Raw genomic sequence first — 114202 nt, 5'->3', positions numbered from 1 at the left:
CACGGCCACCAGCCCCAGCGTCACCCCGATGAGGCTCAGGATATCCATGTCAGCAGAACCCCTTGACCAGCGCGGGACCGATCTCGGGCAGCGGATAGACGTGATCGGACAAACCGGCCTCTGCCACCGCCGCCGGCATCCCGTAGACCACGCAGGTCGCCGCGTCCTGCGACCAGACCTGCGCCCCGGCCCCTTTCAGCGCCCGCGCACCCTCGCGCCCGTCCGCACCCATCCCGGTCAGCACGACCGCAAGGACCTGTCCGCGCAGCGCATCCACGGCGGAGCTGAATGCGGCGTCCACGCTTGGCTTGTAGATCGTGCCCAGCGGGCTCTCCGCGATGCGCACATGGGTCTGGCTGCCCCGTTCCAGGGTCAGCTGCATGCCCCCGGGGGCCAGCAGGGCCACGCCTGGCTTCAGGGCATCGCCGTCCTTCGCCTGGCGCACCTCGATGTTGCACATCGCGTTCAGCCGGTCGGCAAAGGCCGGCGTGAAGCTGGCCGGCATGTGCTGGACCAGCACAATCGGCAACGGGAAACTGGCCGGTAGCGGTTTCAGCACCTCCTGCAGGGCGACCGGCCCCCCCGTGGAAGTCCCGATCAGGACCGCCCGCAGTTGCCGCAGGGGTGTTGGCGACCGGGTGCGCGCGACCGGCGGCTGTTGCTTGGCAGCGTCTGCGGCCTGACGGTCGGCCTCTTCCCGCCGCGCGGTCGGCCGCGACTCGCGGGCCGGTGTGCTGGTGCCCGGCGCGCTGGCCGAGCGCGCGCGGCTGCGCGACAGCGAACGCACCCGGCGGCGCAGCAGCATGCGGGCGCTGTCCTCGTCGCCCGCCATGTCGCTGAACCGCTTGGGGAGGAAGTCCACCGCCCCGGCCTCCAGCGCATCCAGGGTGGCCTGGGCGCCTTCGGTAGTCAGGCTGGAGAACATCAGGATCGGCCGCGGACTCTCGGCCATGATCTTGCGCACCGCGGTGATGCCGTCCATCACTGGCATCTCGATATCCATGGTCACGACATCGGGGTCGAGCTCGCGCACCTTTGCGATCGCCTGCTCGCCGTTCTCGGCCGAGCCGACCACCTCGATGCCCGAGTCGGAATCCAGAATCTCCGCAATGCGCCGACGAAAGAACCCGGAGTCGTCGACGACCAGAACCCTGATCGGCATCCTCAGCCCTCGCTCGTGCGCGATGCGCGGCGGGGACGGCCGGACATCTGCAGTTGCCGCATCAGGATGGTCACCAGATCCGAGACATCCAGGATCAACGCGATCCCGCCATCCCCGGTAATCGTGGCGCCCGCCAGGCCCTTCACGCCCTGCAGATTCTGCCCAAGGGGCTTGATGACGACCTCTTCCTGACCGACCAGGTCATCCACCACCAGACCTACCTTGCGATCGGCGGTATGCACCACGACCACATGGGCGTCCTTGCGCGGCTCGGGCTCGTGGCCCGGCTTCAGCCAGCGCTTGAGGTAGTGAATCGGCAGTGCCTGCTTGCGCACGATGATGACCTCCTGGTCATCCACGTAATGCGTCTTCGTCAGGTCCAGATCCAGGATCTCGGATACCGACGCCAGCGGGATGGCGAAGCGCCGGCCATCCAGGATCACCATCAGCGCGGGCAGGATCGCCAGCGTCAGGGGCAGCTTGACCCGCAGCGTGGTGCCCACGCCCACCTCGGAGTCGATCTCGATGGTGCCGTTGAGCTGCGAGATCTTGGTCTTGACCACGTCCATCCCGACCCCGCGGCCGGAGACGTCGGAGATCTCGGTCTTGGTCGAGAAGCCGGCCATGAAGATCACGTTGAAGGCCTCGCGATCGGTCATGCGCTCGGCCATGGCCGGTTCCATCAGGCCTTTCTCCACGGCCTTGCGCCGCAGGGCCTGCGGGTCCATGCCGCCGCCGTCGTCCTTGATCAGCAGCGCGATGTGATCGCCTTCCTGAGCGGCCCCCAGCACTACGGTCCCCTTGCGCGGCTTGCCCGCCGCCTCGCGTACCTCGGGGGTCTCGATGCCGTGGTCCACGGCATTCCGGACCAGGTGCACCAGCGGATCCGACAGGGCCTCGACCAGGTTCTTGTCGAGGTCGGTGTCCTCGCCGAAGATCTCCAGCTCGATCTCCTTGCCCAGATTGCGGGAGAGATCGCGGATCACGCGCGGGAAGCGGTTGAAGACCTTCTTCACCGGCTGCATGCGGGTCTTCATCACCGAGGTCTGCAGATCCGAGGTCACCAGGGCCAGGGAGCTGATCGCCTTGCCCAGCTCGTCATCGACATGCTGCGAGCGCAGCATGCTCAGCCGGTTGCGCACCAGTACCAGCTCGCCCACCAGGTTCATGATCTCGTCCAGGCGCTCGGTGTCGACGCGCACGGAAGTCTCGCCCTGCGGGGCCGCCCGACCGCCCCCCTCGGCACCCCCGCCGCCGGCACGCGCGCCGCCACCGCCCTGGCCTCCTGCAGGGGTATCGGCGGGCGCGGCGGCCTTCTCCGGTTCGGCGGGTTCGGGCTTCGCCGACGGGGCTTCCGCAGGTTCGTCGTCTGCGGGGCTGGGGACTGCCCCGGTAGCGGCCGGCCCGGCGCCCTTGGCCTGCAACTCGTCCAGCAGGTTCTCGAATTCGTCGTCGGTGATCAGGTCGCCGGAGCTACCCTCACCCTCCGCAGCCGGTTCTTCTCCGGCCGCATCGCCCGCGGTGGAGCCCGTCTCCACCGGCTTCGGCGGCTGATCGCCGTGCAGGCTGTCGAGCAGGGCCTCGAATTCGTCGTCGGTGATCTCGTCACCGGCACCGACCATCGCTTCGCCATCCGCCGCCGGTTCCGCATCCGTATCCGCTTGCGGTTCGGGCTCTGGCTCCGGCTCGGGTTCCGGGGGCGGCGGCGCGGCGGGCTCCGCCGCCACGTCCTCGTTGTTCGCCATGCGCCGGAGGTTTTCCACCAGGTCGGCCTCGGCGGGCGTGGGATCCACGCCGGAGCGCAGGTCCCCGAACATTACGTTCAGGGTGTCCAGCACCCGCAGCATGGTGTCCATCAGGTGACTGTCCGCCCGCCGCTCACCGTTACGCAGCAGGTTGAAGACGTCCTCCGCGTGATGGCACACGGTCACCAGGGGATCCAGGCTCAGGAAGCCGGCTCCACCCTTGATGGTATGGAAGCTACGAAAGACCGCATTCAGCAGATCCCGGTCATCGGGATTCTGTTCCAGGTCGATGAGTTGCTCGTTGAGCCCCTCCAGCAGTTCCCCGGCCTCGATCAGGAAGTCCTGAAGGATTTCGTCATTGGGGTCGATGGCCATTCAGTCTCTCCGGTCGCGTGGCGCCATTCGCATGAGGGGCACTGCCTAGAAGCCCAGGCTCGATAGCAGATCGTCCACCTCGTCCTGTCCTTGAACGACATCCGCGGCGGAATCTTGAGTCTTGGGCACGCTGGGACCGTGACCCTTGCGGTCCGCCTCGCGATCCTCCTCGCGCTGTTCAAGCGACGCCTCGGCCGCCTCGACCTGCTCCATGCGCCCGCTGGAGAGCCGGATCAGGGACACCAGGTTCTCTTCCAGGTCGGTCACCAGCTGGATCACGCGGCGAATCACCTGGCCGGTAATGTCCTGATAACTCTGGGCCATCAGCACCTCGGAGAGCAGCCGGCGCAGCTCCTCGGTGTCGTCCCCCGCCTGCGCGAAGAACGTGTCGAGCTCGCGGGCAAAGTCCCGGAACTCCTCCACCGAGAGCTGGCGGTTACGAAAGCGCGTCCACTTCGCCGTCAGGTCGGCCGCCTGCTGGCTGAACGACTCCGCGATCGGCAGGCTCGACTCAATGGCATTCATGGTGTCGTGGGCCGCCTGTTCGGTCATCGTGACCACGTAATTCAGGCGTTCCTTTGCGTCCGGGATCTCCGCCTGGGTCAGTTCGACCAGACGCGAATCGCCGCGGAAGCTTTGCAGGGCCTCGTGAAGATCGCGGGTCAGCTTGCCCAGCTCGTCGAAGAGTTCGCGGTCATAGGGGCGCGCCAGATCCTGCACCAGCGCCCGGGCGCCCGTGTCGTCGCCCGCCTCCAGCGTCTTGACCAGCTGTCGCGCAAGCTCCAGCTGATCATCGCGTGGTGGGTGTTCCTGTTCAGTCATGAGAAGCCTCTTGCGGGTACGGCGCGGAAGGTTTCGGACAACGCCCGCGGCGGTCGGTGCCACGGGCGCCGGGCATATCGGTCACAGGCGCATGATTATCCCTGTGCTTCAATGCGTTCGAAGATCTTGTCGATCTTTTCCTTCAGCGTCTCGGCGGTGAACGGCTTGACCACGTAGCCGTTCACGCCCGCCTCGGCCGCCTCGACGATCTGGTCGCGCTTGGCCTCCGCCGTCACCATCAGCACCGGCATGGACTTGAGGTTCGGGTCGGCGCGCACGGCCTTCAGCAAGTCGATCCCCGGCATGTTGGGCATGTTCCAGTCGGTGATCAGAAAGTCGAAATCGCCGTTCTGCAGCATCGGCAGCGCGGTGCTGCCGTCGTCGGCTTCCTGGGTATTGTTGAAGCCAAGATCACGCAACAGGTTCTTGATAATGCGCCGCATCGTGGAAAAGTCGTCCACGATGAGAATCTTCATTCCCTTGTCCACACGTCACTCCGGGATTCGTAGGGTGGGTTTTAGAATAACTGCAAAGCCGTACCGTCTTCGAGCCACGAACCCAGGCGGGCACGCAGTCGAATGGTGGCCTGACTTCGGATCTGGCTGACGCGCGACTCGGTCACGCCCAGCACGGCACCGATCTCGCGCAGGTTGAGCTCTTCGATGTAGTAGAGCGACAGCACCAGCCGCTCGCGTTCGGGGAGGTCGCCGAGGGCTTCGGCCAGTTCCTGACGGAACTCACCGGCCTCGAGGGTGCGGGCCGGCGACACCTCCTGCCCTTCGATCACGCGATCAGCCCCGTCGTCACCCCCGCCGAGGTCGTCCAAAGCGAACAGGTGGGCCCCGGCGTGATCCTGCAGCATCTCGTAGTACTGGTCGATCGGCACGTCCAGCTCGGCGGCGACCTCGCTGCCACGCGCCGCCCGCCCCTCGCGCGCCTCGACGGTCTGGATCGCCGCGGCAATACGCCGACTGTTGCGGTGCACCGAACGCGGTGTCCAGTCACTGCGGCGCAGCTCGTCGATCATCGCGCCACGGATGCGGATGCCGGCGTAGGTGGCAAAGGTCGCGCCCTGGCCGCCCTCGAACTGGCGCGCCGCCTCGAGCAGCCCGATCATGCCCGCCTGAATCAGATCATCCACCTGCACCGAGGCGGGGAGCCGCGCCATCAGGTGATGGGCGATGCGGTGGACCAGCTCGACGTGATCGGCAATCAGCTGTTCGTGTCCGCCGCTGGCCGCGGAGGTCGCCTGATAGCCGGAAAGTCGATTACGCGTCGTCATCATGCGCTCTGCAGCATCCGTTCCACGAAAAACCCGACGCCACCGTGGTCACCGCCCCCCACCGGCCAGCGGTCCACGGTCCGTGCCAGTTCGGCAAAGGCCTTCCCCGCCGGGCTCCCGGGGTACTGCTGTACCACTGGCGCGCGTTTCTGCACCGCCTTTCGCAGGTGATCGTCCATCGGAATATAGCCGGCCAGGTCGAGCACCACCTCCGGCAGGTAGTTGCCGCAGACGGTATTGAGCTTCTGCATCAGTCGCTCGGCGCCTTCGCGGCCGTCGACCATGTTCGTCACCATGCGGAAGCGACGCAGGCCATGATCGCGGTGCAGGACCTTGATCAGGGCATAGGCGTCGGTAATCGAGGCGGGCTCGTCGCAGACCACCACCAGGGTCTCCTGGACCGCGCGGCAGAACGACGTCACGGATTCCTGCAGGCCGGCCGCGGTGTCCACGATCAGCACATCCAGGGGTTTGCGATAGGCGCTGAAGGCATGGATCAAACCGGCATGCTCGGCCGGCGTCAGGTTGGCCATCGCCGCGATCCCGGAAGCCGACGGCACCACCTTCACCCCGTCCGGCCCCTGGACGAGCACGTCCTCCAGGCTGTCCACGTCCCCGGTCACCAGGTCGTGCAGCGTGCGCTCGGGACGCATCCCCAACAGCAGGTCCACGTTGGCCAGGCCCAGATCGGCGTCGAACAGCATGACCTCGCGCCCGAGCCGGGCCAGGCCCACCGACAGGTTCACCGATACGTTGGTCTTGCCCACCCCGCCCTTGCCCGAGGCAACCGCGATGACCTTCAACGGCTTGTTAGTGCGTGGCATAGCGCCCCTTCCCGACCGGTTGAATCAGTTCCAGCGTGGCGGGCTCCGCCGCCCGTGCCGGACGTGCCTGGGCGCGCGCGCGTCGCGGCGGTTCCATCTCCGCCAGGCGCTCGGCCGCCCAGGTCTCGCGGGCATTGGCCGCTGCCCCGGGTTCATCGGCGGCATCCTCCAGGGCCAGTCGGGTCAGATACCCGGTATCGACCCGGTGAAAGTCCTCGGCAATACGCTGGCCATCGCTGACGAACCCCAGCCCCAGGTGCTGATCGAGCAGTACGGACAGGACCTCGCCCAGCTCCTCGGCCTCGTCCAGCTTGGTCAGCACCAGCGCCGAGGGCTCCGCCTTGCGAAATGCCTCCAGCACCCGCCGCAACGCGCTCCCCTGGGTCGTCGCCGACACCACCAGCCAGCTCTCGGCCCGGATGTCCGGCGGCAGGTGCGCGAACAGGGATTCGTCCTCCACTGCACGCGGGGCCTGTCCCGCCGTATCCACCAGGATCAGGTGCCCATCCTCCACGCGGCGCGCCAGTTCGCGCAACTCTCTCGCGTTCTGCAGCACCCGCACCGAGATCCCCGCCATCTGGGCGAAGGCCTGCAACTGGCGCGTGGCCCCGATGCGCTGGCTGTCCAGGGTGACCAGCGTAACCGAATCCGGGCCCATGCGGCGGATCTGGCGCAGCGCGATGCGGGCCAGCGTGGTGGTCTTGCCAACGCCGGTGGGCCCGACCAGCGCCAGCAGGCCGCCCTCGTCCAGGATGTCCGGCCGGTGGGTGGCAATCGCGCCCGACAACCGCGCCCGCAGGCGTTCCCAGGCCTGTTCCGGCGAGCTGTCATCGAGAATGCTTCCGGCCAGGCTGCGCGCCAGGGCCTCGCTGAACCCGCGGTCGATCAGGCGCGCCTTGCATTCCGCCGCCAGCGGGTGGCGGGCCGCCCAGCGCGCCTCTTCGCTCTCCGCATACTGGCGCGTCATCAGGCTGCGCAGGTCGCGCAGCTCCTGCCGCATGGCGGTCAGCTCCGGGTCGGCCGGCCACGACGCCGCGGCCTGACCGGCGCCGCGCTCGCGGGCCGGTCGGGCGGTTGTGCTCGCTTCGCGGCTCGTCGCGGGCGCGTCCTGCGCGGCTACCGGCTCCGACGCGGCGCCGTCCTCCAGCGCCGCGACCACCTCCAGCCAGCCGTCGACCCGGCGACTGGACAGGATGACCGCGTCCTCGCCCTGCTGCTCCCGCACCTGGCGCATCGCGTCACGCATGTCCCGGGCCCGATATCGTCTGACGTTCATGCTTTTTCTCCTGCGCCGCTCGCGCGGCGGAACCCTTCATCGTGTCGTTCAGGCGGACTGCTTCTGCGACTCTTCCTGGCCGACGGTGGCAACCACCCGGATCCGGCGATTGTCCGGAATCTCGGTGAACGCCAGCACGGTCAGACTGCGGACCGCGCCGCGCAGCCACCCGGCGATCCAGGAGCGGATCTCCGGTGCCACCACCAGGACCGCCGGCTGTCCGGCCGTCTCCTGGCGGCGGGCCGCATCGGCCACCGAGCGCTGCAGCCGCTCCGCCAGCCCGGGCTCCAGTCCAACCGTGCCGCCCGAGCTCCCCTGCAGGGACTTATGCAAGAGCTGTTCCAACGACGGATCCAGCGCGATCAGGGGGAGCTCGTCCTCCGGCCCCACCAGGTCCTGCACGATCGAGCGCGCCAGGGCCACCCGCACCGCCGCGGTCAAAGTGCCGGGATCCTGACTCTTGACCCCCTCGTCTGCCAGGGTTTCGGCGATCGTGCGCAGGTCGCGGATCGAGACCTGCTCGGCCAGCAGGTTCTGCAGCACCTTCAGCACGATGGACAGGGACAGCGTCTTGGGCACCAGGTTTTCCACCAGCTTCGGCGAATGGCGCGCCAGCTGGTCGAGCAGGTGCTGCGCCTCCTCGTGGCCGATCAGGCGATGCGCGTTCTCGCGGAACACCTGTGACAGATGGGTCGCGATCACCGTGGCGCAGTCGACCACGGTATAGCCGGCACCCTGGGCCTGGTCGCGGTCCGCCGGGTCGATCCACAGCGCATCCAGATTGAACGTCGGGTCCTTGGTCGGCGTGCCCGGCACCGTCCCGAACACCTCGCCCGGATTGATCGCCAGTTCGCGCTCGGGGAAGACCTCGGCCTCGGCCACGGTCACGCCCAGCAGGCTGATGCGGTAGGCATTCGGGCTCAGTTCGAGGTTGTCGCGGATATGCACCGGCTGCAGCAGGAATCCCAGCTCCTGCGAGAGCTTGCGCCGCACGCCCTTGATCCGGCCCATCAGCTGGCCGTCCTGGGTGCGATCCACCAGCGGGATCAGGCGATAGCCCACCTCCAGCGACACCAGATCCACCGGCGGCACGTCTTCCCAGGTCAGGTCGCGATCCTCGGACCGGGCCCCGCCCTCGTCCTCCTGCGGGATGCGCTCCACCTCCACCTCGGCCTCGCGGGCCTGGCGCTTGAGCAGGTATGCCCCGCCGAAGATCAGCGCGGCCAGGCCCAGGAACACGGCATTGGGCATGCCCGGCACGATCCCCAGTGCGGCGATCACACCCCCGGCCACGTACAGCACGCGCGGGTTGGAGAACATCTGGCCGAAGACCTGCTGCCCCATGTCCTGGCTGCTGGTCACGCGGGTCACGATGATCGCGGTCGCGGAGGACAGCACCAGCGACGGGATCTGCGCAACCAGACCATCGCCGATGGTCAGCAGCACGTAGTTGGTCGCGGCATCGCCGATCGTCATGCCGTGCTGGACGGCCCCGATGGTCAGGCCGCCGATGATGTTCACGAACAGGATCAGGATGCCGGCGATCGCGTCACCGCGAACAAACTTGGAGGCCCCGTCCATGGAGCCATAGAAGTCCGCCTCGCTGGCGATCTCCTCGCGGCGCTTGCGTGCCTCTTCCTGGGTCAGGATGCCGGCGTTCAGGTCGGCGTCGATCGCCATCTGCTTGCCGGGCATGGAATCCAGGGTGAAGCGGGCGCTGACCTCGGAGACTCGCCCCGCGCCCTTGGTCACCACCACGAAGTTGATGATGATCAGGATGGCGAACACCACCAGGCCGACGGTGTAGTTGCCGCCCACCACGAAGTCGCCGAAGGCCTGGATCACCTTGCCCGCCGCGTCGGTCCCGGTGTGGCCTTCCAGCAGGATCACCCGCGTAGACGCGATGTTCAGCGCCAGGCGCAGCAGCGTGGCGACCAGCAACACGGTCGGGAACACGGCGAATTCCAGCGGCCGCGGCGTATACACCGCAACCATGATCACCACCAGCGACAGCGCGATATTGAAGGTGAACAGCACGTCCAGCGCCAGCGGCGGCAGCGGCAGCACCATCATCGACAGCATGGCGATCAGCAGGATCGGCGCGCCCAGCCCCCACTTGCCGACGTTCCCGAGGCGGTCGAAGAAGGCCATCAGCGATCCCTCCGCTTGCCGCGCTGCTTGTCGGGATCGAGATAATCCTCCGGCACTGGCAGGTCATCCGGCATCTGCGCGTCGGCGTCGGCCCGCTTGAGCTGGTAGACGTAGGCCAGGATGCGTGCGACGGCGACGAACAGGCCGTTGGGGATCTCCTGGTTCAAGTCCGTGGTGAAATAGATCGCGCGGGCGACGCGCGGCGCCTCGACGCGGACGATCGCGTGTTCCTCGGCGACCGCACGGATCGAGGCCGCGACCTCGTCGGCGCCCTTGGCCACGACCTTGGGCGCCGCCATGCGCGAGGCCTCGTAGACGATGGCCACGGCGTAATGGGTCGGGTTGGTGATGATCACGTCGGCCTTCGGGACCTCCTCCATCATCCGCCGCTGCGCCATCTCCTGCTGCAGCTGGCGGACCTTCTGCTTGACCTCCGGCTTGCCGTCGGTCTCCTTGTATTCATCCTTGACCTCCTGGCGGGTCATGCGCAGCTGCTTCTGGTGGTTCCACATCTGGAACGGCGCATCGATGGCCGCCACCACGATCAGCGCGGCCGATACCGCGATAAAGGTCCCCAGCACCAGCTGGGCGGTATGCGCGATACCCTGATGGATCGGCTCGTAGCCCAGCATCAGCAGGCGATCGGAAAAGGTGGCGAGCACCGCGACCGCGACGCTGGAGATCAGCACGAACTTGGCGAAGGTCTTGCCGAACTCCATCAGCCCCTGCCAGGAGAAGATGCGCTTGAGCCCCTTTCCGGGATTCAGCTTGGAGGCCTTCGGGGCCGCCGCCTTCCAGGAGAAGTTCGCGCCCCCGATCACGATCGGCGCCATCACCGCCGCAACGATCAAGACCCCGAACAGCGGAAACAACGTGCGCAGGGTGCGGAAGATCTCCTCGGCGAGGTAAGGCAGCAGCAGCGACGAGTCGTACGCCATTTCGGGATCGAAATCGAAACGACTGGTCATCTGTTCAGCGAGTTGCGCGCCCATGTTCGGGCCGTACATCAACATGAACGCCCCCGCGGTCATCAGCACCAGGAAGGTGCTGAGTTCGCGCGAGCGCGGGACCTGACCCTTCTCCTTCGCCTCGCGCAGGCGTTTCGGAGTGGGCTCTTCGGTTTTTTCCTGCCCGTTCTCGTTCTCGGCCATGTCAGAACCCCATCCGGGTCTGCATCAGGTGGAAGGCCTCGAGCATCAGCTCCCCGAAGCGTTCCGGCAGCCCCGGAAAAGTGAACATGAGCAGCACAAAGCCGATCAGGATCATCATCGGGAAGCCCACCGCGAAGATGTTGAGCTGCGGCGAGGCGCGGGTGATCACGCCCATGGAGATATTCACCAGCAGCAGCGAGGCGACCGCCGGAAGCGCCACCAGCACCGCGCCCACAAACATCGTCGATCCGAACGCGACCAGCGCGTAGAAGGCCTCCGCGTTCAGGCCGGTCGGGGCGATGGGCATGGTCTCGAAGCTGGTCAGCATCAGTTCCAGCGCGATCAGATGGCCGTTCATCGCCAGGAACAGCAGGGTCGAAAAGATCACGAAGATGGTCGATACCACTGGCACCTGCACGCCCTGGGCCGGGTCCACGATGGACGCGAAACCCAGCCCCATGCCCAGCGCGATCACCTCGCCCGCCTGGGTCACGGCGGAGAAGACCATCTGCAGGATGAAGCCCATGAACACCCCGATCGCGATCTGGTGCAGCGTTACCACCACGCCTTCGAGGCTCAGGGGGTCGATATCCGGTAGCACCGGCCCCTGCATGGCGACGAAGATGGCCAGCAGCAGCGCCAGCCCCATGCGCACCCGAGCGTTGACCGTGTCGGCGCCGAAGATCGGCATGGCGACGAGCATGGCGCCAATGCGCGCGAACGGCCACAGGACCGCCCCCACCCACAGCACCAGCTGTTCCGCCGCCAGGGTCATCGGTCTACCCCACCATCCCCGGCGCGCCCTCGTAGAGGCGCTCGGTGTAGTCGATCAGCAGCGCCAGCATCCAGTGCCCACTGATCAGCAGGGCCGCGAACATGGCCAGCAGCTTGGGGATGAACGACAGGGTCATTTCCTGCACCTGGGTGGCGGCCTGAAGCATGCCGATCGCCAGGCCCACCGCCAGCGCCGTCAGCAGCGGCGGCGCGGCCAGAAGAACCACCACCGTGAGCGTCTCGCGCCCGATATCGACCACCAGTTCGGGTGTCATCGGAACCTCCTAAACAAAAAAGCTGGTGGCAAGGGTGTTCATCATCAGCGCCCAGCCATCGACCAGAACGAACAGCATCACCTTGAACGGCAACGAGATGATCAGCGGCGAGAGCATCACCATCCCCATCGACATCAGGACCGAGGCCACCACCAGGTCGATGATCAGGAACGGGATCAGGATCAGGAAGCCGATCTGGAACGCGGTCTTGAGTTCGCTGGTGATAAACGCCGGCACCAGCAGGCTTAGCGGGATATCGTCGGCATCCTCGAAGCCGTCGATCCCGTTGATCTCGGCGAACATCGCCAGGTCACTCTCGCGGGTATGCGCCAGCATGAACTCGCGCAGGGGCTGCACCCCGGCCTGCAGCACCTCCTCGGTCCCCATCTCCTCGTTCACGTAGGGCACAAACGCGGTGTCGTAGATCTCCTCGAACACCGGGGCCATCACGAACAGGGTCAGGAAAAACGCCAGACCGATCAGGATCTGGTTGGACGGTGTCTGGGTCGTACCCAGGCCCTGGCGCAGGATGGCCAGCACCACCAGGATGCGCGTAAACGCGGTCATCATGATCAGGATCGACGGCAGCAGGGTCAGCAGCGTCATCAGCAGGATGATCTGCAGCGTCACCGAATAGGTCTCGCCACCATCCCCGTTGGTGGTCACCGTCAGGGCCTCGATGCCCTGCGCGACCTGCGCTCCGGCCAGGCCCGGCAGGGCCAGCAGAGCCAGCCCCAGCCCAATCCGCAGCAGCACCGACATCACGACTGCCCCCGCTCGCCGGTGACCGGCGCACGCCGCGTCACCGCGCGCTTCAACGCGCTCGAGAAGTCCGGGGTCTCGCCGGCCGGGGCCAGTACCGGTTCGTTCATGGTGTGCAGCGTGCGCATGCCGGCGGGCCCAACCCCGACCAGGACCTGTTCGTCCCCGACCTGGACCAGCACCAGGCGCTCGCGCGCGCCCACCGAGCGCGCCGCGACGATCTCGATCACCTGGGAGCCGCGATTGAGCCCGCCCTGTGTGCGCCGCAGGACCCAGCCCAGCACCACGATCGCGCCGATCACCAGGACCAGACCGCCGATCAGCTGGGCCAGATACCCGGCGGCGCCGCCGCTACCCCCCTCGGCGAGGGCGGTCAGTGGCCAGAGGTTCCCCGTAACGGCCGTCAGGACGAGGGCCGCGATGTGCGTATAGCGTTGATTCATGGCTATTTAAGCTTGCGGATCCGTTCGCTGGGGCTGATCACGTCGGTCAGCCGGATACCGAACTTTTCGTTGACCACCACCACCTCGCCATGCGCAATCAGCGTCCCGTTCACCAGCACATCCAGGGGCTCGCCGGCCAGGCGGTCCAGTTCCACCACCGAGCCCTGGTTCAGCTGGAGGAGGTTGCGGATTGGAATGCGCGTGCGGCCGATCTCCATGGAGATGGTCACCGGTACATCCAGGACCATCTCCAGGTTCAGCTCCTCCCCGTCGCCCTGCACCACGCCGGAGAGCTGCTCCGGCTGCAGGGCCTCCGCGCCCGGGTCCGGCTTGTGCTTGCGTTCCCGCTTCTCGGCCTTCGGCGCTTCCTGCGCCGGGTCCTCGGACGCCCCGCCCTGTGCCTCGTTCAGCAGCGCGTCGGGGTCGGCGGCTGCCTCGCCATCCTCGTCCTTCTGCTCCGCCAGGGCGGCCGCCCACTCGTCGGCCAGGGCCTGGTCATCGGAACCGCCCTCCGTCTCCGGATTCTCGGCGGCGGCCTCCGCGTCGGGGCCGGGGGTGTCCTGTTTGGGATCGTCGGTGTCTGCCATGCTGCGGCCCTCTATCGTTTGATGATCCGTTCCGAAATCTGGATCGCATTCAGCCCATTGGATACGCCGAACTTCCCGCGGAACATCGGGATGTCTTCGACCTGCAGGGAAATCTTTTCGGGGAGATCAACCGGGATGATGTCGCCCGGCTGGATATCCAGCAGCTCGCGCACGGTCACCTCGGTCTCGGCCAGGATGGAGCTGATCTCGACCTCGGCGGTCTGGATCTCCTCCTGGAGTGCGTGCATCCAGCGCTGGTCCACGTCGGAGCGGTCCGACTGGATACCGGTATCCAGCTGCTCGCGGATCGGCTCGATCATCGAGTACGGCAGGGTCACGTGCAGGTTGCCGCCGCCCCCGTCGAGCTCGATGTGGAACTCGCTGATCACCACGATCTCGGTCGGCGAGACGATATTCGCGAACTGCGGGTTGACCTCGGAGTTCAGGAACTCGAACTCCAGCTCCATGACCGGCTGCCAGGCCTTCTGCATGTCCTCGAACGCGCCTTCCAGCACGCCGTGCACCACCTTCATCTCCATCGGGGTGAAGTCACGCCCCTCGATGCGGGTGTAGTAGCGCCCGTCGCCGCCGAAGAAGTTGTCCACCAGGATGAACACCAGCTTCGGGTCGAACACAAACAGCCCGGTACCGTGCAACGGATGCGCGCGCACCAGGTTCAGGCTGGTGGGCACGAACAGCGAATGCATGTACTCGGAGAACTTGGTGATGCGGGTGCCGACCACCGAGATCTCGGCGGAGCGACGCAGCACGTTGAACAGACGGACCCGCAGGTGACGCGCGAAGCGCTCGTTGATCATCTCCAGCGTGGGCATGCGCCCACGCACGATCCGGTCCTGGGTGGCGAAGTTGAATTCGCGTGCCTGGCCATCACTCGGATACGGGTCTTCGGTCTCGACGTCGCCCTCGTCCACGCCGTGCAGGAGGGCATCGATCTCGTCCTGGCTGAGGATATCCGTCTGTGCCATGACGGGGCTCCTACTGCATCACCAGTTCGTTGAACAGCACGGCCTCGACCGCGTCCGGGGCATCGCGGGAACGCAGGATCCCGGCGATCGTCTCTTTCAGCTCTTCCGCCAGGGCCTCCTTGCCCGCGCGGGTATTGAGATCCTCGTAGCGCTGTTCCGCCAGGATGCCCAGGAGGTCGTTTCGGATTGCCGGCAGGTGCCGTTCGAAGGCCTCGGCGACCGCCGGGTCATGGGTCACCAGCGACAGTTCCGCGCGCAGGTAGCGGATGCGCCCCGGGGCCTCGATGTTCACCGTCATCGGCTCGAGGCTGGTGTACAGCCGCTCGGGCGGGCCGGCTTCGACCTGCTCGGTATCGTCACCGTCCGCCATCAGGAAGAACCAGGCGGCGGCCGCACCGCCGGCTACGAGAAACAGGACGACCAGGATCAGGACGATCAGCTTGCCCTTCCCGCCCTTCTTCGGGGCGCCGCCTTCGTCGTCGTCCAGATTGACTTCCTTCTCTGCCATATCGCACCCGCTGTCCGGTAAACCGAGGATTCGTTCTCGGTACAAACCTTAGCAAGGCTGATGCCAGAAGTCGTTTTAGTGTTTTTAATCCGTCAGTTACGGGTGGTCACTGGCGGTTTTCCGGGGCAAACGCGGGCGCGGAAAACATGAAGAACGTCAAGAATCGGCCGCCCGGCCGCCGTGAAAGACGGAATCTTGGCGGCACACGGGAACAGGGAGAACCCGGCATCAGCGCAGGAACGAGCCGGCAGCCACGGCCACAGGCCGCGGCTGCCACCGGGCCGGAGGGATCAGGCAAACAGGTCCAGGCGCCGGTTCAGCATGGAGAGCGTGCTGCCATCGGCGGCCTCGCGGTCCTCGGCCTCGGCGGCCTCGTCATCCGCCGCGAGCGCCGTCTCGCCGGCCTCCTGCTCCGCCTGCTCCTCGGCCGCGTGGTCGGACACGGTCGCATCGTCCAGCATCAGGCCGCTCTCGGCCAGGCTGTCACGCAGGCGCGGCATGGCCGCCTCCAGCACCTCGCGGGTCACCGGATTGGCACTGATGAACTGGATACTGGTGCGATCACCCTCGACCAGCACACGCACATCCAGGCTGCCCAGTTGCGGCGGGTGCAGCTTGAGTTCGGTACGCCCGCCCTGCGCCTGGGCCAGCATGCGAACCTGGTCGGCCAGCTCCCGGGCCCCGTTGGGCTGCTGCAGGAGTCGTGTCAGATCGAGGCGCGGCAGCGCCCGCGCCCCGTCCGTCCCTTCGGCCTGCCCGAGCCCCTGGGCCGGCAGCACCCCGCTCAGGGGGTCGGAACGGCCGCGGCGCGCCTCGTCACCCCCCTGCCCCATCCACTGGGCGAGGATCTCCAGGACGTTGTCGCGGGCCATGCCTCCCTGCGCACCCATCACGTCGGGCTTCAGGGCAACCGCGCCATCGCGTCCGGCGTTGGCCTGGGCCGCTTCGACGAACAGCCGCATGACCGCGGCCGGCAGCGGCTTCACCGGCAGGGCCCGCTCCTCGCCTCCTCCCCGGGCGGGGGTACCTTCGGCGCGGGGCACCTCGGCTCGTCCCGGTTCCTGGGTCGCAGCCATCAGCGCGGCGACCGGCAAGGCATTGCCACCCCCTTCGGGATCCGCGGCCAGGGGCTGCCCGTCCAGCAAGTCCTGGAGTCGCGCCAGCATCGCCTCCAGGTCCAGGCCTTCCAGTTCCTCGCCGGGAACGCCCAGGCTGGCCAGCAGCGACTCCATCTGGGGCTCCAGGATGGCCAGGAAGTCCTCGCCGTCCTGGCCCTTGAGGCGGCCTTGCAGGCCTTTCAGGTCGTCCAGGCCCTGCATCGAGCTGCCACCCAGCAGTTGCAGCAGCGGCAGCATGCCCTGGCCCGTATTCTGTGTTGCGATCATTGCCGGATCCTCGGTCTGCCGGGGTCATCCCCGGGCCCTTGCCTCAATCGATACTCAGGGTCCATTCAAGAACCCTGCCAACGCGCGTCTGCCTCGCGCGCATGGGCCTGGCGGGTGGCCCACATATCCTGTTCCGTCTGCTGGCGTCGCGCGTCATGCCGCGCGGTCTCGGCCCGCCGGCGCTCGAGCAGCTTCTCCAGCGAGAGGCTGTTTCGATGGCGTTCCAGCCACTCCTGGCGCGCCGTCTCCACCTGGGACTCGGCCGCCTGGATGCGCAGATCCTGCTGCTCCAGCGCGGAGCGCAACTGGTCGCGCATGCCGGCCAGCCACTTCAGCGCATTGGCATCGTCCGGCAGGGTTGCCTGCAGGTATTCCCGCTGATAGGTCTCCAGGCGCTCGCGCTGGCCGGCGATGGCATCCAGTTGCTGCAGCCGCTCGCCCAGCTGGCGCGTCGCCTCGCTTTCCTCGATCTTGCGCAGCCGCAGCAGGCGCTCCAGGCGCTTCGGGTTCATGCCGCGCCACCCCCGACCAGGGCCAGCAGATCATCCCGGGCGCGGTCGAAGCTGACGGCCTCGTCGCGGCCCTGCCCCAGATAGGCCTCCAGGCGTTCATGCATCGCCACCGCCTCATCCAGATGCGGATCGGCGCCCTTGCGGTAGGCCCCCACCGCGATGAGGTCGCGATTGCGCATGTAGGTGGCGGCCAGATCACGAAAGCGGCGGGCCGCGCGTTCGTGTTCCGGAGTGATCAGTGACGACATCACACGCGAGACCGACGCCCCGACATCAATGGCCGGGTAGCGGCCCGTCTCCGCGATCTCCCGCGAGAGCACCACATGACCGTCGAGGATGGCCCGCGCTGCGTCCACGATCGGGTCGTTCTGGTCATCACCCTCGGCCAGCACGGTGTAGAAGGCCGTGATCGAGCCCCCGCCGACATCGCCATTGCCCGCTCGCTCCACCAGCTGTGGCAGGCGCGCGAACACCGACGCCGCATAGCCTTTGGAAGCCGGTGGCTCGCCAATGGCCATCGCGATCTCCCGCGCCCCCTGGGCAAACCGGGTCAGGGAGTCCATCAGCAGGAGCACGTGCAGCCCCTGGTCCCGGAAATGCTCGGCCACCGCCGTGGCCACCCAGGCACCATGCTGGCGCAGCAGCGGCGACTGATCCGCGGGAACCGCGACCACCACGGTACGGGTACGCGACTCCTCGTCCAGGATCTCGTGGATGAACTCATTCACCTCGCGACCACGCTCGCCGATCAGGCCGACCACGATTACGTCCGCTGTGGTGTTGCGCGTCATCATGCCCAGCAGAACGCTCTTGCCGACCCCCGAACCCGCGAACAGGCCCAGCCGCTGGCCGCGCCCCACCGACAGCAGGCCGTTGATCGCCCGGATCCCGACATCCAGCGGCTCGCGCACGGGCGCGCGCTGCAGAGGGTTGATCGGACGCCCGGCCAGTGGCCCAAAATCATGGGTACGGATCGGCCCCTGGCCATCCAGGGGCGCCCCGTTGGCGTCGATCACCCGTCCCAGCAGCCCCTCGCCCACCGGGATCTGGCGCTGGTTGTCCAGCGGTTCGATGCGCGCCCCGGGGGTCAACCCGGTGGCCAGCTCCTCGGGCATCAGGAAGGTGCGCTCGTTCTGGAAACCGACCACTTCCGCCGGCACCGGCTCCCCGGTTTCGCCGTGGATCAGGGCGCGCCCGCCAATCGGCAGGCGCAGGCCCTCGGCCTCCAGCGTCAGGCCGGTCAGGCGTGACAGATGCCCCTCGGACTGTGGCGCATTGACCCGCTCCACACGCCCCCGCGTCTGCTGCAGTCGGTCCAGCAGACCGGTGCTCAGGCGCTCGCGTCGCTGGCGATGCAGGTCGTCGATCGGGCTGCTCATGGATCCTCCGGCGCCGGTTCGTGTGCGGAGTCCGCAGCGCCCTCGCCCCCGGCCTTTTCGCCTGCGAGCGGGGTTTCCCCGTTCCACAGGGCCTCCACCGCATGCTGCAGGCGCCGTTCCAGGCTCGCGTCCACACTGGCCGCGCCCGCCTCCACGCGGCAGCCGCCGCGCGCCAGGCTCGGGTCCTCGATCCAGGTCACCTGCGCACCGGCACGTTCACCATAGCTCTCCACGAGGCCCTGGTCCTCCGGGTTCAGGTGCACGCGCACCTCCTGATTGCGGCCCGGCAACTGCGCCAGCGCCTGCTCCAGGACCGTGCGAATCTGCTCCGGCCGGGTCTCCAGCTCACCCTGGATCACCTTTCGTGCCAGCACCGTTACCAGCGCCAGCAACTCCGGCTCCAGGGCGTCGGCTGCATCGGCCAGCGGATCGGCGAGACTGCCGGCCACCGCCTCCAGTGCGGCCACCGTTTCGCGCAGTTTCTTGTCCTCGCGCGCCCGGGCCGCCTTTTCCGCCTCCTTCTGGCCCAGTTCGTGACCTTCGGCATAGCCAGACTCGAAACCGTTCTTGCGCGCCTCTTCCTCGATCGCCTCGATCTCGGCGGCGGTGGGCAGACGGCGCGGCGGATGGACACCGTCGTCACCGATCTCCGGCGGCTCCCACAGCGACGCCGAGGCGTCGGTATACAGCCTGGCCGCCGAGCTGTCGCTCACAACATGGCCTCGCTACCGCCACCGCCAAGCACAATGTCGCCGTTCTCGGCCAGGCGCCGAGCCACCGACAGGATCTCCTTCTGCGCGGCCTCGACCTCGCTGACACGCACCGGGCCCTTGGCCTCGAGATCCTCGCGCAGCATCTCGCCGGCACGTTTGGACATATTGCGAAAGATCTTGTCCTTCAGGTCGTCGTCGGCGCCCTTCAGCGCAAGCACCAGGGATTCGGTCTGGATCTCGCGCATCAGCGTCTGGATGCCACGGTCGTCGATATCCACCAGGTTATCGAAGACAAACATCTCTTCCTCGATACGCGTGCCCAGATCGGAATCCGACTCCTTGATCGTCTCCATGATCTCGGCCTCCCGCGAACCCTCCATCAGGTTCATGATGTTGGCCGCCGAGCGCACGCCCCCCAGCATCGAGGTCTTGCTCGCCGCATTACCGGAGAGTTGCCGGTCGAGGATCTCGTCGAGTTCCTGCAGGGCCTGGGGCTGCACGCCATCCATGGTGGCGATGCGCATCACGATGTCGGACTGCACCCGCGCGGGCAGGTACTGCAGGGTGTCGGAGGCCTGGTCGGAATCGAGATGGGACAGCACGATGGCCACGATCTGCGGATGCTCATTGCGCAGCATGTCCGCGATGGCGCGCGGGTCCAGCCACTTGAGGGCCTCGATGCCCTTGGAATTGCGTCCCAGCAGGATGCGGTCGATCAGGCCCGAGGCCTTGTCGCCCAGCGCGCTCTCCATGACGCTGCGCACGTATTCGTCGGCGCCCACGCCCAGCGCGGTCTGTTCCTGCACATGGGTGGAGAACTCGTGCAGCGCGGCGTTCACATCGCTGCGCGAGATGCGGTCCATCGAGGCCATGGCGGTGCCGATCTTTTGCACCTCCTTGGGCCCCATGTGGCGCATGACCTCGGCGGCGGCATCCTCGCCCAGGCTCATCATGAACACGGCGGCGCGCTCGGCGCCTTCCAGCTTGGAGTTCTTGTCAGCGGCCATCGTCACCCAACCAGGTCTTCATTACCTGCGCCACGCGCTTGGGATCCTCGCGGACCATCTCGCGCACGGCCTCCAGATCCATCTCCTGCTGATCCGGACCCTTGGGACCCGTCAGCGCGGCCACGGCCGAACCCTCGCTCGGCCCCATGCCGGCCTCGCCGCCGGACTCGTCGGTCAGGGCCTCGCGGTCATCCTCGCGCCGCGGGGGCGGTGCCGGACGCTTCATCAGTTGCTTCATTGCCGGGCGCACCACCGTCAGCAGGATGATCAGGGCCAGCAACAGCGCCGCCACGATCTTCAGCACCTCGATAAACCAGGGCTGCTCCCAGAAGGCGATCTCCTCCGCCGGGATCTCGTCCGCGGGCGCCTCGAACGGCGCGGTCACCACATTGATCGTATCGCCTCGTTCGGCGTTGAATCCAACCGCCTCGCGCACCAATGCCTCGATGCGCTCCAGTTCCTCGGCGTCCCGCGCCACCTGCACCGTCTCGCCGTCCTCGTTGACCTCCTGACGGAAGTCCACGACCACCGCGGTGGAGACCCGGCGCACGCCGCCCGGCATCTCGCGGATGTGGTTGATGCGGCGATCGACCTCGTAGTTTCTGGTCACGTTGGTGCTGCGACTGCCCGGGAGCGGCGCCGGAGCAGCGGCACCTTCCTCGCCCTCTTCCCCGACCACGCCGCCCTCGGGGGGCTGATTGGTCAGCGCGCCCGGGACGCCCCCGGCACCGCCTTCGGGACCCGTGCGCTCTTCCTCCCGGCTTTGTTCGGACCGCAGCGCGATGGTCTCGGGATCGTACAGCTCCTCGGTTCGCTCCACGCGCGAGAAATCAATATCGGCATTGACCTGAACGCGCACCTTGTCGCGCCCGACGATCGGGATCAGGAGATCCCGAACGCGGTCGGTATAGCGGTTCTCCACATCCCGTGTGAAGTTCAGGCGATCGCCACTGCCGCCCATGCCCGCCTCGCCGCCGTCCTGGGTCAGCAGCGTGCCGCGCTGGTCGACCACGGTGACCCGCTCGGGATCCAGATCCGAGGTGCTGGAGGCCACCAGATGCACGATGGCCCCCACCTGCGTCTCGCTCAGGGATCGTCCGCCGCGCAGGTGCACCACCACGGAGGCGCTGGCCGGCCGGCGGTCGCGCACGAACACCGACTGTTCCCCCTCGGCAATGTGCACCCGCGCGCGATCCACCGCATCCAGGGATGCGACCGTGCGCGCCAGCTCGCCTTCCATCGCCCGGTGATGACGCGCCCCCTCGATCATCCGACTGGTGCCAAGCCCGGTGTCCTCCTGCAACAGTTCGAAGCCGAGGTCGCCGGAGCGCGGCAGCCCTTCGCCGGCCAGCTGCAGCCGCGCGTCGGCGACATCGCCCTGCGGGACCTTCACCTGCCCGGTCGTGGAATCCACCTGGTACTGGATGCCGGCCTGCGACAGCACCTGCACGACCTCGGCCGCGTCCTCGGCGTCCATGCGCGGGAACAGCGGCACGTAGGTGGGGCGCATGGCCCAGTAGAGCAGCGCCACGATCACCACGATCGCGCCGGCCAGCATCCCGATCAGGGCAAGCTGGCGGCCCGCGGGCATCCCGTTGAACTCCTTGAATCCCCCGGTCACCACCGCGGGCAGGGACTGTGCATTGTCGGCCATCGTCCGTTCTCTCCCTCAGCCCGTCCGGCCGATCAGACCTGCATCCGCATGATTTCCTGGTACGCCGTCAGCAGCCGGTTGCGCACCTGGTTGGTCGCCTCGAAGGCGATGCTGGACTTGCTCATTGCGGTCATCACCTGCGGCAGGCTGACGCTGTCGTCGCCCAGTTCAAAGCGCGTCTGCAGATCCGTAGCGGTCTGCTGGGTCTGGTTCACGCCGCGCAGCGACTCGGTCAGCACGTTCTGGAAATCCGCCCCGCCCACCCGCTGCGGTTCGCGATTGGGCTGGGCCGGGTTGGTCCCCTCGATCCCGCTGGTCTGCGTCAGCTGACGCATCTGCTGCAGGACGTTCTGAATCTGCATCTCGCTCATCTTTCCTACCCTCGGGGGTTCTCGCTATGGCGACCCGGCGCTCTGCACGGAACCCTTGTGCTCCCATGTGCGCGGCTTACCGTTTTCTTCAAAACTCCAAGCAATCCATATGCCAGCCTCGCTGGGCGTCATCCCGACGCCGGAACCGCAAAGCCGTTCTCGCGCAGGCGCGCAATCTTGTAACGCAATGTTCTGGGGCTGATTCCCAGTCGGTCCGCGGCCTCCTTGCGCCGCCCGCCGGACTCGCGCAGGACATTCAGGATCACCCGGCTCTCCTGGGTCTGCAGGGTCTGCTCCAGCATCGGCGTCGGGTTTTCGTCGCTGGCCGACCACTCGGGCGTGTTCATCCGGATCGCCTGATGGCCGGAGTCGCCCGAGCTCCAGGGCGCCAGCATGTCCGCATCCAGCCAGACCGCCTCCAGCGTCACCCGGTCGTCATCGCCTTCGTGCAGCGTGATCGCGCGCTCCATCACATTGGCCAGCTCGCGGACATTGCCCGGCCAGTCGTGCTCCCGCAGTCGCCGCTGCGCCGCGGCGTCCAGTTCCCCCAGGCGCCCGCGGCTCAGCCGCCGCAGCAGGGCCTGTGCCAGTGGCACGATATCCTCCGGGCGCTCCCGCAGCGGCGGGATGCAAAGCGGGAAGACGTTCAGGCGGTAATACAGATCCTCGCGCAAGTGGCCTTCGGCCACCGCCTCGCGCAGATCGCGATTGGAGGTGGCGATCACCCGCACATCCACACGCTGTGCCTGGCGCCCGCCCAGCGGCTCTACCTCCCGCTCCTGCAGCGCCCGCAACAGCTTGGCCTGCAGGTGCACGGGGATTTCGGTCACCTCGTCCAGCAGCAGGGTCCCGCCGTGGGCCCGCTGGAACTTGCCGGGCCGGGCCTCCAGCGCACCGGTAAAGGCGCCCTTGGCATGCCCGAAGAGCATCGCCTCCAGCATGGCCTCCGGGAGCGCGGCGCAGTTGATCGCCTCGAACGGCCCGCGGCTGCGGGGGGAGCGCGCGTGCAGCTGCCGCGCCAGGACCTCCTTGCCCACCCCTGACTCGCCGGTCACGAAGACCGTGGCGGCGCTGCGCGCGATCCGCGATACAAAACGATCGATCCCCTGCATCGCAGCACTGCGGGCCACCAGCGCCGGCGCTTCGAATTCCTGCGCCGAGACCAGCAGCGGCCGCAGCCACTCGGCCAGAGCGTCCGCCATCTCCGGCAGGGCAAAGTGCGCGTCCACCCCGGCTCTCATGGCCGACAGCTCGCGTTCGCGACTGGCTTCCAGACTGATCGCGGCGACGCAAGATCGCGGTTCGGGAAGGACTTCTCCGCTCAGGGCGGGTTCACCGCCCAGCAGCACCGCTGCGGGACGGGCCCCTTCCACGGTTTGCGGCAGGTCGGCCGCTTTGCAGGCCTGCAGTCGGACTCGAGGAATCGTGGCCAGGACCCGGACCACGGCCTCGCGCAGTGCCGGTTCGGCATCCACCAACAGGATTGTGGCTCGCGACATGAACGTCTTCCCATAGAGATTCGGGGAAGGTTCAGCAAAAAACGCGCCAGCGTTACAGGTAACTGATTAATTGGGGGTTTATCCAAAACGGGAGGGCAACCCGTCAAGCATCCGTCGACCGTCGCGCGGGAATTCAGGGCTTGTGGTGACGGGATCCCGACCTCCACTACGGTCCGGCCCCGCCTGGCCGGAGGCCGGGTCAGGCCTTGCCGAGCCCGAACTTGCGCATGCGCTCCACGAGTGTGGTGCGGCGCATCCCCAGGCGACGCGCCGCGCGCGCCACCACGTGCCCGGTCTCGTCCAGCGCGCGGGTGATCATGTCGCGTTCGAGATCATTGAGGAAGCTGCGCAGATCGACCCCCTCCGGCGGCAGTCCACCGGCCAGCAGGCTGGCGCCCGCCGACCCCGACTCGGTGCCGCCGGGTGTGGGGGAGGTCACGGCCAGATCCTCGATCCCTTCCGGACGAACCCGGGGGGGCAGTTGTGCGAGGTCCACCGGCAGGTCGGGATACATGATCGCCAGCTGTTCCAGCAGGTTGGCCAGTTCGCGGATATTGCCGGGCCAGTTGAGCTGCCCCAGGTGCGCGACCACGGCCGGCGTCAGGTGGGCCGGGGTCATGCCCTGCTCGCGCAGGCGTTCTTCCAGCGCGCTGATCAGTTGCGGCATATCGCTGGTGCGTTCGCGCAGGGGCGGCAATTCGATGGGGAACACGCTGAGGCGGAAGAACAGGTCCTGGCGGAAGCTGCCATCCGCCACCGCGTCATCCAGGTTGCGATGGGTGGCGGCAATGATTCGGGCCCGCGCCGGGAGCGACTTGTTGGAACCCACACGCTCGAAGACGCGTTCCTGCAGCACGCGCAGCAGCTTCACCTGCATCGGCAGCGGCATGTCGCCGATCTCGTCCAGGAACAGCGTGCCGTCCTCGGCCAGCTCGAAACGCCCCGCGCGGGCGGTGAAGGCACCGGTGAAGGCCCCCTTCTCGTGCCCGAACAGCTCGCTCTCCAGCAAGTCTCCGGGGATCGCGCCGCAGTTCACCGCCACGAACGGCTTGTCCGCCCGGTCCGAGGCGTTGTGGATGGCGCGGGCCACCACCTCCTTGCCGGAGCCGGTCTCGCCCAGGATCAGCGCGGTGGCGTCGGTGCGGGCCACCTGGCCCACCAGGCGCTTGACCGCCTGCATGGTCGGATGCGACCCGACCAGCCCGGGCATGTCGTCGTATCCCGGCTCGCGGCCGAACCGAAGCCACTGCAGGACCTGCGAAACCCGCGCGATGGAAAGCGGGTGCTCCACCACGCAGTCCACCCCTTCGCCCTGGACCTCGCCCCCGTCGGTAGGCTGCACGACCACCGCGGCGTCTTCCGTTCGTGCATCCTGCAGCCGGGCGGACAGCTCCGCGGCGGGTCCACAAAGCCAGATCGCGGCGGGGGCGACGTTCTCGAAGGTGCCAGTGGCCGGCTGATGCTCGGCCTCGCAGCCCAGGCAGTTCAGGATCGCCCGGGTGGCATCCGTCGTGCCCGAGTCACCGCTGAGTGCAATACGCATCGCCTGTTGCTGTTCGCCCGGATCCCGCATACCGCTGTGCCCCGATGTTCGCGACCGGATGTGGCAACGGGTGACGCCCGGCCCGCATCCGATGATGTGATCGAGTTCGCAGTATCCTGTCTAATTGCGATTGCCGTCAACTTTCTGGCGTTTCTCCGCCACCTCGCGGCGGTGCAGGCGGAAGATCCACCGCCCGAGCGCCTCTTCCAGAGGCCCCTCGACCCCCGTCCAGCGAGTCATTTGCTGGCCTCCGCGGGTTGTCGGAGTCTCGACACCCAGGACGCAGGGCTGCGGCAGCAAGCGGCTCAGATAGACCTCCACCCGCTCGCAATCCTCGGGCAGCGTGCCCGCGGGCAGCACCATGCCACGCCCGCTGAGTACCAGCTCGACCGGGTCCGGGCGTTCCGGGTGCAGCGACTCCGCCACCAGATGCAGCAGCAGGTCCAGCTTGTGTTCCAGGCGCTGCACCTCGGGGGCGCCCTCGTCCTCGTGGGGCATCGCTCCGCGCGGGTGTGCGTCGTCGAACAGGTCGAGGCTCTCGATCAGGCGCTGCGCCAGCACGGGGTCCGTAACCGGGCGTTGCGACGGGCCGATCATGAGGGTCGTCGTAACCCGCAGGTCCTCCCCGAGGAATTCGTCCTTGCTGGCGTCATCCATGTCCGTACCCGCCTCGTCTTTCCGCCGACCAAATGCCTTCGTTATAGACCATCGGCCCGGCGCGCTTCAGCCGACGAATGCGCGCGCATTGCGGAACAGCCGCAGCCACGGTCCGTCCTCGCCCCAGTCCGCCGGGTGCCAGCTGTGCTGCACGGTCCGGAACACGCGCTCGGGGTGCGGCATCATGATCAGCGCGCGACCGTCCTCGCTGGCAAAGCCCGTGGCGCCGCCCACGGAGCCATTGGGGTTCGCCGGGTACTGCGACGCCGGCGTGTCATCGGCCTCGACATAGCGCAGCGCGGCCTGGTCGTGGATCGGCGCTCCATCGGCATAGTATGTACGCCCCTCCCCGTGCGACACCGCCACCGGCAGCACCGAGCCGGCCATCCCCTCCAGCAGGATCGCCGGGCCCGGTTCGATCCGCACCTGGGACAGGCGCGCCTCGAACTGCTCGGAACGGTTGCGCACGAAGCGCGGCCAGTGGCCCGCCCCCGGAATCAGCGGGGCCAGGTGGGACAGCATCTGGCAGCCATTACAAACCCCCAGGGTGAAGGTCTCGGGGCGTTCGAAGAACGCCTGGAAGGCATCCCGCAGCGCCGGGTGGTTGAGGATGGTCTGCGCCCAGCCCCCACCGGCACCCAGCACATCGCCGTAGGAGAATCCACCACAGGCGGCCACGCCCTGCATCGAACCCAGATCCTGGCGACCGTCCAGCAGGTCGGTCATGTGCACGTCCACCGGGGCAAACCCCGCGCGCTCGAAGGCCGCCGCCATCTCCAACTGGCCGTTAACACCCTGCTCGCGCAGGATCGCGATTCGGGGGCGTTCCCCGCGCGCGATCATCGGCGCGGCCACGTCCTCGGCGGGATCGAAGGTGACCCGCGGCTGCAGGCCGCCGTCGGCGTCCACCCGGGCGAGCTCCTCGTCGGCGCACTCCGGATCGTCCCGCAGCCGCTGCATCCAGGCCGAGGTCTCCTGCCAGTGGCGCTGCAACGCCGCGCGCGTGGCGGAGAAGGCCTCCTGGTCGCCATGGCGGATCACCACGCGCTCGTCGTCGGTCCGTCGGGCCACCGGATGCAGATGCGCCTCCAGGCCAGCCTCCGCCATCGCGTCGCGCAGGGCCGATTCGGCACCGGGCGCGACCTGCACCACGGCGCCCAGCTCCTCGTTGAACAACCACGCCCCCGGCGCTTGACCCTCCGGGACCGCGATCTCCAGCCCACAGCGCCCGGCAAAGGCCATCTCCAGCAGGGTCGTGATCAGGCCACCGTCGGAGCGGTCGTGGTAGGCGCGCAGCAGGCCGTTGCGACGCAGGGTCGTAATGGCCTCGAAGAAGGCGCGCAGGCGTGCGGCATCGACCACGTCCGGCGGGGTCGCGCCGACCTGCCCGTAGGCCTGGGCCAGGGCGGAGCCGCCCAAGCGGCCATGGCCCTCCCCCAGATCGATCAGCCAGAGCCGGTCATCGGCCTCCGGGTCGGGCTGCGGCGTCAGCGTCCGGCGCGCATCGGCCACCGGGGCAAACCCGGATACGATTAGCGATACCGGCGCGTGCATGTGCCGCGCCTGCCCGTCCGCGGTCTCCCAGACCGTCCGCATGGACAGCGAATCCTTGCCGACCGGGATCGAGATGCCTAGTGCCGGGCACAGGTCCTCCGCGATCGTGCGGACGGTGTCGAACAGGTTGGCGTCCTCCCCGGGCACGCCGGCCGCGGCCATCCAGTTGGCGGACAGGCGGATCGCATGCGTACCGTCGATATCGGCTGCCGCCAGATTGGTCACGACCTCCCCGATCGCCATGCGCCCGGAGGCCGGGGCCGACAGGATCGCCAGCGGCGTGCGCTCGCCCATGGCCATCGCCTCGCCGGTATAGCCGTCGAAGTCGGTCAGCGTCACCGCGCAATCCGCCACGGGGACCTGCCACGGCCCCACCATCTGGTCGCGTGCGACGAGGCCGCCCACGCTGCGGTCCCCAATGGTGATCAGGAAGTGCTTCGCGGCCACCGACGGCATGTGCAGCACCCGCTCCAGCGCCTCCCCCAGCGGACAGGCCTCGGCATCGAACGCCGTATTCGGCGGTGGCAGGCGCCGGTCCTCGCGCGTCATCCGCGGCGTCTTGCCCAGCAGCATGCCCATGGGCATGTCCACCGGCGGTTCGTGGAACAGGCTGTCCTCGACCTTCAGATGTCCCTCGTCGGTCGCCCGGCCCACCACCGCGAACGGCGCGCGTTCGCGCGCGGCCAGGGTGCGGAAGGTCTCGAGATGCTCGGCGGCGATCGCCAGGACGTAGCGTTCCTGCGCCTCGTTGCACCACAGCTCCATCGGCGACAGGCCGGGCTCCGCGGTCGGCAGGTCCCGGAGCTGGATCACGCCCCCGCGCCCGGCGTCGTCGAGGATCTCCGGGATCGCGTTGGACAGCCCGCCGGCGCCCACGTCGTGGATCGACAGGATCGGGTTGCCCGCCCCCAGGGCCGTGCAGCGATCGATCACCTCCTGGCAGCGACGCTCCATCTCCGGATTGCCGCGCTGTACCGACGCGAAGTCCAGTTGTTCGGAGCTCGCCCCGCTGGCCATGGAAGAGGCCGCGCCGCCCCCCAGCCCAATCAGCATGGCCGGACCGCCCAGCACCACGATCGGGGTCCCCGCTGGCACATCCTGCTTGTGCACGTGCTCGCCACGGATCGACCCGACCCCGCCGGCCAGCATGATCGGCTTGTGGTAACCGTACAGCGTCTCGCCACCCGCCGGATTCGGCAGCGCCATCTCCAGCGTACGGAAGTATCCGGCCAGCGCCGGACGGCCGAACTCGTTATTGAAGGCCGCCGCGCCAATCGGGCCATCCAGCATGATCTGGTGCGCGCTCTCGATGCGCCCGGGCCGGCCGAAGTCGCGCTCCCAGGGCTGCTCGCGGCCCGGGATCCGCAGGTTCGATACGGAGAAGCCAGTAAGCCCTGCCTTCGGCTTGGAACCCTGCCCGGTGGCGCCCTCGTCGCGGATCTCGCCCCCGGAACCCGTCGCGGCGCCGGGGAACGGCGAGATCGCGGTCGGGTGGTTGTGGGTCTCCACCTTCATCAGGATCGGCAGATCCAGCGTTTCACGTCGGTATTCACCGGTGATCGCATCCGGCATCAGGCGCACGCCCGTGTGACCGGCGATCACCGAGGCGTTGTCGCTGTAGGCCGACAACACCCCCTCGGGATGGCGCGCATGGGTCTGGCGGATCATCCCGAACAGCGTGCGTTCGTCGGCCTCGCCATCCAGCACCCAGGCGGCATTGAAGATCTTGTGCCGGCAGTGCTCCGAGTTCGCCTGCGCGAACATCATCAGCTCGGCGTCGGTCGGAGCACGCCCCAGCGCGGAGTATCCGTCCGCCAGGTAGTCGATCTCGTCCGGGGACAGCGCCAGTCCCAGCTCCCCGTTCGCGCGCTCCAGGGCGGCGCGGGCGTCCTCGCCCAGCTCCACGCGCGCCAGCGAGCGCGGCGTCTCGCTGTGAAAGAGCTGTGCCGCGGCCGCGGGATCCTCGATCACCGCCTCGGTCATGCGGTCGTGCAGCAGCGCGGCCAGCGCCTCCAGGTCCGCGCCGGCCGCCGCATCGCCCCCGATCTGCCAGTGAATGCCGCGCTCGATCCGTTCGACCGCGTCCTCCAGCCCGGCGTGATGGGCAATCTCGGTGGCCTTCGACGACCACGGGCTGATCGTGCCGAAGCGCGGGATCACCACCAGCTCTCGCTGCACGGCGAACTCGGGCGCCACCCAGGTCTCGCCCTCCCGCAGCAGGCGCGTCAGCACCGCCTCCTCGTCCGGCGTCAACCGCCGCCGGGTCTCCACGAAATAGACAAACCGCGCGGCCAGCGGGCCCGCGCCCGGTACGCTTGCCCGCAGCCCTGCCTCCAGAGCCCGCAGCCGAAACGGCGAGACCGCCGCGCCCCCTTCCACAACCCGCATTGCGCTTCCTCGAACCGGACGTGCCAAAAGCCGCGCATTGTACCGGACCCGCCCCCCGCGCGGGACCTGCCAACCCGGCGCATCTGCCCCATTCGAAGCCGAAGTACGGCATTTTCACCACGAAGCACACGAAGGCACGAAGAAGTTCAAGGACGACCCGCAGGAAGCCAGGAAGCTAGCGCAGGTCATCTCATAGATGCCCCGGCCCCGCGGACCGGTCCATTCCAGAGCAAATTATCCAAACCCTTCCCAAGCGCCCCGTCTTCCTGTAGACCGCTCTTGACCTGGCCCTCCTTCGTGCCTTCGTGAGCTTCGTGGTGAACCCGCCCTTGACCTTCTACCCACCGATGAATCACATGGCCGGGGAACTTCGGATGCGTTACCATGTCCATGACAGTACTTGGGGGCGACTTGGCTTCGACGCGGGTCGCGAAACCTGAGGTGCATGCCGAGGCTGTAGTGGACCTCGTAAAAACCGCTGCAAAAAAATAGTTGCCAACGACGACAACTACGCACTCGCCGCTTAAAAACCGGTAGATGCCGTCCGACTGGAGCCGTGCTTATGCGTCCAGTATCGGGCGTCGACTCTCATAAGCTCGTGGTGAAGCGTGCCCGGCGTGGATCCATTAAAACTCAACCGGGATCGCCAGTTGCATTCCCTGCCTGTCGGGTAGCGGCTGGTTAAACTCAAAGACAGAATAAGCATGTAGAGCCGAAGGCGGAGGTCCTGCGGACGCGGGTTCGATTCCCGCCGCCTCCACCAAATTAGACCGACCAATCAAGCGCCTGCGGGCGCTTTTTTGTTTGCATTCGAGGTAGATGCATGGCCGTGTACCAGGACAGCCTGACCCAGCAGACCCGCGGCCGCGGCACGCTGAACATCACCCAGGCCGTGGAGCACATCGTCCGTGCCTCCGGCATCACCACCGGCACCTGCCACGTCTTCCAGCACCACACCAGCGCCTCGCTGCTGGTCACCGAGAACGCCGATCCCGACGTCCGCCACGACCTGGAAACCCTGATCGCCCGCATGGCCCCGGACGGCGACCACGCCTACCGCCACGACATGGAAGGCGACGACGACATGGCGGCCCACGCCCGGGCCATGCTCACACACAACGACCTGACGCTCCCGGTCGGCCAGGGGCGGCTGATCCTCGGCACCTGGCAGGGCGTCTTCCTGTGGGAACACCGCTACGCCGCCCACACGCGCCGGCTGACCATTACCGTGCAGGGCGAATAACGCCCGACTCAGTCGCGCTGCACGTGGACCGTGATCTCCTCGCGGTCGTGGTAGAGCTGTCGCGCCTGCATCCGGTGGGCGATCCGGGCGTCCAGCAGGCGCTCCTCGATATGGTCCAGGCACTGGTCCACCGTCTGCCAGCGCCGTTTCATCGGCAGCTTCAGGTTGAAGATCGCCTCGCGGCACCAGCCCGCCTCCAGCCAGTCCGCCATGCGCGCCGCCACGCGCCCCGGCTTGTCGACGATGTCGCAGACCAGCCAGGTCACCGGATTCGGGGGTTCCCACGAAAACGCATCCTCGCGGTGATGCTCCACCTGGGTGGTGGCCATTAACCGGTCATCCATCGGCCCGTTGTCCACCGCGTGCACGTACATCCCGCGCCGCACCAGTTGCCAGGTCCAGCCACCGGGCGCCGCGCCGAGATCCACGGCCTGCATGCCTTGCGCCAGGCGTGTGTCCCAGTCGTCCCGGGGGATGAAGGTATGCCACGCCTCTTCCAGCTTCAGGGTCGAGCGGCTGGGGGCCTCGCGCGGCGAGCGCAGGTGCAGAATGCCGCCCGGCCACTCGCTGCGCTCCCCCGGCCGGCTCACACCGAGCTGCACGCAATCGCCGGCATGCCAGAAGACATGTAGCCGCTGCCCGTCCGCCTGGGCCCGCAGCACCCCGCGCTTGCGCAGCACCGCCGCCAGCGGCCGTTCGACCGCCTTGACCAGGCGGCGCAGCCCCTTCCCTTCGTTGGTATCCGGCATCTCGTGCCAGACGGAATCCACTGCCAGACCGGAGGCCTCCGCCTGCTCGATGATTGGCGTCAGCCGGTCCGCGCGATCCAGCCCCTCGAGGACCGGAAACGCCGGGAACACCTGCCGCGCGAAGATCAGCGCGGAGAACGGAAGCGCCCCCGCGAGCGCCTCGACGGAGCCATCTGCCGGCTCGAAGTGAACCGAGCCGCTGCCGGCGCGCACGCGCGCGAAGCCACCCAATCCCGCCCGCGCCGCGCGGTCGGTCAGCTCCGCCGTCAGATCCGCCTCGAACCCTGGCCGGCAGTACAGCAACAGGCCCGAGAAGCCCAGTCCGTTTGTCTCCATCTCCGGATCGCTCCCACAAAAAAGCCGCCGTGCAGGCAGTGCACGGCGGCTGCGAGACTAACCGGCCCGCTCGCGCGGGCCAAGCCAGGGTGGTCGATCAGCGATCCAGACCGGGATCGCCCTCGACGTTCTTCAGTCGCGGCAGGTAGGGCTTGCCGGGGCTGATGGTGTCGTGCTCGCGCAGGTAGTTGGCCACCACGTCCCAGACCGGGTCCGTATCCAGCGGCTCGTGGACATTCGCCCAGCCGGCGACCACGTACTTCCTGTCCGGATCCAGCGGCTCGCCGTTGATGTGCATATCACTGATGCGGCTGCCCATGGATTCATGCGGATCGATGGTGTACTCGATCCCCGAGGTCCGGACCATGTCGCCCCCCCGGTGGTGATAGGGGTTGGAGTTGAAGATCGAGTTGGCCACGTCCTCCAGCGCGTTCTTCAACTGCTCGCCGGTCATCTCGTTGCGCTGGGTCTCCGAGTAGGTGGTCGCGGTCTGCGTCATCAGCTCCTCGAAGGTGATGGGCGAGCCCGGCAGCACACTCACGCCCCAGCGGAAGCCCGGCGACAGGGCCACCTCGGCATCCATCTCCTTGATCATCGCGTCCATGATCACTTCGTCGAAGGTGCCGTTGAAGTTGCCGCGTCGATACAGCACGCCGTCGGTAACCGCCAACTCTTCGCTCAGCTTGTCCTCGTAGGGCTCGCGAACCTTGCGGATATGCTCTTCCATCTCCGCGTCCGCCTCGATCAGGTTGGAGAACACCGGCAGCAGCGTGAACTTGTAGTCGCGGATGCCGCTGTCGGTCACATCCAGGTCCATCACGCCCACGAACTTGCCGTTGGAACCGGCGTTGGTCACCAGGGTCCGCTCGCCGCCGGCATTCTCGATCTCCATCGCCCCGGGCACGGCATCGTGGGTGTGGCCACCCAGGATCACGTCCACGTCGCGCAGGCGGCGGGCCATCTCCATGTCCGTGACCATGCCGTTGTGCGACAGGATCGCGACCACCTTGGCCCCCTTCTCGCGGCATTCGTCAACCATCCGCTGCATGTTGTCGTCGCGGATGCCGAAGCTCCAGTCCGGGAACATGTAGTCGGGGTTGGCCACCGAGGTATACGGAAAGGCCTGGCCGATCACCGCCACCGGGACCCCGTTCATCTCGCGGATGGTGTAGGGCTCGAAGACCGGGTCGCCCCAGTCGCGATCCTCGATGTTCTGCGCCAGGAACTCGATGTTGTTGGGCTTGAAGTCGTTCTCGATGACCTCCATCACCCGTTCGTCGCCAAAGGTGAACTCCCAGTGGCCGACCATGATGTCCACGCCCAGCAGCTTCTGCGCATCCACCATGTCCTGGCCGTTGGTCCACAGCGACGTGGCCGAGCCCTGCCAGGTGTCGCCTCCGTCCAGCAACAGGGAGTTCGGGCGTTCCGCTCGGAGTTTCTGGATCAGCGTGGACAGGTGGGAGAACCCGCCCAGGCGTCCGTACTTCTCGGCCGCATATTTGAAATCCATGTGCGTCACGGCGTGCGCAAGCGGCGTACCGGGCTTGATGTCGAAGTATTCCAGCAGTTCCTTCCCGGCCATCACCGGCGGCTTGCCCTGCATGTCGCCAACCCCGATGTTCACGTCCGGCTCGCGGAAGTACACCGGCTTCAGCTGCGCGTGGCAGTCCGTGTAGTGCAGCAGCGAGACATTCCCGAATTTCGGCAGGTCATACATATCCGCATCGGCCGGTCGCCAGGATCCCTTCTCGCCAGCCCAGGCATTCATCGAGAAGCCGGCGGCGCTTGCGGCCACCATGGCCTCCAGGAACTCTCGGCGTGTCAGACTCATGTCGCTCTCCTTGGTGATCTTCTGGATTTCTCGTCAAACGACGGGGCATTACCGCGGCCCCACGCAGTTCCCGACGCGCAAAACCCATTAATGTTCCGCCAGAGCCGGCCAAGCGAGCCTGCACTAACCACATTTTCCCGGACATGGGCAGGAGAAGCGCCCACCTTCGCCACCCCTTCCCGCGAGATCGCGAAACTTTGAATTCCTGAGGAATGCGTCACAGTTCGGCAGGCAATCGACACAAAAAAGCCTGCTATCCGGAGATAGCAGGCCAAGACGCGACATACACCGTCGGAAGCATCCGGCCGCCTGCACGCTGGGGGATCGTGCGCTCCTTGGCGGCCGTTGTTCGGATCCGACGGTTTCAGGCTAGTCAGCCATCCGCCGGTCTTTCTTGATCCAGATCAATAGATCCCCCAATCCGTGGACCCGGCCGTGGATCCGGCCCTGGATCCAGGCCATGCGGCATTAGCTTCAGGCCGCGTACTTGCCCTGGGCCGCCAGCCCGTTGTCGCGGGCGCGCTCGTACACCGTCTGCTGGGCCTTCTCGAAATTGGCGCCCATGTCCTTGCCCCACAGCTCCATCGCCGCCTGCTGCATGCCGCGACCATAGGAGAAGGACAGCGGCCACGGGGCCCCGCCGATGCGGTTCATCGCATCCAGGTGATTGGTGGCGTCGGCATCGCTCTGCCCACCGGAGAGGAACACGATCCCGGGCAGGATCGCCGGCACAGCGGACTCCAGGCAGCGCAGCGTCGCATGCGCGACATCCTCCACGCTGGCCTGCTCGGGGCAGTCCTTGCCCGGCAGCACCATGCTGGCCTTCAGGATGGTGCCCTCCAGCAGGACATGATGCTCGTAGAGCGCCTTGAACACCGCGCGCTGGGTCGCCTCGGTCACGCCGTAGCAGGTCTCGATGTCGTGACTGCCGTCCATCAGGACCTCCGGCTCCACGATCGGGACGATGCCCTGCTCCTGGCACAGCGCGGCATACCGCGCCAGCGCGTGCGCATTCGACTCGATGCAGGTGTCGGTGGGCATGGTGTCGCCAATCGTGATCACCGCGCGCCACTTGGCGAACCGCGCGCCCATTTTGGCGTATTCCTCCAGGCGTTCGCGCAGGCCATCCAGGCCCTCGGTCACCTTCTCGCCGGGGAACCCGGCCAGGTCCTTCGCGCCGGTATCCACCTTGATGCCCGGCAGGATGCCGGACTCGTTCATTACGTCGACGAACGGCTTGCCGTCGCGGGTCGACTGGCGGATGGTCTCGTCATACAGGATCGCGCCCGAGATGTACTCGTTGAGCTGCGGCGTGGTCAGCAGCAGTTCGCGATAGGTCCGCCGGTTCTCCTCGGTGTTCTCGACCCCGACCGCGCCGAGCCGCTTGCCGATCGTCCCGGTGGATTCATCGATGGCGATGATGCCCTTGCCGGGGGCCACCATCGCTTCGGCCGTCTCTACCAACTGATCGATCTTCATGCCTGCTCCTTGCGTTGCTGCTTGGGAATTTGAAGAGTAGTCACCTACCCCGGGTTCTTCCAACACGGGTCCTTCCAACCCGACAGGCGAAACCCCAGCACAGTTTCCCGAACAGCACGAAAGGCCGTGTTCGCGGCGCACAAAAACCCGCTCAGACGTACATGCCCGCCGCGTACCCGGAGGCCCAGGCCCACTGGAAGTTGTGCCCGCCCAGATGCCCGGTCACGTCCACGACCTCGCCAATAAAATAGAGCCCCGGGATCGAGCGGCACTCCATCGTCTTCGAGGACAGGGCGGCGGTATCCACCCCGCCCAGCGTCACCTCCGCGGTGCGGTAGCCCTCGGTCCCGGACGGCCAGACCGTCCAGGGCTGACAAACCCCCGTTACCTGCTCGATATCGGCATTGCTCAGGCGCTCCAGCGGCCGGTTCTCCACCCACAGCTCGCACCAGCGCTGCGCGACCCGGCGGGTCAACTGCTCCCCCAGCACGCTCTTCAGCTCCAGTTTCGGGCGCTGCTCCCGCAGCTCGCGCAGATGGGCGGCCAGGTCCATGCCCGGGAACAGATCGATCGCCACCGGCTCCCCCTCCACCCAGTACGACGAGGCCTGGAGCACCGCCGGCCCGCTGAGCCCCCGATGCGTGAACAGCAGGTTTTCCCGAAACCCCATGCCCCCGGCGGTGGTCACCGTGTCCAGCGACACACCCGACAGCCCCTCCAGCTCCTCCAGGGGCCGCCCGCCCAGGGTGAACGGCACCAGGGCCGGCCGGGTGGGCTGGACCGCCAGGCCCAGCGAACGCGCCAGGTCCAGCCCGAAGCCGGTAGCCCCCATGCGCGGGATCGAATAGCCGCCCGTGGCGATCACCAGCGACTCGCAGGCAATCGCATCCCCGCCGGCCTGCAGCCGATGCGGCGCCCCCGTGGCCACATCCGTCACCGGTGTATCCGTGCGCACGGTCACACCGGCCGCCGCGCACTCGTCGAGCAGCATCTGCACAATGTCCTTCGACGACCGGTCACAGAACAGCTGTCCCAGCTTCTTCTCGTGGTACGGGATGCCGTGCTTCTCCACCAGGGCGATAAAGTCCCACTGGGTGTAGCGGCTGAGCGCGGACTTCACGAAATGCGGATTCGCGGAGATGAAATTCTCCGGCTCGCAGTACATGTTGGTGAAGTTGCAGCGCCCGCCACCGGACATCAGGATCTTCTTGCCCACCCGGTTGGCGTGGTCCAGCACCAGCACCCGCCGCCCGCGCCCGCCCGCCGTCAGCGCACACATCAGCCCGGCCGCGCCGCCGCCGATTACGACCACGTCGAAGTCCACTGTTGCCCGCCCCGGTTCCGTCACCAAACGTTCCCCGAGGCCAGCGGGATGTGGCGCAGCCGCCCGCCCGCGCTCAGCGCACCCACTCCTTGCGCACCACCAGGGTCTGCGCAATCAGGTCGTGCAGCGCCTGCCGGCGCCGGGTGAAGGCCACCATGATGTAGCCGATCATCAGGATCATCCCGGACAGAATGGTCGCGAAATGCCGCCCGGTCGCGCGCAGGAACGAGATCCGCTCGCCGTTGAAGTCCACCACCCGCAGCCCGAACACCATCTTGCCCAGCGTTGCCTGATACCGGGAGCTGTGCATGCCCGCCCAGTACAGCCAGGCGACCAGCATATTCACCAGAAACCAGGCCACCTCCGCCGGCGGCACCGGGTCATCCGGGCCGCGAACCGCCATCGTCTCCGGGCTGATCACGGCCTGCGCGACGATCTGCGGCACCCCGATGATCACGCCATCCACCAGATAGGCCCCGACGCGGACCCAGAACCCGCCATAGGCCGCGCGATCCTCGGGCGGGCCGTCGTGCCCTCCGGCTCCGGCCGCCATCGGCGCCCCGCACTGGATGCAGAACCGCGCGTCCGGCGGGTTCTGCTTGCCACACTGTCCACATTCCATGATCGATCGCTCTCCTTTCCTTGAGTGTCTGGGCCGCTGGCCGGCCTCTATCCTCCGGCCGGCCCCTACAATAACGGCTCGACCGGAAGAATCCGGGTCACGCCGGAGACGAACCGCCGCCACAGCCCCGCCTTGGGCTCGTAACGGTGGGCATTGCCGGAGCCGTCCCGCCACACCAGGCCGCCGGTCGCATCCCGCCCCACCCGGTAGGCCACCTGCGGCCGAATCCCTTGTTGATGCAGCGCCGCGAGCCGCTCCACCAGAACCGGCTCGCGCAGGAACACGCCCGACTCGCTGTTGGTATGCGCCGAGCGCGGATCCAGATTGAACGAGCCCACAAAGGCCTCGCGGCCGTCGAACACCAGCAGCTTGGTGTGCAGGCTGGCCTGCGAGGCATCGATCCCGCGGTCACGCTCCAGGCGCGCCCAGCGTGGCGGCCCGGTGGGGCGCAGCTCGAACAGCTCCACGCCGGCATCCAGCAAGGCGTGGCGCCGGCTCGCATAGCCCGCATGGGTAAAGGCCACATCATTGGCGGCCAGCGAATTCGTCAGCACCTGAATCCGGACCCCCGCCTCGCTCATGCGCGCCAACTGGGCCGCCCCGTCGCGCCCCGGTACAAAATACGGCGACACGATCAGCAGTTCCTCTTCCACGCCCAGCAGCCGCTCGCCCAGCGCATTCGCAACCCGCGAACCCTCGCCGCGCCCGCGCGCCTTGGCCTCGTCATCCACCACGAACTCGGCCTGCGTAGTCCACACATAGGCCGCCGCATCCGCCACCGGCTGCGGCACCGGCAATCCGTTCAGGGGCTCCATCTGCATCAGGGGGTGGGTGTGGTTCTGTGCCAGCCAGGCGCGCAAGGCCCCCTGCTGCATCGCCAGCCGCTCCGGTGAGGCGTTCTCCCGCGCCAGACGCTCGACCCCGATCGCCCCCGGACTGTTCCAGAACTCCACAAACGAAAGATCGATCTCCCGGACCAGCGGCCCCACCACCACCAGGTCCAGGTCCGCGAAGTTGTAGTCCGGGCTGGCCTCGAAATACTCGTCCCCCACATTGCGCCCGCCCGTGATCGCCAGATGCCCATCCACGATCCAGGCCTTGTTGTGCATCCGGTGGTTCAGGTCGCTGCCGCGGAAGAAGAACTCCGCACTCGCGCGCAACAAGCCCTCGCGGCTGCGAAACGGGTTGAAGACCCGCACCTCGATATTCGGGTGCTGATCGATCGCGGCCAGGGTGGCGTCGCGCCCGCGCGCATCGATGTCATCCAGCAGCAGCGACACCCGCACCCCGCGATCCGCCGCCCCCAGCAGCTCGCCCATCAGCACCCGGCCCGCCGCATCGTCGCGCCAGATGTAGGACTGAACCTGAATGCGCTCGCGTGCCATGCGCACGCTCATCACGCGCCAGCGAAACGCTTCCGCCCCCTCGTCCAGCAGCCGGAAGCCCGTCTTGCCCTCGTCCCGGGCTGGCGGATGCCCCTGCAGCCACGTCGCCAGCGGCCCCTCGGTCGCCGGCGGCTCCAGCCCCTGCCAGGCACGCTCCGGCGCCGGCTGCAGCGGGGTACAGCCAGCCACCAGCGCCAGCAACAGCACCGCCACAAGCCAGGAAAACCAAACCGGATAACGCATCACCAAGCCATCGCCGGACGCGAAGCCCCCCTTTCAAACCCCACGCGAGCGCTCAGCCTGCCGCCTCTACTCGGCCCTGTCGACGCGCCCGCCCGAACCCCGGACACAAAAAAAGCGAGCCGGGCGGACCCTGACTCGCTTTTTTCTACAAACTGGTAGGCGCGATTGGACTCGAACCAACGACCCCTACCATGTCAAGGTAGTGCTCTAACCAGCTGAGCTACGCGCCTGTCGTCTTCGAGCTGCGTATTCTACCGACTCCCCGCCCCCTGTCAAAGCCCATCGCAACGCAGCGCCATCCGGCTTTCCCAGGGGCAACGCGACGCCGCTGACCCGGCCAGTCTGCGCGACAAGCCATCGCTCAGTCATACCGCCCGGCGAACTTGAACCAAGGGGGCTCACCATGCACCCGAAGCGCATCACGGTATTCGGCGGCACCGGCTTTCTCGGCCGCGCCACGGTGCAAGAACTGCTCGACGCCGGGCACACCGTGCGCATCGCCTCGCGCCGCCCGGTACTACCCGATTCTCTGCAAAATCATCCCCGAGTGGAGCACTGCCGCGCCGACATCCGGGACGATGCCGATGTCGCCCGCGCCGTGGAAGGCGCCCGGGGCGTTATCAACGCCGTCAGCCTGTACGTGGAGCAACGCGACCTGCGCTTCACCACCATCCACGTCGAAGGCGCCGCGCGCCTCGCCCGCGCCGCCCGAAACGCGGGACTGGAGCGCGTCGTGCAGATCTCTGGCATCGGCGCCGACAGCCGCTCGCCCTCGTCGTACATCCGCGCCCGAGCGCAAGGCGAAGCCGCCGTCCTCCGCGAATTCCCCAGCGCCATCATCGTGCGCCCCAGCGTCCTCTTCGGCCCGGGCGACGCCTTCCTGCGCAACCTGGCCGGCCTGACGCCGCTGCCGGTCATTCCCCTGTTCGGCCGCGGCACCACCCGCCTGCAACCGGTACACGTCGGCGACATCGCCCGCGCCCTCGCAAGCCTGTGCGCAGACGCGCCGCCCACACACCCCATCTACGAACTCGGTGGCCCGGACATCCTCACCTATCGCCAGATCATGCGTCTGGTCCTCACGCACCTGGGCCGCAAACGCCCCATGCTGCCCATACCATTTACCGTCTGGCACGCCCTGGCCGCCCTCGGCTCACTGCTCCCCAACCCACCCCTGACCCGCGACCAGCTCTACCTGATGCAACAGGACAACATCGCCAACCCCACCCTCGGCACCTTCGCCGACCTCGGCATCACCCCCCACTCGCTCGAACAATCCCTGCCCGACTGCCTCCCAACCCATTAACCCCACCCGAAGAAATTACCCGACCAGCCCGCCTCCCCTTGTGGGAGCCTGCTTGCAGGCGAAGCCCCTGCCAAAGCCAGACACAGTCAAAGGCTTCGCGTGCAAGCACGCTCCCACAGCACACTCCCACAATTTGTGCCCCACCACACACCGTCATCCCGCCCGCAGCACCCGCTCGTCATCCCGGCCGCAGCGAAGCGAAGAGCCGGGATCTCCCACGCCCGAACCCACCACGGCACTACACACCTCACCCCAAGGGCCGAACCCCACAGGACAACCGCCAACAGAATCGGTAAGGTCAGGCCCAACACGTAAATGGACATGCGTCACATGGATGGACTCGCGGCCCGCCCGGCCCACGCCGAAGAATCCGGCCCCGCCCCTATAGCCGCGCCCGAACAGGTCGAGGCCTTTCTCGACCGCTGGCGCGACACCGGCGGCTCCGAGCGCGCCAACTACCAGCTCTTCCTCACCGAGCTGTGCAAACTACTGGACCTGCCCCACCCCGACCCGGCCAGCGACGACACCGCCGACAACGCCTACGTGTTCGAACGCCGCGTCACCATCCGCAACCCGGACGGCAGCGAGAACCGCGGCTACATCGACCTCTACCGCCGCGGCTGCTTCGTGCTGGAGGCCAAGCAGACCGGCAAGGGCCTGCACACCCAGGGCTGGGACAAGGCCATGCTCGCCGCGCAGAACCAGGCCGACCAGTACGTGCGCGCCCTGCCGGAAGACGAAGGCCGCCCGCCGTTCATCGTGGTCACCGATGTCGGCCGCAGCCTCGAGCTCTATTCCGAGTTCTCCCGCTCCGGCGGCACCTATGTCCCGTACCCGGACCCGAGCCGCCACCGCATCCGCCTGGAAGACCTGCGCGACCCCGAGATCCAGCAGCGCCTGCGCCACCTGTGGCTGGCGCCCGACCAGCTCGACGCCAGCAAACACGCCGCCCGCGTCACCCGCGAGGTCAGCGCGCGCCTGGCCGAACTGGCGAAATCCCTGGAACAGCAGGGCTTTGATGTCGAGCGCGTCGCCCACTTCCTCAAGCGCTGCCTGTTCACCATGTTCAGCGAGGACGTCGAACTCCTGCCCAAGGGCAGCTTCACCGCCCTGCTCGAGCGCCTGCAGCAGAACCCCGAACACTTCCCCGACGCCATGCGCTCGCTGTGGGAGACGATGAACACCGGCGGCTATGAAGGCCAGCTGATGCACAAAGTGCAGCGCTTCAACGGCGGCCTGTTCCAGAACATCGACCCCATCCCGCTCAACGCCGACCAGATCGCCCTGCTCATCCAGGCCGGCAAGGCCGACTGGCGCTTCGTTGAACCCGCCATCTTCGGCACCCTGCTGGAACGCGCGCTGGACCCGCGCGAACGCCACAAGCTCGGCGCCCACTACACCCCGCGCGCCTACGTGGAACGCCTGGTCATGCCCACGCTCATCGAGCCCCTGCGCGCCGAGTGGAACACCGTGCAGGTGGCCGCCGAGGCCTGGCTGCAGCAGAACAAGCCCGACAAGGCCCTGGACGAACTGCACCGCTTCCACCAGCGCCTGCGCGAAGTCCGCGTGCTCGACCCCGCCTGCGGCTCCGGCAACTTCCTCTACGTCGCGCTGGAACACCTCAAACGCCTCGAAGGCGAAGTGCTCAACCTCATCCGCGACCTGAGCGCCGGACAGGCCACCTTCGACACCGAAGGCCTCACCGTCGACCCGCACCAGTTCCTCGGGCTGGAGATCAACCCGCGCGCCGCCGCCATCGCCGAGATCGTGCTGTGGATCGGCTACCTGCAATGGCACTACCGCCTGCACGGCCGCCTCAGCCTGCCCGAACCCATCCTGCGCGACTTCCACAACATCGAATGCCGCGACGCGCTGATCGACTTTGATGCCCGCGAACCCATGACCGACGACCACGGCCAGCCCGTGACCATCTGGGACGGCATCAGCTACAAGAAAAGCCCCGTCACCGGCGAACTCATCCCCGACGAGACCGCCCGCACCCCCGTCTACCACTACAGCAACCCGCGCCGCACCGAATGGCCCGAAGCCGACTACATCGTCGGCAACCCGCCGTTTATTGGCGAAAAACGGATGCGAGACGCCCTGGGCGACGGTTACACCGAAGCCGTCCGCGCCACCTATGCCGAACTGCCCGCCTGCGACTTCGTCATGTACTGGTGGCACAAGGCGGCCGAACTCGCATCGAAAGGCGCGGTGCGCCGTTTCGGCTTCATCACCACCAACAGCATCGTCCAGAGCCGCAACCGCGGTGTCGTCGATCCCCATCTTCGTAAATCGATCGCCCTGCTGTTCGCCATCCCCGACCACCCCTGGGTGGATTCCGTGGACGGCGCAGCAGTACGTATCGCGATGACGGTGGGCGGAAAAGGGCCCGCCCCAGGCATCCTTCAGCGCGTACGCACCGAAAAGGATTCCGGCGATGAAGCGCGGACCATCGAGTTTCAGGAACGCCGGGGCGTCCTGTTTACGGACCTGACCGCCGGTGCGCCCCTGGTGGATGCGCAGCCCCTCGCCTCAAACGACGGGCTGGTCTTTCAGGGGGTCAAACTGGTCGGCAACGGATTCCTCGTCGGCTCGGATCAGCGAGAGCGCTGGCTCGCCGAGAACCCGGGCTGGGCACGCTTCCTCCCGCAGCTGATTGCCGGATCGGACCTCACGAAGCGACGTGAACCGCGCTATTGCATCGACTTTTTCGGCTGCGAAGAACAGGAGGCCAAGCAGGCCTTCGCACCCGGATTCCAGAAGGTCATTGACGAGGTAAAGCCGTTCCGCGATGAAGTAAAACGGAAAGCACACAGGGATCGGTACTGGATATTCGGCGAGTCGAGACCCGCCATGCGACGGGCGCTCGAGGCCCTACAGCGCTACGTTGTCACCAGCGAGGTGTCCAAACACCGTCTGTTTGTGTTCCTCGACCCCGCCACTACACTCGCCGACGGATCGCTGGCAGTCGTCGCCGTTGAGGAGCCACACTTCTTTGGTGTTCTCAGCAGCCGACTGCATGTCCGGTGGGCGCTAGCCCAAGGCGGACGCATGGGGATGGGCAACGATCCACGCTGGCAGAACGGCCCTTGTTTCCTAAACTTCCCCTTCCCAGAACTCGGTGACCACCAGGCCGCCACCATTGGCGACCTCGCCGAACGCATCGACGCCCACCGCAAGACGCGCCAGCACGAACACCCGGACCTGCCCCTCACCGGCATGTACAACGTGCTGGAGAAACTCCGCGCCGAAGAACCGCTGACCGACAAGGAACGCGCCATCCACGAACAGGGCCTCGTCTCCCTTCTGCGCGAACTGCACGACAACCTCGACCGCGCCGTCTTCGACGCCTACGGCTGGAACGACCTCGCCGACCGCCTCGTCGGCCGCCCCGGCGCCACCACACCGCTCCCGGACAAGCCCGCCGACCAGGCCGAAGCCGAAGAAGAACTCCTCAGCCGCCTCGTCGCGCTCAACGCCGAACGCGCCGCCGAAGAAGCCCAGGGCCACATCCGCTGGCTACGCCCCGACTACCAGGCCCCCGAAGCCACCCAGACCACCGCCACCCTGGATGCCAAGCCCGAGGCCGCCGCCGACACCCCGACCGAACCGGCCAAAAAGCCCACCTGGCCCAAATCCATGCCCGACCAGGTCGAAGCCGTCCGCCGCCTCCTCGCCATCGGCACCCAAACCCCGGAAGCCCTGGCCAGCCATTTCAAACGCAAACCCACGAAGTCGATCACCCAGGTCTTGGCCGCCCTCCAAATCCTCGGCCAGGCCACAACCGACAACGACCACTGGCGCCTGACATGAAAAACGACCAGCAGCATCAAGGGCTCACCGCTCGGCGATGGCCACAAACCGCATCGACAGCGGCGCGAGATAACACGGTCCTTAGGACCACGCCGGCGACCCATCCGACTGATTCAACGACGCTTTCATACGCCACGCGCCCGGTTCAATATCCAATTAAACACGCGCGCACGTTCATCTGGTATCCGTGCGCACAATCTAATCACTGTTAGGCCTCGAAAATACATTCAACCCAGCGCCTCGCTTCCCCTCAAAACTTTAACCGCTGTGCGTATTGGAGTGCGCGTCGGATATGCAATGAGCCAGACAAGAAATAACCATTACGTACCGCAATGGCACCAGCGCGGCTTCACTGATGAGCGCGATAATGAGTTGCGTCATCTTAAGCGTCGTGAGATCGAGCTAAAAGACGGATCGAGCAAAACCGTCTACGGAAGAAATTGGTTCACCCCAGCACAATGCTTTTACGAGAAAGACCTGTACTCGACCTTTTTCGGAACGCTAGTCAATGACGCTGTCGAACGGAGGCTATTTGGTCCAGTTGATGATAATGGCGCTGATGCAGTCAAAGCATTTCTCTCTGATGATCAGGATCAGTGGCACCATAACTTTCAGGACTTCTTCATCTACCTAGATGCACAGAAACTACGAACACCAAAAGGCCTGGACTGGGTCAAGACTAAGTACCCGGAATTAAGCCAGATCCAGCTAATGACTGAGATGCAGGCTTTGAGAACTATCCACTGCACGCTATGGGCTGAAGGCATTCGTGAACTAGTGTCAGCTGAAGATTCTGACGTTAAGTTCATTCTTTCTGACCATCCTGTAACTATCTACAACCATGCCTGTCCGCCGAATTCAGAGTTATGTGCGTACCCTAATGATCCTGATATAGCGTTAAAGGGATCTCAGACCATATTCCCATTGGACAAAAATAGATGCTTAATTCTTACTAACCTAGAGTATGCGCAAGATCCAGATGGTGTAAACCCAGTAGAGGAACGTACAAATTCGACAAGAATGCGGCAGTCAATGGTCAATACTATTAACTTCATCAATAGAAGAAGGTTAAATCAAGATGAAGTGACACAGATAAATTACATAATCAAGTCCAGAGCCAGAGAGGCAATTGCAGCTGGCAAAGAAAGCTGGCTTTACCCTGAAAATAGACTAACTTGTGATTGGTATGAATTGCGTCATGTACTAATTCCACCGTCTGATGAGTTATTCCATTTCGGCGGCGAAATGTATGCGGGTTATGAAGATGGTAGTACCTATTATCAGGATGCATTCGGTCGTACAGCGCCTCAAAATCACCACTTGAAAAAAGAAATTGATGAAAAAAATATCGGCAGAAATGATATGTGTGGGTGTGGTAGTAGCCGCAAGTACAAGAATTGCTGTAAGAATCTGCCGGAAGAATTACGAACCAGTTGGAGTGAGCTGAGTATACGTGAGCGAAATTTGGCTTTCTGCCGTGCAATCAAGGGAATTCTAGAGCTTGACGCTGGCAAAACATGGCTAGATGTCAGGCGTGAAATTACGGAGAAGCAAATTTCCGATATTTATAGTGTCTATTCCGTATTGTGGCCCCGTGAAACCAATATATATTCATTGCTACCAAAGTCAGACGGCCGATTCAGAGCTTTATATACCGGCGCCCTTGATGTTCGACTTATCGGATTGCATGCGTTACCTATGGCTTCATTATTTGATGAGTTTCTTATCGAGACCCCAATAGTCAATCCTAATAACGTTAAGCCAGAATTTAGTCCAGTTGAGGCCCCAGCCAAGTACAAGTACCAGGCGCTAAAAGACATTTTGTTTATGTTGGAGTTGGAGCCGTACGTCGGTTATGGCCTTATAAATCTCATTCCTGATCCTAGTAATTTTGATCTGAACTTAATGAGATCAATGATGGAGATGGCAACATCCCGACGACGAGCTGTTGAAAGTCAGAGAGATATGGAGGTCCATACAAAGCTGGCAATTGAGGACTATTTGAACTCAATTCATATGATGCCTAGAGATGTCAAAATTCGTTGTTTAGTTAGTGATTTTGGTATGCCTGAGGACGTTGCTGCTCAGTCGATTGATACGTTAGATGCGAATGCCGAGGCAACTCCATTGGCCATGTTGCGGCCAATGCAGCTAGGTGATGACGGTCAGCTTATCCAGTTTAGTATGTCGCCAAACTATGAAATGTCCCTTTTTACAGCTCAGGTGACAGGTTCGGTCATCGTAACCGACAGTGAGTCTAGGTGGATTGAGTTTCAGTCTGCACAGCACAGACAGGCGGGCGTTGCGTCTTATCCGTGGAACGATGTTTATAGAAAATTAGATCGGATACCAATGGATTATCATATGGTTGAGTCATTCATCAAAAGCCAGAAGCACTTTGCTGCTTACAGGGCAGTCTTGAAGCATGCAGATCAACTAGTATTGAAAGGTGAGAATGATCCTAATCGGCTGAATCGGCTCAGTGAATCAGCAACTCGAGTCAAGAAGAAGCTTGAACGGATCGATGCCTCGGAGACCGCCGAGTCTTTGAATGGCGACTGTAGGATTCTAGTGCCTGATGGTGGTATCTATGACATTAATGTTCAACGGCTTTTGGCTCGTTCTGGTTGCATAAGGTATGACGATAAAGTTCGTTCAGTGTATTACGTAGGGTTGAAATTGTAGTCCTGTTGAATTGTGAGAGAAAGGTTACCGAAAGTACGAAGTGCAAAATTGTCCTAACAAGGCGCTGCTGGCGAACAAGATTTCCGCTGCGCTCCAAATTTGCCGCAGAGCGCAACGTTAGGTCTTATCCTTATTAGGTTAAAGTATGGAAATTAGAGGGCTTCAGATTGCTGGATATTCAGCTATCAAAGCGGGGCTCCGGGGTCAGACCTTGCCTCTTGCTACGGAGATAACGGGATCGGACCACGGTAACCCCCTGTTCGAACGATACTTTCGTGCGTTCAAGGCCGGTTTCTGAGCCTTAAACGAGGAATTTCACCGGCGGAATGGGTCCTCCCCGGCGCCCTGGGCGCGCGCACGCGCGATTCGCTTAAGATTGGTATGGTCTCCCCCAAGGACCCGACGAACGCCCAGGGAAAAAACGAGAGAGCTGCACGGATGGGGCTATCAGACCGAGATTACGACCGCGACGGGCCGCCCCGTCGTAAACGGCGACGACAACCTCGTCACTCGGACGAGCCAGCGATGGACCGGAGCACCAAGCAACTCCTCATGGTCGTCCTGATCCTCGCGCTCGTCCTCGCCCTAGCCTACCTGTTGCACTACCACACGCAGATCCGGGCCGTGAACAACATGCTCGAGCGGCTGGGAGTGATCCAGTCTGAAGCGACCGAGCAGCTGGTGAAACCGGCTCTGGAAGGCCTGCGCGGCCAACAGGAACGCCTCGAGCGACAACAACGGCGGGAAGAAGCACTCCGTCAGCGCGAAGCCGCAGAGGCTCGAAGGGAACGCGCCTTTGAACGCGCGTTCATTGCCCAGTATGAAGTCCCGGAAGGCTGCGATAGCTGGGACTCCGAAGCGCAAATGGTCGAGTGCACCAACCACCGCATCCGCGCGCGCCGCGAATTCCGTGCCGAATTCTTCCGAGAATCCGCGCCTAACCAGCTCCTCCTGGAGGGCACTCGGCGATGACGGCCCAGACATCCGCTCGCCTGGGACCACGGTGCCAAAAAGGGGGTCGGACCACGGTAACTGACGGTCTTAACTGCATTTCTGACGATAGTTGGCTCTTTCAGGGCCTTAAACGGCGTATTCCGCCCCCAAACAGGCTTTTGCTCTGGAATCCGGTCCAGCTGCGGCACCGCGTAGGGGACCGGAGGAGTGTGGGGCCACTTCGACGGATTGGCACGCCCCCGGATGCCGCGCAATGGCGCCATCCCACTTTTTCCCGCGCCTTCCGGCGCTGACGACTTAGGCCGTACGTTGCTTTAGAAACGGATTAGCACGAAAAAAGGAGACAAATATGGGGCTTTACGATCGCGACTATGTCCACGAGAAAAGAACGGCCCAAAACAAGAAATCAACGGGTGATCGACCCGGGGGAACATCCAATCCTGGTGCTCGCGTCCGCCGGACTCGCCCGGCTCAGACGTCGCATTCCCGACCTGGAGCCCCACCCAGTCCAGACTGGAAGACGATCGTCCTATGGGTATCCCTCGCCGCGAACGCGATGCTTCTAACAGCCTTGTTCATCCTCCACGGCAGATAGGATCTCCCGGTGCCCGATGTAGTGGTCAAGTGATTTCGGACACCTCAGTACAACTCGGGGTCAGACCTTGCCTTTTGCCCCCGCATCAAGGCAGAGGCAAAGGGCAAGGTCTGACCCCCATGATTTTCCAGGCCAGGGACCGCCAGCGGTACGGGTAAACTGGGCCAGGCCTACGGGAACTAATGTCACAGAAATGGGGGCCGTAACTCATGAGCACTTTTGCACTACTTTTGATCGTGCTTGGCGTAGTTGTGTTTGGGGTTGCGATAAAGCAACACCAAACAGATAAGAATCAGGGAGATAAAACGGGGGTGATTGGCATTGTCTTATTCTCGATCGGGCTAGGGATCGCAAGTTGGTGAGATTAATAATCGGCATGCAACCCCGCTTCACTCGCAACCTCAAGGCCGCCCATGCGCCAGGCTTACTTTCCCTAGCGACCATCAATGGAGGTCGGCTGATGTGGAAGCTCCTATGGATAACACTTTTTCTATGGCCACTGAGCGGTGCCGCTTCTAATGTGGATAAAGCGACCATGGTGAGCCAGCTGACTCAAGAGCAGTTGGATCGGATAAACAGCACAGCAATGTCCCGAACTCGCCCGGAAGAAACTACCCCCACCTACAGGCCCAACGATCTTTGGAGGTGCTATTTGGATGAAGCGCGCAACTAGGGGTCAGACCTTGTCTTTTGCCCACGAATCAAGGGAGAGGCAAAAGGCAAGGTCCAAAAGGCAAGGTCTGACCCCATGCAAGCACATGATTTTCCAGGCCAGGGACTGAAAGAAAGAGGACACCCACCTTCTTCCGGTTCTCTCGCAGTCATCCCAGCCGAGCGTAGCGAAGAGCCGGGATCGCAATAACGAGGTTCTAACCCGGCGCCGGAGTTCCCGGATAACCGCTACGCGGGTTCGGGGTTGACGACCGGCTCGGGATACGAACGAGCCCCGGTAGATACCGTCTTGCCCTATGTGGCGCAAGGGGGCGCGTGACGGGGTTGAGCTCGCCGCAGGAAAATACTCCCGGATCCGTGGGAGCTCAGCCCCCTGAGCGATCCGGCGCTCGACCCGACACCATCGGCCAGAGGGCTGGCCTCCCACAGCCCAGGACACCCCCTGTAGGTGGCTGCTTGCAGGCGAAGGCTCCTGCCCGGGTCCGGCTTTGGCGGGGGCTTCGCTTGCGAGCAAGCTCCTACAGGGGACCGTGAGGGCCCGGGGCCCGACCTTGCCTTTTGCCCATGCTTCGACACCCCCGTACGTACCCAGATCTTGTTGGAGGACTCTCCGCGATGAGCCAGGAAGATCCGCGAGGGATGTTCCGATCTTGCGGGTTGGCTTCCAGCCTCGCAGGGGCAAAAGGCACGATCTGAGGCCGTGCCGCGTGCTGCCCTGCCCCGTTGACTGCGTTACCGAAGCGCCTTGTATGCGCCTTTCATTGTCCGGGACGAGTGGCTATAAGAAGAGTTATCCGAACGCACAGAAACCCGCCAACGCGGAACGACGCATGGGCATGCGTCAGACAGGATTGGAGGCGTCGCCATGGCCACTTCGAGCACCGATGAACTGCTTCGCAATAATGAGCAATACACCAGTGGCCAGCCGGTCCACGAACCCAGCCACCCCGGCGAGCAGCCCATCCAGCCGTCGCGGCGCGTGGCGGTCGTGGCCTGTATGGACGCGCGCCTGGATGTAGAGGACCTGCTGGGTTTGCAGACCGGCGAGGCACACATCATCCGCAACGCAGGCGGCGTCGTGACCGAGGATGCGATCCGCTGCCTGATCATTTCGCATCACTTGCTGAATACCAATGAGATCATCCTCATCCACCACACGCGTTGCGGAATGCTCGCCTTTACCGACGACCTTCTCAAAGCCGGTCTCGAGGGTGATGCGGCAGCGGAGCAGCTGCTCGGTCAGGCGACCGGTCGCACCTTCATCAGTACTGGGCAGGCCTCAAGTAGTCCGGCCGCTTTCCACGCTTTTCGCGGTCCGCTCGAACCACTGGATTCGCCGCGCGACGACAACAACATGGAGCGCCTGGCGTGGGACGTCCGGCGGGGTATGTCGGTGATCAAGAATCATCCCTGGCTGCCCAGCAGTGGGCCCGACGCGGTAACGGTGCGCGGTTTCATCTACGACGTCGACACCGGCAAGCTCGAGGAGGTCAGCTACCCCGGGCCGATGGGATCGATCGGCTGACCAGCGCGTTTGGGCATAGGCGTTCGGACCTACGGGGCCAGATCTTGCCTCTTGCCCGAAGCCGACCGGACAGGTGAAACCACAAAATCCAACCCCGCGCCGACCGAGAAAAACGGGGACAGATTTATTTTTCCGCGGCCAAAACGTCATCCCGGCCGGAGCGAGGCGGAGAATCGAGATCGCTGACGCTAACGCCTGCACCGCCGGCCGAGATTGCGGATAACCGGTTTGCGGTTTCCGGGATGGCGTTCAAACGCCACAAACCGTGAGCGGAGGTCTGGTGGCGGCCTAGTTCTTCTTCGACGCTCCACCAGGGAGGTGCAGCAGGCGTTCGCTTCGCCAGACCCGGACAACCCTTACCCGGTCGGGATCACGCCGGTACACGATGCGGAACGGTGGATGGACGAGCTCTCGCAGAAACGGCTGGTCAAATTCAGGCACTACCCTGCCGATGTCGGGGTGGTCGTTCAGGGCCTGAACTCGTTGGAAAATCTCTTGTACCAGTCTCTGTCCGACCTCCGGCACACCTTGCTCCGAGTACCACTCCTGCATCTGCTTGAGATCGCGCAGGGCGGATTCGGCAAACGTGATCGTATGCCGGGCATATTGCTAGTTGAGACCGAGCTGCGCCCTGGCCTCGTCCAGCGAGACTTCCCGACCGCCCTCCAGGTCCGCCAGACCCGCCACGACGGCCCGCATGAACTCCCGCTCTTCCTCGGCCTTTTCGTAATCCGCCACCGACTGCACCACGGCAACACCCCTGCCCCGACTCGTCAGCAGCACGGGCCGGTGAACCTCGGCCACGTGTTTCATAACCCGTCCGGGATTCGCCTTCAGGTCTGTCAGGGGGACCAGATCTTCGGAAAATTTGATCATCGCAATCCGCTCCATCATAAGCCGCCGTTAGGGCGGACTATAGCACCTGTTAAAAGGGCTATGGCGAGCACCCTGCGGAGGAAGAGAACACCCATCCTCTTCGAAGTGCCACACTGTCATCCCGGCCGGAGCGAAGCGCAGAGCCGGGATCTCTGACGTCCGCTCCTGCCTTGGCGCCCGAGATCCTGGATAACCGCTTTGCGGTTTTCGGGATGACGTTGCAGGCTGGACGAAAGGACAATTCCTGGAACGATCCGGCCGGTTGCCGCAGTTTGTGCGGTGTCTGGCAGTGGCGGAATACCCGTACGGTTTACGGGACGTACGCGAAGGCGTACTCTTGGTCGAAGCCCACACACTTGCGAGGTGCGCCATGACGGGAATTACGGCTACAGAGGCGCGCAGCAACCTCTACCGGCTGATCGACGAAACGGCGGAATCCCACGAGCCGATTGTGATCACCGGCAAGCGGAACAACGCAGTCCTGCTATCCGAGTCGGACTGGTCTGCGATTCAGGAGACCCTGTACCTGCTATCGGTGCCGGGTATGCGCGAGTCGATCCGCGAGGGCATGGATACTCCGGCGGATGAATGCCACGAGGAGCTGGATTGGTGACATGGAAGTTGGTCTACACCCGACAGGCTCAAAAGGATGCGAAGAAGCTGGCTGCCAGCGGCCTTAAGCCAAAGGCACATGAACTGCTGTCGCTGATCGCGGAAGATCCGTATCGAAAGCCCCCACCGTTCGAGAAGCTGGTGGGTGATCTCTCCGGCGCGTACTCGCGGCGCATCAATATTCACCGCCGGCTTGTGTACCAGGTGCTTGAAGACGACAGAGTGGTCAAGGTGATTCGTTTATGGAGCCACTACGAGTAAGCCGGCTACACGATTCCCCGGAAACGGGGACAGATTGATTTTCTCATGCGTGACGTGACGGCGGACGGCCTGGACGCCGCCGCTCAATGCGACAGCCGATGACCTGCTCCACCTCATCCACAAAACGCTGGTTGCCGGTGAGTTGGCCGCGCTGCAGCGCCTCGCGCATCAGCGACAATCGTTACCGGAAGAGGACATCCATCTTGTTTACATGCCGCAGCAGCCCCACCTCCCGCAGGAGCCCAGGCCTTCGGGCGGCGGGGCGCTGGATACGCCCGATCGGCGAGAGGGCTCGCCTCCTACAGTGATAGGGCCCCAGCCTCGAGAAAGAGGACACCCATCTTCTCCCTGGCGGCAGACCGCGTGGTCTCCGGGGTCAGACCTTGCTTTTTTCCCTTGGTCAGCTAAGGAGGCAAGAAGCAAGGTCTGACCCTCTACCACCTTCCCACCCATCTTCTTCCCTCACATCAGCGCTTCGGCTCGATCAGGCCCGGGTCGTCCTCGACCGGACGATTCACTCGGCTCGAAACGGCGTGATAGCGCAACATGTCCGGCGGAAAGCGGCGAGTCTTGGCCCGGATGTCGTCACGCTCGGACAGTCCCGGATCGAGCCAGTCCCACCGACACTGTGCGTCGAGTATCAGCGGTTGGCGGTCATGGATATGTGCAAGTGGATCGTTGGCGGGTTCAGTGATGATCGCGCAGCAGGCACCCCCATCGACCATGGGTTCCCAGATACCTGCCATCATCAGGATGTCCTGCGCTGCATCCTCGGTCAGGGTGATGTAGTGCGGCTGCTTGCCCTGTTCGGTCTTGCGCCATTCGTACCAACCGTCGGCCAGCACGATGCAACGCCGGTGCGCAAACGCTGATCGAAAATACCGACTGGTGGCGACCGTCTCGGCCCGAGCGTTGATCGGTCGCGGCCCGTCCTCGACGCGCCTCGGCCGAAAGCCCCAGAACATCGGCTGGAAGGCCGCTGGCGCATCCTCGCCGGCCCGGAACGCTTCCAGATGGGTGCCGGGGGCAACGTTGTACCTGGGTACGTCGAACCCCTCGTCGACGGGGACCTGGAAGTACCGCATGGCGAGTTCGCTGGTCGCGCTATAGCGCGTCATCCGTCCGCACATGGCGTCTCTCCCTCCTGGGGTCGTGGGGTTAGCAGCATTCTCGTGTGGCCGACCTCACGATCGCCTCCCAGTGCTGCTCCAGCATCATCACACCGGACATTGGTCCACCGCTGCGAGTGGGTCAGGTCTTGCTATCGTCCTCCGACTGGTTCCACGGGAGACGGCCCTCGATCTCCAGGTGCAGGGCAAACACGAGCAGTGTGCGTATGAGAATAATCAGGGCCAGCATGAGTACGTTTTCCATGGAGTACTCGATCGCTACGGTCATGATGATGTCGGCCGCGACCAGGAACTCCAGTCCGAGAATCAGCCCGCGCACGCTGCGACGGCGATAATCGACGTAGGCCTCGTGTGTGCTCATGCGGCGCATGTTCACCAGCCAAACCACTGTTGCCAGCACGAATCCACCGATGATCACGGCGATGCCGACTGCTTCGAGCCCTAGTACCAGTGCGTTGGCGATCTGAAGAAAGACATCGTTCATGTCTGCATCCTTTTCGGGTCAGCGACTTGCGGCAAGTCTACTGCCGGCGGTTGGTCGCCGCCCAATGTTGAACCGCCAGGAGTCTGTCGGGCCCGGGGAAGAACGGGGCTGAAGCGCGCCTCTTCCGTGGGGTGGTTTCGGTATGCTCGAAGGCATGTGCCCGCCCAAGGACCGCGAATCCGCATCCCTCGGCCGCGCGACCGCGACCTTCCGGTTGTATGCCGAGCTGAACGACTTCCTCGCGCCCGAACGGCGATACCAGAGCTTTGAACACGCGTTCGACGGAACCCCTTCGGTCAAGGACCGCATCGAGTCGCTGGGCGTGCCGCACACGGAGGTTGACCTGGTACTGGTCGACGGGCGGGCAGTGGATTTCGGCCACCGGCTGCGCGGCGGTGAGCGGGTGGCGGTCTACCCGGTGTTCGAGGCCTTCGACGTAGGCGACGTCTCCCGCCTGCGACCCCAGCCGCTGCGCGAACCACGCTTCATCCTCGATGTGCATCTGGGACGGCTGGCCGGTTACCTGCGTGCGCTGGGCTTCAACTGCCTGTATGCCAACGACTTCTCCGATGAGTTCATCATCCGCACCGCGCAGGACGAGCACCGCATTATCCTCACGCGTGACACTGGCCTGCTGAAGGACGGCCGGGTGACTCACGGGCGGTACGTGCACGCTACGGACCCATTGCAACAGCTTCGCGAGGTGGTCGACCGCTTTCAGCTCGCCGGGCTGTTCGAGCCGTTCTCGCGTTGCATGCGGTGTAACGGCGAGCTCCGGTCGATCGATGGCGCTGCACTCGCCGACTCGGTCGAGCCGAGCGAGGTGCCGCCCGGGGTGCTCGAGCGCTTCGGCGCATTCGTGCGCTGCAGCGGCTGCGGCCGGGTCTACTGGCGCGGCAGCCACTACGATCGACTGCGTCAGCGCTTTCGGTCGGTCGGCATCGACATCTGACCCTGTGCGGCCTGGCATGATCTCCGAGGTCACCAAGCCCCTGAAAACGGTGATCTGCAGGATGTTCAGAAGCCAATGCGCAGGCCCCGGATGGGGCGCGTTACACCCGGGAAACGGGGACAGATTGATTCTCTCATGCCTGACGTGACGGCGGACGGCCTGGACGCCGCCACTCAATGCGACAGCCCATGACCTGCTCCACCCCATCCACAAAACGCCGGTTGACGGTGAGTTGGCCGCGCTGCAGCGCCTCGCGCATCAGCGACAGCTTCTGTTCCGGGACGCCCTGCTCCACGAACCGCGCATACCGGACACGTCGTTCATCGTCATCATCCCCTCAACGTGCTCGCGCGCCGCGTGGCAGCAGCAATGCGCTCCGCGAGCATCTACAGGGGCAGCGTCGTTTGTCGGCTGGCTTCCAGCTGGGTGTTCCGTGACGCCGAGGCCAGCTTGGTGACGCGCACGCCCAGCAGTCGCAGCGGTTGACCCAGGTCGATCCGGCGCAAGCAGCCACGGGACGCGGCCAGAATCGCCTGAGGGTCGTCCGTCCACGTGTCCAGCGTAAGGTCGCGAGTAACCGTGCGGAAATCGCTATAGCGCAACTTGATCCCGATCGTCCGGCCCAAGTAGCCCTTGCTACGGAGATCCCCGGCAACCCGTTCGCATAGGGCCACCAGGATGCGAGTCAGCTCGTCCCGATCCGCCCGTGGATGCAGGTCCCGCTCGAAGGTGGACTCTCGGCTGATGGATTTAGGCTCCCGCTCGGTGACTACGGGGCTGTCGTCCCGGCCATGGGCCGCCTCGTGCAGCCACCAGGCATAGGTCTCGCCAAAATGCTGGCGCAACCGATACAGATCGGCCTTCGCCAAATCGCCAATCGAAACGATCCCCAGCGCTTTAAGGCGCTCGGTCGCCTTTGGCCCTATACCGTTCACCTTCCCCACCCCCAGCGCCCAGATGCGCGCCTCGAGGTCGCCTTCGCCCAGCACCGTCATCCCCGCCGGCTTCTCCAGATCCGAGGCGATCTTGGCCAGCAGCTTGTTCGCGGCCAGGCCGATGGAACAAGACAGCCCCGTCTCGGCCTGCACCGCATCCCGAATCCCTCGCGCCGTCACCACCGGATCGCCCTTCACGTCGGTCAGATCGATGAACAGCTCGTCGATGCCGCGATCCTCGACCTTATCGGCCCGCGCCCGGACCACCTGCTTGAACTGGCGCGAATAGGCCCGATAGGCATCGAAATCCGCCGGCAACAAAACCGCATCCGGCGCCAGCTGCCCCGCCTTCATCAGCCCCATCCCGGAATGCACCCCGAACGCCCGCGCCTCGTAGGTCGCCGTCGTCACCACGCCGCGCCCTCGATAATCGCCGAGCCGTTCGAACCGATACCGCCCATCTGCCCCTCGCTCCGGCACGGAGAGACGTCGCCCGCCGATCACCGCGGGCCGCCCCCGTAGCTCCGGATAGCGCAGCAGATCCACGGATGCATAAAACGCATCCATATCGAGATGAGCGATGGTTCTCACGGAATGCCAATCAGACCCGGACTCGGCTTTAAGGCACGCAGCACGCTGCGCGCCCTGAAGGGGCAGTCTAACAGCCAGCATCCCGACCACACCGATGAATTACCGCCCCATCCCACCCTACTGTGGGAGGCCAGCCTCTGGCCGAGGGGCATGGCTGGCGCTGGATCGACCAGAGGGCTGGCCTCCCACAACAGAGAAAGGAACAGAGAAAGAGGACACCCATCTTCTTCCTGGACGAGGCATTTCGCACCCGAAATGGGGCGATGACGCGCTCTGGCTCAGCGCGCGGCGACGCGAACGGGTCCCAGCCTAGACGAGCCCTTCGGCAACCGCTCGGGATCGCATTCCAGCGACGCAAGGGCGGCTGCGCGGCTCGCCACGCTCGAACAGAGAAAGAGGACACCCATCTTCTTCCTGGACGAGGCATTTCGCACCCGAAATGGGGCGATGACGCGCTCTGGCTCAGCGCGCGGCGACGCGAACGGGTCCCAGCCTAGACGAGCCCTTCGGCAACCGCTCGGGATCGCATTCCAGCGACGCAAGGGCGGCTGCGCGGCTCGCCACGCTCGCGCGGGCCGGACGACTAACCCAGCGCGTCGAGCAGCCGTGTCAGGTTGTCCCGGAACTGCTGCTGGCGCTCGGCCTCGGCCTCGCGGAACCGCGCATCCTGCTCGACCAGGGTGTTCAGGATCTGCCCGCCCGTGTCGACGGGATTGTCCAGGAACTGGAGCGCTGGCTGGCTGAAGCGTTCCTGGAGGGCCTCCACCAGTTGCTCGAGGCGCTGGGCCGCGCGGGAGTGTTCCGGCGCGTCCAGTTGCTGCGTCTGTTCGTAGGCCTGGGTCATGCGGTAGGTCTCGGTGCGCGTCATGTTCAGCTCCATCGACTGGAGCCGGTCGGTATCGAAACGCAGGTCCGGCAGCATCTCGAACGCCCGCTGGACATCGCCATGGAAGAATTCGTCCGCGAGCGAGCCGATATCGCGCACCAGCTCCTCGACGGCACGCAGTTCGTCCGGGTCCAGGTCACCCTGCACGGAGAACTGGTAGCCGCTCGCCGCGTACCGGCTGACATCCAGCCAGCTATCGGCTGCCCCGTCCTGCACCTGGACCTGGGTCTGCAGCCGCGCGTCCTGGACGCTCTGAAACCGGATCTGAACCTCCGCACCCGACTGGGTGGTGATGTTCAGTTCCAGGCTCTCGGCGCGCGAGAAGCGCTCGCTCATGGACAGGGCCGTGGTGCCGGCCAGGCTGCGCTCGGCGGGAGGCAGCCGGAGGTCTTCCAGGGCCGCGAAGGTCAGGCGTTCGGTCTCGTCCACGTCCTCGGCGATGCGGCCTTCCAACAGGTTGAGCCCCGACAGGATCTCCCGCGCCTCCCGAAAGCCCTGTTCCACGCCCTGGGTCGCCTGCTCCCTCAGCGCCTCCAGCTCGGCGCCCGACGCGCCGCGGGCCCGGGCATTCGCCAGCCCCATCTCCACGAAGGTCGCGATCCGGTCGGCCACCTTTTCCGGGGTGAAGTCGCTGGCATCCAGACGCTTGAGGCTGCCAAGGCTTTCGCCGGGGATGGCCCGCGCCAGGTTCTGCAGGATCTGATTCTGCAGGGCGTTCAGGCTGCGGCCGGAGCCGCCGTCGGCCTGCGCAAGGCCCTGGCGCGTAAAGCCAGACCGCTCTGCGGGGCCCTTTAGGGAGATTGGGTGGAAACTGGTATCGACAGGCATGGCGGCGCACTCACACACGGGGACGGGTACGGCGTTAACGGCCGCCGGTGGAGATTCTTTAGCCCACCTTCGGGGCAAGGGAGCATCCAGTGTGGGACGGTGGCCCCTCTAGCTCCGGGCGCCACAGCCTTATCCTGGCTGAGCGAATCGAGGAGCCGGAGCTCTGCAGTCGGCCCCTGCCCCGGTGCACGAGATCCCGGATAACCACTGGGCGTTGCTGGAATGACCGCCTAGTCGGAACACAGAAGGGCCTGTAGGAGGCTGCTTGCAGGCGAAGCCCCTGCCCGCGTCTGGCTTTGGCAGGGGCTTCGCCTGCAAGCAGGCTCCTACGGGGCCCCGGGTCTCTCAGGGCCATCGGGGTTGGTCAGGGGGCGCGGGTGCGAGCGAAATTGGTATTGTGCGCGGGTCAAAGGGCCAGGCCTGGGCTTTTTCCCTTGGCCAATCGCTGGGCCGAGCAGCAGGATTCGCTCTTGGGGTTCGGATTATCGCGAATCGGGTGGGAGTCCGATGGACTCACGCATCAGATCGAGTAGGCCCTCGACACTCGACGGATCCTCGGTATCGAACATGACGCCCGCGCCATGCTCATCCACCCGCATCACGATGCACTGCCAAACATAGGTCCGGCCGTCGGCGTCCTCTTCCGGGCTCACCGTAACTTTCAGTCTTGAATGCTCGGAGATACCTGAAACGGGCATCTCTACGTAAAGGCCGCTAAGGCTGACATCGCGGACCCACCCATTTGCCCGGAATGCGGGGGCACCCTGCAACGGCTGTACTTCCGCGGTCATGCGAACGCCCCTGCGTCGCCCTTCCCGAAGTTCCATCGACCACCCCTCTGCCGCGAACCCGCAAGCTACGACATTTTCATGTGCCTCACCCCTGACTGTAGAGCATCCGAATGCGGACCCGCGGCCGGACGGGCCGGGGCCGGATCTCTGCAATCGGGCCGGTTAGCCGGTGGGGTCGAGGATGGACGGGTCGTCGTTTTGTGGCCGGTTCACTCGGGTCGAAACGGGGTACGCCTGCAAGGCGCTGGGCGGCAGGCGCCGGGTGAGGTGACGAACCTGCTCGCGGTCCGTGATGGCGGGGTCCAGCCAATCCCAGCGGCATGTGGCGTCCAGCGCGAGGGGCTGTCGGGCGTGAATGAACGCCAGCTGCTCGGACGCGGGCTCGGTAATGATCGCGCAGCAGGCCCCACCCTCCGCGGTCGGCTCCCAGATGCCGGCGAGGAACAGCACGTCCTGCGGCGCGTCGTCGGTCAGGGTGATGAAATGCGGCTGCTTGCCCTGTCCGGTCAATTGCCACTCGAACCAGCCGTCCGCCGGGATGATGCAGCGCCGATGCGCGAAGGCACTGCGAAAGTACGGGCTGCTGGCTACCTTTTCCGCACGCGCGTTGATGGGCTGCGGCCCTTCGGTGACGCGTTTCGGCCGGAAGCCCCAGTGCATGGGCTGAAACGCGGCCTTGGCTTTGTCGCTCGCCCGGAACGCCTCGATGTCCGTGCCTGGCGCGACGTTGTACCGCGGGGCATCGAAGTCCTGGTCGATCCGGGTCTCGAAGTAGCGCCAGGCCAGTTCGCTGGTGGCCGAGTAGCGCGCAAATCGTCCACACATGTCGTCTCGCCTTACCGGGCCGTTGCGTCGATCCGCGCCTGCAGTCTTGCGATCCGTGCCGTGGCCCGGGGCCCGGATGCGAGTTGCCCGGCATACTGCAGCGCACGTTTCCAGTCCCGGCGCTGGTGCTCGTGGTACTTGGCCAGCGCCTCCAGTGCCTCCTGGACGCCCTGCTCCGCCAGTGCCTCCCAGACCGGCACGGCCTGATCATATCGCCCCTCGCGACGCCATTCGCGCGCGAGCCACAATCGGCCGGCCGGCGACAGCCGGTGCTGGTGGGATTCGAGCAGCCGCCGGGCGGTGTCCGTTCCCTGCAGGCGTTCCTGTACGCGCGCGGCGCCCTCCACCGATGCCCCATGCGCCGCGGGCTGTAACAGCACGGACGCCAGCGCCGGGCCCAGCAGGGTCAGGGACAGGATGTCGTCGGTGTTGTGCCGGACGACGCGTTCCAGCTCCTCGCTGCGCCCGGAGGCAAGATAGGCCTTCCAGGCCCACGGAGCCTCGGACCCGGGCAGGTCGTCCTGACGAGCGAGCCCCAGCAGGCGCTCCTCGACCGTTCGCAGGCGACAGTCCGGCCAGGCGTGGCCGTACAGGCTGCGCACCGGGTGCAGGAGATCGGTATGCGCAGTCTCCGGTGCATCCGGGCGGCGCTGCATGCGACGACGATCGCGTAACAGCGGCAGGTCGAAGGTCTTGCCGTTGTAGCTGACGAGGTGGTCGCACTCGCTTAGCGCGGCGTCGACCGCTTCCAGCAGGGCGCCCTCGCCCGCGAACGCCGTCATCAGCCACTGACGCAGGCGGACCCGGCCATCCTGGAGGGTCGCCAGCCCGACCAGAAACGCGACCGTCCCGGCACCCCCGGCGAGGCCCGTGGTCTCGGTATCGATAAAACCCACGCGCCGATCGGCGTGCCAGAACGGCATTGCCGGTTCGCGCGCCCGGGCCAGGGTATGTCGGCCATGGGCGTGGAGATCCGGCATCGCGCGATCGAGCTGGATCACTTGCGGTGCCAGGAGTTCGCCATCCAGGCGCCTGGCCAGTTCCTCGGGCGGGATGGCGGATTCGGCGGCTGTACGGTTCGGCCGTGTTCGCCCGGTCCCCGCCACACCCATACGGTCGAGCCGGGCCCGGATCTCGTCCAGCACGTTGCCCGTGTCCGATGCGGTGCCGGCAGTACGAGAATCGGCCGAGGTCCGGCCAGGGGCCGGCGGTTCGCTACCGGACTGGCGGCGCAGCGTGTTCAGGCGGTCATGCAGACCCATGGGATTCCAGGCCCTCGAGGACCTTGATCGCGGCCTGTTTCGGCGAGAACCCGCGCACCTCGTCACTGGCCAGGATGGGCCCGATGCAGCCCGGACAGCCGTGGGCACAGTCGCATTGCCGGATCAGGCTCAGTGCGTCGCGAATGACCCGTTGGCACGCATCGAACAGGGGCGCGGACAGGCCGACGCCGCCCGGATAGTGGTCGTACAGGAACACGGCCGGGCGGAAGCGCCCTTCCTGGTCCGGATCGCACTCGCCGCCATCCAGCGTGCGCAACTGGCCGCGGCCGTTCGCGCCCACGGTGGCAAACCAGCGGGCATCACCATCGCCCACCGCCCGGCCCAGATCCTGCGGCTCGGACATCACCACCAGTGCGGCCACGTGATGCATGGCGTAGGCGGCACCGAGAAAGCCATCCAGGGCCTCGTGGCGAGAGGCGAAGCGCTGTTCCAGCGCCTCGGGTGCCATCTGCCACCAGACAGCGGTGGTGTGCATCTCCTGGTCCGGCAGGTGGATGTTGCCGTACCCGATGTTCTCGTGGGTGTAGTAGCGGATCTTCTTGTACCCCGGGATGCGCCGGACGATGTGCACCTCGCCGCGGGCGGCCTCACCTTCGCCTGCGGGTGAACGCTCGAAGTCATCCAGGATCTTCAGACGCGTGTAGTCGATCGCGTCGGTGTAGTAGTCCGCGCGGGTGCGCGTGACGAACGCCTTGCGCCCGGTCCAATCCAGCCGCTCGACCTGGTAGGGCACGGCCTGCACCAAGTAGATCGCCCCTTCGTACAGCGTCTCGGCCGCGCTGGAGAAGTCCACCTCGGCGATGATCTGCTGCCGGCCCTCGGTGGTATCCACGACCACGAAGTTGCCCTCGGCGACCGACCGCAGGCTAACGCTCTGGGCGGGGTAGCTGTCCTCGGTCCAGTGCCAGGTATCCGACTCGCGGTGCAGCACACCTTGCTCCTCCAGATAGGCCAGCAGCGACTCCAGGTCCTCGCCGCCGAAGGTCTCGCCCTTGCGAAACGGCAGTTCGAAGGCCGCACAGCGCACGTGATCCAGCAGGATCAGAAGCTGATCCGGCGCGATACGCGCCTGCTCCGGGGACTGGCCGAGGAAGAATTCCGGGTTGCGAATGATGTACTGGTCCAGCGGATCGGAACTGGCGACCAGCACCCCCAGCGACGGGCGGTTGCGCCGGCCGGCCCGGCCCAGGCGCTGCCACGTGCTGGCAATGGTCCCGGGGTACCCGGTCAGCAGGCAGACATCCAGGCTGCCGATATCCACCCCCAGCTCCAGCGCAGAGGTGGCGATGACGCAATCGACGTTGCCGCTGCGCAGCGCCTTCTCGGTCTGGCGGCGCTCGTTCGGGAGATAGCCACCCCGATAGGCCGCGACCCGCGAGGCCTTGCGCGGGTCGTTGTCGAACACGTCCTTCATGTAGCGGGTGATCACCTCGACCATCAGCCGGGTGCGCGCAAAGATGATGGTGGTGAGCTTGCCGCGCAGGGCCATGCGCGCAATCCGCGTGACCTGGGAACGGGCCGAGGCGCGGATGCCGAGGTCCGCATTGACCACCGGCGGGTTCCACAGCAGCAGGTGGCGTTCCCCGGCCGGTGCCCCGCTCTCGGTGATCGCCGTCACCGGCTCGCCGACCAGACCCGAGGCCAGTTCTTCCGGGTTGGCAATGGTGGCCGAGCTCATGATGAAAACCGGGTCCGCCCCATAGAACCGACAGATACGGCGCAGCCGCCGCATCACGTTCGCCACGTGGGAACCGAACACGCCGCGATAGGTGTGCGTCTCGTCGATCACCACGTACTGCAGGCTCTCGAAGAACTGGGCCCACTTGGTGTGGTGTGGCAGGACGCCCTGGTGAAGCATGTCCGGGTTGGTGACGACGATGTCGCCCCGGGTGCGCACCGCCTTGCGGGCATCCCCCGGGGTATCCCCGTCGAAGGTATAGGCGCGCACACCGAGGTCCCCGGCCTCGTTCAGTTCCATGAGCTCCGCGACCTGGTCCTGCGAGAGCGCCTTGGTCGGGAACAGGTACAACGCCTTGGCCTTGTTCTCGCGGGCTGCCTGCAGGACCGGCAGGTTGTAGCAAAGCGTCTTGCCCGAGGCGGTCGGCGTGACCACCACGGTGTGGCGGCCGGCGCGGATCTGATCCCAGGCCTCGCGCTGGTGGCTGTACAGCTGCTCCACGCCCCGCGACCGGAGGGCGCCGGCAATGGCCGGGTCCAGATCCACTGGGAGATCCGCATACTGCGCGGGCCGCGCCGGCAGGACCAGTTCACCGGTAATGCGCTTGGCGTAACGCTCCTTGATGCGCTCGACCAGGCGTCGTGCACCCGCCTCGCCACCCTGGGGTTCGGCGCTCAGCTCGGGGACAGAATCTTCGTGGATGACGCACGCCGGTTCGGTCATGGCAATCTTCTCGCGGGAGCCGTACAGTGGCGATCATAGCCCGGAGAACAAACGGAGAACAATGTTCCCGGTCCAGCACGATCCAACACCAGGAGAGCGGATGCCATGGAGGCACTGACCCCGCACCAGCGTCGGGTGCTCGAGGCCCTGCAGCGCTTCGCGGCGGAGGGGCACGCCCCGAGCCTGGAAGAGCTGGCACAGGCGCTGGGGTTGCGCTCGCGCGGCTCGCTGCACAAGCACATCCGGGCGCTGGAAGCCGCGGGCTACGTCCAGCCTGCCCGGGGCCGTCATCGCGGCATCCGGCTGGCCAATGAACTGCCGGCGCTCACGGATACCCAATACCCCGCAACGGATGGGGACACGTGGACCCCGAACACCCTGCCCCTGCTGGGCCGGATCGCGGCGGGCCAGCCCATCGATGCCCTGGCGCATCCCGAGCCCGTGGAGGTACCCGCCCACCTGCGCGGGCGCGGCGAGTGCTACGTGCTCAAGGTGAAGGGCGACTCGATGCAGGATGTCGGCATCCTGGACGGAGACTGGGTGGTCATCGAGTCGCGCAGCGAAGCCCGCAACGGCGAGATCGTGGTCGCCCTGATCGATAACGGAGTCGCCACGCTGAAGCGGATCGAACAGAAGCCGGGTGGCGTCCTGCTGCATGCGGAGAACCCGGCCTACACACCCCTTTTCGTCACCCCGGACCAGCTGCGCATCCAGGGGGTGCTCGTCGGCCAGATGCGCCGTTACCGCCCGGTCTAGGTGGGATCTATCGATAGGTTGTAGGGGTGGCACCCCAGATTCCCCAATCCTGCGTTGCGCCGCTTGCGGGTAGAACCACTACCCGCTGGACGACGACACTTTACGTTCGCGCCAACGAAGACCGAGGACCGCCGGTTCCTTCGGCGTTACTGCGAGCAGAGGCCGCCGTCAACAACATACGTGTTGCCAGTGCAGCCCGAAGCAGCGTCAGACAGCAGGAAAACCGCCATACCGGCACACTCCTCGTTGCTGACGTAGCGGCCCAGCGGAATGCGTGCCTCGAAGGCCTGGTGCACCTCGTCGGCGTGACCGGGCTTCGCTTGCTCCTCTATGGACTGCATCATGCGATTCGCGACCGGCCCCGGGTTGAGTGTATTCACACGGATGTTCTCCGGCCCCAGCTCAGCGGCCAGGCACTTCATCATGCCGACCACCGCATGCTTGCTGGACACGTACGGCGACAAGCCCACGGCGCCGCGCAGCCCGGCCACGCTGGAGGTGATCACGATACTCCCGCCGCTGCCACGTCGCAGCGCCGGCAAAGCGGCCTCCGCGCCCAGGCGCACGCCCTGCACGTTGACGGCGAAGACCTTCTCCCAGGCTGCATCGGAGCGGCTTTCGAATGGGCCGACCTCGCCCTCGATCCCGGCGTTGAGGAACACCCCGTCGAGACGGCCGAAGCGTTCCAGCGCGGCCGCCACCATGCGCTCGTTATCCTCACGCTGAGTGACGTCCACCGCCATCCCGATCGCCCGCTCACCCAGGGACCGGGCGATGGCTTCGACCGGTCCGGTCTCGCGGTCGGTAATCACCAGGCTGGCACCCTGCTCGTACGCCATGCGCGCAGTGCACTCGCCGATACCTCCGGCGCCACCGGTAATTGCGATCACCTTTCCTTCCAGACCCCTCATGCTGCTTCTCCTGATCACAAACGCTCCGAGAACAATCCCATTATTCGCTCGGTCCGGTCCAACACCAACCAAGAGGCCACCCACCCCTGGTCAGATCCAGCATCGCAACCGTGCCCGGCAAGCTCTCCAGCCAGTCCGGAACACCACAAGTCTCCTGCAGAAGCCTGCTTGCAGGCGAATACCCGGCCCGCTCGGCTTTGGCCGGGGCTTGGCCTGCAGGCAGGCGCCCACCGCGCCCAGAATCCCTCAGGGCTATGGGAGAGGCATCTGGGGCACACGATCCTGCGGTGCGCCCGCCGCCGCGATCAAAACCGGCGTCGTGAGGTCCGGTTAGGGAAACGCTGATCGATGTACCCACTCGCGTGGGTGCCACAGGTTTTCCGAGACCAGGCGCGACGCGCAGCGGGTAGCGGTTCTACCCCCGCGTCTTTGATGCATTCGGGGCGCAACACAGGATCGGGGAGCCGGGCAAACCAATCCCGTGGCCGAGATGGCGTGAGTCAGGTCCCCGATGCCACGACCTTGAGGGGCCCGTGGTCGTCGCAGTGGTCACCATGGGGGTGATGCAGGTGGCCATCTACCAGGTAATCGACGTGGTCCCCGTGCGGAACGGGCTCGTGGCCGCAGCCGGGACCGTGCACGTGATTCGGGTCATGACCTTGGCACTGGTGGTCCGGGGTGCAGTGATCCGGGTTCGTTTCGCTCACCTCGATGACATGCTCGTCAACATGGTCGCCATGCGGATGGTGGAGATGGCCATCATGCAAGTAATCGACGTGTCCGTTGTGCTCCACCGCGGTGTGTCCGCAGCCGGGTCCGTGTTCATGCTCGTGATTCGGATGTTCCTGGCAACTCATGACGCTCCCTCCTGCTGGACTAGGCAATTGCACCCTTTAGGGAAACACTGATCCATGTTTTAGGTGTCCGTGGCGATTTCCTCAACTCGTTGGTTGATACGACGTCACAGCAAGTTCCGTACGTTGTGCTGATCAATGACAAGGTTGGCTGCCGGTAACCGGCCGATACGGCCGCGAAGAGCCGGACTCTCTGACGTCACCCCGCCTGTCCCCAAGGGCCGTTAACCGCTGCGCGGATTCCGATCGGCCCGGGACACCAAAAGCCTCCTGCAGGGGCCTGCTTGCAGGCGAATCCCCTGCCCGCGCCCGACTTTTGACGGGTCTTCGTCTGCAGGCAGGCGCCTACTGGGCCCAGAATCTCTCAGGGCTATGGGGCGTGATCAGGGGTACACGGGAATGCGGATCGTCCGCAGCTGCGATCAAAACCGGCGACGTGTGGTCGGAAAGAGACCTTTGTGCCGATGGCGAGCGACCCAGCCGATGACTTCTCCGAATGTGGAACGCGACCGAACCGTCGATCCCGCCGAGGTGGAGCGCTACCGCGCCCTGGCCGAGATGTGGTGGCAACCGGATGGAAGACTCTGGCCCCTGCACGTGCTCAACCAACTGCGCAGCGACTACATCCGGGATCAGCTCTGTCAGTCACTCGGACGGGACCGGGAGGCTACGCATCCCCTCGCCGGCCTGCGCATGCTCGACATCGGCTGTGGCGGCGGGTTGTTGAGCGAGGCCATGGCCCGCCTGGGCGCGGATGTACTGGGCGTGGACGTCGTTGACCGCAACGTTGCCGCTGCGCGGCTTCATGCCGCGGAGCAGGGCCTGGATATCGGGTACGAAGTGAACACCGCGGAGGCCCTCGCCGCGCGTGGCGAGACCTTCGATGTGATCCTGAACATGGAGGTGGTCGAACATGTGGCGGACCTGCCCGCGTTCATGGGGAGCGTCAACCGCATGCTGCGTCCCGGCGGGCACACCTTCGTGGCCACCATCAATCGCAATCCGGTCTCGTTCGTGGTGGCGATTGTCGGGGCGGAGTATCTGTTCCGCATCCTGCCCCGGGGCACTCATCAGTGGAAGCGCTTTGTGACGCCGCGGGAAACGCGGGACCTGCTGGCGCGCGACGGCCTGGAGCCTGTGGCGCAGACGGGAGTCAAGGTGAATCCGCTTTCCCGCCGGATGTGGCTGTCGAGATCGATGAGTGTCAATTACATGATCCTGGCACAGAAGTCCGAAGCCTGAAGGACAAGTCCGCCGTATGCCGCTTCCGCTCATCCATCATCCGCGCTACACGATCGAACTGCCGGATGGGCATCCATTCCCCATGGCAAAGTTCCAGGTCCTGCGGGACCGGCTGGAAACCGAGCTGGGCGACACGACAATCGACTGGCTGCAACCGGAGATCGCCCCTCGGGGGGCTCTGGCCCGCGTGCATACACCGGCCTACCTGGATGCCTTCCTGTCCGGCCAGACCAGCAAGGCCGCCCAGAGGCGCAGCGGGTTCCAGTGGTCGGAAGCGCTGGTGGAGCGCGTGCGACTGGAGACGGGCGGCACCCTGCTGACCGTGGAGGCTGCACTGAGCGACGGCCTGGCTCTGAATACCGCCGGCGGCACCCACCATGCCCACGCGGGGTTCGCGAGCGGGTACTGCCTGATCAACGATATTGCCGTCGCAGCGGCCCATGCGCGCGCTATGGGATGGGTCCAGCGTGTCCTGATCATCGACCTCGACGTCCACCAGGGCGATGGGACGGCCGCCATCTTCGCGGATACCCCCGAGGTGGTGACCTTCTCCATGCACGCGGGCAGCAATTTCCCGGCGCGCAAGACGCCCGGCGACCACGACATCGAACTCGCCCGCGGCACCGGCGATGATGCGTATCTGGCCACCCTGCGAGATGCCCTTGCGACCCTGATCGACGCCGTGCGCCCGGACCTGGTGGTGTACGACGCCGGCGTCGATGTACATCAAGCGGATCGGCTGGGGCATCTGGATCTGACCGATGCGGGCCTCGAGGCGCGTGACCGGCACGTGCTGCAGGTCTGTCGCGAGAGGGCCGCGCCCGTGGCAGCGGTGATCGGCGGGGGTTACGACCGCGACATCACGGCGCTTGCCGATCGCCATGCGCTTCTCCATCGGACCGCCGCGTCCCTGTGACCGAGAAAGAGGACCGAGAAAGAGGGCACCCATCTTCCTCCCGGTGCCCACGGTCATCCCGGCCGGAGCGAAGCGGAGAGGGGGATCTCTGACGTCCGCTCCTGCCTCGGCGGCCGAGATCCCGGATAACCGCTGCGCGGTTTCCGGGATGACCACGGAAGAGGACACCCATCTTGTTCACATGCCGCCACAGCCCCCTTCTCCGGTAGGAGCCCAGCCCTCTGGGCGATGGGGCGCCGGACATGCCCGATCGGCGAGAGGGCTCGCCTCCTACAGTAGGGAGGCTTCAGCCTCGGTGACGAACAGGCGCAAGAGCTTTGGGGCGGTATCGTCGTTTCGGTGATGGCTGGCTTCTCGCGCAGCTCGCTGACGGAACCTGCGGGGATCAGGGGCTTACCTTTGGATTTCGCGGGCCGGTGCTTGTCTTTTGCCGCTGCCTCGGCCAGAGGGCCGACCTGAGCTGTTGAGCGCGCGCCGCGCTGTGGTAGCTGTCTCTACGAATAGTCCCATCAAGGCGCCACTTATAGCCCGTAATGGTGACACGCCCAACGCCGTGGCCTATCCGACGTCAGGATGCGTCGAGTCGGTTGTTGCGCCACCGCCGGTCCTGCGGCACCCTCGCCAGACGGTCGCCCTTGGCGGGCGCGTTCCCATCGGTATCCTCCGAGCGAAGGCCATGAGTGAAGCGACAATGACGGCGGTGGCCCGGCAGCGACTGCTCCTTCAGGGGCAACTGTCGACCGCCCTGGCGCGGCTGGTGGACCCCTGCGCCGAGAGGTGGGGCGATCGTGAGGCCCTCGAGCAGCGACTCGCCGTGGCCCTGGGCGCGCTGCCGTCCTGCAAGTACCTCTATGTGCTCGATCCGCGCGCTCACCAGGTGACCGCCAACGTATCCCCGGAAGGCTCCTTGCCGGACCAGGCCGGGCGGGATCGCAGTACCCGGCCCTACATGGCCGATGCCCTGGCCGGGGCCGAGTTCTCCATGTCGTCGGCCTACATCAGCCGCAATCGGCGCCGCCCTACCCTGACGGCCGTGCAACGTCTGACCCAAAGCGACGGCACACTGCTGGGATTCCTGGGGGCGGACTTCGACCTGCGGGAGCTGCCCCTGACCCGCGACCTCTATCAGCAGCCGGACCAATGGATGCAGCTGAAGGGGGATCCAGCGATCCGCGGGGGCCTATTCAACCAGCATCGGGTGGACAGCCCGCTCGACACCCGGATCGACGAGGTACTGGATCTCCTGACCGAGCTGGTGGCCGCCCACGGCGTATTCCACGGCAAGCTGCATTTCTCCAGTTCCCGGGCCACCTTGTGGCTGCGCGACGACCCGTTCCGCTACCGCTTGCTGGACTACGAGGACCTCACGGATCCCGGGATCTGTCTCGCCTATCCCCAGCGGTCCTACCCCGAGGAGGCCTTACTCTCCACGGATCAGGTCGCAGCGGTGTTCCGTACCTTCCGCGAGCTGCGCTTCATGGACGACACGATCTACCTGCGCTCCGGCTCCCTCAATATCTTCAACGGCATGGTTGGCCTCAACTTCTCCTGTGATGGGTCCCACTACATGAGCGGGCAGGAGTTTCTCGCCAAACGCCTGGACTTCTGGCTGGGCTCCGGAGAAGAGCACGAACGCCCGTAACCCCTCGGTGCCTGGATGTCTGCCTTCGGATTGACCCCACATCGCCCCGAGCGGAGAGACGGCGAAGCGTGAGGAAGTGGGCGCCCTTCTCCTTCCACGCGCCACACCGTCATCCCGGCCGGAGCAAAGCGCAGAGCCGGGATCTCTGGCGTCCGCCCCGGCCCCGGAGCCCGAGTTCCCGAATAACCGCTGTGCGTTTCCGGAATGACCGCCTGTTCGGAACTTCGCCTGCAAGCAGGCTCCTACGGGGGTTGGTGGTCTGGATCGATGAGTGGCCGCTATATGCTGCTGGCGCGCTGGCTGGCATCCTGACCGGCGGTCGTACTGGCAGGTCTCGCCACCACCAGACAGGAGGCGCGAGCCCCGTGGGTGGCGAGTACGGTCCATTCCTCGACCACCAGCCCGGCCGCCGCCAGCTGGGCACGGAGATCCGCCTCGTAGGTCACCTGCCCGAAATCGATGGTAGTGAGCCGTCGCAGCAGCGGCTTGAACCACTCCATCCAGCGAGAGGGCCGACGCTGGATGGTCTGCGTGAACAGGAAGCGACCGTCCGGTCGTAGCTGGCCAGTGGCATGGCGCAGGGCCTGTTCTGGATCGGGCAGCAGCATGAAGCTCGCCGAGAAATACACCACGTCGTAGGGGCCGCCCGCGTGGTCGTACACGGATTCCTGACGCGCCTCGACGCAGTCGGCCAACGGTGACTCCGCCAACCGCCGCTGGGCCCGACGGACGTAGTCGCCGTCGATGTCGATCCCCGTGACACGCAATTCCTTGCGTCTGACACCCGGTGCGTTGGCCAGTAATGCCCCGGCCGTGCCGATCCCCACGTCCAGAACCCGTGCCCCGTCGGGAATCCGTTCCAGCGCCGCCGCGTACCAGCGGGCCGTCAGCCGCAGGATCAGGAAATCATAGATCGCGCTTCGCATGGTATGCCTCGAGCGGTACCGGTGACGATTGACGGAGCGAGCCCGCCCTACCGAGCCGGCCGTAACGCCCTACTCTACCGCGTACACATGCAGGACAGCCGCGCTGTTCGACGAGCACCGAAGCCGTACCCCGGAAGCCGCTCACGGATCCGGGTCCGGGAACAGGTCCATCTGATCCCGCGTACGCGCCTGCCTCGTCCGGCCCGGGGTACGCGCAGAAGGGCGGCGCCGGCTGCCATGGCGCTGGTGGATACCGGCCGTCTCCTGACGGGAAGCCCCGGTCCCGCGCACCGACTTGAAGCGTTCACGTGCCAGCCGCGCCGCGTGCTCGTGATCCACCACCGGCAGCGGATAGTCGTGGCCAATGCGGCAACCGGATTCACGCTGCAGGCCCTCTGTCATCTTCCAGGGCTGGTGAATCCAGTCGCCCGGTACTCGCGCCAGTTCCGGTACCCATTGCCGAATAAACACGCCGTCCGGATCCTGATCCAGCGATTGCTTCACCGGGTTGTAGATGCGCAGGGCGTTGATACCCGTCGTTCCCGACTGCATCTGCATCTGGCTATAGTGGATGCCGGGCTCGTAGTCCGTGAACATGCGTGCCAGATGCTGCGCGGGCCGGCGCCAGTGGAGCCAGAGGTGATATGAGGCGAACGCGACGACCATCGCGCGCATACGGAAGTTGATCCAGCCGTGATCGCGCAAGGCGCGCATGCACGCATCGACCAGGGGGTATCCCGTGAGGCCGTCTTGCCAGGCACGAAAACGGTGCTCATCAAAGGCGTCTTCACGCAGTCCATCGCAAGCACGATGCAGGTTCTGGAACTCGATGTCCGGGGCATCTTCCAGCTTCTGCATGAAGTGGCAGTGCCAGTGCAACCGCTCCTCGAACTGGCGCAGCGACCTCTTCCATGCAGCCTGCCGGCGATCCAGGCCGCGCGGCGCGCCCACCTCCCTCTGACGTTCGCGCGAGGCCTGCAGCACGCGGCGCAACGAAACCGTGCCGTAAGCCAGATGCGGGCTCAGCCGCGAACTGGCGGTCCAGGCCCGCGCGGGGCTGCTGATACCACCGGCATAGTGCTCTGCGCGCTCGCGCAGGAAATCGCGCACAACGCGGCGCCCGGCTTGCAATCCCGGGGACTGCAGATCGATCGCGGCGTCGGCCGCAACACCCGCCGGAGCCTGCGGCAGGCGGTCGACCCCGCCGGCCACCGCGGGTCCAGCAGCCAAAGCCCCAGGTGCGCCAAAGGGGCGTTCACGCATCAAATCCTCCCACTGGGACGCCCAGCCATCGCGGTTGCGCAGCCCGCGCACGACCCCATGCTGACGATACTCGCGCCACGGGACACCGCCATCGCGCAGCAGGCGTGCGACCGCACGATCACGGTCATAGGTCCAGCGATTCCCGGTTTCCTGATGGCTGTACACGGCTGCAACCGGGATCTCGTCGAGTAGCTGCTGGAGCACCTCCACCGCAGAGCCCTCGCGCACGACGAGGGACCGACCAAGATCGGACAAGGCCTGATCCAGTTCCAGGAGGCTGGCCCGGATGAAATCCCAATGGCGCCGGCTCGTATCCGGCAGCTCCCAGTAGCCGGGCTCCACAATGTACAGCGGCAGTATGGGTCCCGCCTGTGCGGCGTGATGAAGCGGGCCGTGATCATCGACGCGCAGATCGCGCTTGAACCATACGAGGTGGACGGGCTTGGGCATCTGTCACGGACTCCGCAAGGTGGGGCTGGGCGGGCCTGCATGGAAGCCGCGGCCCGGTCTTCCCAGTGCGGACACCCGGCGGCGCTCGGGGTTCGTGCGGGGCAAAGCGACAACCCGCTCAGGGGCGGCTCGAAGGTCCCTGTTGAACTTGCCCTCCGGAGACGGGACGAACGCTTTGTCTTGCCCCATGTAAGTAGCCCGAAGGAGCCACGCGCGATGACGAAACGGACAGTCCTGGTGACCGGCGCAACCGGCGGGGTGGCAAGCGCGCTGTTGCGATCCCTCGATCCCGCATATGACCGGGTCGCTCTTGTCTCGCGCAACGCCGAGGGGCTGGAAGCCCTTCGCGGGCAGCTTCCGAATGACCTCGAGGCCTGTACGATCGCCGCGGATGTCAGTACCGCTGAAGGCGCGGATGCGGCCGTGGTCCGGGCCTCCGAACATTTCGGCGAGCCCCCCACGCGACTCGCTCACTGTGCCGGCAGCGCGCTGCTGGCCCCGTTGCACCGAACCACAGAGGCGCAGTATCGCGACTGCATGGCGGCCAACCAGGACAGCGCCTTTTACACTTTGCGCGCCTGGGTGAAGGCCCGACTCCAGACGGACGAACCCCGCGGCAGCGCCGTTCTGTTCAGCTCGGTCGTTGCTCAGATCGGCGTGTCCAATCACGAGGCGATTGCGATGGCCAAGGGTGCGATCGCCAGCCTGGTCCCGGCCGCTGCCGCGACCTACGCCGGCCACGGCATCCGGGTTAACGGGATTGCACCCGGGCTGACACGGACGGGCGCCACCGAACGGTTGTTTGCCTCCCCGCGTGCCGAGGCACAGATCGTGGCGCAGTATCCGCTGCAGCGTTACGGGCAGGCGGAAGACCTCGCGCGGGCTGTCACATGGTTGTTGTCCGACGAGGCCGGATGGGTCACCGGCCAGGTCCTGTCGGTGGACGGCGGGTTCTCCCGCGTGCGCCCAATGGTCCCGACAGGCGGCTGAAGGGTTGTGGCACGCATCGCGATCATTGGTGCCGGGATCTCCGGGCTCGCAGCCGCCCGGCGGCTGCACGATGCCGGTCATGACTGTCTCGTGCTGGAGAAGAGCCGGGGCCTCGGCGGACGCATGGCGACGCGGCGCACGGATGGCCTGAGCTTCGATCACGGGGCCCAGTATTTCACTGCTCGTGGGGCAGGCTTTCGCCGTCAGGTACAGGCCTGGCAAGCGCAGGGTGTGGTGGCGGAATGGGGAGCCGACAGGCTTGTGGGCCACACCGACATGACGGCCCCGGCCGGTGCCCTGGCTGCACCCCTGGAGGTGCGGCGCAACTCCCGAGTCGACGGCCTTCGACGTTCAGGCGGGGTCTGGTATCTACAGATCGAGTCGGTGCCTGAACATGCCGGCCTTGAGGGCCCGTTCGACGCAGTCCTGCTCGCCCTGCCCGCACCGCAGGCCGCAGAGCTGGCGGCCACCGCCGAGACGGGGTTTGCGGAGCTCGCGGGCGTTCGCTATGCCCCCTGCATTGCATTGATGGCCGCCGTCGAAGGCCGGACCGACCTGCACGAAACGTCGCGCGAATTGTCCGGGCAACCACTGGCATGGGTTGCCCGGAACGGCACCAAACCTGGCCGAGATGCGGAATCCGAGGCCCTCGTGGCCCACGCTGGCCCCGACTGGTCCCGCGAGCACATCCAGGAAGACCCGGATCAACTGGCCCATCCGCTACTGAGCGCCCTGCGGCCCCTGCTCGGCTCCGGCCGCCTGCTCCAGCATCAGGTCCACCGGTGGCTGTACGCGCGAGTCGAGCAGGCCGCCGGCCGCCCCTGCCTCTGGGACGCCGGGCAGCGCCTGGGCGCCTGCGGGGACTGGGCCCTGGGACCGCGCGTCGAGTCGGCATTCGACAGCGGCCAGGCCCTAGCGGACGCGGTCCTCGAGAACCTTCCCGCCCTGCACAGGGGCACCCCATGACCGGCCTCGTCGACACCGACGGCGACCCACCAGACGAACGCGCCGCCCTTTTCCCGCCGTCACGGGCGGCCGCCCTGGAGCGGCTGTCGGATTTTGTCCCCCGCGCGGGGCGTCACTATGCGGCCCAGCGCAACCGCGATCCCGGGCCCGGTGGACGCGACAACGTATCGCTGCTTTCGCCCTACATCCGCCACCGGATCATTAGCGAACACGAGGTGATCGCACGGGTCCTGGCCCGGCATTCGCCCGAGGCGGCCGAGAAGTTTATCCAGGAAGTCTTCTGGCGTACCTACTGGAAAGGGTGGCTGCAGATGCGCCCCCGCGTCTGGCGTGCCTTCGTGGCAGAACGCGACAGCGATCGGGCACGCCTCGCCGAAGACGATGGCCTGCGCGAGGCCGTCGCCGCGGCCGAGGCCGGGCGCAGCGGAGTCGACGGATTCGACCAATGGGCCCGCGAACTGGTCGCAACCGGGTATCTGCACAACCATGCGCGCATGTGGTTTGCGTCGATCTGGATCTTCACTCTGAGGCTGCCGTGGACGTTGGGGGCGGACTTCTTCCTGCGCCATCTGCTCGATGCCGACCCTGCCTCCAACACCCTGGGCTGGCGCTGGGTCGCGGGCATCCAGACGCCGGGCAAGACCTACCTCGCAACGACCGACAATATTGCCCGGTTTACCGACAATCGGTTCGGTCCGCAGGGTCTGGCGTCCGAAGCGCCCGCTATCCGCGACGAGAGTCCGCCTGCTGCTGGCGCCCTCCCGGGCCCGCGAACCCTGCCGCGCGGCCGGCGCGTGCTCCTCCTGTTGCATGGCGACGACTTCAGCGGTCAGGAAGTATTGCCGGAGGAGACCGACGTGGCGGCAATCGCCGTCGCCCGGCGCGGCCACCCTGACATGCCCTGGCCCTTTGGGGCCGCGACTGGCCACTGGGTAGACACGCTAGCCGAGGATGCGGCGCGGCGCGCGGGGGAGAGCCTGCAGCAGCCCGCAACCGTTCTCCCGCAACTCCATGCGGAGACCCTGCGGTCGCAGTGTGCCGCCGCCGGCGTGACTACCATCGCCACACCGGAGGCGCCTGTCGGGCCCCTGGCCGACGCCCTGGATGTCATTGCTCACGAGCTGGCGGAAGACGGAATCGAGGTCATTCCGCTGCGCCGGATGTGGGACGACCTCGCCTGGCCCCATGCCACCCACGGATTCTTCCGGTTCAAGCGCCAGATCCCGGAACTGCTCGCCCGGAACGGCCTGTAACGCCAGGCAGTCCGATCAAGTGGGGAGCGGTCGATTCAGCAGGTAGCGCTCCTGGTCGGGGCTCTCGATCGCACCGGGGCGGGCCTTGCGCACCGTCTGAATGGCCTCGTCCGGCGTGTATCCGCGTTCAATGAGCGTAAGGGCCGCGATGGTCCCCGCGCGGCCCTGGCCGCCACCACAGTGGAAAACGACGCGTTCGCCGGATCGCAACCACTGGTGGACCCGGGGACCGACGTCCCGCCAGCCCGCTTCCCAGGGACGGTCCGGGGTGGCCATGTCGCCGATCGGCAGGTGCAGCCAGTGCATGCCCATCGCCTGCACCGTCTTCCCGAGATCAGGCAGGCCAAGGCTCGTCAGTTCATCGTCCTGATTCAGGGTCACGACCACGCCTGCGCCCCAATCCCTCAGAGCCGCAAGATCGGCCTGAACATCCCGCGGCCCGCAGACCCGTTCATTCGGGCGTTTTCCGGGGCAGCGGGTCATGCCAATGGCCCCGCCCTCGGGAAGCGGAACACTGCCGATATCGAGAACGAGCGAATCGGTGCGTGGCGGGTTCACAAGGCGCTCCAGCGCGTCGGGAATGTCCCCTCAGTGTAGCGCCACTGCAGGCGGTGAGGTGCATTCCGGGACCCTCCGCGCGGGCCCGGTTTCTTGCGTGCGCCGCTGTACTGTTTTTATATACAGCATATGGAAGACACCCCGCCCCCTCAGCCCGCAAGCCCGGCGTATGCCGAGTTGACGAGCGTCAGCAACTTCTCGTTCCTGCGCGGGGCCTCGCACCCGGAGGAGCTGGTCGAGCGGGCCCAGGCGCTGGGCTATCGCGCGCTGGCGCTGACCGATACCGCCTCGCTGGCCGGCGTGGTCCGCGCCCACGCGGCGGCGAAGGACTGCGGGTTGCACCTGATCCTGGGGGCGACCTTCCGGCTGACACACGGCCCCGCCCTGACCCTGCTGGTGCGTAATGCGGCGGGCTATGCCGCGCTGTGCCGTCTGATCACCCGGGCGCGCGGGGCGGCGGACAAGGGGCACTACCACCTGACGCAAGCGGACCTCGACGCCCTGCCCGCCGAGGCCCGTACCGGCTGGCACGTCCTGCTGCGCATCGAGCCCGAGATCGCGGAGCCGACGCTCGCCGAAACGGCCCGCTGGCTGGCCGGGTGGGCCGTGCCGGACCAGGCCCATCTGGCAGTCAGCCAGTTGCGCACGCCGGAGGATGCCCCGCTCGCGACCCGCGCACGGCAGCTCGCCGACACGACGGGGCTCCCGATCGTCGCCTGCGGCGATGTGCACATGCACGCTCGCGGCCGGCGTGCCCTGCAGGACGTGCTGACCGCGCTGCGCCTGCGCACCACGGTTGCCGAGGCGGCCCCGGCGCGCTTCCCCAACGGCGAGCGCTGCCTGCGCCCGCGCGACGACCTGGCCACGCTGTATCCCGCCGCCTGGCTCGCAGCCAGTGTGCGGATCGCACAGGACTGCGACTTCTCGCTGGATGCGGTCACCTACCGCTACCCGACCGATCCCCTGCCCCGGGACACGAGCCCGGCCGCCTACCTGCGCGAGGAGACCCTGAAGGGCGCGCGCGGGCGCTGGCCCGACGGCATCCCGCCGAAGGTGTCCGAGCAGATCGAGCGCGAGCTCGGGATCATTGCGCAGCTTGGCTACGAGCCCTACTTCCTGACGGTCTACGACATCGTGCGCTTTGCCCGCGGCCGCGGGATCCTGTGCCAGGGGCGCGGCTCGGCGGCGAATTCCGCCGTTTGTTATGCGCTCGGGATCACGGCGGTAAACCCCTCGCGCTCCAGCATGCTGTTCGAGCGCTTCATCTCCGCCGAGCGTGGCGAGCCGCCGGATATCGATGTCGACTTCGAGCACGAGCGCCGCGAGGAGGTGATTCAGTACATCTACCAGCGCTACGGCCGCGAGCGCGCGGCGCTGGCCTGCACGGTGATCCGCTACCGCCGGCGCAGCGCCCTGCGCGACGTCGGCCGCGCCCTGGGCATCTCGCGCGCGCGGCTGGATGCGCTGACCGCCAACCTCGCCTGGTGGGACGACGGCATCCCTGCCGAGCGCCTGCGCGAGGTCGGGCTGGACCCGGATGGTGCCCTGGCCCGACAGTGGCAGGCGCTGACCGCCGAGCTGCTGGGCTTCCCCCGCCACCTGTCGCAGCACACCGGCGGCTTCGTGATCGCCGAGGGCCGGCTGGACGAGCTGGTGCCGATCGAGAACGCGGCGATGCCGGAGCGCTCGGTGATCCAGTGGGACAAGGACGATCTCGACGCGGTGGGGCTGTTGAAGATCGACGTGCTGGCGCTGGGCATGCTCTCCTGCGTGCGCCGCGCGCTGGAGCTGATGGCGCGCCACCGGGGACGCGACTGGGGCCTGGCCGACATCCCCGCCGAGGACCCGGCGGTCTACCGCATGCTGCAGAAGGCCGACACCCTGGGCGTATTCCAGATCGAGTCGCGCGCGCAGATGAGCATGCTGCCGCGCCTGAAACCGGCGAACTTCTACGACCTGGTGATCGAGATCGCCATCGTGCGTCCCGGTCCGATCCAGGGCGAGATGGTGCACCCGTATCTGAAGCGCCGTGCCCACCCGGAGCGGGTGCGCTATCCGAATGCCGAGATCCAGCGCGTACTCGGGCGCACCCTGGGCGTGCCGATCTTCCAGGAGCAGGTGATCGAGCTGGCGATGGTCGCTGCAGGCTTCTCCGCCGGCGAGGCGGACGGGCTGCGCCGCGCGATCGGGGCCTGGCGGCGCACCGGCCAGCTCGCACGCTACCGCGAGCGCCTGATGGACGGGATGCGGCAACGCGGCTATCCGGAGAGGTTCGCCGAGCAGCTGTACAAGCAGATCCTCGGCTTTGGCGAGTACGGCTTTCCCGAGTCGCACTCGGCCAGCTTTGCGCTGATCACCTATGTCTCGTCCTGGCTCAAGTGCCACGAACCGGCGATCTTTGCCTGCGCGCTGCTGAACAGCCAGCCGATGGGCTTCTACGCCCCGGCACAGATCGTCGCCGACGCCCGCCGCCACGGCGTGGAGGTACGGCCGGTGGACGTGCGCTGCAGTGACTGGGACTGCACGGTGGAGCCGGTGGCCGGGAGCGACGCGCTGGCGCTGCGCCTGGGCCTGAACCGGGTTGGCGGGCTCGCGCGGGCCGTGGCCGAGCGCGTCGTCGCCGCGCGCGCCGAACGGCCTTTCGCGGACGTGCCGGATCTGGTCGCCCGCGCCGCCCTGACCCGCGCCCAGGCCAACCGCCTGGCCCGCGCCGACGCCCTGAGGGGCCTGGCCGGCAACCGCCATCAGGCGCGCTGGGCGACCGAGGCGGTGGAGGAACCCCTGCCCCTGTTCGCCGACGCCCCGGCCGAGACGGTGCGCGAGGCCGACGTGACCCCGCTGCTGCCGCGCCCGGATGCGGTGGACGACCTGGTGCAGGACTACGCCACCACCGGGCTGAGCCTGGGCCCGCACCCGCTGGCGCTGATGCGCCCGTTCCTGGAGCAAAGACGTTTACCCACCGCCGCCCGGCTACTGGAGCGCCCCGGGCACCCGGGCGCCCGCTATGCCGGCATCGTCATTACCCGCCAGCGGCCCGGCTCGGCCAACGGCACGGTGTTCCTGACCCTGGAGGACGAGAGCGGCACGCTGAACCTGATCGTCTGGCCGGACCGGGTGGAGCGCTTTCGCGCCGAGGTCCTGCACGGCCGCCTGCTGGAGGCCCACGGGGAATGGCAGTACAGCGAGGGGGTCGGCCACCTGATCGTGCAGCGCCTGATCGACCGCAGCGCCTGGCTGGGCGAGCTGACCACCCGCTCCCGCGACTTCGGCTGAACCGGCATTCGTCATTGGCGCAGCGACTAAAGGGCCAGGGCCTTATTCACCACGAAGCTCACGAAGGCACGAAGGAAAACCACAGAGCACACGGAGTCCACCGAGAATTCCCGGGATGCATCGCTGAATCGATCACGCGAAACGGCCCTGGTTGGACAGGCGTGATCTCTCGGCCTGTTGTCCCTGGCCCGCGAAATACCTCAGCCAGCGCGGCCGGAGAGGTGGCCGATGCGCTGGGTGAGTTTTTCCCAGGCGCCCTCCAGGGCGGCCAGCGGGTCGCGGCGGCGCAGGGCCCGGCGCGAGTGGATCCACTGGCCGGTCGGCCCGGCCGGTTCGGTGTCGTGCGCGGCCTCGATGATGCGCGCGACGACGGCGAACTGGTTGTACTCCTCCAGCACGCGACGCCGGGCCTCGAGGATATGCGGCAGCCGCTGTTCGTACTCGTTGTCGCGGATCGCGCGGCGAATGCGCTCGGCCGTCCCTTCGACATCGTCGATGTCGATGGCAATGAAGCTCTCCGGCGGGAAGTAGTCCGCGGCATTCGGCGCGCCGTAGTAGAACGGCAGCGTGGCGCCGAGGAAGGCGTCCGCCAGCTTCTCGGTCCAGTGATGCGGCCCCACGTAGTTCTCCACCGCGACGTGATAGCGATAGGCATCCAGGCACTCGGCCTTGTCATCCAGCGGCTGCACGCCCTTGCCGAAGATTTCCAGCTCGGGCAGTTGGGCCTTCAGTGCCCAGGTGAAGTCGTAGCGCCGCCGATGCAGGGTGTGCCGCTGGCGCTTGGCCGAGCACATGGTGGCAATGTCGCGGCTCTTTTCCAGCGGCGGGTGTGCCCGCATGTCGTTGTACGGCCGTTCACCCTGGCTGCCGAAGCCGTAGTACCAGATCATCCCCTGCTGGGAATGGATGCGCCGCCGGTGCTTGAGCGCCCATTCCGGGTGCGAGGTCAGTACCCGGCCGAACTGGCGCGTAAAGCGCCGGCCGTAGGACTTGATCGAGGGCGGCTCCATGGTCACCAGCAGGGTGCGCTCGGCGCCACAGGCGAGGCGTTCGCTGTAATGCCGGTTGCGCCCGGTGTTGGACGGGAATTCGTCGTACACCACCAGCCAGTCGTACTCGGTGGCCTGCGGGTCGAAGGTGAACTCGCAACGCCCCCAGCGCGCCTCGCCGTCCGGCAACTGGTGACGCCAGATCGCCTCGCGCATCGTCGACAGGAACTTGACCCGGATCCGGTCCGTCGGCGAATCGCTCACCGGTTGGCTCCGCCGTGTTCCAGGAACTCGGCATAGGCCCCGGCCAGCCCTTCGTCGAGCCCGATGCGGGCCTTCCAGCCCAGCGCCGCGAGGCGCGACACATCCAGCTGCTTGCGCGGGGTGCCATCCGGCTTCGAGCGGTCAAAGCGCAGCTCGCCCCGGAAGCCGACCACGCCGGCCACCCGCTGCGCCAGTTCGGCAATGGTCAGATCCTCGCCCGTGCCCACGTTGATGTGGCTCAGCATCGGCTCGGTGTGCTCCGCGTACGTGGTCTGGTCGAGGTTCATCACGTGCACGCAGGCCCCCGCCATGTCATCCACATGCAGGAACTCGCGGCGCGGGGTCCCGCTGCCCCAGACGGTCACGTAATCGGCGCCGGCCTGTTTCGCCTCGTGAAAGCGCCGGATCAGCCCGGGGATCACGTGGCTGTTCTCCGGGTGGTAGTTGTCGCCCGGGCCGTAGAGGTTGGTCGGCATGACCGAGCGATAGTCCGTGCCGTACTGCCGGTTGTAGCTCTCGCACAGCTTGATGCCCGCGATCTTGGCGATGGCGTAGGGCTCGTTGGTCGGCTCCAGCGGCCCGGTCAGCAGGGCGGCCTCCGCGATCGGCTGCGGGGCCTCGCGCGGGTAGATGCAGCTGGAGCCGAGAAACAGCAGCCGCCGCACGCCGGCGCCGTGGGCGGCGTGAATTACGTTGGTCTGGATCGCCAGGTTGTCGCGGATGAACTCGGCCGGATAGGTGTTGTTGGCGTGAATCCCGCCCACCTTAGCCGCCGCCAGATAGACCTGGTCCGGGCGTTCCACGCGCATGAACGCCTCCACCGCGGCCTGATCGGTCAGATCGAGCTCGGCGTGGGTGCGGGTCAGCAGCTCCACGCCCGGCCAGTCCTCGAGCTGGCGGCAGATGGCGCTGCCCACCATCCCCCGATGCCCGGCGACGAAGACGCGCTGCGGCTTACTCATGGCGGCTCAGGGTGCGGTAGCCGTGGTCGCGCACCAGCTCGTCGCGTTCGGCGCTTCTGAGGTCTTCGCGCACCATCTCGGCCACCAGTTCCTCGAAGCGGATGCGCGGTTCCCAGCCCAGCTCGCGCCTGGCCTTGCTGGCATCCCCCAGCAGGGTCTCGACCTCGGTGGGCCGGAAATAGCGCGGGTCCACCGACACAATGCAGCGGCCCTTGTCGTCAAAGCCCTGCTCGTCCACGCCCTCGCCGCGCCATTCGATGCGCATGCCCAGCTCATGGGCCGCGGCGTCGACGAAGTCGCGTACGCTGTGCTGTTCGCCAGTGGCGATCACGTAGTCGTCCGGGGTGTCCTGCTGCAGCATCAGCCACTGCATCTCGACGTAGTCGCGGGCATGGCCCCAGTCGCGCTTTGCGTCCAGGTTGCCGAGGTACAGCCGCTCCTGCAGCCCGAGTTTGATGCGTGCGAGGGCGCGGGTGATCTTGCGGGTGACGAAGGTCTCGCCGCGCACCGGGGATTCGTGGTTGAACAGGATGCCGTTGCAGGCGTACATGCCGTAGGCCTCGCGGTAGTTGACCACAATCCAGTAGGCATACAGCTTGGCCACCGCATAGGGGCTGCGCGGGTAAAACGGGGTGGTTTCGTCCTGCGGCGTGGCCTGCACCTTGCCATAGAGCTCCGAGGTGCTCGCCTGGTAGAAGCGCGTGGTCTGCTCCATGCCGAGGATGCGGATCGCCTCCAGCAGGCGCAGGGTGCCCAGGGCATCCGAGTTGGCGGTGTATTCCGGCTCCTCGAAGGAGACCGCCACGTGCGACTGCGCGGCCAGGTTGTAGATCTCGTCCGGCTGCACCTGCTGGATGATGCGGATCAGGCAGGTGGAGTCGGTCAGATCGCCGTGGTGGAGGATGAAGCGGCGATCGCTCTCGTGCGGGTCCTGATACAGGTGGTCGATGCGATCGGTATTGAACAGCGAGGAACGACGCTTGATGCCGTGTACCTCGTAGCCCTTGTCCAGCAGGAACTCGGCCAGGTAGGCCCCGTCCTGTCCGGTGATCCCGGTGATCAATGCCACTTTGGCCATATCGACTCCCGCTGCCGGGCGGCGTGCGCCCCACGCCCCGCCCAAAACGCGGGATCATACCATTCCCGCCCCCGGCGGCACGTGCTTCAGGCGCGCCCGTAGACGTCCTCCAGGCGCACGATGTCGTCCTCGCCCAGATAACTGCCGGACTGCACCTCGATCAGCTCCAGCGGCAGCGCGCCGGGATTCTCCAGGCAGTGCACCTGCCCGATCGGGATGAAGGTCGACTCGTTCTCGGTGACCAGGTAGTTCTGTTCGCCGTTGGTGACGCGCGCGGTACCGCTGACGACCACCCAGTGTTCCGCCCGGTGGTGATGCATCTGCAGCGACAGGCGCGCGCCGGGATTCACGGTGATGCGCTTGACCTGATAGCGCGACCCGGTATCGATGGATTCATAGCAGCCCCAGGGCCGGTACACCACGGTGTGGTCCACGTGCTCGCTACGGTCGGCCGCCTGCAGGCGTTCGACGATGCGCTTGACGTCCTGCACCCGGTCGCGGTCGGCCACCAGCACGGCGTCGCGGGTGGCCACTACCGCCAGATTGCGCACCCCGATGCCCGCGACCAGCAGACCATCGGCATCCACCACGCAGCCCTCGCTGTCTTCCAGCAGGCAGTCCCCGCGCAGGGTGTTGCCCTGCTCGTCCACGCCCCGCACCCCCGCCAGGGCCGACCACGAGCCGATATCACTCCAGCCAGCCGCCAGCGGCGTGACGGCGGCGTGCTCGGTCCGCTCCATCACGGCGTAGTCGACCGAGATATGGGGGGCCGCCGCAAACGCGTCGGGGTCCACCCGGAGGAAGTCGAGGTCTTCCCGCGCGTTCTCCAGGGCGCTCCGGCAAGCAGACACGATGACGGGTTCGAAACGTTCCAGTTCTTCCAGATACTGCGACGCCCGAAACACGAACATCCCGCTGTTCCAGAGGTAATCGCCGCGCTCGATGTACTCGCGGGCCGTGGTCGCGTCCGGCTTTTCCACGAAGCGGGCGACGCGCGCGCCATCCGCGCCCAGTGCCTCACCCTGCTGGATATAGCCATAGCCGGTCTCCGGCGCCGTGGGCACGATCCCGAAGGTCACGAGATGCCCCGCCTCGGCCAGCGCCATCGCCCGCACCACCGCGTCCCGGAAGGCCTCGGGATCGCCGATGTGGTGATCCGCCGCCAACACCAGGAGCAGCGGATCGCGCCCCTCGGACCGCGCCTGCAATGCCGCCAGCGCGATCGCCGGGGCGGTATTGCGGCCCTCGGGCTCCAGCAGGATGCGTGCCTGCTGTACGCCCGCCGCGCGCAGTTGTTCGGCCGCCAGGAAACGGTGCTCGACATTGGCCAGCACCAGCGGCGGGGCCGCGCCCAGACCGTCCAGTCGCTGGGCGGTCTGCTGCAGCAGGGTCTGTTCCCCGGTCAGGGGCAGGAACTGTTTCGGATAATGGCTGCGGGATACCGGCCACAGGCGGGTGCCCGAGCCGCCGGCCAGGATCACCGGTTGCAGTTCGATCCGGCTTTGCGTCTGTTCCATCGTCCTTAACCCCGTATCAGGCGGGAAATCTCGTCCACGCGGCGCTCCAGCAGGGCCGGGTCCGCGCGGGTCTCCACGTTCAGGCGCAGCAGCGGTTCGGTATTCGAGCTGCGCAGGTTGAACCGCCAGTCGGCGAATTCCAGGCTGACGCCGTCGGTGTGATCCTCCTCCCCGCCCTGCCCGGCGTAGGCCTGCAGCACGCGCTCGCTGGCCGCGGCGGCGTCCTCCACCTCGAAGTTCAACTCGCCGCTGCAGGGGTAGCGGGCCATGCGCTCGGCGACCATCTCGCCCAGGGACTGTTCACGCCGCCCCATCAGCTCGGCCACTCGCAGCCACGGCAGCATGCCGGTATCGCAGTAGTAGAAATCGCGGAAATAGTGGTGCGCGCTCATCTCGCCACCGTAGATGGCGTCCTCCAGGCGCAACCGCTCTTTCATGAAGGCATGCCCGGTCTTCGACTGGATCGGCTCGCCGCCCGCGGCGCGCACCATCTCGATGGTGTTCCAGGTCAGGCGCGGATCATGGACGATACGCTCGCCGGCATGGCCGTCCAGGCAGGCCTCCGCGAGCAGGCCGACGATGTAGTACCCCTCGATGAAGTTCCCCTGGGCGTCGAACAGGAAACAGCGGTCGAAGTCCCCGTCCCAGGCCACGCCCAGATCCGCGCCATGAGTCCGCACCGCATTGGCGGTGGCGGCGCGGTTCTCCGGCAGTAGCGGGTTCGGGATGCCATTGGGAAATCGACCGTCCGGCTCGAAATTGACCCGGATCAGCTCGAACGGCAGATGCGGCTCCAGCGCCTCCAGCACTGGGCCCGCGCCGCCGTTGCCTGGATTGACCACGATCTTCAGGGGCGGCAGGGCCTCGCGCTGGATCGAGGCCAGCAGCCGCGCCACGTAGTCGCCCCGGTGGTCCAGATGCCGGATCTGCCCATTGGGCATGGGCCGGAAATCCCCCCGCTCGGCCCGGTGACGAATCGCCTGCAGGCCCGAGTCGCCACTGATCGGGCGCGCCTCGCTGCGCACCAGTTTCAGGCCGTTGTAGTCCAGCGGGTTGTGGCTGGCCGTAACCATGATCCCGCCACCGGCGCCGTAGTGCGCCGTTGCGAAGTAGACCTCCTCCGTGCCGCACAGACCGATGTCCGCCACGTCGCTACCGCCCGCGGTCAAGCCCTCGATCAGCGCCCGCGCCAGTTCCGGGCTGGACAGGCGAATATCGTGGCCGACCACGGTTCGCCCCGGCCGAATCTCCTCGGCAAACGCACGCCCGATGGCCCTTACCACCTCCGGGTTGAGCTGATCCGGCACCCGCCCGCGTACGTCATAGGCCTTGAAACAGTCGATCTTCATTCACGTCCCTTTTCCGCATTTTTCGCGACAACGGCGCGCAAGCCTTCCCGCGTATTCCTTCATGATACATAGCCGGAACGCCGCGCGAGGCCCTGCCAGCATCACCGGCGTCAGTAGCGTTACTTGACGTTCCGCGCGCATGCCCCCGAACATGGTGGGTTTATCAAACGAGGAAAAGCCGATGAGTGAGCCGCAAGTGAAGACCGAGGAGAAGAAACAGCATTTCGACGACATCTACGTCGCCGAGACGCCGGTACCGTTCAAGGAGCGCATCATCGACGCGCTCGACTACATCTCCGACGACTTCAACCGGCAAACCTTCGACCGGCTGATCCTCCCCTGGGCCGAGAAGCAGGCGGCCGCCGGCAAGACCCTGAACTACGTGGACCTGTGCTGCTGCTTCGGCAACACCACCATGGCCGCCATCCACAACATGGATGTCGAGGCGATCCGCGCCAACTGGGCCGACGAACAGGCCTGCAAGACCGTCGCCGCGCCGCGCCGCCTGCCGATGAAGACCACCGGGATCGATATCTCCGGCAATGCCCTGGCCTACGGCAAGAGCGCCGGGCTGTTCGACGAGACCTTCGAGGCCGATCTGAACCAGCCGGCGCCGGAGACCCAGGCCGCGATCGAAAAGGCCATGGCCGACGCCGATATCGTGATCTCCACCGCGTCGCTGGTCTACCTCGACCCGCCGGCCATCGAGAAGCTGGTGCGCTCCTTCGCCGAGACCCCGCGCGAGGGCTATATGCTCGTCAACTTCCTGAACCCCTTCGCGCTGGAAAAGGCCGACGCCACCAAGCGCCTGCTGCTGGAACACCTGGAGTTCGTGGGCAGCACCGCCAGCCGGCACCGCCGGCTGTCGCCGCTGGAACAGGAGAACTACCCGGGCGAAGACTGGGCGCTGCTGGAGATCTGGGTCCTGCGCCGCCGCGCGTAGCCCGCGGGCGCGGCCGGGGCGCGACGCCGCGCCCCGCAAATCGTCTCTGAAATTGCCCCTGAAATCGAAAGGGCCGGCCCATTCGGGTCGGCCCTTTTTGCTGGCTCGGGGTGTGTCGGGTTTGAGTGCTCGGCTCAGAGCAGCACGACGCGGTTCCGACCCGACTCCTTGGCCTGGTACATCGCCTCGTCCACCCGACGGGCCAGCGTCTTCGGCGTATCGCCCGGGCGCATCTCGCTGACACCGAAACTGGCCGTCACCGAGATCGGGCAGGGTGTTTCCATTGCGGCCACCGCCTTGCGCAGTTTTTCCGCCATCGCCGCGGCCCCGGCGCCGGGCGTCTCGGGCACCACCACCATGAACTCCTCCCCGCCCCAGCGACCGAGGGAATCCGCCTCGCGCAGGGCGCCGCGGACGGTTTCCGCGAGGCGCTTGAGCACCTCGTCCCCGGTCTCGTGGCCGTAGTCGTCGTTGAAGTCCTTGAAGCGGTCGATATCGAACATGATCAGGGACAACGGACGCCCGTAGCGTCGGCTGCGCTCCATCTCCGCCTCGAGGGTATCGCCGAGACTCAGACGATTGGCCAGACCCGTCAGCCAGTCGGTGTGCGCCAGCCGCCGGATCTCGTCTTCCATGCGCACGCGATCGGTCACGTCCTTGCCAATCGACACGTAGTGGGTTACTTCGCCGCCGGCATTGGTGACCGGGCTGATGCTCTGCTCCATGTGCATCAGGGAGCCATCCCGGCGCCGATTCACGAACTCGCCGCGAAAGGCATCCCCCCGCTTCAGCGTGTCCCACATCTCGCGATAGAAATCGGCATCCTGCTGGCCGGATTTCAGGATGCGCGGAGTCTGCCCCAGTGCCTCGTTGCGGCTGTAACCGGTCTGTTCCTCGAAGGCCGCATTCACGTAGGTGATGGTGCCCTCGGGGTCGGTAATCAGGACCGGGTCCGCGGATACCTCCAGCGCGGTGGACAGCAGCCGGATCTCGTCATCGCGGCGCCGTTCGTCCGTGATGTCCTGCTGCACCGACACGAAGTGGGTCACCCGGCGGTCGTCATCCTCCGCATACACCGGCGAGATGTGCCAGCGAACCCGGTACCAGGAACCGTCCTTGCGGTAGTTGATGGCCTCGCCATCGAAACACTCCCCGCTGGCCAGGGCACCCCGCATCCGGTCCAGCACCGCGCGCGAGGTGGCCGGGCCCTGCAGCATGCGCGGGGTCTGGCCCAGGGCCTCGTCGCGATCGTAGCCGGTCATGTGCTCGAAACCGGCATTCACATAGACGATCCGCGGGCCTGCATCCAGATCGGCATCGGTGATGACCACCGAGTTGTGCGACTGTTCGATGGCCGCATCCAGAAGGCGGAGTTTCTCGAACCCCTCGATGAACGACATGGGCGGCATGGCACGGCCTTCCGGAAACGAATGGGCGCGGGGACGGGCCCCGCGAAGTATACGGCCGAGGAATCGGACTCGTCCGCGAAAGCGGGGTTCAGTCCATATCGGCCATCTCGAGGATCGAGCCGACGATGTCGCTGGTGGTCACGATGCCCTCAAGCTCGTTGCCCTTGAGCACGACCAGCCGCCGGATCCCCTGGCTCACCATCAACCGCGCCACATATTTCACGTCCATCTCGGCGGGCACCGTGATCACCGGCTTGGTGCAGACATCATAGACGTTCGAGAGGTCAATATCGCCCTCCTCCGCCACGATCGTCTTCAGGATCGTGGTGTAGGTGATGATGCCGTAGGCATCGTGGGCGTGCTGCTTCTCCACCACCAGGGACTTCACGCCATGCTTGCGCATCAACTGCATGGCCTCGCGCAACGGCGCCAGGGGGGACACGGTCACCACGTTGGGTCTGAGAATCTCGCTTACCAGCATAATCGTCTCCGTCAGAGTTCTTCCTTGACCTGTTCCTGGAACTGCTCGATCTGGTTGCGCCCGATACCGGCCAGGTGGGCAAGATCCACCGTAAAGGCAATCCCGCGCGGATCGTTCGCCAGATCGAGTTCCCTGGAGATGCATTTGAGCACGCCCAGGGCCACCTTCTTTTCCAGTACCCACAACAGGACCGACTGACTCCCCTCGTAGGTCATGCCGAGGAAGGTCTTGCGCGCCTCGGCCCCGATGCCGCGCGCGTCCATGATGGTTACTCCACCCGCGCCGGCCTCCTTGGCCGTGGCGATTGCCTGTTCCTCCAGGTCATCCGAGAGGACGGCCACCAGTGCGGAAAATCTCATTGCGCTACTCCTCCTGGTTACGCGTGAACCAGCGTTCGTACAGATCCACGGCGATCGCGTAGAGCATCACCGTGACGATGGGAAAGATGGACGCAAACGCGATCAGGCCGAAGCCGTCGATCAGGACGTTGCGGTCCTCCAGGTGCGTCGCGAGACCAATCCCCAGTGCCGTCACCAGGGGTACGGTCACCTCCGAGGTGGTCACGCCGCCCAGGTCGAAGGCCAGCGCCACGATCTGCTTCGGCGCGAGGATGGTCAGCACGATCACCAGCAGGTAGCCGCCCATGATGTAGTGGTGGATGGAATCGCCCGCCAGGATCCGGTGCACCCCGATAGTGATACCGATGGCCACGCCCAGCGCCACCAGGATGCGGATCACATCGCCGCGCAGGGAGCCGCGCGCCGCCTCCTCCGCCTTCTGGCCGATCGCGATCAGGGCCGGTTCCGCCATCGTGGTGGCAAAACCGATGGAGAACGCGAACAGATAAACCCACAGGAACAGCTCGTTGGTGATCAGCTGCTCGGCCATGCTCTCGCCGATCGGGAACAGTCCCAGCTTGAGCCCGACCACGAAGGCGTACAGGCCCAGCACCACCAGCACGAAACCGAAGATCACCCGCGGCAGATACGGGATGCGCTTGCGCAGCACGAAATACTGGAACACCACGATCACCGCGATGATCGGCGCCACGTCGCGCAGCATCAGCAGCAGGTCCATGCCCATCGTGGCCAGCCAGTGACCCTCGGCCCCCGGCAGATCCGTGTCCGGATCCATCGCGGCGGTCTCGGCGTTGGTCGGCGCCCCGATATCGGCGCCGGTGAACACGATGATGCCGTAGAGCTGCACGGTGATCATCGGCACCATCACGGCCAGCGCCACCAGCCCGAACCCGTCACGCAGCGGATTCCGCCCGCTGATCGAGGCGGCCAGCCCCAAACCCAAAGCCGCCACCAGGGGCACGGTCACGATGTTCGTGGTCACCCCGCCGGAGTCGTAGGCCAGACCGACAATCTCTTCCGGGGCAAAGAAGGTGACCAGCACCACGAGCACGTAGCCGGTCAGGATGTACCAGTGCAGCGGGTGGCCCAGCACCGTGCGCAGGATCCCCAGCGCCACCACGGCCCCGACCGACAATGCGACGATCAGGCGCAGCACGATTCCCTCGATCCGCCCCTCGCTGATCAGCTCCGCCTGCTCCGCGACCGCGATCAGGGCCGGCTCCGCAATCACCGTGGCAAAGCCGAGGGTGAAGCCGAACGCCATCAGCAGCAGCAACGAACCCCGCCGGGCCAGCGCGTTGGAAAGGTTCTTGCCGATGGGGAAGATCCCCATCTCCAGCCCCTGCAGGAACAGCGCCACGCCAAAGACCACGATGGCCAGCCCGACCACCATGGACAGCAGGCCATCCGGCACCGTACGCAGCACCAGCGCCTGGAACACCGCCACCACGATCACGATGGGCGCGAGATTGCGCGCCGCGTGACCCAGGGTGTGGAGAAAGTTCATGCGCTCCCTTCCCGGGATATGACCCCGGAATCAATTCCCCGCCTGGCGGTCGCAGGGTGTATGGAATCCCTGCAGATACCCTATCGCGCCGTGGTGGTCGGCGCCACGGGCGGCCTCGGTGCCGCGTTCGTGCAACACCTGGAACAGGACCCGAACTGCACGCAGGTCATCGCACTCGGTCGCCACAGCGACCCGCCCGTGGATCTCGTCGACGAGGCCAGTATCGAACATGCCGCCGCCTGGCTGCGCGAGCAGGCCGCCGAGTGGGACCTGATCCTGGATGCCACCGGTATCCTGACCATCGACGGCCAGGGCCCGGAGAAGCGCCTGCGCGACCTCGATCCGGCCGTCATGGCCCGAGCCTTCGCCATCAACGCCATCGGCCCGGCGCTGTTGTTCAAGCATCTGGCACCGCTGCTCCCGCGCAACCGCAAGGGGGTCCTGGCCACCCTGTCCGCCCGGGTCGGCTCCATCGAGGACAACCACCTCGGCGGCTGGGTCAGCTATCGCGCCTCCAAGGCGGCCCTCAACCAGATCGTGCGGACCACGGCCCTGGAACTGCGGTTCAGCCACCGTCAGGCCGTCGTGGTCGGCCTGCAGCCCGGCACCTGCGCCACCCGCCTGTCGGAGCCGTATCGCTCGCGCGCGCCGGAGGTGCTGAGCCCCGAGTACGCAACCGGTCGCCTGCTGGATGTTCTGGACCGGCTGGACGCCGAGCAGTCCGGGAGTTTCCACGACTTCGAGGGCCAGCGACTGCCGTTCTGAAAACCATCAGCGGAGATGATCTGCATCAACGAATACTGATACGCGCGGCGCGATAGTACCTCCGACCAACACGCCTTCGGAGGAATCGAACATGCGACACACCCTGACCTTCCGCTCCCTGGCGCTGGCCGGCCTTCTGGCCCCTGCCGCCCTGATCCCGGCCCACGCCACCGCCGCCAACGCCGACGTCTCCGCCGGCGACTGGCTGATCCGCGGCGGCCTGACCCACGTGGCCCCCAAGTCCGACAACGGCAACCTGAATGCCAGCGGCTTGGGGCTGAGCGCAACAGCTCCGGCTGACGTCGGGTCGAACACCCGTCCGTCCGGCAACATCACCTACATGATGACGGACAACCTGGGTCTGGAACTCCTGGTCGCCATCCCGTTCAAGCATGATCTGAACGTGGGCGGGGTCGACATCGGCAGCACGCGCCACCTGCCGCCGACGCTGAGCCTGCAGTACCACTTCAACACCGGTACCGCGGTCCGCCCCTACGTGGGTGCCGGTATCAACTACACCTACTTCTTCGACGAAGATACGGCGTCAGTCACGCTGGGGCAGGATGTCGACCTGGACGACTCCTGGGGCGCCGCGGTGCAGGCCGGGATCGACTTCGCGGTGGACGACAACTGGTTCGTGAATGCCGAAGTGCGCTGGATCGACATCGACACCGACGTGTCGCTGGGTGGCGCCCATCTCGGTACCGTCAACATCGACCCCTGGACCTTCGGGATGAACGTCGGCTACCGCTTCTGACGCATACCCTGAAGCAAGACGCCGGCCTAACCGCCGACGTCTTCCACGAGGCCGAGGACCCGCGCGATGCGGTCCTCGGCCTCTTGTGTTTCCAGGCCCCGCGATTTCGGCGCACCCCAGACGGGGCCGGGCCACGCCGGGTCCCCCTCGAAGCGCGCCACGTGGTGCAGATGCAACTGCTCCACGATGTTGCCCAGCTTGGCCACGTTCAGCGCTCGCGGGACGAAGGCCTGCTCCATCGCCCGGGCCAGGGCGCGCGATTCGCGGGCCAGCTGGGTGGCATCCTCCACCGCGAGTGCATGCAGTTCCCGCAGGTCGGGGCGCCGCGGGACCAGGATGAACCAGGGGTAGTCCCAGTGATCCATCAATCGGACGCTGGACAGCGGCCACTCCGCCACGGCCCAGGTATCCGCGACGAGCCGCGGATCGAGTCGAAACTCAGTCGTCATTGGCCAGCTCCTGCCAGATGCCGGGTTGCGACCAGAGGCCCGTCTCCCAGTCCCCGCCTGCGGTCCTTAGCAGATAGCTATAGTGCGACCGATGGCGCAAGGCGGCCGCGGCACTACGCCGGGCCTCCGCATCCGGGCCGCTGATCACCACCAGTTGCGTGCCGGGGACCGTCCAGGCCCGGGCGCTGGTTCCCGTTTCCAGGCCCGGTTCCACGGCCGCAGGCTCCGGTGCGAGCCCGCGCACGTCCAGCCATTCCGCCACGGCGGCATGCGTGCCCAGCAGGATCCGCGTGCCCCCCATGCCCACCGCGACCTCGGGCACACGCCCCAGCCAGGGCGCAACCTCCGCGGCCCCGGCATCCCCGAGCGGGAACACCCGCACATCCGGATCCAGAGCGCCCTGGCGCAGGATGTCCGGCGACTCGCCATCGGCCAGATGCCGGAACAGCCGCCAGTCCGGATCGACGGCGATCGCCCGCGGCCGCCTTTCGGTCTTGATCGAAACTGGCCGGGACACGCTCTCCAGCTCGATCCAGTGCGTTTCGCGCCCCTCCACGGTCTTCAGCACCAGCGGCACACGCAGGTGCCACGGGTCGTCGTCATCCGCTTGACGCAGTTGCCCCGTCACCTGCCACCCGTTCCCGCGCGGCTCCAGCCGCAGCGCGGCCAGTTCCGGCGTCGGCGCCCCCGTACGTTCGATCCATTGCTCGAAGAACGGGCGCAGGTCCTCCTCCGTCTCCCGGTCGAAGGCCTCGATCACGGCGGCCCAGTCGGCCTCGCGAAAAAGCCACTCGGCATACAGCTCGCGCACGCCGGCGCGCAGGGCCTGCTCCCCAATCCGGTCCTCCAGCATCCGCCACAGCATCGCTCCGCGGTGATACCCGGCAATCCGCGCGGCGCCGGAATTCCCGCCCCGGAAGCTACCATGTGGCCGGTCCTGCCCACTGGGCAGGGCCGCGTAGTCACGCAGCCACTGCCCGCGCTCCTCACGCCCCTCACCACGATCACGCTTGAATTGGTAATCGGCCATGAAGGTGGTCAGCCCTTCCGACCAGTTGCCGCCCGAGGCGTCCACGTACACCCCCGTCCCCCACCAGGCGTGGAGCACTTCGTGTCCGAGGGAGGTATGGGGGATGAACGGCAACGGAATCACGCGCTCGCCCATCAGCGTAAAACCCGGGAAGGCCAGCCCCACCGGCCGCGGACTCGCGGCGATGGTGAAAGTGTCGTAGGGATATGGCCCGATCGCCTCGCTGAAGCGCTCGATATAGCCTGCCGCCTGCTCGCGATAGGTCGCGCCGAATTCGGCCTCCAGGTGAGCCGGAAACAGCGTGCGCACCGTGACCGTTCCAACCTCCTGCTCGACCGCGTCCCAGGGTCCGGTGGCCACGGCCAGCGCGCGTGCCGCCGGGTGTTCGAAGGTTGTGCGGTACCGGTCTCCTTCGCGCTCCTCCGCCACCTGCGAACCGGATGCGACCGCCCGATGGCCGCCGAGGCTGGTCACTTCGATGCGCACGGCATGCGGCTCCTGCTCCGGTCTTCGCGGATACCAGTCCGCCCCCGCCGGCAGATATCCGCCCTCCGGGGCCAGGAACCCGCTTCCGGGTCGCGCATCGTCCAGTGCGGGCAGACGTGCGCCGTAGCGAATCACCAGGGCGCCGGCATCGGCCTCCGGCGCGCGCGCCAGCTCCAGCCAGCCATCTCCGCTACGCTCGAACTCGACGGGGTGCCCGCCCAGCGAGACGGCGTCCACGGCAATCCCCGGATCGAGCCGGAAGCGCCGCAGAGTGGCCGGATCCACCTGCGCCGGATCCGCCTCGAACCGGCCCTCCAGCCGCGACTGGCCGGGATCCAGTTCCACCTGCACCACCACCCCGGCAACAGAGGCCGCGCCGGGGAGCGGCGCCAGAAGCAGTCCTACGGCGATGATGACGCCCGCAAGCAAGCCGGTTCGCATGGTTCAGTCCCCGCGCGGGAAACGCGCTACCCGCTCGAGCTGCTCGCCCTCGCGCTCGATCTCCAGGGGCAGCCAGGTACCGGGCGCGACGGCCCGCACCACGCGCTGCAGGTCGCTCGCCGCGCGGATGGATCGGTCCCCGGCCCGCAGGACGCGGTCCCCCGCTTGCAAGCCGGCGGCCTCGCCCACCGAGTCCGGCTGGACCCGCAGGATGCGAATACCCGGCTGGTCATCGGCCTCCAGGTGTACCCCAAGCAGGGCCCCCGAAAGTTCGAATCGATCGTCGCGCGGGACCCCGAATACGGCATCCGCCAGGTCCGGGTCGGTTTCCGCGCATTCCCCGGGCTCGCGCGGCAAAAGCACCGCCGTGTCGGTCACGCCCAGATCGGCGAGCTGGTGGGGTACCCCGTAGCCGTATTCCAGATGCCCCGAGCCGATGATCGCCGCCACCAGCGGAGGACGCTCGCCGCCCGCCTCGAGATGCGCGGAGATGGCGCCCGCCATCATGCGGTCCCAGGCCACCTGGGTCGCGACAAAGCGCTCCGCATCCGGCCCCATCCCGGCCGGGTGGCGTTCCAATACGGATTCCAGATACGCGCGGTACCCGTCGCTGGGCGCGGCCGGGGCGGACACGCCGTCGCGTGCCTCCTCGTCCAACGCGTCCCAGCCTTCATGGCCCAGCCGCCGGATCGACTCCCGCTCCAGGTTCAGCGCCAGCAGGGGCACGTCATGCAAACGGGCGAAGTGCAGGATGGGCCAGTACAGGTCGGGATCGAAGCCCCAGTGGGTATACCAGCCGCTCGCTTCCAGGAAGGCCTCCGGGTCCAGTTCGCCCGCGACCCAGGCATCCAGGACCGGCTGTTTGGAACGCGGCAGCATCTCGAGGCCGATCACCAGGTCCGGGCGATACCCATGCAGTGCCGCCAGGGTCGCCAATTGCCAGCGATGATGATCCATTCGGTCATGGCGCTCGCCCAGCAGGACTGCATCACGCCTTGCCAGGTCGGCATACAACTCGGCCGTATCCAGCCGCTCGCCGCCCGGCGCCGACCAGACGCCAGCGGCGGCACAGTCATCACCGGCCTGGGCAACGCTCACCAGCGAAACGGCCAGCAGACCCGAAGAAACCAGCCGTTTCAGCATCCGAAAACCTGCATTCATGCATCGCTCCTCGTCCCGCCCGTTCTACCCGGCCGCTCGTGCCAGGCACGTACCTGCCAACCCTTCTGAAGACTCTGCTAGACCGCCGGCGTTCCCCCATGGCCCCGGCTCGGTTAGCCTGCCGGGATGAATGCATCCCCGCAAAGCCCTTCCCGCATGGCCTGGCTGGACCAGGCGATAGGTGTCCTGCGCTCGCTGATCATCTATCGCCGTCCCGGCCGGCAGCGAGGCCTGCAGCGCATGTATGCCTCGTTCGTCCAGCCCGGCGACCTGGTGTTCGACATCGGGGCCCACGTCGGCGACCGCACCCTGGCCTTTGCCGCCCTGGGCGCCCGGGTCGTGGCACTGGAACCCCAGCCCCAGCTCCTGCCCTGGTTGCGGCGCGCCGTGCGCGGCCGGCCGGGTATCGCGATCCGCCGCGAGGTCGCCGGGCCGCGCCCCGGCTCCGCGCAGTTGCAGATCAGCCGGCGCCACCCCACGGTCTCCTCGGCTTCGCGCCCCTGGGTCCGATCGCTGCGCAACCACAACCGGAGCTTCCAGCACGTGCACTGGGACGACGAGATCACGGTCCCCATGGTCACCCTCGACCAGTTGATCGAGGAATACGGCACCCCCGCCTTCTGCAAGATCGATGTCGAAGGCCTGGAGGCCGAGGTCCTGCGCGGGCTCACCCACGCGGTCCCGGCCCTCTCGTTCGAATTCGTCGCCGGTGCGCTGGACGTCACCCGCGACTGCCTCCGGCAACTCGATGCGCTCGATACCTACGAGTACAACCTGATCCCCGGCGAGCAACGCCAGTACCGCTTTGCCCAATGGCAGTCCGGCGCGGAAATCCTGACCTGGCTGGAGGCACACGGCGACCGCCTGGGTTCGGGCGATCTATATGCCCGCCGCCCTGTCGCTTGACGCCACGCCCCCAGGCGGCAAGGCTGGACGCATGAGAGCCCGAGACCTCCCCTGGTGGCAGGACCGTACAAGCGCCGGGATCGCCGAACTCGCCGCGCGCGACGCCGTTGCGCTCCTGCCCCTGTCGGCGATCGAGCAACACGGCCCGCACCTCCCGCTGGAGACCGACTACCGTATCGGCCTGGGGCTCCTGCGGACGGCCTGCGAGGCCCTGCCGGAGGATCTGCCGCGGGTCGTCCTTCCGCCCGTGGCCGTCGCTACCAGTCATGAACACACAGACTTCCCTGGCACGCTGACCCTGCGCCCCGAGACCGCGCTGGCCCTGCTGCGTGATCTTGGCGAGAGCGTAGCGCGCAGCGGTCTTCGCCGACTGCTGATCGTGAACAGCCACGGCGGCAACACCGCGATCTGCGACCTGGCCGCGCTGGAGCTGCGCCGGGACCACAGTATGCTGGTGGTCAAGCATCACTACTTCACCCAGCCCCCGCCGCCCGAATTCGGCATCCCGGCCGAGGAACTCCGCCACGGCCTGCACGGAGGGCTGATCGAGACCGCGATGATGCGCTTCCTCGCGCCGGAGACCGTCCACATGGACGCGGCCGCCGACGCGCCGTCGCTGGGGGCCACGCTGGCCGAGACAATGGAGGTGCTGGAACCCGAGGGCCGCGCGTCCTTCGCCTGGATGGCGCAGGACCTCAATCCCTCAGGGGTCGTGGGCGATGCCCGCGCGGCGACCGCGGACCTCGGCGAACGCCTGGTGGCGCACTATGCCGGAATCCTGGCCGCCGCCATCCGCGACACGGCCCGCTTCGATCTGGCGCAACTGCGCGCCTGACCGGTCCCTCAGCCGCGCTCGGCCTCCGAGGCCAACAGCTCCTGCAGCCAGTGACCGCCGCGGTCGGCCTTGGTGCTGAGGTAGCGCAGGTTGTGCGGATTCAGCTTGCCGTGCACCGGCTCGCGCGCCACCACGTCGATGCCGCCGGCCCGCAGCGCCTCGATCTTGCCGGGGTTGTTGGTCAACAGACGGACGGTATCGATACCCAGGAATTCCAGCATCTCCACGGCCGCATCGTAGCGCCGCCCGTCCGCCTCGAAGCCCAGCTGGCAGTCGGAGTCGATGGTGTCCAGACCGGCCGTCTGCATGGTGTAGGCGCGCAGCTTGTTGGCCAGCCCGATGCCGCGGCCTTCCTGCGCCAGGTACAGCAGTACGCCCCCACCCGACTCGTTGATGGTCTTCACGCCCAGCCGCAACTGGTCGCCGCAGTCGCAGCGCAGGCTGCCGAACAGATCGCCGGTCAGGCAGGCCGAATGCAGTCGCACCGGGACCGCCTCGGGCCAGTCCCGGGGCTCGCCGATCAAAACGGCGACATGCTCCAGAATCCCGTTCCCCTCCCGGAACAGCATGAAGCGCGTGACCGGAGCATCCGCGAGCGGCACGGGGGCCTCGCTGACATAGGCCAGCTCCAGCCGCGGATGCTGGGCCACGGCCCGGGCCTCCTGCTCGTCTACATCCAGGAACATGCCATCGGCAAGCGCCGACTGAATCGCCTCGGGCACCGGTTCGGGCACCGGGGCGGCCACCACCGCCGGCAACAGGCGACCCGCCCGCACCAGTTCCAGGGCGGCGACTTCCGCCGGCAATGCCCGCGTCACCGTCGGCTGGCCGAGGGCGGCATCGGGGTGTCCGGCCTCGTTCGAGGCCTCGGGGGCACTGGCCAGGGTAAACAGCGCCTCGGGATCGGTGTCCGGGGCGAACTCGAGGGCCACGCCCTCCCAGCCTTCCTGCAGCGGCTGGGCCCAGCCCATTGCAGAGGCCCGGTGCGCAGTTAGAATCAGTCGAGGCGACGCCCCGGTCATGTGGGTCAAACGATCCAGCAGAACGGGGGTCAGACCCTCGACGGCCGCAACGAGTACACTCGACTGCGAACCACTTACCAGGACCGGATGGCCCCGGCGCAGATCAAAGATCCCGCGATCGGCGTTGTGCATCGGGTACGTCCATAGGGAGTTTTGTTTATGACCCGCCCGCAACCCGCGAATTCCCCGAAGGCGAGCCCCGGATACTCCAGACGTGTCATCAGGAACCTGCCGGATTCGGGACTGATCGGCTACGCGTGCGGGAGATCGGCCCCTAGCCTACCCCAACTGGCCGGTCGCGGTCCCGTAACCCCGGAATTTGCGGCATGACGGCATATCCGGTCACCGAGGAGCAAGCCTGGCGCTGGCTGCTGGCCCAGCGGGCCGAGCCCGGCTGCTGCCCCCTGCCCGGGCCCCTGGCGCCGGGCGCCCACGAATTGCTGGATCTCTACGGCCCGATCGTCGAGGCGCCCAGCATCACCGTGGCCCAGCTCGGGCAAAGCCTGGACGGACGCATCGCCACTGCCAGCGGCCATTCGCACTACGTCACCGGCCCCGAGGATATCGAGCGCCTGCACCGCCTGCGGGCCCTGGTGGATGCCGTCATCGTCGGCGCCGGAACCGTGGTCGCGGACGACCCCCGTCTGACCGTGCGCAAGACCGAGGGCCCGAATCCGGTGCGCGTGATCCTGGACCCCGACGGCCGCATCCCCGCCGATGCCCATGTCTTCCGCCATGCCGAGGTCCGCACGCTCGTCCTCCACGCGGCCGGCTACGGCCCCTGCGGGCTTCCCGAACACGTGGAATGCCTGGAGATGCCCACCGGGGACGACGGGCGCTTCGACCCGGCCCGGATCCGCGGGCGGCTGGCGGAGATGGGCCTGCACCGCCTGCTGGTCGAGGGTGGCGGGCAAACGGTTTCGCGCTTCCTGCAGGCCGACACCCTGGACCGCCTGCACCTCACCATCGCACCGATGCTGATCGGGTCCGGGCGCCCCGGCGTCACGCTGCCGGAGATCGACTCGCTGGATCAGGCCCTGCGCCCGCCCTGCCGGATCTTCCGACTGGGGGGGGACACCCTGTTCGACCTGGACCTGCGCAGCAAGCCCTGAGGCCGGCCGGCACGGCGTGGCCTCAGCTCAGGTTGTCGCGAATCGCGCGGGAGACCGCGTCCAGCTCGGCCGGCACCTTGGTCGGCTGCACCACGCTCTGCGCGATCGCGGTGTCCGGGTCCTTCAGTCCGTTGCCCGTGAGCGTGCACACGACCGTCGAGCCTTCCGGGATCTTGCCGTCGCGGATGTCGCGCAGGGCGCCGGCCAGGGATGCGGCCGAGGCCGGCTCGCAGAACACGCCCTCCTTCTCGGCCAGCAGCTTCTGCGCGGCAAGGATCTCGTCGTCCTGGCATTCATCGAACCAGCCACCCGACTCTTCGCGCACCGTCCACGCCATGTCCCAGGACTGCGGATGGCCAATGCGAATCGCGGTCGCCACGGTATCCGGGTTGTCCACCATCGCGCCGCGCATGAACGGCGCGGAGCCCGAGGCCTGGTAGCCCACCATATGCGGGCGGTTACCCACCATGCCGCCTCCGGCATATTTGCAGTGGCCCTTGCAATAGGCGCAGGCATCGGTCACGTCGTCACTGCTCTTGGCCGCCATCTCGCTGTAACCGATCCAGTGCGCGGTGATGTTACCCGCGTTGCCCACCGGCAGGCAGTGATAGTCCGGGGCCCGACCCAGCTCCTCGACGATTTCGAAAGCGGCGGTCTTCTGGCCCTGCAGGCGATACGGATTGACCGAGTTGACCAGGGTCACCGGGGTGTTGGAGGCGACTTCCTTGACCAGGCGCATGCCGTCGTCGAAGTTGCCCTCGATCTGAATCACCGTCGCGCCATGCATCATCGCCTGGGCCAGCTTGCCCATCGCGATCTTGCCATCCGGGATCACCACGAACGCGGTGATCCCGGCGCGGGCGGCATAGGCAGCCGCCGCCGCGGAGGTGTTGCCGGTGGAGGCGCAGACGATCGCCCGCGAGCCCTCTTCCACCGCCTTGGTCACGGCCATGGTCATGCCGCGGTCCTTGAACGAACCGGTGGGGTTGAGCCCCTCGAACTTCACGTAGATCTCGACCTCCCGCGCCAGATCACGCGGGATGTTGTTCAGCCGGATCAGCGGCGTGTTGCCCTCGCCCAGCGAGATGATGCGGGTGTCGTCATGCACCGGCAGGCGGTCGCGGTAGCGTTCGATCAGTCCGGTATAGCGGTGTCCAAAGGCCATGATGTTCTCTGTCGTTGCGGTTGCAGTCCGGGCGCCGGGATCAGCGCGCCAGCCCTTCCATGCGGATACGGGTAATCGGGGTCAGCAGGTGATCCAGCGCCTCGAGCGCGGTAATCGCCTCGTTCATCGCACCCTCGCGCACCTTGTGCGTCAGCATGATGATCGTCGCCTCGCCGCGCTCCGGATCCGGTTCACGCTGCAGGATCGCCTCGATGCTGATGCCGTGCTCGCCGAGGATGCGGGTGATGTCGGCCAGCACGCCCGGACGGTCCTGCGTGCGCAGACGCAGGTAGAAAGACGTCTCGACGTCCGCGAGATCCAGCACCGGCTTGTCCGACAAGGCATCCGGCTGGAAGGCCAGATGCGGCACGCGATTCTCGGGATCGGTGGTCAGGGCACGCACCACGTCGACCAGATCGGCCACCACGGCCGAGGCGGTGGCCTCCGCGCCCGCACCCGCACCGTAGTACAGCGTCGGGCCCACGGCGTCGGCGTTGACCAGCACCGCGTTCATCACGCCGTCCACGTTGGCGATCAACCGGCGTTCCGGGATCAGCGTGGGGTGTACCCGCAGCTCGTAGCCCTTGGGCGTGCGCCGGGCGATACCCAGGTGCTTGATGCGGTAGCCCAGCTCGGCGGCGAAACCGACATCCTCGCGGGTGATGTTGCTGATGCCTTCCACCGCGACCCGGTCGAACTGCAGCGGAATGCCAAAGGCAATGGAGGCCAGGATCGCGAGCTTGTGGGCCGCGTCGATGCCTTCCACGTCAAAGGTCGGGTCGGCCTCGGCATAGCCCAGTGCCTGGGCCTCGGCCAGCACGTCCTCGAAATCGCGACCCTTGTCGCGCATCTCGGTCAGGATGAAGTTGCCGGTGCCGTTGATGATGCCGGCCAGCCATTCGATCTGGTTGCCGGCCAGACCCTCGCGAATCGCCTTGATAATCGGGATGCCACCGGCCACCGCGGCCTCGAAGGCGACCATCACGCCCTTTTGCTGGGCGCGCTCGAAGATCGTGTTGCCGTGCAAAGCGATCAGGGCCTTGTTCGCGGTGACCACGTGCTTGCCGGCGTCGATCGCGGCCAGCACCAGGTTCAGGGCCGGGTCCGTGCCGCCCATCAGTTCGACGACGACCTCGACCTCGGGGTCATTCACGACCGCCGCCGGATCGGTGGTCAGCCGAATCTGCGAACAGTCACATTCCCGCTCGCGGTTGACATCGCGCGCGGCGGCCGCCACGACCTGGATATCGCGACCCGCGCGGCGGGCGATCTCGGTGCCGTTGCGCGCGAGCACGTTCACCGTGCCGCAGCCCACCGTACCCAGTCCAAGAATTCCGATCTTTACCGGCGTCATAGCCTTGCTGTCCTTGACGTCAGGCGCCGTTGGGCGCCCGGTGTTGATTGCATTCAGTACCTGTTGCTTCCGATTCAGCTGCCCGAGGCCGGGCTGTCCTCGGTCGCCTCCGACAGGATGGAGTCGGCGCGAAACATCGCCTTGATGCCCCGCAGGGCCTGGCGAGTGCGTTGTTCATTCTCGATCAGGCTGAAGCGCACGTGGTCGTCGCCGTAGTTGCCGAACCCGATGCCGGGCGAGACGGCCACCTTGGCATCCCGCAGCATCTTCTTGGCAAACTCCAGCGATCCCATCTCGCGGTACGGTTCCGGGATCGGGGCCCAGACGAACATCGTCGCCTTCGGCTTCTCCACCTGCCAGCCGAGCTTGTTCAAGCCTTCGCACAGCACGTCGCGGCGCACGCGGTACAGCTCGCGGATCTCGTCGACGCAGTCCTGCGGGCCCTCCAGTGCGGCAATCGCCGCCACCTGGATGGGTGTAAAGGTGCCGTAGTCCAGATACGACTTGATACGCGCCAGGGCCGCGACCAGCGTCGGATTGCCGCACATGAAGCCCACGCGCCAGCCGGGCATGTTGTAGGTCTTGGACAGGGTGTAGAACTCCACCGCAATGTCCTTGGCCCCCGGCACCTCGAAGATCGACGGCGCCTTGTAGCCGTCGAAACTGATCTCGGCATAGGCCAGGTCGTGTACGATCCAGATGCCGTGTTCCTTGCAGATCGCCACCACCCGCTCGAAGAACTCGCGATCCACGCATTGCGTGGTGGGGTTCGCCGGGAAGTTCAGGATCAGCATCTTCGGCTTCGGCCAGGAGTCCTGGATCGCGCGTTCCAGCTCGGCAAAGAAGTCGACATCCGGTGTCAGCGGCACATGGCGCACGTCGGCACCGGCGATCACGCAGCCATACGGATGAATGGGATACGCCGGGTTCGGCACCAGGACGGCATCCCCCGGCCCCAGGGTCGCCAGCGCCAGGTGCGCGAGGCCTTCCTTGGAACCGATGGTCACGATCGCTTCGGTCTCCGGGTCCAGATCCACGTCGAACTGGGTCTTGTACCAGCGTGTGATCGCACGACGCAGGCGCGGGATGCCCTTGGACACGGAGTAGCGATGGGTATCGCCGCGCTGGGCCGCCTCGCACAGCTTGTCCACGATGTGCTGCGGCGTCGGCTGGTCGGGGTTACCCATCCCGAAGTCGATGATGTCCTCGCCACGGGCGCGGGCCTCGGCCTTCAACTGGTTCACGATGTTGAAGACGTAGGGCGGGAGGCGCTCAATACGGGGGAAGACGTCGGTCACGGGTCTGGGTCCTGGTTGGGGCCTTGGCGGTTGTTTTCCGGGACCCTGAAGGCCCCTCCGGATGCCGCACCGGAAAGCGCGCCAAAGTATAACCCGGGCCCGGACCTGTCAACGAATCGGGGCGCCGCCGCCCTCTGGTGAGGGCGCGCATTCTTGAGTCATTCACGGCGCCGGAGTAGCGTACGCAGCATGCTGTTCTCCGAAGTCACCAGCGAAGAGTCCTACATCGTGACCGGCTACGAGACCGGTCGCGTCGGGATCAATCAGGTGGCCCACAGCCGCAGCCTGATTGTCCGCCCGCACCAGCTGCAAACCGACTGGCCGGTGCAGGCGGCGGACGAGCTGCGGGTGGATCACCTGCAAGCCGTACTGGACACCCCGCCCGAGGTGCTGCTGATCGGCACCGGCGAGCTGCAGCGGTTTCCGGACCGTGCGGTCTGGCGACACCTTCGCGCTCAGGGGCTGGGCGTGGAGATCATGGATACCGCGGCGGCCTGCCGCACCTACAACCTGATCATGGCGGAGGGCCGCGACGTCGCCGCAGCTCTGATCATCGAGGGGTAGTCGGACCACCGCCCGGGGAACCCGGGTCAGGAGTTCGGCAGGACCTCGTCGCCCTTCATCCCGCGCGATTCGAGCAGCTTGCGCAGCCGCTTGAGGGCATCCATCTGAATTTGCCGCACGCGTTCGCGGGTCACGCCGATCTCCGACCCCACCTGCTCCAGCGTCGAGCGTTCGAAACCGTGCAGCCCGAACCGACGCACCAGCACCTCGCGCTGCTTGTGATCGAGTTCCGCCAGCCAGGCCTCCACCAGATGGTGGAGGTCCTGATCCTCCAGCAGTGTGGAGGGCTCCGGGGCATTCGCATCGGCCAGGATATCGGTCAGCGAGCGGTCCCCGTCCGGGCCCGACGGCAGGTCCATCGAGGTCGAGGGTTCCGACATCGCGCGCAGCTTCTGGATCTCGGCCACCGGCTTGCCGAGGCGCTGCGCCAGCTCCTCCTCGCTCGGGTCGCGGCCGAGTTCCTGGGTCAGGTTGCGCGCGATCCGCGCATGCATGCGCAGTTCCTTGCTGATATGCACGGGAATGCGGATCGTCCGCCCCTGATTCATCAGGGCCCGCTCGATGGTCTGGCGGATCCACCAGGTCGCATAGGTGGAAAACCGGAACCCCCGCTCCGGGTCGAACTTCTCGACCGCGTGCATCAGACCGAGGTTGCCTTCCTCGATCAGATCCAGCAGTGGCAGCCCCCGGTTGAGGTAACGCCTGGCAATCTTTACCACCAGCCGCAGGTTGCACTCGATCATGCGGCGCCGACCGGCGTCATCGCCCTGACGTGCCAGCCGGGCGTACTTGCGTTCTTCATCGGGGGTCAGCAGCGGGCGGTACTCGATATCGCGCAGGTAGATCTGGATGGCATCCAGCTCGGCCGGCCGGGCATCACGCAGGGTCTTCGGCCGCACGGGGGCCTCGGTTTCCGGCTCAAGGCCAACCGTGACCTCGGGGGCCACCTGCGCCGCGTCGTCCTCGGCATCTTCAGGATCTTCGGGGGCTTGCATGGACTCGACCGGCCGAGCCAGATCTTCGGGCAGCGCCTCCCCGTCTTCGTCCTCGGCCGGGCCTTCGGTCAGGCGTTCGTCATCCAGTTCCGGGTCCACCGGCTGCCGGGTCTTGGCCATGTAGTGTCCTGCTCTTGATCGTTTCAGCGATCCGGGAGATAGCGCGTCGGGTCTACCGGCGTCCCATCCACCCGGATCTCGAAATGCAGCATCGGGCGCTCGGCCCCCGACGAGCCCAGACGCGCGATCGTGTCACCCGCCTGCACCCGGTCACCCTCCGAAACCAGCAGTTCATCGTTGTGCCCGTAGGCGCTGAGGAACCGCGCATCGTGTTTGAGGATGACCAATCGACCATACCCCACGAGACCGCCGCCTGCATAGACCACTTCGCCGGCCCGCGTCGCGCGGACGTTATCTCCACGTTCGCCGCCGATCGCCAGGCCTCGCCGCGTGCCGCTACTGGAGAAGCCGCGCAATACCTGGCCGTCCGCGGGCCATTGCCAGCCCCCCGGATCGGCAGGCGCCGAACTCGGACTGGAACTCGAACTGCTGGAGGTCGAGCTGGACGCCCCACTGCTGGAGCTGCTGCCACTCCCGGAACTGCCGGACGAGGACGATCGCGAACTCGGCGCGGACGATGCCTGAGGCGCGCTGGGCGGGGACGAGCGGGCGGCGCCCCGCAGCCGCAGGCGCTGCCCCGGGTGGATCAAATAGGGGGCATCGATCGCGTTGCGCCGCGCGAGGTCACGCCATTCGAGCCCATAGCGCTGGGCAATTCGATAAAGCGTCTCGTTGCGCTGCACGACGTGCGTATCCGGCATCGAGGCCCCGCTCCCGCTGGGGGCCCGCGCCGCGCAACCGGCCAGCGTGCCCACGATCAGGGCCAGCAGTACGATCGTCAGCACCCCCTGAACCGCGCGCAGGCGCATCGGTCAGTCCATGACCAGGTAAACCGCCATGACCGCGACCAGCAGGATCACTGCGGCCCAGCCCAGGCGTTCCATGTACGGGCGCAGGTGCTGCTCCGCGCGCGGACCGGCCCAGGCCATGAACAGCGCCACCAGAAAGAAGCGCAGCCCGCGCCCGACCAGCGAGGCGATGAAGAACGGCAGCAAGGCCATCGACAAGGCCCCGGCGGTGACGGTGAACAGCTTGTAGGGGATCGGCGAGAAACCGGCAATCAGCACCACCCATACCCCCCAGGTCGCGAACCAGGCCTCGGCCTGGCGCAACTCCTCGCCATACCCCACCTGCTGCAACCAGGGGCCGATCCACTCGAACGCCAGCCAGCCAATCAGGTAACCCAGCAGACCGCCGAGGGCAGAAAACAGTGTCGTCAGCGCGGCCAGACGCCAGGCCGAGCGCGGGCGAGCGGCCGCCATGGGCGCGAGCATCACGTCCGGCGGGACCGGAAAGAACGAGGATTCGGCGAACGAAAGCCCGGCCAGATAGCGCGGCGCATGGGGGTGACGGGACCATCCCATCACCCGGTCGTATAGGGGCTCGAAGAGCTTCATCGGCACCACACCACCATCGGCTCAGTCACACCCACCCGGAAGGGGCGCCACCCGCGTCACTGCTCGGCCCCCGGCAGCATGGGCACGAACATCACGGCATCCAGGATGTCGCGCACGTAGGCCTCCTCCGTCCGGGTGTAGCGCACCAGTTGCTGGCGCCCGTCCGGACCCTCCACCGGCGCGACCAGTCGGCCGCCCAGCGCCAGCTGGGTAAGCAGCGCCTCCGGCACCTCCCGGGGCGCCGCGGTCAGGATGATGCCGTCGAACGGCCCCTTCTCCGGCCACCCTTCCCCACCGTCGCTATGGCGCAGGTTCACGTTGTTGATCCCCAGACGACTGAGAAGCTCGCGCGCGTTGCGGCTCAGCGCCTGGATGCGTTCCACCGAAAACACCCGATCCACGATCTGGGCCAGCACGGCGGCCTGATAGCCCGAGCCCGTCCCGATCTCCAGGACCGTGCGCGGGCGATCACCTTCCAGCAGGGCCTCGGTCATCCGCGCAACGATAAAGGGCTGGGAAATGGTCTGGCGATGACCGATCGGCAAGGCCGTGTTCTCGTAGGCACGGTGCCCCAGAGCCTCTTCCACGAACAGGTGGCGCGGGATGCTGCGCACGGCCTCCAGGACCCGTGGATCGCGAATCCCCTGCCCCTCCAGGATCCGGACCAGGCGATCGCGCGCCCGCTGCGAGGTCAGGCCCGCGCCGGCGGCATCAGGAACCATGCCCAGCCTCCGGCAGGGAATCGTCCAGCCAGCGCCCTACCGTATCGATCGCGTCAAAGCGGGTCAGGTCCACCTGGATCGGCGTGACCGAGACATACCCCTCGCGCACCGCATGGAAATCCGTACCGGGCCCGGCATCCTGTTCCGAACCGGCCGGCCCGACCCAGTAGATCGGACGCCCGCGGGGGTCCTCGTCCGCGATCATCGGCTCGGCCCGGTGGCGATGCCCCAGGCGCGTGGCCTGGACCCCGCGGATCTCGGCGCGCGGCAGGTCGGGGACATTCACGTTCAGGATCGTGGCCGCCGGCAGCGGAACGCGATTGATGCGGTCCAGCAGCTCGACCACCACGCTCGCGGCGGCGTCGTAATGGCGCAGGTCCGGCCCCACCAGCGAGACCGCGATCGCCGGGAGTCCCAGGAAGCGCCCCTCCATCGCGGCGGCGACCGTGCCCGAATAAAGCACGTCATCCCCCATGTTGGCACCGGCATTGATGCCGGAGATCACCACGTCCGGTTCCTGCTGCAAAAGGCCGGTGATCGCCAGGTGGACACAGTCGGTCGGCGTCCCGTCCACCTGCACGTCGCCCCCCTGAAGGTGACGCGTGCGCAGCGGCCGCACCAGGGTCAGACTGTTGCTGGCGCCACTGCGATCGCGGTCGGGCGCCACCACATGGACCTCGGCAATCCGGCGCAGATGCGTCGCCAGGCACTGAATGCCCGGGGCGTGAATTCCATCGTCGTTGCTAACCAGAATGCGCATGCAGGAAAGGGGCCGTTGAGGGGGCTCTTAATATACTGGAAACCGTCCGGGCCGGGCCCGTCGATCGACACGATCGCGCCCGCCCCCCGAAAAGTGCGAGTATCCTGCCATGAACTCCGGGGATGATCCCAACGATTTCGACGAATTCCTGCAGGCGGTTGGCAACGTTCGTCGACTCCACAGCGATCAGGCCGACGTGCGGCCGCCGCGACCCGCCGCCCGGGCCCGCCAGCGCGACGCCGACGAGGCCCAGGCCCACGCCGACTGGCTCAGCGATCCACTCAACGCCGCTGACCTGCAGCCCGGCGATGAACTCCGCTTCACGCGCCCGGGGATCAGCCAGCGGGTATTCCGCAAGCTGCGCGGCGGGCATTACCGCATCCAGGACGAGATCGACCTGCATGGCCTGTTCGCCGACGAGGCGCGCCGCGCCATCGGCCTGTTCCTCGACGATGCCCGCCGGGAAGGAGCCCTGTGCGTTCGCATCGTGCATGGCAAGGGACTGCGCTCGCGCCAGCAAGGCCCGGTCCTCAAGGGCCTCACCGACCACTGGCTGCGCCAGCGCGACGACGTACTGGCCTTTTGTTCCGCACGCCCGGCCGACGGTGGAACCGGGGCGGTCTACGTCCTGCTCAAACGCCCGCGCAACCCGGATTTCGCTCGCTGAGGGAGACGCTGATTTAATCGCACGTCCGCGTTGGCGCCCCCCAGTTGTTCGAGACAAACGTTCCGAGACAAGGCGCGTCGTGCAGCGGCTAGTGGTTCTACCCGCCCGTTTCTGATGGATTCGGGGCGCAACGCAGGATCGGGCCATATTCATTCAGAATCGGGGGGCACCAACCCCACAAGCTATTGAAAAAGCAGGGGCTCGGCCGCCCGTTGTTATCAAAAACGGGCATGCGCACGGCGTTGCGGCTCCCGTGTGCAGAATGACTGCACGGCAGTCACTGCGCCTTGTTCGCACGCAAAAGCGACTCGAGCGCGGACGTGCGATTAAATCAGCGTCTCCCTGAGACCCCATGCGAACGGGCCGTGACCGCCCCAACCAACGGCGCACTCACATACGGCCCTTGCCATATTCGCAATTCGCGATATTCACGCTTAGACTGAGTCGAGGCCTGTGAGGTGTTTTACGGAATTGGCTAGCCCGGCCGGCTATCCTTTCCGTACGCCCTTCCTTGCATTCCAACCATTATCGGTCCATGCTTTGTACAGCTCTTGTATAGGTACAGGACGCAACGGACTCTGCACTGCGAGGTATTTGCCATGAAGAACTGGAAGCTTGCCCCCCTGGCCCTCGGCCTGATCGCATTCACCGCCGGCAGCGGCTACGCCAGTGCCGACACGATGCCCCAGCTGAGCCAGGACGATCTGCAGGAACGCATCGCCGCCAATCGTGACGCCATCCAGAAGTTCGCCAGCACCCTGCAGGGCGAGCTGATGTCCGCCATGCAATCCGGCGGCCCGACCGAGGCCATCCAGGTCTGCAACGAACGCGCCCCCGAGATTGCACGTGATATCTCGGCCGAGACCGGCATCGAGATCGGTCGCACCAGCCTGAAGCTGCGTAACCAGAACAACGCCCCGGACCGCTGGGAACGCCTCACCCTGCAGGGCTTCGAGGCCCAGCACGCGGCTGGTACCCCGGCCGCGGATCTCCCGCCCCGCTTCGGCGTGGTCGAGGCCGAAGGCGGCGAGCCGAAGTTCCGCTTCATGGCCGCCATCCCGACCGGCGGGGCCTGCCTCACCTGCCACGGATCCGAGGTCAGCGGCGAAGTAAAGCACGCGCTGGAACGCCTTTACCCCGAAGATCAGGCAACTGGCTTCCGCGAGGGTGACGTGCGCGGCGCCTTCACCGTGACCCAGGAAATGTGAACCTTGGTGTGGTCCCGGCGAACCGCCCGGGCCCCATACAGAAAGGCCGCCTCCGGGCGGCCTTTTTTGTGTCTGCGCCACGCGAAATCATCCCGGCTGGTGTCCGATTTTTGAACACAGTGGCACCGGAACGTGCTATTTTCGTGCCATACAAGCGCGGGGGTTGCGCCCGGTACCGGGCCCTGGCGCGCTCGACTCGCAGACCAGATCGCTACACGTTTATGACCCGAACGATAGACGCCGAACTCCTCGCCCTCGCCGTGGATGCCTCCAATGACGGCATCGTCATCGCCGAGCGCGAGGGCGATGACAACATCCTGATCTATGTGAATCGGGCCTTCGAAGAACTCACCGGCTACCGCTCCGAAGAGATCCTCTACCGCGATTGCCGGTTCCTCCAGGGCACCGACACCGATCAGGAGGTACGCCAGGAGATCCGCTCGGCCATCGAGGAAAACCGCCCCTGCCGCGTGACCCTGCGCAATTACCGCAAGGACGGCAGCCTGTTCTGGAACGAACTGTCGCTGACCCCGGTATTCAACGACGAGGACCGGCTCACGTACTACATCGGCATCCAGAAGGACATCACCGACCGCGTGGAGGCCGAACAGCGCGCCGAACGCGCCGAAAGCAAGCTCAAGAACTCCGCCTGAGCCCGCCCCGGTCAGCCCGACCGGTCCGCGTCCCGCGCGTTGCCAATCGCGTCCAGGACCCCCGTCGCATATTCCCCGGCCCCCAGTTCCAGCGACAACCACAGGTCGTCGCCCCCCCAGCGCCATGCAAGGGCCCGGGGCACCATGCGCAGTGATCGGCGGGCGGCCCGGACACCCTCCTGCTCCAGCCCTTCCGCCAATACCGGTTCTTCTGCAGCGATGGCCGCCTCCAGCGCCGCCACCTCGCCCGCCGTCTGCATGGCGCCACGGCCCCACAGGGGCCCGGTCGGGTGGATGTCCAGGCGGGCGGCACGGGCCTCCAGCTCGGCATCCACCTCCGGTACCGCGAACACGCTGCCGGAGCCTTCCAGATTGGCCACGTCCCCCGGCAACAGCCGGTCCCAGTCGCCACGGCGCACGCGGGCCGCGAGTACCGCGTTGAAGATCGCCGAGCGCGCGGCGGAGAGCAGGAGACTGCGCTGATTGCGGCTGCGCGGCGCCCGCCCGCCACCCAGCCAGACGCGCGCCCGCTCCAGATTATCGCGACCAAAACGCTGCGCACCGAAGTAGTTCGGGATGCCACCATCCCGCACCGCCGCCAGGATCGATTCCGCCGCCGCCCGGTCACCCTGCACGGCACCCAGCCGGATCTCGAAGCGGTTGCCGGCCAGGTGGCCGGTGCGCAGCTTGCGCGCGTGGCGCACCATGCGCAGCACCCGCATCCAGCTACCCGTCGCCTCGGCCTCCTGTGCGATATTCCAGGCCTCGGCCCGGCCGGCCCAGTCCGGCTCGGACTCGGGCGGGCACTGCACGCTGAACCACTGGCGGGTAACGGCCTGACGGTCCTTGCGCCCGGCGTAGCTCACCCGGCCGCGTCCCGCACCTGACTCGCGTCCCAGCCACACGGCCACGTCCTCGGAGTTCAGCAGGCGCTTCTCGATCTCCAGCCAGACATGCTCGCCTTGCCCCTCGGGCGTCGTGGCGGGTACCTCCTCGACCCGAAAGTCCTCCGGCTCCGCCTTGATCGTGGCGACCAGCGGCGGCAACCACGGGTAGGGAGTGGCGTCGTTTTCGGTTTCCCGGCTCATCGCGGCGTGGCCGGGCGGGCGACATCGTTGCGGATATACTCCGGCTGCGCATACTCGGGGGCCACGGCCTCGCCGCGCTCCCAGGCGTCCACCCCCAGCAGGGCGATCTCGCGGGCATCCGGCAGCGCGTCGGGATCCACGGCGGCCATGGCCAGCCCCTGCGCGGCCGCCAGTTCAGGGTAGGCGGCAAACGCGGAGCCCAGACCGAAACGCTCGCCCTCGGGCCAGGCAGGCACCAGGCTGGCAGGCGCCCCGACCTGTTCCGCCGCCGTCTCCACGCGGTCCCCCCGGACCGGACAAAGGCTCCAGTAAATCTCGCCCATGCGCGCGTCCAGTGCCGCCAGTACGGCTGCCGGCCGTCGCCCCTCCCGCAGCGCCTGCTGCGCCAGGGCCTGCAGCGTGGAGACCGGCACCACGGGGCGATCCAGCGCGAAAGCCATCCCCTGTGCCACCCCCAGACCGAGGCGGACGCCCGTGAAGGCCCCGGGGCCGCGGCCCACCGCCACGCCATCCAGGCTGGCGCGCGGGATATCCGCCTCGCGCAGCAGCTGTTCCACCTGCCCCAGGATCAATTCCCCGTGGCGCCGCGCCGCGCGCTCGGCAACGCCAAGGATCTCGCCATCGACATACAGCGCGGCCGAACACTGTTCAGTTGCGGTTTCGAGCGCAATCAGGCGCATGTATTCGTCTCCCGGGCCTGCTCCAGGAAGCGCAGCGCGGCCGCCGGTTCCCGGGTGCGATGGAACGGCGGCAGGCTGGCGAGAAAGCGCCGGCCGTAGGATTTTCCGGTCAAACGCGGATCGCACAGGCCCAGGATGCCGGCATCATCGGCATCCCGGATCAACCGCCCCGCGCCCTGCTTCAGGGCCAGCACGGCCTGCGGCAGGGTGAACTCCATGAACGGCGACCGACCTTCGGCCTCCAGCGCGGACGCGCGCGCCTGCAGGACGGGATCGTTGGGCGCGGCGAACGGCAGGCGATCGATGATCACGATCGACAGCGCCTCGCCGCGGATGTCCACCCCTTCCCAGAAGCTGTGGGCCCCCAGCAGCCAGGCCGTCCCCGATTCGCGAAACCGCGCCAGCAAATCGCCCCGCGGCTGTTCGCCCTGTACCAGCAGCTCGCGGTCGCGTGGCAGTTCGGCGCGCAGGATAGCGGCCGCCTCCTGCAAGGCCCGGTGACTGGTAAACAGGAAGAACCCGCCCCCCGGGTTGTGCCGCAACAGCGGCCACGCCCAGGCAATGCAGGCCCGGGTATATCCCGGATCGTTGGGATTGGGAAGCGGTGGCTGCGGATGCACCAGGCAGGCCTGACGGGGAAAATCGAAGGGACTGTCCAGGCGTTCGCTGGCCACGTCCGCGGGGAGTCCGAGGCGCCGCGCCGCATGGCTGAAGTCCTCTCCCACGGCCAGCGTGGCCGAGGTAAAGATCCATGCCGCCGGGCGCGCGGCCCGGCGCTGCGCGAGCGGACGCGCCGCATCCAGCGGCGTTCGGTGCAGCGTCAGGCTCTGGCTGAAGCGCTCGGCCCAGGCCACGGTATCCGGGGTCTCCTCGCGCCATTCCCGCAGGCGCTCCAGCAACAGGGCGCTGCGCCCGCGCAGCTGCTCCAGCCCCGGCGCCCGTGCCGCGGCGGCCTCCAGCGCGTCCCCGACAAACCCCAGAGTCGCGTCGAGGCGGTCCAGCAACGGATCCAGGGCACCCTCCGGGTTGACCGTATCCCAGCTGGAACGCCCCTCCCAGGTCCGCGACGCCTCGAGGAACTCGGCGACGCACGCCTCCAGTTCCGCGACCCGCTGGCGAATGTCCAGCATCTCCGGGGCATGCTGCTCCTGTTCACGCCGCGTGTCCCGCGCCAGCTCCCGCAGGGCGCGCGTGCCCACGGCAATCCCGAAGAACGATCCGGCAATATCCGGCAACTGGTGCGCCTCGTCGACGATCACCGCGTCCACCTCGGGCAGCAGTTCTCCGAAGCCCTCCTCCTTCAGGGCCATGTCCGCGAGCAGCAGGTGGTGGTTGACCACCACTACGTCCGCCTCCTGGGCACGCTTGCGCGCCTGCACCACAAAGCAGTCGTTGTAGTTCGGGCATTCCCCGCCCAGGCAGTTGTCCACGGTCGAGGTGACCTGCGGCCAGAGTCGCGAGTCCTCCGCGAGGATCCCGGCCAGCCCCAGATCCCCGGTGTCACTGGTGCGCGCAAACCGCTGCAGGGCCTCGATCACCGGCAACTGGTCACGGCGTACTCCGCCACCGGTCGCGCCGCCCGCCTCGGCTGCGGCCAGTTCCAGGCGATAGTGGCAAAGGTAGTTGGCCCGGCCCTTCAGCAGGGCTGCGCGCGGGCGATAGCCCAGCGCCTCGCAGACCACCGGGAGGTCGCGTTCGAAGAGCTGGTCCTGCAGGGTCTTGGTACCGGTGGAGATCAGGGCGCGGCGGCGCGCCTGCAGGATCGGCACCAGATAGGCGAAGGTCTTGCCCACCCCGGTGGCCGCCTCGACCAGCAGGGCGGTGGGTGCGGTGGCCAGGGCCTCCTCCACCGCCACGGCCATGCGCTGCTGCGGCTCGCGCGGGCGAAAGCCGGCAACGGCCTCCGCCAGGTCGCCCCCCGGGCTCAGGGCGTGAACGGCCGCCGATCCCGCCGCCGCGTCAGACAACGTCGGCTTCCAGACGGCGGATCGCCTCTCGGGCCTCCTCGGCACCGGCGGCATCGCCCAGGGCCTCGCGCGCCGCGAGGATCACGCGCCAGTTTTTCAGCCCGAGCTCGCGGTCGGTCCCACCCGCCAGCCGCAGGGAACGCTCCGCCAGGCGCTCGGCCTGTTCGTGGCGACCCTGTTCCAGGCGCAGCACGGCCATCTGATGCCACAGGCCCGCATCCCGTGGCGCAATGCGCAAGGCCCGTTCCAGGCGTTGTTCCGCGCGCGCGGTATCTCCGGCCTGGCGCGCCGACTCGGCCTGCTGGGCCAGCTGCAGGGCCGCGCCAGGGGTTGGCTC

At 66.6% G+C, this 114202-nt stretch carries 101 protein-coding genes, 1 tRNA gene, 1 other RNA gene and 2 pseudogenes (2 of these 105 only partly in view); 29 read left to right on the top strand and 76 right to left on the bottom strand.

Features of this window, described 5'->3' with window-relative positions; translation table 11 throughout:
• From H609_RS0105540 to purL, 28 genes and pseudogenes are all read right to left on the bottom strand, one after another.
• Window positions 1-48, bottom strand: the beginning of a protein-coding gene (locus tag H609_RS0105540; RefSeq protein WP_018866266.1) for a flagellar motor protein. 696 nt of this gene lie to the left of the window's left edge; only the first 48 of its 744 coding nucleotides appear in the window; it begins with the start codon at window positions 46-48; its stop codon lies beyond the left edge, outside the window.
• A 1-nt stretch (window position 49) separates the two neighbouring features.
• Complete coding sequence (locus tag H609_RS0105535) at window positions 50-1162, bottom strand: chemotaxis response regulator protein-glutamate methylesterase (protein WP_028484503.1); 1113 nt, start codon at window positions 1160-1162, stop codon at window positions 50-52.
• Between the two features lie 2 nt (window positions 1163-1164).
• Window positions 1165-3282: a chemotaxis protein CheA gene (locus H609_RS0105530; protein WP_028484502.1), complete on the bottom strand. Its 2118-nt coding sequence runs from the start codon at window positions 3280-3282 to the stop codon at window positions 1165-1167.
• Between the two features lie 45 nt (window positions 3283-3327).
• A complete protein-coding gene (locus H609_RS0105525) occupies window positions 3328-4104 on the bottom strand; it encodes a protein phosphatase CheZ (protein ID WP_028484501.1) in 777 nt (258 codons plus the stop codon).
• A 95-nt stretch (window positions 4105-4199) separates the two neighbouring features.
• Complete coding sequence (cheY, locus tag H609_RS0105520; protein WP_017942246.1) at window positions 4200-4580, bottom strand: chemotaxis response regulator CheY; 381 nt, start codon at window positions 4578-4580, stop codon at window positions 4200-4202.
• 41 nt (window positions 4581-4621) lie between these two features.
• Complete coding sequence (locus tag H609_RS0105515; RefSeq protein ID WP_018875438.1) at window positions 4622-5389, bottom strand: RNA polymerase sigma factor FliA; 768 nt, start codon at window positions 5387-5389, stop codon at window positions 4622-4624.
• Window positions 5386-6210, bottom strand: a complete 825-nt coding sequence (locus H609_RS0105510) for a MinD/ParA family protein (RefSeq protein ID WP_038028158.1) — start codon at window positions 6208-6210, stop codon at window positions 5386-5388. The genes H609_RS0105515 and H609_RS0105510 overlap by 4 nt, the downstream gene beginning before the upstream one ends.
• Window positions 6211-6378: 168 nt before the next feature.
• Window positions 6379-7486, bottom strand: a pseudogene (gene flhF / locus H609_RS0105505) (flagellar biosynthesis protein FlhF); the annotation flags it as partial.
• A 48-nt stretch (window positions 7487-7534) separates the two neighbouring features.
• Window positions 7535-9637 (bottom strand): flagellar biosynthesis protein FlhA, encoded by a 2103-nt coding sequence (gene flhA / locus H609_RS0105500; protein ID WP_018866259.1) that lies wholly within the window; start codon window positions 9635-9637, stop codon window positions 7535-7537.
• Window positions 9637-10788 carry a flagellar biosynthesis protein FlhB gene (gene flhB, locus H609_RS0105495; RefSeq protein WP_028484500.1) on the bottom strand — a complete coding sequence of 384 codons (1152 nt, stop codon included), beginning with the start codon at window positions 10786-10788 and terminating at the stop codon, window positions 9637-9639. The genes flhA and flhB overlap by 1 nt, the downstream gene beginning before the upstream one ends.
• Before the next feature lies 1 nt (window position 10789).
• A complete protein-coding gene (gene fliR, locus H609_RS0105490; RefSeq protein ID WP_018866257.1) occupies window positions 10790-11563 on the bottom strand; it encodes a flagellar biosynthetic protein FliR in 774 nt (257 codons plus the stop codon).
• 4 nt (window positions 11564-11567) lie between these two features.
• Entirely contained in the window at window positions 11568-11837 is a 270-nt protein-coding gene (fliQ, locus tag H609_RS0105485) for a flagellar biosynthesis protein FliQ (RefSeq protein ID WP_018866256.1), read from the bottom strand.
• A gap of 9 nt (window positions 11838-11846) precedes the next feature.
• Window positions 11847-12599 (bottom strand): flagellar type III secretion system pore protein FliP, encoded by a 753-nt coding sequence (fliP, locus tag H609_RS0105480; protein ID WP_018866255.1) that lies wholly within the window; start codon window positions 12597-12599, stop codon window positions 11847-11849.
• Window positions 12599-13042: a flagellar biosynthetic protein FliO gene (fliO, locus tag H609_RS0105475; RefSeq protein ID WP_028484499.1), complete on the bottom strand. Its 444-nt coding sequence runs from the start codon at window positions 13040-13042 to the stop codon at window positions 12599-12601. The genes fliP and fliO overlap by 1 nt, the downstream gene beginning before the upstream one ends.
• A gap of 2 nt (window positions 13043-13044) precedes the next feature.
• Entirely contained in the window at window positions 13045-13629 is a 585-nt protein-coding gene (gene fliN, locus H609_RS0105470) for a flagellar motor switch protein FliN (protein WP_018875433.1), read from the bottom strand.
• Window positions 13630-13640: 11 nt separating this feature from the next.
• Window positions 13641-14615, bottom strand: a complete 975-nt coding sequence (fliM, locus tag H609_RS0105465; RefSeq protein WP_018866252.1) for a flagellar motor switch protein FliM — start codon at window positions 14613-14615, stop codon at window positions 13641-13643.
• 10 nt (window positions 14616-14625) lie between these two features.
• The gene (fliL, locus tag H609_RS0105460; RefSeq protein WP_018875432.1) at window positions 14626-15123 is read right to left on the bottom strand and encodes a flagellar basal body-associated protein FliL; all 498 of its coding nucleotides are present in this window, start codon (window positions 15121-15123) and stop codon (window positions 14626-14628) included.
• 290 nt (window positions 15124-15413) lie between these two features.
• Window positions 15414-16508 carry a flagellar hook-length control protein FliK gene (locus tag H609_RS0105455; protein ID WP_018866250.1) on the bottom strand — a complete coding sequence of 365 codons (1095 nt, stop codon included), beginning with the start codon at window positions 16506-16508 and terminating at the stop codon, window positions 15414-15416.
• A gap of 65 nt (window positions 16509-16573) precedes the next feature.
• Window positions 16574-17020: a flagellar export protein FliJ gene (gene fliJ / locus H609_RS0105450; protein WP_018866249.1), complete on the bottom strand. Its 447-nt coding sequence runs from the start codon at window positions 17018-17020 to the stop codon at window positions 16574-16576.
• Complete coding sequence (locus H609_RS0105445) at window positions 17017-18399, bottom strand: FliI/YscN family ATPase (RefSeq protein ID WP_028484498.1); 1383 nt, start codon at window positions 18397-18399, stop codon at window positions 17017-17019. Before H609_RS0105445 ends, fliJ begins: the two co-directional genes overlap by 4 nt.
• Complete coding sequence (locus H609_RS0105440) at window positions 18396-19112, bottom strand: FliH/SctL family protein (RefSeq protein WP_028484497.1); 717 nt, start codon at window positions 19110-19112, stop codon at window positions 18396-18398. The genes H609_RS0105445 and H609_RS0105440 overlap by 4 nt, the downstream gene beginning before the upstream one ends.
• Entirely contained in the window at window positions 19109-20119 is a 1011-nt protein-coding gene (gene fliG / locus H609_RS0105435; RefSeq protein ID WP_018866246.1) for a flagellar motor switch protein FliG, read from the bottom strand. Before fliG ends, H609_RS0105440 begins: the two co-directional genes overlap by 4 nt.
• The gene (gene fliF / locus H609_RS0105430) at window positions 20109-21773 is read right to left on the bottom strand and encodes a flagellar basal-body MS-ring/collar protein FliF (protein ID WP_018866245.1); all 1665 of its coding nucleotides are present in this window, start codon (window positions 21771-21773) and stop codon (window positions 20109-20111) included. Before fliF ends, fliG begins: the two co-directional genes overlap by 11 nt.
• 32 nt (window positions 21774-21805) lie before the next feature.
• Window positions 21806-22144 (bottom strand): flagellar hook-basal body complex protein FliE, encoded by a 339-nt coding sequence (gene fliE, locus H609_RS0105425; RefSeq protein ID WP_028484496.1) that lies wholly within the window; start codon window positions 22142-22144, stop codon window positions 21806-21808.
• 128 nt (window positions 22145-22272) lie between these two features.
• A complete protein-coding gene (locus tag H609_RS0105420; protein ID WP_028484495.1) occupies window positions 22273-23643 on the bottom strand; it encodes a sigma-54-dependent Fis family transcriptional regulator in 1371 nt (456 codons plus the stop codon).
• Between the two features lie 199 nt (window positions 23644-23842).
• A complete protein-coding gene (locus tag H609_RS0105415) occupies window positions 23843-25216 on the bottom strand; it encodes a sigma-54-dependent Fis family transcriptional regulator (protein ID WP_028484494.1) in 1374 nt (457 codons plus the stop codon).
• 90 nt (window positions 25217-25306) lie between these two features.
• Window positions 25307-25843: a PilZ domain-containing protein gene (locus tag H609_RS0105410; protein WP_018866242.1), complete on the bottom strand. Its 537-nt coding sequence runs from the start codon at window positions 25841-25843 to the stop codon at window positions 25307-25309.
• 66 nt (window positions 25844-25909) lie between these two features.
• Window positions 25910-29785 carry a phosphoribosylformylglycinamidine synthase gene (gene purL, locus H609_RS0105405; RefSeq protein WP_028484493.1) on the bottom strand — a complete coding sequence of 1292 codons (3876 nt, stop codon included), beginning with the start codon at window positions 29783-29785 and terminating at the stop codon, window positions 25910-25912.
• Between the two features lie 402 nt (window positions 29786-30187).
• On the opposite strand from purL, the gene ssrA reads away from it, so the two are divergent.
• Both ssrA and H609_RS0105400 read left to right on the top strand, forming a co-directional pair.
• Window positions 30188-30548: a transfer-messenger RNA gene (ssrA, locus tag H609_RS13745) on the top strand.
• Window positions 30549-30608: 60 nt separating this feature from the next.
• Complete coding sequence (locus H609_RS0105400) at window positions 30609-31028, top strand: secondary thiamine-phosphate synthase enzyme YjbQ (protein WP_028484492.1); 420 nt, start codon at window positions 30609-30611, stop codon at window positions 31026-31028.
• A gap of 8 nt (window positions 31029-31036) precedes the next feature.
• Here the strand turns inward: H609_RS0105400 and rlmM are convergent, their stop codons facing one another.
• The 7 genes from rlmM to H609_RS0105360 form a co-directional block, all read right to left on the bottom strand.
• Window positions 31037-32113: a 23S rRNA (cytidine(2498)-2'-O)-methyltransferase RlmM gene (gene rlmM / locus H609_RS0105395; protein ID WP_028484491.1), complete on the bottom strand. Its 1077-nt coding sequence runs from the start codon at window positions 32111-32113 to the stop codon at window positions 31037-31039.
• A gap of 97 nt (window positions 32114-32210) precedes the next feature.
• The gene (gene soxB, locus H609_RS0105390; protein WP_028484490.1) at window positions 32211-33944 is read right to left on the bottom strand and encodes a thiosulfohydrolase SoxB; all 1734 of its coding nucleotides are present in this window, start codon (window positions 33942-33944) and stop codon (window positions 32211-32213) included.
• 474 nt (window positions 33945-34418) lie between these two features.
• Window positions 34419-35423 carry a class I fructose-bisphosphate aldolase gene (locus H609_RS0105380; protein WP_018866236.1) on the bottom strand — a complete coding sequence of 335 codons (1005 nt, stop codon included), beginning with the start codon at window positions 35421-35423 and terminating at the stop codon, window positions 34419-34421.
• A 151-nt stretch (window positions 35424-35574) separates the two neighbouring features.
• On the bottom strand, window positions 35575-36747 hold the full coding sequence (locus H609_RS0105375; RefSeq protein ID WP_018880665.1) for an NAD(P)/FAD-dependent oxidoreductase: 1173 nt from the start codon (window positions 36745-36747) through the stop codon (window positions 35575-35577).
• A 73-nt stretch (window positions 36748-36820) separates the two neighbouring features.
• The gene (locus H609_RS0105370) at window positions 36821-37369 is read right to left on the bottom strand and encodes an RDD family protein (protein WP_028484489.1); all 549 of its coding nucleotides are present in this window, start codon (window positions 37367-37369) and stop codon (window positions 36821-36823) included.
• Between the two features lie 65 nt (window positions 37370-37434).
• Window positions 37435-38997, bottom strand: a complete 1563-nt coding sequence (locus H609_RS0105365; RefSeq protein WP_028484488.1) for a phospholipase D family protein — start codon at window positions 38995-38997, stop codon at window positions 37435-37437.
• A 153-nt stretch (window positions 38998-39150) separates the two neighbouring features.
• A tRNA-Val gene (locus H609_RS0105360) sits at window positions 39151-39227 on the bottom strand.
• A gap of 173 nt (window positions 39228-39400) precedes the next feature.
• Between H609_RS0105360 and H609_RS0105355 the strand changes: the two genes are divergently transcribed.
• From H609_RS0105355 to H609_RS0105335, 5 genes are all read left to right on the top strand, one after another.
• Window positions 39401-40303 (top strand): complex I NDUFA9 subunit family protein, encoded by a 903-nt coding sequence (locus tag H609_RS0105355; protein ID WP_028484487.1) that lies wholly within the window; start codon window positions 39401-39403, stop codon window positions 40301-40303.
• Between the two features lie 330 nt (window positions 40304-40633).
• Window positions 40634-44119, top strand: coding sequence for a DNA methyltransferase (locus H609_RS0105350; RefSeq protein WP_028484486.1), 3486 nt, complete (start codon window positions 40634-40636; stop codon window positions 44117-44119).
• Window positions 44120-44416: 297 nt separating this feature from the next.
• The gene (locus H609_RS13740) at window positions 44417-46804 is read left to right on the top strand and encodes a DUF4238 domain-containing protein (protein WP_081659421.1); all 2388 of its coding nucleotides are present in this window, start codon (window positions 44417-44419) and stop codon (window positions 46802-46804) included.
• A gap of 552 nt (window positions 46805-47356) precedes the next feature.
• Window positions 47357-47776, top strand: coding sequence for a hypothetical protein (locus H609_RS0105340; protein WP_231369968.1), 420 nt, complete (start codon window positions 47357-47359; stop codon window positions 47774-47776).
• 2114 nt (window positions 47777-49890) lie between these two features.
• Complete coding sequence (locus H609_RS0105335) at window positions 49891-50550, top strand: carbonic anhydrase (protein ID WP_028484484.1); 660 nt, start codon at window positions 49891-49893, stop codon at window positions 50548-50550.
• A gap of 288 nt (window positions 50551-50838) precedes the next feature.
• Here H609_RS0105335 and H609_RS0105330 read toward each other — a convergent pair whose 3' ends face one another.
• Both H609_RS0105330 and H609_RS0105325 read right to left on the bottom strand, forming a co-directional pair.
• A complete protein-coding gene (locus tag H609_RS0105330; RefSeq protein ID WP_028484483.1) occupies window positions 50839-51141 on the bottom strand; it encodes a type II toxin-antitoxin system RelE/ParE family toxin in 303 nt (100 codons plus the stop codon).
• 18 nt (window positions 51142-51159) lie between these two features.
• Window positions 51160-51444, bottom strand: coding sequence for a type II toxin-antitoxin system Phd/YefM family antitoxin (locus H609_RS0105325; protein WP_028484482.1), 285 nt, complete (start codon window positions 51442-51444; stop codon window positions 51160-51162).
• 352 nt (window positions 51445-51796) lie between these two features.
• On the opposite strand from H609_RS0105325, the gene H609_RS0105320 reads away from it, so the two are divergent.
• Both H609_RS0105320 and H609_RS0105315 read left to right on the top strand, forming a co-directional pair.
• Window positions 51797-52039 carry a type II toxin-antitoxin system Phd/YefM family antitoxin gene (locus H609_RS0105320; protein ID WP_018139194.1) on the top strand — a complete coding sequence of 81 codons (243 nt, stop codon included), beginning with the start codon at window positions 51797-51799 and terminating at the stop codon, window positions 52037-52039.
• Window positions 52036-52299 (top strand): Txe/YoeB family addiction module toxin, encoded by a 264-nt coding sequence (locus H609_RS0105315; RefSeq protein ID WP_028484481.1) that lies wholly within the window; start codon window positions 52036-52038, stop codon window positions 52297-52299. Before H609_RS0105320 ends, H609_RS0105315 begins: the two co-directional genes overlap by 4 nt.
• Window positions 52300-52342: 43 nt before the next feature.
• On the opposite strand, the gene H609_RS14325 is transcribed toward H609_RS0105315, so the two are convergent.
• The 3 genes from H609_RS14325 to H609_RS0105300 form a co-directional block, all read right to left on the bottom strand.
• Window positions 52343-52468, bottom strand: a complete 126-nt coding sequence (locus tag H609_RS14325) for a hypothetical protein (RefSeq protein WP_018879056.1) — start codon at window positions 52466-52468, stop codon at window positions 52343-52345.
• A 298-nt stretch (window positions 52469-52766) separates the two neighbouring features.
• On the bottom strand, window positions 52767-53417 hold the full coding sequence (locus tag H609_RS0105305; RefSeq protein WP_028484480.1) for an SOS response-associated peptidase: 651 nt from the start codon (window positions 53415-53417) through the stop codon (window positions 52767-52769).
• A 133-nt stretch (window positions 53418-53550) separates the two neighbouring features.
• Entirely contained in the window at window positions 53551-53913 is a 363-nt protein-coding gene (locus H609_RS0105300; protein ID WP_017942547.1) for a DUF1622 domain-containing protein, read from the bottom strand.
• Between the two features lie 142 nt (window positions 53914-54055).
• Here H609_RS0105300 and H609_RS0105295 point away from each other — a divergent pair, with 142 nt between their 5' ends.
• Window positions 54056-54865, top strand: a complete 810-nt coding sequence (locus tag H609_RS0105295) for a Mut7-C RNAse domain-containing protein (RefSeq protein ID WP_028484479.1) — start codon at window positions 54056-54058, stop codon at window positions 54863-54865.
• A gap of 133 nt (window positions 54866-54998) precedes the next feature.
• Here the strand turns inward: H609_RS0105295 and H609_RS14385 are convergent.
• The 7 genes and pseudogenes from H609_RS14385 to H609_RS0105260 all read right to left on the bottom strand — a co-directional run.
• A pseudogene (locus H609_RS14385) lies at window positions 54999-55199 on the bottom strand (transposase); the annotation flags it as partial.
• A gap of 52 nt (window positions 55200-55251) precedes the next feature.
• Window positions 55252-56472 carry a DNA polymerase IV gene (gene dinB, locus H609_RS0105285; RefSeq protein WP_231369967.1) on the bottom strand — a complete coding sequence of 407 codons (1221 nt, stop codon included), beginning with the start codon at window positions 56470-56472 and terminating at the stop codon, window positions 55252-55254.
• Between the two features lie 502 nt (window positions 56473-56974).
• Window positions 56975-58105 carry a DUF5610 domain-containing protein gene (locus H609_RS0105280; protein WP_028484477.1) on the bottom strand — a complete coding sequence of 377 codons (1131 nt, stop codon included), beginning with the start codon at window positions 58103-58105 and terminating at the stop codon, window positions 56975-56977.
• Window positions 58106-58587: 482 nt separating this feature from the next.
• Entirely contained in the window at window positions 58588-58932 is a 345-nt protein-coding gene (locus tag H609_RS0105275) for a PilZ domain-containing protein (protein ID WP_028484476.1), read from the bottom strand.
• Between the two features lie 126 nt (window positions 58933-59058).
• Complete coding sequence (locus H609_RS0105270; RefSeq protein WP_028484475.1) at window positions 59059-59721, bottom strand: SOS response-associated peptidase; 663 nt, start codon at window positions 59719-59721, stop codon at window positions 59059-59061.
• An 11-nt stretch (window positions 59722-59732) separates the two neighbouring features.
• On the bottom strand, window positions 59733-60983 hold the full coding sequence (locus H609_RS0105265; RefSeq protein ID WP_028484474.1) for a ribonuclease H-like domain-containing protein: 1251 nt from the start codon (window positions 60981-60983) through the stop codon (window positions 59733-59735).
• A complete protein-coding gene (locus H609_RS0105260; RefSeq protein ID WP_028484473.1) occupies window positions 60970-63405 on the bottom strand; it encodes a DEAD/DEAH box helicase in 2436 nt (811 codons plus the stop codon). Before H609_RS0105260 ends, H609_RS0105265 begins: the two co-directional genes overlap by 14 nt.
• Before the next feature lie 105 nt (window positions 63406-63510).
• Between H609_RS0105260 and lexA the strand changes: the two genes are divergently transcribed.
• Window positions 63511-64161, top strand: coding sequence for a transcriptional repressor LexA (gene lexA / locus H609_RS0105255; RefSeq protein WP_028484472.1), 651 nt, complete (start codon window positions 63511-63513; stop codon window positions 64159-64161).
• Window positions 64162-64307: 146 nt separating this feature from the next.
• Here the strand turns inward: lexA and H609_RS0105250 are convergent, their stop codons facing one another.
• Window positions 64308-65072, bottom strand: coding sequence for an SDR family NAD(P)-dependent oxidoreductase (locus H609_RS0105250; protein ID WP_026280214.1), 765 nt, complete (start codon window positions 65070-65072; stop codon window positions 64308-64310).
• Window positions 65073-65605: 533 nt separating this feature from the next.
• On the opposite strand from H609_RS0105250, the gene H609_RS14380 reads away from it, so the two are divergent.
• The 4 genes from H609_RS14380 to H609_RS0105230 all read left to right on the top strand — a co-directional run bounded on the left by H609_RS14380 (window position 65606) and on the right by H609_RS0105230 (window position 69726).
• Window positions 65606-65980: a hypothetical protein gene (locus H609_RS14380; protein WP_018875403.1), complete on the top strand. Its 375-nt coding sequence runs from the start codon at window positions 65606-65608 to the stop codon at window positions 65978-65980.
• A 429-nt stretch (window positions 65981-66409) separates the two neighbouring features.
• The gene (gene ubiG / locus H609_RS0105240) at window positions 66410-67168 is read left to right on the top strand and encodes a bifunctional 2-polyprenyl-6-hydroxyphenol methylase/3-demethylubiquinol 3-O-methyltransferase UbiG (RefSeq protein ID WP_028484471.1); all 759 of its coding nucleotides are present in this window, start codon (window positions 66410-66412) and stop codon (window positions 67166-67168) included.
• 16 nt (window positions 67169-67184) lie between these two features.
• A complete protein-coding gene (locus H609_RS0105235) occupies window positions 67185-68084 on the top strand; it encodes a histone deacetylase (protein ID WP_028484470.1) in 900 nt (299 codons plus the stop codon).
• Between the two features lie 691 nt (window positions 68085-68775).
• Window positions 68776-69726, top strand: coding sequence for a PDC sensor domain-containing protein (locus H609_RS0105230; RefSeq protein WP_028484469.1), 951 nt, complete (start codon window positions 68776-68778; stop codon window positions 69724-69726).
• A gap of 278 nt (window positions 69727-70004) precedes the next feature.
• Here H609_RS0105230 and H609_RS0105225 read toward each other — a convergent pair whose 3' ends face one another.
• Together H609_RS0105225 and H609_RS0105220 are read right to left on the bottom strand one after the other, a co-directional pair.
• The gene (locus tag H609_RS0105225) at window positions 70005-70652 is read right to left on the bottom strand and encodes a bifunctional 2-polyprenyl-6-hydroxyphenol methylase/3-demethylubiquinol 3-O-methyltransferase UbiG (RefSeq protein WP_018867434.1); all 648 of its coding nucleotides are present in this window, start codon (window positions 70650-70652) and stop codon (window positions 70005-70007) included.
• Between the two features lie 141 nt (window positions 70653-70793).
• Window positions 70794-72365 carry a deoxyribodipyrimidine photo-lyase gene (locus H609_RS0105220; RefSeq protein ID WP_028484468.1) on the bottom strand — a complete coding sequence of 524 codons (1572 nt, stop codon included), beginning with the start codon at window positions 72363-72365 and terminating at the stop codon, window positions 70794-70796.
• Window positions 72366-72581: 216 nt separating this feature from the next.
• Here H609_RS0105220 and H609_RS0105215 point away from each other — a divergent pair, with 216 nt between their 5' ends.
• Genes H609_RS0105215 through H609_RS0105205 form a run of 3 tightly spaced genes read left to right on the top strand, consistent with a single transcriptional unit; the run spans window position 72582 to window position 75574 of the window.
• Entirely contained in the window at window positions 72582-73355 is a 774-nt protein-coding gene (locus tag H609_RS0105215; protein WP_018875397.1) for an SDR family NAD(P)-dependent oxidoreductase, read from the top strand.
• Window positions 73356-73361: 6 nt separating this feature from the next.
• The gene (locus H609_RS0105210; protein WP_028484467.1) at window positions 73362-74321 is read left to right on the top strand and encodes an NAD(P)/FAD-dependent oxidoreductase; all 960 of its coding nucleotides are present in this window, start codon (window positions 73362-73364) and stop codon (window positions 74319-74321) included.
• Window positions 74318-75574 carry an FAD-binding domain-containing protein gene (locus H609_RS0105205; RefSeq protein WP_028484466.1) on the top strand — a complete coding sequence of 419 codons (1257 nt, stop codon included), beginning with the start codon at window positions 74318-74320 and terminating at the stop codon, window positions 75572-75574. Before H609_RS0105210 ends, H609_RS0105205 begins: the two co-directional genes overlap by 4 nt.
• Window positions 75575-75589: 15 nt before the next feature.
• On the opposite strand, the gene H609_RS0105200 is transcribed toward H609_RS0105205, so the two are convergent.
• Window positions 75590-76132 carry a cyclin-dependent kinase inhibitor 3 family protein gene (locus H609_RS0105200; RefSeq protein ID WP_028484465.1) on the bottom strand — a complete coding sequence of 181 codons (543 nt, stop codon included), beginning with the start codon at window positions 76130-76132 and terminating at the stop codon, window positions 75590-75592.
• Between the two features lie 129 nt (window positions 76133-76261).
• Between H609_RS0105200 and H609_RS0105195 the strand changes: the two genes are divergently transcribed.
• The gene (locus H609_RS0105195) at window positions 76262-79405 is read left to right on the top strand and encodes an error-prone DNA polymerase (RefSeq protein ID WP_028484464.1); all 3144 of its coding nucleotides are present in this window, start codon (window positions 76262-76264) and stop codon (window positions 79403-79405) included.
• A gap of 200 nt (window positions 79406-79605) precedes the next feature.
• Here the strand turns inward: H609_RS0105195 and H609_RS0105190 are convergent, their stop codons facing one another.
• The 5 genes from H609_RS0105190 to H609_RS0105170 all read right to left on the bottom strand — a co-directional run bounded on the left by H609_RS0105190 (window position 79606) and on the right by H609_RS0105170 (window position 85564).
• A complete protein-coding gene (locus H609_RS0105190) occupies window positions 79606-80658 on the bottom strand; it encodes a glycosyltransferase family 10 domain-containing protein (RefSeq protein ID WP_028484463.1) in 1053 nt (350 codons plus the stop codon).
• Entirely contained in the window at window positions 80655-81620 is a 966-nt protein-coding gene (locus H609_RS0105185; protein WP_018877742.1) for a GDP-L-fucose synthase, read from the bottom strand. Before H609_RS0105185 ends, H609_RS0105190 begins: the two co-directional genes overlap by 4 nt.
• Complete coding sequence (gene gmd, locus H609_RS0105180) at window positions 81613-82698, bottom strand: GDP-mannose 4,6-dehydratase (RefSeq protein WP_018879037.1); 1086 nt, start codon at window positions 82696-82698, stop codon at window positions 81613-81615. Before gmd ends, H609_RS0105185 begins: the two co-directional genes overlap by 8 nt.
• Before the next feature lie 86 nt (window positions 82699-82784).
• Window positions 82785-84215 (bottom strand): mannose-1-phosphate guanylyltransferase/mannose-6-phosphate isomerase, encoded by a 1431-nt coding sequence (locus tag H609_RS0105175; protein WP_028484462.1) that lies wholly within the window; start codon window positions 84213-84215, stop codon window positions 82785-82787.
• 5 nt (window positions 84216-84220) lie between these two features.
• Window positions 84221-85564: a phosphomannomutase/phosphoglucomutase gene (locus tag H609_RS0105170; RefSeq protein ID WP_028484461.1), complete on the bottom strand. Its 1344-nt coding sequence runs from the start codon at window positions 85562-85564 to the stop codon at window positions 84221-84223.
• Window positions 85565-85745: 181 nt separating this feature from the next.
• On the opposite strand from H609_RS0105170, the gene H609_RS0105165 reads away from it, so the two are divergent.
• Complete coding sequence (locus H609_RS0105165; protein ID WP_018867422.1) at window positions 85746-86507, top strand: class I SAM-dependent methyltransferase; 762 nt, start codon at window positions 85746-85748, stop codon at window positions 86505-86507.
• A gap of 134 nt (window positions 86508-86641) precedes the next feature.
• Here the strand turns inward: H609_RS0105165 and H609_RS0105160 are convergent, their stop codons facing one another.
• The 4 genes from H609_RS0105160 to H609_RS0105145 form a co-directional block, all read right to left on the bottom strand.
• The gene (locus tag H609_RS0105160; protein ID WP_018875387.1) at window positions 86642-87916 is read right to left on the bottom strand and encodes a diguanylate cyclase; all 1275 of its coding nucleotides are present in this window, start codon (window positions 87914-87916) and stop codon (window positions 86642-86644) included.
• An 88-nt stretch (window positions 87917-88004) separates the two neighbouring features.
• Window positions 88005-88397, bottom strand: a complete 393-nt coding sequence (locus tag H609_RS0105155) for a CBS domain-containing protein (RefSeq protein WP_018145798.1) — start codon at window positions 88395-88397, stop codon at window positions 88005-88007.
• 11 nt (window positions 88398-88408) lie between these two features.
• The gene (locus tag H609_RS0105150; RefSeq protein ID WP_018875386.1) at window positions 88409-88756 is read right to left on the bottom strand and encodes a hypothetical protein; all 348 of its coding nucleotides are present in this window, start codon (window positions 88754-88756) and stop codon (window positions 88409-88411) included.
• A gap of 4 nt (window positions 88757-88760) precedes the next feature.
• Window positions 88761-90263, bottom strand: coding sequence for a DUF1538 domain-containing protein (locus tag H609_RS0105145; protein ID WP_018875385.1), 1503 nt, complete (start codon window positions 90261-90263; stop codon window positions 88761-88763).
• A 60-nt stretch (window positions 90264-90323) separates the two neighbouring features.
• Here H609_RS0105145 and H609_RS0105140 point away from each other — a divergent pair, with 60 nt between their 5' ends.
• Window positions 90324-91028: an SDR family NAD(P)-dependent oxidoreductase gene (locus H609_RS0105140; RefSeq protein WP_018875384.1), complete on the top strand. Its 705-nt coding sequence runs from the start codon at window positions 90324-90326 to the stop codon at window positions 91026-91028.
• 91 nt (window positions 91029-91119) lie between these two features.
• The gene (locus H609_RS0105135; RefSeq protein WP_018875383.1) at window positions 91120-91785 is read left to right on the top strand and encodes an OmpW family protein; all 666 of its coding nucleotides are present in this window, start codon (window positions 91120-91122) and stop codon (window positions 91783-91785) included.
• Window positions 91786-91811: 26 nt separating this feature from the next.
• Here H609_RS0105135 and H609_RS0105130 read toward each other — a convergent pair whose 3' ends face one another.
• The 3 genes from H609_RS0105130 to H609_RS0105120 are packed head-to-tail and all read right to left on the bottom strand — an operon-like array spanning window position 91812 to window position 95352.
• Complete coding sequence (locus H609_RS0105130; RefSeq protein ID WP_018875382.1) at window positions 91812-92234, bottom strand: HIT domain-containing protein; 423 nt, start codon at window positions 92232-92234, stop codon at window positions 91812-91814.
• Complete coding sequence (locus H609_RS0105125) at window positions 92224-94191, bottom strand: M1 family metallopeptidase (RefSeq protein WP_028484460.1); 1968 nt, start codon at window positions 94189-94191, stop codon at window positions 92224-92226. The genes H609_RS0105130 and H609_RS0105125 overlap by 11 nt, the downstream gene beginning before the upstream one ends.
• 3 nt (window positions 94192-94194) lie before the next feature.
• Window positions 94195-95352: a ChaN family lipoprotein gene (locus tag H609_RS0105120; protein WP_026280210.1), complete on the bottom strand. Its 1158-nt coding sequence runs from the start codon at window positions 95350-95352 to the stop codon at window positions 94195-94197.
• Window positions 95353-95478: 126 nt separating this feature from the next.
• On the opposite strand from H609_RS0105120, the gene H609_RS0105115 reads away from it, so the two are divergent.
• Both H609_RS0105115 and H609_RS0105110 read left to right on the top strand, forming a co-directional pair.
• Window positions 95479-96258, top strand: a complete 780-nt coding sequence (locus tag H609_RS0105115; protein ID WP_028484459.1) for an FkbM family methyltransferase — start codon at window positions 95479-95481, stop codon at window positions 96256-96258.
• Window positions 96259-96289: 31 nt separating this feature from the next.
• Window positions 96290-97093, top strand: coding sequence for a creatininase family protein (locus H609_RS0105110; RefSeq protein ID WP_028484458.1), 804 nt, complete (start codon window positions 96290-96292; stop codon window positions 97091-97093).
• An 8-nt stretch (window positions 97094-97101) separates the two neighbouring features.
• Here the strand turns inward: H609_RS0105110 and ribA are convergent, their stop codons facing one another.
• Complete coding sequence (ribA, locus tag H609_RS0105105) at window positions 97102-98247, bottom strand: GTP cyclohydrolase II RibA (RefSeq protein ID WP_026279290.1); 1146 nt, start codon at window positions 98245-98247, stop codon at window positions 97102-97104.
• A 194-nt stretch (window positions 98248-98441) separates the two neighbouring features.
• On the opposite strand from ribA, the gene H609_RS0105100 reads away from it, so the two are divergent.
• A complete protein-coding gene (locus H609_RS0105100) occupies window positions 98442-99227 on the top strand; it encodes a RibD family protein (protein ID WP_028484457.1) in 786 nt (261 codons plus the stop codon).
• A gap of 22 nt (window positions 99228-99249) precedes the next feature.
• Here H609_RS0105100 and thrC read toward each other — a convergent pair whose 3' ends face one another.
• From thrC to alaC, 3 genes are all read right to left on the bottom strand, one after another.
• Window positions 99250-100392: a threonine synthase gene (gene thrC / locus H609_RS0105095; RefSeq protein WP_018867409.1), complete on the bottom strand. Its 1143-nt coding sequence runs from the start codon at window positions 100390-100392 to the stop codon at window positions 99250-99252.
• A gap of 40 nt (window positions 100393-100432) precedes the next feature.
• Window positions 100433-101746, bottom strand: a complete 1314-nt coding sequence (locus H609_RS0105090; RefSeq protein WP_018877755.1) for a homoserine dehydrogenase — start codon at window positions 101744-101746, stop codon at window positions 100433-100435.
• A 74-nt stretch (window positions 101747-101820) separates the two neighbouring features.
• Window positions 101821-103044, bottom strand: coding sequence for an alanine transaminase (gene alaC, locus H609_RS0105085; protein ID WP_028484456.1), 1224 nt, complete (start codon window positions 103042-103044; stop codon window positions 101821-101823).
• A 189-nt stretch (window positions 103045-103233) separates the two neighbouring features.
• Here alaC and H609_RS0105080 point away from each other — a divergent pair, with 189 nt between their 5' ends.
• On the top strand, window positions 103234-103608 hold the full coding sequence (locus H609_RS0105080) for an Mth938-like domain-containing protein (protein ID WP_018875375.1): 375 nt from the start codon (window positions 103234-103236) through the stop codon (window positions 103606-103608).
• 26 nt (window positions 103609-103634) lie between these two features.
• Here H609_RS0105080 and rpoS read toward each other — a convergent pair whose 3' ends face one another.
• From rpoS to surE, 5 genes are read right to left on the bottom strand one after another with little or no spacing between them, the layout of a single operon-like run.
• On the bottom strand, window positions 103635-104723 hold the full coding sequence (rpoS, locus tag H609_RS0105075) for an RNA polymerase sigma factor RpoS (RefSeq protein WP_028484455.1): 1089 nt from the start codon (window positions 104721-104723) through the stop codon (window positions 103635-103637).
• A gap of 23 nt (window positions 104724-104746) precedes the next feature.
• Entirely contained in the window at window positions 104747-105532 is a 786-nt protein-coding gene (locus H609_RS0105070) for a peptidoglycan DD-metalloendopeptidase family protein (protein ID WP_028484454.1), read from the bottom strand.
• 3 nt (window positions 105533-105535) lie between these two features.
• The gene (locus H609_RS0105065; protein ID WP_018867402.1) at window positions 105536-106120 is read right to left on the bottom strand and encodes a YqaA family protein; all 585 of its coding nucleotides are present in this window, start codon (window positions 106118-106120) and stop codon (window positions 105536-105538) included.
• Between the two features lie 56 nt (window positions 106121-106176).
• Window positions 106177-106842 carry a protein-L-isoaspartate(D-aspartate) O-methyltransferase gene (locus tag H609_RS0105060; RefSeq protein WP_018867401.1) on the bottom strand — a complete coding sequence of 222 codons (666 nt, stop codon included), beginning with the start codon at window positions 106840-106842 and terminating at the stop codon, window positions 106177-106179.
• On the bottom strand, window positions 106832-107602 hold the full coding sequence (gene surE, locus H609_RS0105055; RefSeq protein ID WP_018875374.1) for a 5'/3'-nucleotidase SurE: 771 nt from the start codon (window positions 107600-107602) through the stop codon (window positions 106832-106834). Before surE ends, H609_RS0105060 begins: the two co-directional genes overlap by 11 nt.
• A 109-nt stretch (window positions 107603-107711) precedes the next feature.
• Between surE and H609_RS0105050 the strand changes: the two genes are divergently transcribed.
• From H609_RS0105050 to H609_RS0105040, 3 genes are all read left to right on the top strand, one after another.
• The gene (locus tag H609_RS0105050) at window positions 107712-108269 is read left to right on the top strand and encodes a Smr/MutS family protein (protein WP_028484453.1); all 558 of its coding nucleotides are present in this window, start codon (window positions 107712-107714) and stop codon (window positions 108267-108269) included.
• A gap of 599 nt (window positions 108270-108868) precedes the next feature.
• Window positions 108869-109477 (top strand): DUF3365 domain-containing protein, encoded by a 609-nt coding sequence (locus H609_RS0105045; RefSeq protein ID WP_028484452.1) that lies wholly within the window; start codon window positions 108869-108871, stop codon window positions 109475-109477.
• Between the two features lie 221 nt (window positions 109478-109698).
• The gene (locus H609_RS0105040) at window positions 109699-110130 is read left to right on the top strand and encodes a PAS sensor domain-containing protein (RefSeq protein WP_026280209.1); all 432 of its coding nucleotides are present in this window, start codon (window positions 109699-109701) and stop codon (window positions 110128-110130) included.
• Window positions 110131-110141: 11 nt separating this feature from the next.
• Here H609_RS0105040 and truD read toward each other — a convergent pair whose 3' ends face one another.
• The 4 genes in view from truD to H609_RS0105020 are tightly spaced (each overlapping or abutting the next) and all read right to left on the bottom strand, a layout consistent with a single transcriptional unit that may run on beyond the window.
• Window positions 110142-111218 carry a tRNA pseudouridine(13) synthase TruD gene (truD, locus tag H609_RS0105035; RefSeq protein ID WP_018875371.1) on the bottom strand — a complete coding sequence of 359 codons (1077 nt, stop codon included), beginning with the start codon at window positions 111216-111218 and terminating at the stop codon, window positions 110142-110144.
• Complete coding sequence (gene tsaB / locus H609_RS0105030; RefSeq protein ID WP_018880702.1) at window positions 111215-111898, bottom strand: tRNA (adenosine(37)-N6)-threonylcarbamoyltransferase complex dimerization subunit type 1 TsaB; 684 nt, start codon at window positions 111896-111898, stop codon at window positions 111215-111217. The genes truD and tsaB overlap by 4 nt, the downstream gene beginning before the upstream one ends.
• The gene (locus tag H609_RS0105025) at window positions 111889-113865 is read right to left on the bottom strand and encodes an ATP-dependent DNA helicase (protein ID WP_028484451.1); all 1977 of its coding nucleotides are present in this window, start codon (window positions 113863-113865) and stop codon (window positions 111889-111891) included. The genes tsaB and H609_RS0105025 overlap by 10 nt, the downstream gene beginning before the upstream one ends.
• Window positions 113858-114202, bottom strand: partial view of a tetratricopeptide repeat protein gene (locus H609_RS0105020; protein WP_018875368.1) — the 3' portion only. 180 nt of this gene lie beyond the right edge of the window; only the last 345 of its 525 coding nucleotides appear in the window; its start codon lies off the right edge, out of view — the gene reads right to left on this strand; its stop codon occupies window positions 113858-113860. Before H609_RS0105020 ends, H609_RS0105025 begins: the two co-directional genes overlap by 8 nt.

This window comes from Thioalkalivibrio sp. ALE17, assembly GCF_000425605.1.
Taxonomy (GTDB): Bacteria; Pseudomonadota; Gammaproteobacteria; order Ectothiorhodospirales; family Ectothiorhodospiraceae; genus Thioalkalivibrio.
The sequence above is the reverse complement of the archived record's forward strand: the minus strand, read 5'-3'. Positions and strand labels throughout refer to the sequence as shown.

Excerpts from the sequence above, each read along its gene's own strand:
- H609_RS13740 (WP_081659421.1), top strand. The coding sequence starts at position 44,417 with ATGAGCCAGACAAGAAATAACCATTACGTACCGCAATGGCACCAGCGC.
- H609_RS0105065 (WP_018867402.1), bottom strand. The coding sequence starts at position 106,120 with ATGAAGCTCTTCGAGCCCCTATACGACCGGGTGATGGGATGGTCCCGT.
- fliF (WP_018866245.1), bottom strand. The coding sequence starts at position 21,773 with ATGGCCGACAATGCACAGTCCCTGCCCGCGGTGGTGACCGGGGGATTC.
- H609_RS0105325 (WP_028484482.1), bottom strand. The coding sequence starts at position 51,444 with ATGATGGAGCGGATTGCGATGATCAAATTTTCCGAAGATCTGGTCCCC.
- lexA (WP_028484472.1), top strand. The coding sequence starts at position 63,511 with ATGGAGGCACTGACCCCGCACCAGCGTCGGGTGCTCGAGGCCCTGCAG.
- H609_RS0105420 (WP_028484495.1), bottom strand. The coding sequence starts at position 23,643 with ATGTCGCGAGCCACAATCCTGTTGGTGGATGCCGAACCGGCACTGCGC.
- gmd (WP_018879037.1), bottom strand. The coding sequence starts at position 82,698 with ATGGCCAAAGTGGCATTGATCACCGGGATCACCGGACAGGACGGGGCC.
- soxB (WP_028484490.1), bottom strand. The coding sequence starts at position 33,944 with ATGAGTCTGACACGCCGAGAGTTCCTGGAGGCCATGGTGGCCGCAAGC.
- surE (WP_018875374.1), bottom strand. The coding sequence starts at position 107,602 with ATGCGCATTCTGGTTAGCAACGACGATGGAATTCACGCCCCGGGCATT.
- H609_RS0105445 (WP_028484498.1), bottom strand. The coding sequence starts at position 18,399 with ATGAGCAGCCCGATCGACGACCTGCATCGCCAGCGACGCGAGCGCCTG.
- H609_RS0105170 (WP_028484461.1), bottom strand. The coding sequence starts at position 85,564 with ATGAAGATCGACTGTTTCAAGGCCTATGACGTACGCGGGCGGGTGCCG.
- fliO (WP_028484499.1), bottom strand. The coding sequence starts at position 13,042 with ATGAATCAACGCTATACGCACATCGCGGCCCTCGTCCTGACGGCCGTT.
- ribA (WP_026279290.1), bottom strand. The coding sequence starts at position 98,247 with ATGCACAACGCCGATCGCGGGATCTTTGATCTGCGCCGGGGCCATCCG.
- H609_RS0105060 (WP_018867401.1), bottom strand. The coding sequence starts at position 106,842 with ATGGTTCCTGATGCCGCCGGCGCGGGCCTGACCTCGCAGCGGGCGCGC.
- H609_RS0105050 (WP_028484453.1), top strand. The coding sequence starts at position 107,712 with ATGAACTCCGGGGATGATCCCAACGATTTCGACGAATTCCTGCAGGCG.
- H609_RS0105320 (WP_018139194.1), top strand. The coding sequence starts at position 51,797 with ATGACGGGAATTACGGCTACAGAGGCGCGCAGCAACCTCTACCGGCTG.
- H609_RS0105380 (WP_018866236.1), bottom strand. The coding sequence starts at position 35,423 with ATGAAGATCGATCAGTTGGTAGAGACGGCCGAAGCGATGGTGGCCCCC.
- H609_RS0105305 (WP_028484480.1), bottom strand. The coding sequence starts at position 53,417 with ATGACGCGCTATAGCGCGACCAGCGAACTCGCCATGCGGTACTTCCAG.
- dinB (WP_231369967.1), bottom strand. The coding sequence starts at position 56,472 with ATGCTGGCTGTTAGACTGCCCCTTCAGGGCGCGCAGCGTGCTGCGTGC.
- H609_RS0105130 (WP_018875382.1), bottom strand. The coding sequence starts at position 92,234 with ATGACGACTGAGTTTCGACTCGATCCGCGGCTCGTCGCGGATACCTGG.
- fliE (WP_028484496.1), bottom strand. The coding sequence starts at position 22,144 with ATGAGCGAGATGCAGATTCAGAACGTCCTGCAGCAGATGCGTCAGCTG.
- H609_RS0105230 (WP_028484469.1), top strand. The coding sequence starts at position 68,776 with ATGACGGCGGTGGCCCGGCAGCGACTGCTCCTTCAGGGGCAACTGTCG.
- H609_RS0105080 (WP_018875375.1), top strand. The coding sequence starts at position 103,234 with ATGCTGTTCTCCGAAGTCACCAGCGAAGAGTCCTACATCGTGACCGGC.
- H609_RS0105165 (WP_018867422.1), top strand. The coding sequence starts at position 85,746 with ATGAGTGAGCCGCAAGTGAAGACCGAGGAGAAGAAACAGCATTTCGAC.
- H609_RS0105235 (WP_028484470.1), top strand. The coding sequence starts at position 67,185 with ATGCCGCTTCCGCTCATCCATCATCCGCGCTACACGATCGAACTGCCG.
- H609_RS0105535 (WP_028484503.1), bottom strand. The coding sequence starts at position 1,162 with ATGCCGATCAGGGTTCTGGTCGTCGACGACTCCGGGTTCTTTCGTCGG.
- H609_RS0105040 (WP_026280209.1), top strand. The coding sequence starts at position 109,699 with ATGACCCGAACGATAGACGCCGAACTCCTCGCCCTCGCCGTGGATGCC.
- H609_RS0105195 (WP_028484464.1), top strand. The coding sequence starts at position 76,262 with ATGGAAGACACCCCGCCCCCTCAGCCCGCAAGCCCGGCGTATGCCGAG.
- tsaB (WP_018880702.1), bottom strand. The coding sequence starts at position 111,898 with ATGCGCCTGATTGCGCTCGAAACCGCAACTGAACAGTGTTCGGCCGCG.
- H609_RS0105400 (WP_028484492.1), top strand. The coding sequence starts at position 30,609 with ATGGCCGTGTACCAGGACAGCCTGACCCAGCAGACCCGCGGCCGCGGC.
- flhB (WP_028484500.1), bottom strand. The coding sequence starts at position 10,788 with ATGGCCGAGAACGAGAACGGGCAGGAAAAAACCGAAGAGCCCACTCCG.
- H609_RS0105365 (WP_028484488.1), bottom strand. The coding sequence starts at position 38,997 with ATGCGTTATCCGGTTTGGTTTTCCTGGCTTGTGGCGGTGCTGTTGCTG.
- fliJ (WP_018866249.1), bottom strand. The coding sequence starts at position 17,020 with ATGAACCCGAAGCGCCTGGAGCGCCTGCTGCGGCTGCGCAAGATCGAG.
- cheY (WP_017942246.1), bottom strand. The coding sequence starts at position 4,580 with ATGAAGATTCTCATCGTGGACGACTTTTCCACGATGCGGCGCATTATC.
- H609_RS0105350 (WP_028484486.1), top strand. The coding sequence starts at position 40,634 with ATGGATGGACTCGCGGCCCGCCCGGCCCACGCCGAAGAATCCGGCCCC.
- purL (WP_028484493.1), bottom strand. The coding sequence starts at position 29,785 with ATGCGGGTTGTGGAAGGGGGCGCGGCGGTCTCGCCGTTTCGGCTGCGG.
- H609_RS0105135 (WP_018875383.1), top strand. The coding sequence starts at position 91,120 with ATGCGACACACCCTGACCTTCCGCTCCCTGGCGCTGGCCGGCCTTCTG.
- H609_RS0105125 (WP_028484460.1), bottom strand. The coding sequence starts at position 94,191 with ATGCGAACCGGCTTGCTTGCGGGCGTCATCATCGCCGTAGGACTGCTT.
- H609_RS0105415 (WP_028484494.1), bottom strand. The coding sequence starts at position 25,216 with ATGCGGGATCCGGGCGAACAGCAACAGGCGATGCGTATTGCACTCAGC.
- fliR (WP_018866257.1), bottom strand. The coding sequence starts at position 11,563 with ATGACCCTGGCGGCGGAACAGCTGGTGCTGTGGGTGGGGGCGGTCCTG.
- H609_RS0105250 (WP_026280214.1), bottom strand. The coding sequence starts at position 65,072 with ATGAGGGGTCTGGAAGGAAAGGTGATCGCAATTACCGGTGGCGCCGGA.
- H609_RS0105090 (WP_018877755.1), bottom strand. The coding sequence starts at position 101,746 with ATGACGCCGGTAAAGATCGGAATTCTTGGACTGGGTACGGTGGGCTGC.
- H609_RS0105530 (WP_028484502.1), bottom strand. The coding sequence starts at position 3,282 with ATGGCCATCGACCCCAATGACGAAATCCTTCAGGACTTCCTGATCGAG.
- thrC (WP_018867409.1), bottom strand. The coding sequence starts at position 100,392 with ATGGCCTTTGGACACCGCTATACCGGACTGATCGAACGCTACCGCGAC.
- H609_RS0105115 (WP_028484459.1), top strand. The coding sequence starts at position 95,479 with ATGAATGCATCCCCGCAAAGCCCTTCCCGCATGGCCTGGCTGGACCAG.
- H609_RS0105295 (WP_028484479.1), top strand. The coding sequence starts at position 54,056 with ATGCTCGAAGGCATGTGCCCGCCCAAGGACCGCGAATCCGCATCCCTC.
- rpoS (WP_028484455.1), bottom strand. The coding sequence starts at position 104,723 with ATGGCCAAGACCCGGCAGCCGGTGGACCCGGAACTGGATGACGAACGC.
- H609_RS0105150 (WP_018875386.1), bottom strand. The coding sequence starts at position 88,756 with ATGAGATTTTCCGCACTGGTGGCCGTCCTCTCGGATGACCTGGAGGAA.
- H609_RS0105525 (WP_028484501.1), bottom strand. The coding sequence starts at position 4,104 with ATGACTGAACAGGAACACCCACCACGCGATGATCAGCTGGAGCTTGCG.
- H609_RS0105265 (WP_028484474.1), bottom strand. The coding sequence starts at position 60,983 with ATGGGTCTGCATGACCGCCTGAACACGCTGCGCCGCCAGTCCGGTAGC.
- H609_RS0105205 (WP_028484466.1), top strand. The coding sequence starts at position 74,318 with ATGACCGGCCTCGTCGACACCGACGGCGACCCACCAGACGAACGCGCC.
- fliN (WP_018875433.1), bottom strand. The coding sequence starts at position 13,629 with ATGGCAGACACCGACGATCCCAAACAGGACACCCCCGGCCCCGACGCG.
- fliP (WP_018866255.1), bottom strand. The coding sequence starts at position 12,599 with ATGTCGGTGCTGCTGCGGATTGGGCTGGGGCTGGCTCTGCTGGCCCTG.
- H609_RS0105510 (WP_038028158.1), bottom strand. The coding sequence starts at position 6,210 with ATGCCACGCACTAACAAGCCGTTGAAGGTCATCGCGGTTGCCTCGGGC.
- H609_RS0105260 (WP_028484473.1), bottom strand. The coding sequence starts at position 63,405 with ATGACCGAACCGGCGTGCGTCATCCACGAAGATTCTGTCCCCGAGCTG.
- rlmM (WP_028484491.1), bottom strand. The coding sequence starts at position 32,113 with ATGGAGACAAACGGACTGGGCTTCTCGGGCCTGTTGCTGTACTGCCGG.
- H609_RS0105355 (WP_028484487.1), top strand. The coding sequence starts at position 39,401 with ATGCACCCGAAGCGCATCACGGTATTCGGCGGCACCGGCTTTCTCGGC.
- H609_RS0105100 (WP_028484457.1), top strand. The coding sequence starts at position 98,442 with ATGACGGCATATCCGGTCACCGAGGAGCAAGCCTGGCGCTGGCTGCTG.
- flhA (WP_018866259.1), bottom strand. The coding sequence starts at position 9,637 with ATGGCCTTCTTCGACCGCCTCGGGAACGTCGGCAAGTGGGGGCTGGGC.
- H609_RS0105045 (WP_028484452.1), top strand. The coding sequence starts at position 108,869 with ATGAAGAACTGGAAGCTTGCCCCCCTGGCCCTCGGCCTGATCGCATTC.
- H609_RS0105185 (WP_018877742.1), bottom strand. The coding sequence starts at position 81,620 with ATGAGTAAGCCGCAGCGCGTCTTCGTCGCCGGGCATCGGGGGATGGTG.
- H609_RS0105155 (WP_018145798.1), bottom strand. The coding sequence starts at position 88,397 with ATGCTGGTAAGCGAGATTCTCAGACCCAACGTGGTGACCGTGTCCCCC.
- H609_RS0105220 (WP_028484468.1), bottom strand. The coding sequence starts at position 72,365 with ATGCCCAAGCCCGTCCACCTCGTATGGTTCAAGCGCGATCTGCGCGTC.
- H609_RS0105225 (WP_018867434.1), bottom strand. The coding sequence starts at position 70,652 with ATGCGAAGCGCGATCTATGATTTCCTGATCCTGCGGCTGACGGCCCGC.
- truD (WP_018875371.1), bottom strand. The coding sequence starts at position 111,218 with ATGAGCCGGGAAACCGAAAACGACGCCACTCCCTACCCGTGGTTGCCG.
- H609_RS0105455 (WP_018866250.1), bottom strand. The coding sequence starts at position 16,508 with ATGATCGCAACACAGAATACGGGCCAGGGCATGCTGCCGCTGCTGCAA.
- fliM (WP_018866252.1), bottom strand. The coding sequence starts at position 14,615 with ATGGCACAGACGGATATCCTCAGCCAGGACGAGATCGATGCCCTCCTG.
- H609_RS0105280 (WP_028484477.1), bottom strand. The coding sequence starts at position 58,105 with ATGCCTGTCGATACCAGTTTCCACCCAATCTCCCTAAAGGGCCCCGCA.
- H609_RS0105145 (WP_018875385.1), bottom strand. The coding sequence starts at position 90,263 with ATGAACTTTCTCCACACCCTGGGTCACGCGGCGCGCAATCTCGCGCCC.
- H609_RS0105270 (WP_028484475.1), bottom strand. The coding sequence starts at position 59,721 with ATGTGTGGACGATTTGCGCGCTACTCGGCCACCAGCGAACTGGCCTGG.
- H609_RS0105110 (WP_028484458.1), top strand. The coding sequence starts at position 96,290 with ATGAGAGCCCGAGACCTCCCCTGGTGGCAGGACCGTACAAGCGCCGGG.
- H609_RS0105140 (WP_018875384.1), top strand. The coding sequence starts at position 90,324 with ATGGAATCCCTGCAGATACCCTATCGCGCCGTGGTGGTCGGCGCCACG.
- H609_RS14325 (WP_018879056.1), bottom strand. The coding sequence starts at position 52,468 with ATGCGCGAGGCGCTGCAGCGCGGCCAACTCACCGGCAACCAGCGTTTT.
- H609_RS0105515 (WP_018875438.1), bottom strand. The coding sequence starts at position 5,389 with ATGATGACGACGCGTAATCGACTTTCCGGCTATCAGGCGACCTCCGCG.
- H609_RS0105275 (WP_028484476.1), bottom strand. The coding sequence starts at position 58,932 with ATGGAACTTCGGGAAGGGCGACGCAGGGGCGTTCGCATGACCGCGGAA.
- H609_RS0105070 (WP_028484454.1), bottom strand. The coding sequence starts at position 105,532 with ATGCGCCTGCGCGCGGTTCAGGGGGTGCTGACGATCGTACTGCTGGCC.
- H609_RS0105410 (WP_018866242.1), bottom strand. The coding sequence starts at position 25,843 with ATGGATGACGCCAGCAAGGACGAATTCCTCGGGGAGGACCTGCGGGTT.
- fliL (WP_018875432.1), bottom strand. The coding sequence starts at position 15,123 with ATGGCAGAGAAGGAAGTCAATCTGGACGACGACGAAGGCGGCGCCCCG.
- H609_RS0105120 (WP_026280210.1), bottom strand. The coding sequence starts at position 95,352 with ATGAATGCAGGTTTTCGGATGCTGAAACGGCTGGTTTCTTCGGGTCTG.
- H609_RS0105160 (WP_018875387.1), bottom strand. The coding sequence starts at position 87,916 with ATGCCGCCCATGTCGTTCATCGAGGGGTTCGAGAAACTCCGCCTTCTG.
- H609_RS0105335 (WP_028484484.1), top strand. The coding sequence starts at position 49,891 with ATGGCCACTTCGAGCACCGATGAACTGCTTCGCAATAATGAGCAATAC.
- H609_RS0105370 (WP_028484489.1), bottom strand. The coding sequence starts at position 37,369 with ATGGAATGTGGACAGTGTGGCAAGCAGAACCCGCCGGACGCGCGGTTC.
- H609_RS0105340 (WP_231369968.1), top strand. The coding sequence starts at position 47,357 with ATGGTCGTCCTGATCCTCGCGCTCGTCCTCGCCCTAGCCTACCTGTTG.
- H609_RS0105215 (WP_018875397.1), top strand. The coding sequence starts at position 72,582 with ATGACGAAACGGACAGTCCTGGTGACCGGCGCAACCGGCGGGGTGGCA.
- H609_RS0105300 (WP_017942547.1), bottom strand. The coding sequence starts at position 53,913 with ATGAACGATGTCTTTCTTCAGATCGCCAACGCACTGGTACTAGGGCTC.
- fliQ (WP_018866256.1), bottom strand. The coding sequence starts at position 11,837 with ATGACACCCGAACTGGTGGTCGATATCGGGCGCGAGACGCTCACGGTG.
- ubiG (WP_028484471.1), top strand. The coding sequence starts at position 66,410 with ATGACTTCTCCGAATGTGGAACGCGACCGAACCGTCGATCCCGCCGAG.
- fliG (WP_018866246.1), bottom strand. The coding sequence starts at position 20,119 with ATGGCCGCTGACAAGAACTCCAAGCTGGAAGGCGCCGAGCGCGCCGCC.
- H609_RS0105175 (WP_028484462.1), bottom strand. The coding sequence starts at position 84,215 with ATGGAACAGACGCAAAGCCGGATCGAACTGCAACCGGTGATCCTGGCC.